General features: G+C 60.7%; 113 protein-coding genes, 4 tRNA genes and 1 riboswitch (1 of these 118 running past the window's edge). Of the genes, 62 read left to right on the plus strand and 55 right to left on the minus strand.

Annotated elements, in window-relative coordinates:
* Positions 1–254: 254 nt before the first annotated feature.
* Positions 255–330 (minus strand) — tRNA-Thr (locus K9B32_RS02760).
* A 127-nt stretch (positions 331–457) separates the two neighbouring features.
* Positions 458–1,417 (minus strand): NAD(P)H-dependent flavin oxidoreductase, encoded by a 960-nt coding sequence (locus tag K9B32_RS02765; RefSeq protein ID WP_224560367.1) that lies wholly within the window; start codon positions 1,415–1,417, stop codon positions 458–460.
* A gap of 256 nt (positions 1,418–1,673) precedes the next feature.
* Here K9B32_RS02765 and K9B32_RS02770 point away from each other — a divergent pair, with 256 nt between their 5' ends.
* A complete protein-coding gene (locus K9B32_RS02770) occupies positions 1,674–2,861 on the plus strand; it encodes a hypothetical protein (protein WP_224560368.1) in 1,188 nt (395 codons plus the stop codon).
* A gap of 1 nt (position 2,862) precedes the next feature.
* On the opposite strand, the gene ppk2 is transcribed toward K9B32_RS02770, so the two are convergent.
* The gene (gene ppk2 / locus K9B32_RS02775; RefSeq protein ID WP_224560369.1) at positions 2,863–3,744 is read right to left on the minus strand and encodes a polyphosphate kinase 2; all 882 of its coding nucleotides are present in this window, start codon (positions 3,742–3,744) and stop codon (positions 2,863–2,865) included.
* Positions 3,745–3,982: 238 nt separating this feature from the next.
* Here ppk2 and phoR point away from each other — a divergent pair, with 238 nt between their 5' ends.
* The 7 genes from phoR (at position 3,983) to phoB (ending at position 11,696) form a co-directional block, all read left to right on the plus strand.
* Positions 3,983–5,206: a phosphate regulon sensor histidine kinase PhoR gene (gene phoR / locus K9B32_RS02780; RefSeq protein ID WP_224560836.1), complete on the plus strand. Its 1,224-nt coding sequence runs from the start codon at positions 3,983–3,985 to the stop codon at positions 5,204–5,206.
* A 197-nt stretch (positions 5,207–5,403) separates the two neighbouring features.
* Positions 5,404–6,438, plus strand: a complete 1,035-nt coding sequence (locus K9B32_RS02785; RefSeq protein WP_224560370.1) for a substrate-binding domain-containing protein — start codon at positions 5,404–5,406, stop codon at positions 6,436–6,438.
* A 150-nt stretch (positions 6,439–6,588) separates the two neighbouring features.
* On the plus strand, positions 6,589–8,070 hold the full coding sequence (pstC, locus tag K9B32_RS02790) for a phosphate ABC transporter permease subunit PstC (RefSeq protein ID WP_224560371.1): 1,482 nt from the start codon (positions 6,589–6,591) through the stop codon (positions 8,068–8,070).
* Complete coding sequence (gene pstA / locus K9B32_RS02795) at positions 8,067–9,389, plus strand: phosphate ABC transporter permease PstA (protein WP_224560372.1); 1,323 nt, start codon at positions 8,067–8,069, stop codon at positions 9,387–9,389. Before pstC ends, pstA begins: the two co-directional genes overlap by 4 nt.
* Positions 9,390–9,403: 14 nt before the next feature.
* Positions 9,404–10,219 carry a phosphate ABC transporter ATP-binding protein PstB gene (gene pstB, locus K9B32_RS02800; RefSeq protein ID WP_007796217.1) on the plus strand — a complete coding sequence of 272 codons (816 nt, stop codon included), beginning with the start codon at positions 9,404–9,406 and terminating at the stop codon, positions 10,217–10,219.
* Positions 10,220–10,262: 43 nt separating this feature from the next.
* Complete coding sequence (gene phoU, locus K9B32_RS02805; protein ID WP_007796220.1) at positions 10,263–10,976, plus strand: phosphate signaling complex protein PhoU; 714 nt, start codon at positions 10,263–10,265, stop codon at positions 10,974–10,976.
* A gap of 36 nt (positions 10,977–11,012) precedes the next feature.
* Positions 11,013–11,696 carry a phosphate regulon transcriptional regulator PhoB gene (phoB, locus tag K9B32_RS02810; RefSeq protein WP_007529789.1) on the plus strand — a complete coding sequence of 228 codons (684 nt, stop codon included), beginning with the start codon at positions 11,013–11,015 and terminating at the stop codon, positions 11,694–11,696.
* 82 nt (positions 11,697–11,778) lie between these two features.
* On the opposite strand, the gene K9B32_RS02815 is transcribed toward phoB, so the two are convergent.
* Positions 11,779–12,312, minus strand: coding sequence for a GcrA family cell cycle regulator (locus K9B32_RS02815; RefSeq protein ID WP_224560373.1), 534 nt, complete (start codon positions 12,310–12,312; stop codon positions 11,779–11,781).
* A 428-nt stretch (positions 12,313–12,740) separates the two neighbouring features.
* Here K9B32_RS02815 and K9B32_RS02820 point away from each other — a divergent pair, with 428 nt between their 5' ends.
* The 3 genes from K9B32_RS02820 (at position 12,741) to K9B32_RS02830 (ending at position 15,985) form a co-directional block, all read left to right on the plus strand.
* The gene (locus K9B32_RS02820) at positions 12,741–13,937 is read left to right on the plus strand and encodes an aspartate aminotransferase family protein (RefSeq protein WP_224560374.1); all 1,197 of its coding nucleotides are present in this window, start codon (positions 12,741–12,743) and stop codon (positions 13,935–13,937) included.
* 42 nt (positions 13,938–13,979) lie between these two features.
* Entirely contained in the window at positions 13,980–14,897 is a 918-nt protein-coding gene (gene argF / locus K9B32_RS02825) for an ornithine carbamoyltransferase (protein WP_224560375.1), read from the plus strand.
* 92 nt (positions 14,898–14,989) lie between these two features.
* Positions 14,990–15,985 (plus strand): Hsp33 family molecular chaperone, encoded by a 996-nt coding sequence (locus tag K9B32_RS02830; protein ID WP_224560376.1) that lies wholly within the window; start codon positions 14,990–14,992, stop codon positions 15,983–15,985.
* Here K9B32_RS02830 and apaG read toward each other — a convergent pair whose 3' ends face one another.
* Positions 15,986–16,378, minus strand: coding sequence for a Co2+/Mg2+ efflux protein ApaG (gene apaG / locus K9B32_RS02835; RefSeq protein ID WP_224560377.1), 393 nt, complete (start codon positions 16,376–16,378; stop codon positions 15,986–15,988).
* Between the two features lie 201 nt (positions 16,379–16,579).
* Positions 16,580–17,764 carry an O-succinylhomoserine sulfhydrylase gene (locus K9B32_RS02840; RefSeq protein ID WP_224560378.1) on the minus strand — a complete coding sequence of 395 codons (1,185 nt, stop codon included), beginning with the start codon at positions 17,762–17,764 and terminating at the stop codon, positions 16,580–16,582.
* Positions 17,765–17,809: 45 nt separating this feature from the next.
* Positions 17,810–17,888, minus strand: a riboswitch (SAM riboswitch).
* Between the two features lie 72 nt (positions 17,889–17,960).
* Between K9B32_RS02840 and K9B32_RS02845 the strand changes: the two genes are divergently transcribed.
* Positions 17,961–19,055 (plus strand): 2'-deoxycytidine 5'-triphosphate deaminase, encoded by a 1,095-nt coding sequence (locus tag K9B32_RS02845; protein ID WP_007796236.1) that lies wholly within the window; start codon positions 17,961–17,963, stop codon positions 19,053–19,055.
* Between the two features lie 18 nt (positions 19,056–19,073).
* Here the strand turns inward: K9B32_RS02845 and K9B32_RS02850 are convergent, their stop codons facing one another.
* Genes K9B32_RS02850 through K9B32_RS02860 form a run of 3 tightly spaced genes read right to left on the minus strand, consistent with a single transcriptional unit; the run spans position 19,074 to position 23,960 of the window.
* Positions 19,074–21,245 carry a glycosyltransferase gene (locus K9B32_RS02850; RefSeq protein WP_224560379.1) on the minus strand — a complete coding sequence of 724 codons (2,172 nt, stop codon included), beginning with the start codon at positions 21,243–21,245 and terminating at the stop codon, positions 19,074–19,076.
* A complete protein-coding gene (locus K9B32_RS02855) occupies positions 21,230–22,537 on the minus strand; it encodes a hypothetical protein (RefSeq protein WP_224560380.1) in 1,308 nt (435 codons plus the stop codon). The genes K9B32_RS02850 and K9B32_RS02855 overlap by 16 nt, the downstream gene beginning before the upstream one ends.
* A gap of 37 nt (positions 22,538–22,574) precedes the next feature.
* Positions 22,575–23,960 (minus strand): HlyD family secretion protein, encoded by a 1,386-nt coding sequence (locus K9B32_RS02860; RefSeq protein WP_224560381.1) that lies wholly within the window; start codon positions 23,958–23,960, stop codon positions 22,575–22,577.
* Between the two features lie 262 nt (positions 23,961–24,222).
* Here K9B32_RS02860 and K9B32_RS02865 point away from each other — a divergent pair.
* Positions 24,223–24,296, plus strand: a tRNA-Gly gene (locus tag K9B32_RS02865).
* A gap of 33 nt (positions 24,297–24,329) precedes the next feature.
* Here K9B32_RS02865 and K9B32_RS02870 read toward each other — a convergent pair.
* Both K9B32_RS02870 and K9B32_RS02875 read right to left on the minus strand, forming a co-directional pair.
* Positions 24,330–24,806: a hypothetical protein gene (locus K9B32_RS02870; RefSeq protein WP_224560382.1), complete on the minus strand. Its 477-nt coding sequence runs from the start codon at positions 24,804–24,806 to the stop codon at positions 24,330–24,332.
* A gap of 29 nt (positions 24,807–24,835) precedes the next feature.
* A complete protein-coding gene (locus tag K9B32_RS02875; RefSeq protein ID WP_224560383.1) occupies positions 24,836–25,177 on the minus strand; it encodes a hypothetical protein in 342 nt (113 codons plus the stop codon).
* A 427-nt stretch (positions 25,178–25,604) separates the two neighbouring features.
* Between K9B32_RS02875 and K9B32_RS02880 the strand changes: the two genes are divergently transcribed.
* Together K9B32_RS02880 and K9B32_RS02885 are read left to right on the plus strand one after the other, a co-directional pair.
* A complete protein-coding gene (locus tag K9B32_RS02880; protein WP_224560384.1) occupies positions 25,605–26,396 on the plus strand; it encodes a putative nucleotide-diphospho-sugar transferase in 792 nt (263 codons plus the stop codon).
* Between the two features lie 135 nt (positions 26,397–26,531).
* Complete coding sequence (locus tag K9B32_RS02885) at positions 26,532–26,738, plus strand: CsbD family protein (protein ID WP_088691270.1); 207 nt, start codon at positions 26,532–26,534, stop codon at positions 26,736–26,738.
* A gap of 43 nt (positions 26,739–26,781) precedes the next feature.
* Here the strand turns inward: K9B32_RS02885 and K9B32_RS02890 are convergent, their stop codons facing one another.
* Positions 26,782–27,807 carry a glycosyltransferase family 2 protein gene (locus tag K9B32_RS02890; protein ID WP_224560385.1) on the minus strand — a complete coding sequence of 342 codons (1,026 nt, stop codon included), beginning with the start codon at positions 27,805–27,807 and terminating at the stop codon, positions 26,782–26,784.
* Between the two features lie 18 nt (positions 27,808–27,825).
* Positions 27,826–28,644, minus strand: coding sequence for a glycosyltransferase family 2 protein (locus tag K9B32_RS02895; protein ID WP_411969674.1), 819 nt, complete (start codon positions 28,642–28,644; stop codon positions 27,826–27,828).
* A gap of 307 nt (positions 28,645–28,951) precedes the next feature.
* Between K9B32_RS02895 and K9B32_RS02900 the strand changes: the two genes are divergently transcribed.
* A complete protein-coding gene (locus K9B32_RS02900; protein ID WP_224560387.1) occupies positions 28,952–29,137 on the plus strand; it encodes a hypothetical protein in 186 nt (61 codons plus the stop codon).
* Between the two features lie 137 nt (positions 29,138–29,274).
* Here the strand turns inward: K9B32_RS02900 and K9B32_RS02905 are convergent, their stop codons facing one another.
* From K9B32_RS02905 to K9B32_RS02920, 4 genes are all read right to left on the minus strand, one after another.
* On the minus strand, positions 29,275–31,287 hold the full coding sequence (locus tag K9B32_RS02905; protein WP_224560388.1) for a methyl-accepting chemotaxis protein: 2,013 nt from the start codon (positions 31,285–31,287) through the stop codon (positions 29,275–29,277).
* Between the two features lie 235 nt (positions 31,288–31,522).
* Complete coding sequence (locus K9B32_RS02910) at positions 31,523–31,720, minus strand: hypothetical protein (RefSeq protein WP_224560389.1); 198 nt, start codon at positions 31,718–31,720, stop codon at positions 31,523–31,525.
* 31 nt (positions 31,721–31,751) lie between these two features.
* Positions 31,752–31,928 (minus strand): hypothetical protein, encoded by a 177-nt coding sequence (locus tag K9B32_RS02915; protein ID WP_224560390.1) that lies wholly within the window; start codon positions 31,926–31,928, stop codon positions 31,752–31,754.
* A 126-nt stretch (positions 31,929–32,054) separates the two neighbouring features.
* Entirely contained in the window at positions 32,055–32,288 is a 234-nt protein-coding gene (locus K9B32_RS02920) for a hypothetical protein (protein ID WP_224560391.1), read from the minus strand.
* Between the two features lie 186 nt (positions 32,289–32,474).
* Between K9B32_RS02920 and K9B32_RS02925 the strand changes: the two genes are divergently transcribed.
* Positions 32,475–33,350, plus strand: a complete 876-nt coding sequence (locus K9B32_RS02925; protein ID WP_224560392.1) for a transporter substrate-binding domain-containing protein — start codon at positions 32,475–32,477, stop codon at positions 33,348–33,350.
* An 87-nt stretch (positions 33,351–33,437) separates the two neighbouring features.
* Here the strand turns inward: K9B32_RS02925 and K9B32_RS02930 are convergent, their stop codons facing one another.
* The 5 genes from K9B32_RS02930 to K9B32_RS02950 all read right to left on the minus strand — a co-directional run bounded on the left by K9B32_RS02930 (position 33,438) and on the right by K9B32_RS02950 (position 36,558).
* A complete protein-coding gene (locus K9B32_RS02930; protein WP_007796267.1) occupies positions 33,438–33,851 on the minus strand; it encodes a tellurite resistance TerB family protein in 414 nt (137 codons plus the stop codon).
* Positions 33,852–33,904: 53 nt separating this feature from the next.
* The gene (locus K9B32_RS02935) at positions 33,905–34,642 is read right to left on the minus strand and encodes a thermonuclease family protein (RefSeq protein WP_224560393.1); all 738 of its coding nucleotides are present in this window, start codon (positions 34,640–34,642) and stop codon (positions 33,905–33,907) included.
* An 11-nt stretch (positions 34,643–34,653) separates the two neighbouring features.
* On the minus strand, positions 34,654–35,319 hold the full coding sequence (locus K9B32_RS02940; protein ID WP_224560394.1) for a helix-turn-helix transcriptional regulator: 666 nt from the start codon (positions 35,317–35,319) through the stop codon (positions 34,654–34,656).
* A gap of 103 nt (positions 35,320–35,422) precedes the next feature.
* Positions 35,423–36,070, minus strand: coding sequence for a response regulator transcription factor (locus tag K9B32_RS02945; protein WP_224560395.1), 648 nt, complete (start codon positions 36,068–36,070; stop codon positions 35,423–35,425).
* An 89-nt stretch (positions 36,071–36,159) separates the two neighbouring features.
* Positions 36,160–36,558 carry a hypothetical protein gene (locus K9B32_RS02950; protein WP_224560396.1) on the minus strand — a complete coding sequence of 133 codons (399 nt, stop codon included), beginning with the start codon at positions 36,556–36,558 and terminating at the stop codon, positions 36,160–36,162.
* A 108-nt stretch (positions 36,559–36,666) separates the two neighbouring features.
* Here K9B32_RS02950 and K9B32_RS02955 point away from each other — a divergent pair, with 108 nt between their 5' ends.
* Both K9B32_RS02955 and K9B32_RS02960 read left to right on the plus strand, forming a co-directional pair.
* On the plus strand, positions 36,667–37,020 hold the full coding sequence (locus K9B32_RS02955; RefSeq protein ID WP_224560397.1) for a DUF952 domain-containing protein: 354 nt from the start codon (positions 36,667–36,669) through the stop codon (positions 37,018–37,020).
* Entirely contained in the window at positions 37,017–38,105 is a 1,089-nt protein-coding gene (locus tag K9B32_RS02960; RefSeq protein ID WP_224560398.1) for a quinone-dependent dihydroorotate dehydrogenase, read from the plus strand. The genes K9B32_RS02955 and K9B32_RS02960 overlap by 4 nt, the downstream gene beginning before the upstream one ends.
* Here K9B32_RS02960 and K9B32_RS02965 read toward each other — a convergent pair.
* Genes K9B32_RS02965 through K9B32_RS02975 form a run of 3 tightly spaced genes read right to left on the minus strand, consistent with a single transcriptional unit; the run spans position 38,081 to position 40,224 of the window.
* Positions 38,081–39,427, minus strand: coding sequence for an MATE family efflux transporter (locus K9B32_RS02965; protein ID WP_224560399.1), 1,347 nt, complete (start codon positions 39,425–39,427; stop codon positions 38,081–38,083). The two genes, K9B32_RS02960 and K9B32_RS02965, sit on opposite strands and share 25 nt — an antisense overlap.
* A gap of 31 nt (positions 39,428–39,458) precedes the next feature.
* Positions 39,459–39,956 carry a CAP domain-containing protein gene (locus K9B32_RS02970; RefSeq protein ID WP_224560400.1) on the minus strand — a complete coding sequence of 166 codons (498 nt, stop codon included), beginning with the start codon at positions 39,954–39,956 and terminating at the stop codon, positions 39,459–39,461.
* A gap of 1 nt (position 39,957) precedes the next feature.
* The gene (locus K9B32_RS02975; protein WP_007796296.1) at positions 39,958–40,224 is read right to left on the minus strand and encodes a DUF6460 domain-containing protein; all 267 of its coding nucleotides are present in this window, start codon (positions 40,222–40,224) and stop codon (positions 39,958–39,960) included.
* Between the two features lie 146 nt (positions 40,225–40,370).
* Between K9B32_RS02975 and K9B32_RS02980 the strand changes: the two genes are divergently transcribed.
* Positions 40,371–41,303, plus strand: a complete 933-nt coding sequence (locus K9B32_RS02980; protein WP_224560401.1) for a methyltransferase — start codon at positions 40,371–40,373, stop codon at positions 41,301–41,303.
* Positions 41,304–41,512: 209 nt separating this feature from the next.
* Entirely contained in the window at positions 41,513–42,148 is a 636-nt protein-coding gene (locus K9B32_RS02985; RefSeq protein WP_224560402.1) for a YitT family protein, read from the plus strand.
* Positions 42,149–42,193: 45 nt separating this feature from the next.
* Here K9B32_RS02985 and K9B32_RS02990 read toward each other — a convergent pair whose 3' ends face one another.
* Positions 42,194–42,655, minus strand: a complete 462-nt coding sequence (locus K9B32_RS02990) for a carboxymuconolactone decarboxylase family protein (RefSeq protein WP_224560403.1) — start codon at positions 42,653–42,655, stop codon at positions 42,194–42,196.
* A 27-nt stretch (positions 42,656–42,682) separates the two neighbouring features.
* Complete coding sequence (locus K9B32_RS02995) at positions 42,683–43,183, minus strand: RrF2 family transcriptional regulator (protein WP_224560404.1); 501 nt, start codon at positions 43,181–43,183, stop codon at positions 42,683–42,685.
* A gap of 175 nt (positions 43,184–43,358) precedes the next feature.
* Between K9B32_RS02995 and K9B32_RS03000 the strand changes: the two genes are divergently transcribed.
* The 4 genes from K9B32_RS03000 (at position 43,359) to pdeM (ending at position 48,967) form a co-directional block, all read left to right on the plus strand.
* Positions 43,359–44,114, plus strand: coding sequence for an ABC transporter substrate-binding protein (locus tag K9B32_RS03000; RefSeq protein WP_224560405.1), 756 nt, complete (start codon positions 43,359–43,361; stop codon positions 44,112–44,114).
* A gap of 63 nt (positions 44,115–44,177) precedes the next feature.
* Positions 44,178–45,431, plus strand: coding sequence for an NAD(P)/FAD-dependent oxidoreductase (locus K9B32_RS03005; RefSeq protein WP_224560406.1), 1,254 nt, complete (start codon positions 44,178–44,180; stop codon positions 45,429–45,431).
* 158 nt (positions 45,432–45,589) lie between these two features.
* Entirely contained in the window at positions 45,590–48,112 is a 2,523-nt protein-coding gene (locus K9B32_RS03010) for a ligase-associated DNA damage response DEXH box helicase (RefSeq protein WP_224560407.1), read from the plus strand.
* Positions 48,113–48,238: 126 nt separating this feature from the next.
* On the plus strand, positions 48,239–48,967 hold the full coding sequence (gene pdeM / locus K9B32_RS03015) for a ligase-associated DNA damage response endonuclease PdeM (RefSeq protein ID WP_224560408.1): 729 nt from the start codon (positions 48,239–48,241) through the stop codon (positions 48,965–48,967).
* A 33-nt stretch (positions 48,968–49,000) separates the two neighbouring features.
* Here the strand turns inward: pdeM and K9B32_RS03020 are convergent, their stop codons facing one another.
* A complete protein-coding gene (locus K9B32_RS03020; RefSeq protein ID WP_224560409.1) occupies positions 49,001–49,234 on the minus strand; it encodes a hypothetical protein in 234 nt (77 codons plus the stop codon).
* 152 nt (positions 49,235–49,386) lie between these two features.
* Positions 49,387–49,968: a transglycosylase SLT domain-containing protein gene (locus tag K9B32_RS03025; RefSeq protein WP_224560410.1), complete on the minus strand. Its 582-nt coding sequence runs from the start codon at positions 49,966–49,968 to the stop codon at positions 49,387–49,389.
* A 216-nt stretch (positions 49,969–50,184) separates the two neighbouring features.
* Between K9B32_RS03025 and K9B32_RS03030 the strand changes: the two genes are divergently transcribed.
* On the plus strand, positions 50,185–51,255 hold the full coding sequence (locus tag K9B32_RS03030; protein WP_224560411.1) for a cyclic nucleotide-gated ion channel: 1,071 nt from the start codon (positions 50,185–50,187) through the stop codon (positions 51,253–51,255).
* 42 nt (positions 51,256–51,297) lie between these two features.
* Here the strand turns inward: K9B32_RS03030 and K9B32_RS03035 are convergent, their stop codons facing one another.
* Positions 51,298–51,855 (minus strand): dihydrofolate reductase family protein, encoded by a 558-nt coding sequence (locus K9B32_RS03035; RefSeq protein WP_224560412.1) that lies wholly within the window; start codon positions 51,853–51,855, stop codon positions 51,298–51,300.
* A gap of 93 nt (positions 51,856–51,948) precedes the next feature.
* Between K9B32_RS03035 and K9B32_RS03040 the strand changes: the two genes are divergently transcribed.
* Positions 51,949–52,455, plus strand: a complete 507-nt coding sequence (locus K9B32_RS03040) for a winged helix-turn-helix transcriptional regulator (protein ID WP_224560413.1) — start codon at positions 51,949–51,951, stop codon at positions 52,453–52,455.
* Here K9B32_RS03040 and K9B32_RS03045 read toward each other — a convergent pair whose 3' ends face one another.
* Positions 52,456–53,262: a TIGR02186 family protein gene (locus K9B32_RS03045; protein ID WP_224560414.1), complete on the minus strand. Its 807-nt coding sequence runs from the start codon at positions 53,260–53,262 to the stop codon at positions 52,456–52,458.
* Complete coding sequence (locus tag K9B32_RS03050) at positions 53,262–54,182, minus strand: sulfite exporter TauE/SafE family protein (protein WP_224560415.1); 921 nt, start codon at positions 54,180–54,182, stop codon at positions 53,262–53,264. Before K9B32_RS03050 ends, K9B32_RS03045 begins: the two co-directional genes overlap by 1 nt.
* Positions 54,183–54,442: 260 nt before the next feature.
* On the opposite strand from K9B32_RS03050, the gene K9B32_RS03055 reads away from it, so the two are divergent.
* Positions 54,443–55,054, plus strand: coding sequence for a DUF922 domain-containing Zn-dependent protease (locus tag K9B32_RS03055; RefSeq protein WP_224560416.1), 612 nt, complete (start codon positions 54,443–54,445; stop codon positions 55,052–55,054).
* Between the two features lie 48 nt (positions 55,055–55,102).
* On the opposite strand, the gene K9B32_RS03060 is transcribed toward K9B32_RS03055, so the two are convergent.
* Positions 55,103–55,735: a TerC family protein gene (locus K9B32_RS03060; protein ID WP_224560417.1), complete on the minus strand. Its 633-nt coding sequence runs from the start codon at positions 55,733–55,735 to the stop codon at positions 55,103–55,105.
* Between the two features lie 300 nt (positions 55,736–56,035).
* On the opposite strand from K9B32_RS03060, the gene abc-f reads away from it, so the two are divergent.
* A complete protein-coding gene (abc-f, locus tag K9B32_RS03065) occupies positions 56,036–57,658 on the plus strand; it encodes a ribosomal protection-like ABC-F family protein (RefSeq protein WP_224560418.1) in 1,623 nt (540 codons plus the stop codon).
* Between the two features lie 87 nt (positions 57,659–57,745).
* Here abc-f and K9B32_RS03070 read toward each other — a convergent pair whose 3' ends face one another.
* Positions 57,746–58,012 (minus strand): hypothetical protein, encoded by a 267-nt coding sequence (locus K9B32_RS03070; protein WP_224560419.1) that lies wholly within the window; start codon positions 58,010–58,012, stop codon positions 57,746–57,748.
* 37 nt (positions 58,013–58,049) lie between these two features.
* Positions 58,050–58,220, minus strand: a complete 171-nt coding sequence (locus tag K9B32_RS03075; protein WP_224560420.1) for a hypothetical protein — start codon at positions 58,218–58,220, stop codon at positions 58,050–58,052.
* A 318-nt stretch (positions 58,221–58,538) separates the two neighbouring features.
* Between K9B32_RS03075 and K9B32_RS03080 the strand changes: the two genes are divergently transcribed.
* Together K9B32_RS03080 and K9B32_RS03085 are read left to right on the plus strand one after the other, a co-directional pair.
* Positions 58,539–59,012, plus strand: a complete 474-nt coding sequence (locus tag K9B32_RS03080) for a VOC family protein (RefSeq protein WP_037083359.1) — start codon at positions 58,539–58,541, stop codon at positions 59,010–59,012.
* Between the two features lie 44 nt (positions 59,013–59,056).
* A complete protein-coding gene (locus K9B32_RS03085) occupies positions 59,057–60,172 on the plus strand; it encodes a flavin-containing monooxygenase (RefSeq protein WP_224560421.1) in 1,116 nt (371 codons plus the stop codon).
* Between the two features lie 123 nt (positions 60,173–60,295).
* Here the strand turns inward: K9B32_RS03085 and K9B32_RS03090 are convergent, their stop codons facing one another.
* From K9B32_RS03090 to K9B32_RS03100, 3 genes are read right to left on the minus strand one after another with little or no spacing between them, the layout of a single operon-like run.
* Positions 60,296–62,509 carry a 3-hydroxyacyl-CoA dehydrogenase NAD-binding domain-containing protein gene (locus K9B32_RS03090; RefSeq protein WP_224560422.1) on the minus strand — a complete coding sequence of 738 codons (2,214 nt, stop codon included), beginning with the start codon at positions 62,507–62,509 and terminating at the stop codon, positions 60,296–60,298.
* Between the two features lie 12 nt (positions 62,510–62,521).
* Entirely contained in the window at positions 62,522–63,730 is a 1,209-nt protein-coding gene (locus K9B32_RS03095) for an acetyl-CoA C-acetyltransferase (protein WP_007796359.1), read from the minus strand.
* 37 nt (positions 63,731–63,767) lie between these two features.
* On the minus strand, positions 63,768–65,564 hold the full coding sequence (locus tag K9B32_RS03100; RefSeq protein WP_224560423.1) for an acyl-CoA dehydrogenase C-terminal domain-containing protein: 1,797 nt from the start codon (positions 65,562–65,564) through the stop codon (positions 63,768–63,770).
* Between the two features lie 195 nt (positions 65,565–65,759).
* On the opposite strand from K9B32_RS03100, the gene K9B32_RS03105 reads away from it, so the two are divergent.
* Both K9B32_RS03105 and K9B32_RS03110 read left to right on the plus strand, forming a co-directional pair.
* The gene (locus tag K9B32_RS03105) at positions 65,760–66,233 is read left to right on the plus strand and encodes a VOC family protein (protein WP_224560424.1); all 474 of its coding nucleotides are present in this window, start codon (positions 65,760–65,762) and stop codon (positions 66,231–66,233) included.
* A gap of 378 nt (positions 66,234–66,611) precedes the next feature.
* A complete protein-coding gene (locus K9B32_RS03110) occupies positions 66,612–66,983 on the plus strand; it encodes a hypothetical protein (protein WP_224560425.1) in 372 nt (123 codons plus the stop codon).
* A 13-nt stretch (positions 66,984–66,996) separates the two neighbouring features.
* On the opposite strand, the gene K9B32_RS03115 is transcribed toward K9B32_RS03110, so the two are convergent.
* Complete coding sequence (locus K9B32_RS03115; RefSeq protein ID WP_224560426.1) at positions 66,997–68,280, minus strand: cystathionine gamma-synthase family protein; 1,284 nt, start codon at positions 68,278–68,280, stop codon at positions 66,997–66,999.
* A 121-nt stretch (positions 68,281–68,401) separates the two neighbouring features.
* Between K9B32_RS03115 and K9B32_RS03120 the strand changes: the two genes are divergently transcribed.
* From K9B32_RS03120 to K9B32_RS03135, 4 genes are all read left to right on the plus strand, one after another.
* A complete protein-coding gene (locus K9B32_RS03120) occupies positions 68,402–68,860 on the plus strand; it encodes an Lrp/AsnC family transcriptional regulator (protein WP_224560427.1) in 459 nt (152 codons plus the stop codon).
* 71 nt (positions 68,861–68,931) lie between these two features.
* Positions 68,932–69,633, plus strand: coding sequence for an SDR family NAD(P)-dependent oxidoreductase (locus K9B32_RS03125; RefSeq protein WP_224560428.1), 702 nt, complete (start codon positions 68,932–68,934; stop codon positions 69,631–69,633).
* 343 nt (positions 69,634–69,976) lie between these two features.
* On the plus strand, positions 69,977–73,789 hold the full coding sequence (locus K9B32_RS03130) for a peptidoglycan-binding protein (protein WP_224560429.1): 3,813 nt from the start codon (positions 69,977–69,979) through the stop codon (positions 73,787–73,789).
* A 306-nt stretch (positions 73,790–74,095) separates the two neighbouring features.
* Positions 74,096–74,311 (plus strand): hypothetical protein, encoded by a 216-nt coding sequence (locus K9B32_RS03135; RefSeq protein ID WP_007796382.1) that lies wholly within the window; start codon positions 74,096–74,098, stop codon positions 74,309–74,311.
* A 121-nt stretch (positions 74,312–74,432) separates the two neighbouring features.
* On the opposite strand, the gene K9B32_RS03140 is transcribed toward K9B32_RS03135, so the two are convergent.
* Complete coding sequence (locus tag K9B32_RS03140; RefSeq protein ID WP_224560430.1) at positions 74,433–74,933, minus strand: MarR family winged helix-turn-helix transcriptional regulator; 501 nt, start codon at positions 74,931–74,933, stop codon at positions 74,433–74,435.
* Positions 74,934–74,988: 55 nt separating this feature from the next.
* Between K9B32_RS03140 and K9B32_RS03145 the strand changes: the two genes are divergently transcribed.
* Entirely contained in the window at positions 74,989–75,393 is a 405-nt protein-coding gene (locus tag K9B32_RS03145; protein WP_224560431.1) for a GFA family protein, read from the plus strand.
* A gap of 1 nt (position 75,394) precedes the next feature.
* On the opposite strand, the gene K9B32_RS03150 is transcribed toward K9B32_RS03145, so the two are convergent.
* Complete coding sequence (locus K9B32_RS03150; protein ID WP_224560432.1) at positions 75,395–76,594, minus strand: MFS transporter; 1,200 nt, start codon at positions 76,592–76,594, stop codon at positions 75,395–75,397.
* 133 nt (positions 76,595–76,727) lie between these two features.
* Here K9B32_RS03150 and K9B32_RS03155 point away from each other — a divergent pair, with 133 nt between their 5' ends.
* Complete coding sequence (locus K9B32_RS03155; RefSeq protein WP_224560433.1) at positions 76,728–77,327, plus strand: TetR/AcrR family transcriptional regulator; 600 nt, start codon at positions 76,728–76,730, stop codon at positions 77,325–77,327.
* On the opposite strand, the gene K9B32_RS03160 is transcribed toward K9B32_RS03155, so the two are convergent.
* Positions 77,287–80,790, minus strand: a complete 3,504-nt coding sequence (locus K9B32_RS03160; protein ID WP_224560434.1) for a PAS-domain containing protein — start codon at positions 80,788–80,790, stop codon at positions 77,287–77,289. The two genes, K9B32_RS03155 and K9B32_RS03160, sit on opposite strands and share 41 nt — an antisense overlap.
* Before the next feature lie 213 nt (positions 80,791–81,003).
* Here K9B32_RS03160 and mscL point away from each other — a divergent pair, with 213 nt between their 5' ends.
* Both mscL and K9B32_RS03170 read left to right on the plus strand, forming a co-directional pair.
* A complete protein-coding gene (gene mscL, locus K9B32_RS03165; RefSeq protein ID WP_224560435.1) occupies positions 81,004–81,444 on the plus strand; it encodes a large conductance mechanosensitive channel protein MscL in 441 nt (146 codons plus the stop codon).
* A gap of 122 nt (positions 81,445–81,566) precedes the next feature.
* Complete coding sequence (locus K9B32_RS03170) at positions 81,567–82,733, plus strand: pyridoxal phosphate-dependent aminotransferase (RefSeq protein ID WP_224560436.1); 1,167 nt, start codon at positions 81,567–81,569, stop codon at positions 82,731–82,733.
* Between the two features lie 63 nt (positions 82,734–82,796).
* On the opposite strand, the gene K9B32_RS03175 is transcribed toward K9B32_RS03170, so the two are convergent.
* Both K9B32_RS03175 and cax read right to left on the minus strand, forming a co-directional pair.
* Entirely contained in the window at positions 82,797–83,108 is a 312-nt protein-coding gene (locus K9B32_RS03175; protein WP_224560437.1) for a potassium channel family protein, read from the minus strand.
* A 489-nt stretch (positions 83,109–83,597) separates the two neighbouring features.
* On the minus strand, positions 83,598–84,743 hold the full coding sequence (gene cax, locus K9B32_RS03180) for a calcium/proton exchanger (RefSeq protein WP_224560438.1): 1,146 nt from the start codon (positions 84,741–84,743) through the stop codon (positions 83,598–83,600).
* A gap of 399 nt (positions 84,744–85,142) precedes the next feature.
* On the opposite strand from cax, the gene K9B32_RS03185 reads away from it, so the two are divergent.
* From K9B32_RS03185 to K9B32_RS03195, 3 genes are all read left to right on the plus strand, one after another.
* Complete coding sequence (locus tag K9B32_RS03185; RefSeq protein WP_224560439.1) at positions 85,143–85,334, plus strand: hypothetical protein; 192 nt, start codon at positions 85,143–85,145, stop codon at positions 85,332–85,334.
* Between the two features lie 172 nt (positions 85,335–85,506).
* Entirely contained in the window at positions 85,507–86,541 is a 1,035-nt protein-coding gene (galE, locus tag K9B32_RS03190) for a UDP-glucose 4-epimerase GalE (RefSeq protein WP_224560440.1), read from the plus strand.
* A 146-nt stretch (positions 86,542–86,687) separates the two neighbouring features.
* Positions 86,688–87,752, plus strand: a complete 1,065-nt coding sequence (locus K9B32_RS03195; protein WP_224560441.1) for an enoyl-CoA hydratase/isomerase family protein — start codon at positions 86,688–86,690, stop codon at positions 87,750–87,752.
* Positions 87,753–87,760: 8 nt separating this feature from the next.
* Here K9B32_RS03195 and K9B32_RS03200 read toward each other — a convergent pair whose 3' ends face one another.
* On the minus strand, positions 87,761–89,821 hold the full coding sequence (locus K9B32_RS03200; protein WP_224560442.1) for an ATP-dependent helicase: 2,061 nt from the start codon (positions 89,819–89,821) through the stop codon (positions 87,761–87,763).
* An 81-nt stretch (positions 89,822–89,902) separates the two neighbouring features.
* Positions 89,903–90,181, minus strand: coding sequence for a hypothetical protein (locus tag K9B32_RS03205; protein WP_224560443.1), 279 nt, complete (start codon positions 90,179–90,181; stop codon positions 89,903–89,905).
* Between the two features lie 168 nt (positions 90,182–90,349).
* Between K9B32_RS03205 and K9B32_RS03210 the strand changes: the two genes are divergently transcribed.
* The 3 genes from K9B32_RS03210 to K9B32_RS03220 all read left to right on the plus strand — a co-directional run bounded on the left by K9B32_RS03210 (position 90,350) and on the right by K9B32_RS03220 (position 92,394).
* On the plus strand, positions 90,350–90,613 hold the full coding sequence (locus K9B32_RS03210; RefSeq protein WP_224560444.1) for a BON domain-containing protein: 264 nt from the start codon (positions 90,350–90,352) through the stop codon (positions 90,611–90,613).
* A gap of 222 nt (positions 90,614–90,835) precedes the next feature.
* The gene (locus tag K9B32_RS03215) at positions 90,836–91,093 is read left to right on the plus strand and encodes a hypothetical protein (RefSeq protein WP_224560445.1); all 258 of its coding nucleotides are present in this window, start codon (positions 90,836–90,838) and stop codon (positions 91,091–91,093) included.
* A gap of 152 nt (positions 91,094–91,245) precedes the next feature.
* Positions 91,246–92,394 carry an acyltransferase family protein gene (locus tag K9B32_RS03220; RefSeq protein WP_224560446.1) on the plus strand — a complete coding sequence of 383 codons (1,149 nt, stop codon included), beginning with the start codon at positions 91,246–91,248 and terminating at the stop codon, positions 92,392–92,394.
* Between the two features lie 228 nt (positions 92,395–92,622).
* Here K9B32_RS03220 and K9B32_RS03225 read toward each other — a convergent pair whose 3' ends face one another.
* Positions 92,623–92,865, minus strand: coding sequence for a DUF982 domain-containing protein (locus tag K9B32_RS03225; protein WP_224560447.1), 243 nt, complete (start codon positions 92,863–92,865; stop codon positions 92,623–92,625).
* Between the two features lie 312 nt (positions 92,866–93,177).
* Here K9B32_RS03225 and K9B32_RS03230 point away from each other — a divergent pair, with 312 nt between their 5' ends.
* Together K9B32_RS03230 and K9B32_RS03235 are read left to right on the plus strand one after the other, a co-directional pair.
* Complete coding sequence (locus K9B32_RS03230) at positions 93,178–93,426, plus strand: hypothetical protein (RefSeq protein WP_007796446.1); 249 nt, start codon at positions 93,178–93,180, stop codon at positions 93,424–93,426.
* A gap of 587 nt (positions 93,427–94,013) precedes the next feature.
* Positions 94,014–94,697 carry a glycosyltransferase family 8 protein gene (locus K9B32_RS03235; RefSeq protein ID WP_224560448.1) on the plus strand — a complete coding sequence of 228 codons (684 nt, stop codon included), beginning with the start codon at positions 94,014–94,016 and terminating at the stop codon, positions 94,695–94,697.
* 266 nt (positions 94,698–94,963) lie between these two features.
* Here the strand turns inward: K9B32_RS03235 and K9B32_RS03240 are convergent.
* Positions 94,964–95,038 (minus strand) — tRNA-Thr (locus tag K9B32_RS03240).
* Positions 95,039–95,190: 152 nt separating this feature from the next.
* Between K9B32_RS03240 and K9B32_RS03245 the strand changes: the two genes are divergently transcribed.
* The 10 genes from K9B32_RS03245 (at position 95,191) to K9B32_RS03290 (ending at position 101,124) form a co-directional block, all read left to right on the plus strand.
* A complete protein-coding gene (locus K9B32_RS03245) occupies positions 95,191–95,385 on the plus strand; it encodes a hypothetical protein (RefSeq protein ID WP_224560449.1) in 195 nt (64 codons plus the stop codon).
* A gap of 103 nt (positions 95,386–95,488) precedes the next feature.
* Positions 95,489–96,781: a UDP-N-acetylglucosamine 1-carboxyvinyltransferase gene (gene murA, locus K9B32_RS03250; protein WP_224560450.1), complete on the plus strand. Its 1,293-nt coding sequence runs from the start codon at positions 95,489–95,491 to the stop codon at positions 96,779–96,781.
* 115 nt (positions 96,782–96,896) lie between these two features.
* Positions 96,897–97,334 carry a DUF2948 family protein gene (locus K9B32_RS03255; RefSeq protein ID WP_224560451.1) on the plus strand — a complete coding sequence of 146 codons (438 nt, stop codon included), beginning with the start codon at positions 96,897–96,899 and terminating at the stop codon, positions 97,332–97,334.
* 36 nt (positions 97,335–97,370) lie between these two features.
* A complete protein-coding gene (gene hisD, locus K9B32_RS03260) occupies positions 97,371–98,669 on the plus strand; it encodes a histidinol dehydrogenase (RefSeq protein WP_224560452.1) in 1,299 nt (432 codons plus the stop codon).
* 3 nt (positions 98,670–98,672) lie between these two features.
* The gene (locus tag K9B32_RS03265) at positions 98,673–99,146 is read left to right on the plus strand and encodes a UPF0262 family protein (RefSeq protein WP_007796467.1); all 474 of its coding nucleotides are present in this window, start codon (positions 98,673–98,675) and stop codon (positions 99,144–99,146) included.
* A gap of 5 nt (positions 99,147–99,151) precedes the next feature.
* A complete protein-coding gene (locus K9B32_RS03270) occupies positions 99,152–99,628 on the plus strand; it encodes a low molecular weight phosphatase family protein (protein ID WP_224560453.1) in 477 nt (158 codons plus the stop codon).
* A gap of 117 nt (positions 99,629–99,745) precedes the next feature.
* Positions 99,746–99,964: a translation initiation factor IF-1 gene (infA, locus tag K9B32_RS03275; RefSeq protein WP_003545338.1), complete on the plus strand. Its 219-nt coding sequence runs from the start codon at positions 99,746–99,748 to the stop codon at positions 99,962–99,964.
* Positions 99,965–100,016: 52 nt separating this feature from the next.
* Positions 100,017–100,637 (plus strand): Maf-like protein, encoded by a 621-nt coding sequence (locus K9B32_RS03280; RefSeq protein WP_007796473.1) that lies wholly within the window; start codon positions 100,017–100,019, stop codon positions 100,635–100,637.
* 19 nt (positions 100,638–100,656) lie between these two features.
* A complete protein-coding gene (gene yacG / locus K9B32_RS03285; RefSeq protein WP_224560454.1) occupies positions 100,657–100,866 on the plus strand; it encodes a DNA gyrase inhibitor YacG in 210 nt (69 codons plus the stop codon).
* A gap of 182 nt (positions 100,867–101,048) precedes the next feature.
* A tRNA-Phe gene (locus tag K9B32_RS03290) sits at positions 101,049–101,124 on the plus strand.
* 116 nt (positions 101,125–101,240) lie between these two features.
* Here the strand turns inward: K9B32_RS03290 and K9B32_RS03295 are convergent.
* Positions 101,241–101,474 carry a hypothetical protein gene (locus K9B32_RS03295; protein ID WP_224560455.1) on the minus strand — a complete coding sequence of 78 codons (234 nt, stop codon included), beginning with the start codon at positions 101,472–101,474 and terminating at the stop codon, positions 101,241–101,243.
* Between the two features lie 243 nt (positions 101,475–101,717).
* Between K9B32_RS03295 and K9B32_RS03300 the strand changes: the two genes are divergently transcribed.
* Positions 101,718–102,122 carry a cbb3-type cytochrome c oxidase subunit I gene (locus K9B32_RS03300; RefSeq protein ID WP_224560456.1) on the plus strand — a complete coding sequence of 135 codons (405 nt, stop codon included), beginning with the start codon at positions 101,718–101,720 and terminating at the stop codon, positions 102,120–102,122.
* A 124-nt stretch (positions 102,123–102,246) separates the two neighbouring features.
* On the opposite strand, the gene K9B32_RS03305 is transcribed toward K9B32_RS03300, so the two are convergent.
* A complete protein-coding gene (locus K9B32_RS03305) occupies positions 102,247–102,453 on the minus strand; it encodes a hypothetical protein (protein WP_224560457.1) in 207 nt (68 codons plus the stop codon).
* Positions 102,454–102,690: 237 nt separating this feature from the next.
* On the opposite strand from K9B32_RS03305, the gene K9B32_RS03310 reads away from it, so the two are divergent.
* A complete protein-coding gene (locus tag K9B32_RS03310) occupies positions 102,691–103,116 on the plus strand; it encodes an OsmC family protein (protein WP_224560458.1) in 426 nt (141 codons plus the stop codon).
* A gap of 150 nt (positions 103,117–103,266) precedes the next feature.
* Positions 103,267–104,163: a DMT family transporter gene (locus K9B32_RS03315; RefSeq protein WP_224560459.1), complete on the plus strand. Its 897-nt coding sequence runs from the start codon at positions 103,267–103,269 to the stop codon at positions 104,161–104,163.
* Positions 104,164–104,169: 6 nt separating this feature from the next.
* On the opposite strand, the gene K9B32_RS03320 is transcribed toward K9B32_RS03315, so the two are convergent.
* The 5 genes from K9B32_RS03320 to secD form a co-directional block, all read right to left on the minus strand.
* Positions 104,170–105,189 carry a polysaccharide pyruvyl transferase family protein gene (locus tag K9B32_RS03320; RefSeq protein WP_224560460.1) on the minus strand — a complete coding sequence of 340 codons (1,020 nt, stop codon included), beginning with the start codon at positions 105,187–105,189 and terminating at the stop codon, positions 104,170–104,172.
* A 41-nt stretch (positions 105,190–105,230) separates the two neighbouring features.
* A complete protein-coding gene (locus K9B32_RS03325; RefSeq protein WP_224560461.1) occupies positions 105,231–106,721 on the minus strand; it encodes a lipopolysaccharide biosynthesis protein in 1,491 nt (496 codons plus the stop codon).
* A 68-nt stretch (positions 106,722–106,789) separates the two neighbouring features.
* Entirely contained in the window at positions 106,790–107,707 is a 918-nt protein-coding gene (locus K9B32_RS03330) for a glycosyltransferase family 2 protein (protein WP_224560462.1), read from the minus strand.
* A 668-nt stretch (positions 107,708–108,375) separates the two neighbouring features.
* Positions 108,376–109,998, minus strand: coding sequence for a VOC family protein (locus K9B32_RS03335; protein WP_224560463.1), 1,623 nt, complete (start codon positions 109,996–109,998; stop codon positions 108,376–108,378).
* A gap of 218 nt (positions 109,999–110,216) precedes the next feature.
* On the minus strand, positions 110,217–110,987 hold the end of the coding sequence (gene secD / locus K9B32_RS03340) for a protein translocase subunit SecD (protein ID WP_224560464.1). The gene runs 1,785 nt beyond the window's last position; the window shows 771 of its 2,556 coding nt (coding positions 1,786–2,556); the start codon falls outside the window, past its right edge; the stop codon is at positions 110,217–110,219.

Genomic DNA, 110,987 nt, shown 5'->3' on the forward strand with positions numbered 1-110,987 from the left:
AGACAACAAACTCATCCCCGGAATGCCCGTCGAAGTCTTCGTCCAAACCGCAGAACGAACCGCACTCTCATACCTCCTCAAACCATTCTCAGACCAGATGATGAAGGCATTCAGGGAGGAGTAGCGTATCGAACAGTGCAGGGCCCCGGAGACCGGGGTGGTGCCGACGATGGGGCACCTAGAGCTACCGCTATCATCCGACTTTGCTTCGCAAGCGCGTGCGATGCGCATAATTTCAATGGGAAGGAGTGGAATGGTGCCGCTTACGTGACTCGAACACGTGACCCCATCATTACGAATGATGTGCTCTACCGACTGAGCTAAAGCGGCAACCCTGTGGCCGAACGATGCGGCCCGCGAATGCATGGCGCTGATACAGGCATTGTTTGAAGATTTCAAGCGCCCTGTCATCTCTTCGGTAAAAAAGAAGGGCGCTGTGGAAATCTGCGGCCAGCCCCTAGAGCGACAGCCGCGTCCGGGCGCTCTTATACTCGGCCTCCAGCCGATCGACAAGTTTGCCGACGGGTTCGATCCCCTTGATGGCACCGATGCCTTGTCCGCTGCCCCAGATGTCCTTCCAGGCCTTGGCGCCGCCGACGGCCTGTTCGAAATCCATTTTCGAGGGATCCGCAACCGGCAGGTTGTCGGGGTCGAGGCCGACGGCCCTGACCGACGGCTTGAGATAATTGCCGTGCACCCCGGTGAAGTAGTTAGAATAGACAATGTCGTTTGCCATGCCGTCGACAATCGCCTGCTTGTAGGCTTCCGAGGCGCGCGCCTCTTCGGTGGCGATAAAGGGAGTGCCTACATAAGCCATGTCGGCTCCCATCGCCTGCGCCGCGAGGATGGCGCCGCCGTTGGCAATCGCGCCGGCAAGCAGCAGCGGCCCGTCGAACCATTCGCGGATTTCCTGGACAAGCGCAAAGGGCGAAAGCGTGCCGGCATGGCCGCCGGCACCGGCTGCGACGGCGATCAGCCCGTCAGCACCCTTGCGGATGGCCGAGTTCGCATGCCGGTTATTGATGACGTCGTGGAGCACGATCCCGCCGTAGGAATGCACGGCGGCGTTCACTTCCGGTACGGCGCCGAGCGAAGAGATGACAACAGGCACCTTGTATTTGACGCAGAGCCTGAGATCGTGCTCCAGCCGTTTATTCGACATGTGGACGATCTGGTTGACAGCAAACGGGGCAGCCGGGCGTCCAGGGTTTGCGGCGTTGTGCGCGGCGAGATCCTCGGTGATCATGGCAAGCCATTCGTCGAGCTGGCTCTCCGGCCGCGCATTCAATGCCGGAAAGGCGCCGACGATCCCGGCCTTGCACTGCGCCAGCGTCAGCGCCGGGTGCGAAATGATGAAGAGCGGCGAGGCGACGACCGGCAATCTGAGATTTTGGGTCAGGATCGGGGGTAGGGCCATGGGACACCATAAGAATTGACGTTTACGAAAACGTCAATGTGATAGCAGAGACTTTGGCGGAGGAAAAGCTCGCTCTATCGATTCCACAAATATCGGCTATTCTTTGCAAGGACATAGGATGGCGTGCGGCAACCCTACGTTTTCCCCCGCCGATGCGGATTGCAGGCATGGCGGAGGCTTGCGATTTGCCGTGGCAGCGGTTACCGCATTTACGAAGTGTTAAGGACAGGCCCAGTCTCAGAGTAAAGGACCGGACGTGAGCGGATTAGAAACGGCTATCAGAACGGCGCTCAGCAATGCCGATCGCGACAATCCCGAAGTCCGTGCAAAGATTTACCAGTCCGCGCGTCAGGCTCTCGAAGCCGGTCTTCGCAAGCAGGACATCACCGACACGGAAGCGGTTGCCTATCACCGCCACCGGCTCGAAACGACGATTCACATGATCGAAGCGGAGGAGCGGGAGCGTCTTCATCCGCGCCAGGGACCTCCGGAGGTTCCTGTTCCACCCGTGGTGGAAATACAGGAACCTGTTGCCCATGTGGCAGCGGACGAGGCGACGAGCGTTTCGATCGGCGGAGAGACCCGCGAGCATTCGATCACGGACCCGCGCTTCGACGACGAATCCAGCCTCGCCGGCGTCCATGCCGGCAGCGGTGATCATCTCGGCGTCGCGCCGGCTGCCGAGGCGCCGGTCGCGGAACGAAAGCCGGCCCAGATGGACTTCCGGCCGGAGCGCGCGGCCGTTCGCCGTAGACCTCGCAAGTTCTTCTCCCGGCTGCTGGTCGCCTGCGTGCTTCTCGCCTTCATCGGCATGGGCGCCTGGTGGGTGTACTCTTCGGGCTTGCTGAAGAGCGCCGCGGAGCGAGATACAAGCGTCGCCAATCCGCCGGCGAGTACCCAGCCGGAAGATTTCGACGGTGCCGACGACGGCACCGGCAATGCTGCCGCAGGTGACAATGCGGCCCCAGTTGCGATCGATCCTCAAAATTCGTTTTCTGCCGACTGGATCGAGGTTTTCACGCCGTCCGACGCGGATAAGATCAAGGCCGGCCCACAATCTCAGATCCAGAAGGTTGCCGAAAGCGATGGCCCGGCAGTGCGCCTGATCTCGCAGAGCAGCGGCGCCGACGGCAATGTCGGCATCAGCGTTCCGGCCGATGTGCTACAGCAAATGGCCGGCAAGTCCTCGACGATTGCCATCACGCTGCAGTCCACCTCCGATGAGCCGACTCAGATTACGGTGGAATGCGATTTCCAGTCACTCGGCGACTGCGCCCGGCATCGCTTCTCCGTCACCCGGCAGAAGTCGGATGTGTTGCTTCAGGTCCGCTTCGATCGATCGCTGGCGCCGAACTCTGCCGGTAGTCTGATGATCAACAGCGACGTGGACGGCAAGGCGCGCGGCATCAACCTCTACGCCGTGCGGATCCTCCCGGGACAGTAGGCTATTTCAGGAAGCCGGGACCTGAGCCGATGATCTTTTCGTCGAGCTTACCGACCGCATCTTTGTCCTTGCCGTCGTAGTCCATCGTTTTCAGCATGTGCCGAATGAGGTTCAGCCGGGCCCGGCGCTTGTCGTTGGCAAGAATGACCGTCCATGGTGCGAATTCCGTATGGGTCTCCTTCAGCATCCGGTCGCGTTTCTCGCTATAGTCGCCCCATTTCGTCAGTGCCGCTATATCCATCGACGATAGTTTCCAGACTTTGAGCGGGTCGTGGCGTCGATCGTGGAAGCGCTTCAGCTGCATCTCGCGGCCGATATCGAGGTAGAACTTGAAGAAGAAGATACCCTCGTGGGCAATCACCTTCTCGAGCAGGGGCGCCTGGTTCAGGAAGTCTTCATACTGCTTGGGCGTGCAGAAGCCCATGACGGGCTCGACACCGGCGCGGTTGTACCAGGACCGGTCGAAGAGAACGAATTCTCCGGCTGTCGGGAACTGCGCGATGTAGCGCTGGAAATACCATTGCCCGGCTTCGCGTTCGGTGGGCTTGGTCAAGGCGACGACGCGGATAAGACGGGGATTCATGTGCGCTGACGAGGCGGAAATCGCACCGCCCTTGCCGGCCGCGTCTCGCCCCTCGAAAAGCGCCATGACGCGCTTGCCGGTGGCCTGCAGCCAGAACTGCACCTTCACTAGCTCGATCTGCAGCCTCTCCAGTTCCTCAAGATATTCCTCTTCCTTGAGCTTTTTGTCGTAGGGATAGCCGCCGGATTGCAAAGCGGCCTCGTCAACCCAGTCCGGCAGCACGGGATCGTCGACATCGAAGACGCGCTTCTTTCCGCGGATGTCCAGTTCGACGGCTCTGCTCTCGACATCATCGGCCATGGCGTTCTCCCCGCTCTGAGTTTTGTTGAACACATGCGACCATATTTCTCGTTAAAAATCAAATGTCTTGCAGCTTGCCGAAATTCCTGTGCGTTCCCGTCACGGCTTTTCCGTCTGCTGGCTGCAGCCGAAAACTTCTGTCATGATTTACGGCTATCAGGCAGAGTTTGAAGATAGAAGTACGAGTCGAAATCGCGAGGGGCAGTTGCAAGACGAGACGCCATGGACACGAAGCCTGATTTTGCGCACTCGGCAGGAGCGCCCCGTCCTGCTCGTGGCGCTGCTGATCGCACTGATCGCGCTTGCCGCAGGCGCGAACAAGTGGGTCGTACTCGGTCTCCTGTTGCTGATGATCGTTACTACTTTATGGTATTCGGTTCCGATCATCCGGGACGTCACGCCAGAACCCGTTCCCGAGACTATCGAAACCCCCGCCAGCCGCCTGGTCGAGGTTACCGCGACGCTAGCGGCGCTCGATATCCCGGTCATGGTGCTTTCCGGTGATGCCTCGATACTTTACCAGAACCACGCAGCCGAAAAGGCTTTTGGCGAGGCCACGATTGGTGCCCATATTTCCGCGCGCCTGCGCTCGCCTGGCGTCCTCGACATGATCAGTGAAACGATCGCGACCAATGCACCGAACCAGATCGAGCACTCCGAACGCCTGCCATCCGAGCGCGTTTACATCGTCCGCAGCGCGCCTGTGGATCTTGACGGGCAGCAGCCTGCTGATGAGCGTTTCTTCGTGGTTTCTTTTCGGGATATTTCCGAAGTCCGCCGCATCGACCGCATGCGTTCCGACTTCGTCGCTAATGCCAGCCATGAGTTGCGCACGCCGCTTGCGTCCCTGCGCGGCTTTATCGAGACCATTCAGGGGCCGGCAAAGAACGACGCGAAGGCGCAGGAGCGCTTTCTCGGCATCATGCTGGATCAGGCTACCCGCATGAGCCGCCTCGTGGACGACCTGCTGTCCCTTTCGAGGCTGGAACTGAAGTCGCATATCGCCCCGGATGAAAAAGTCGATCTGGTTCCTTTGCTCGGGCACGTCAGAGATTCGCTGGTGCCTCTTGCAAATGACGTCGGGGTCGAGATCGCTCTGCATCTTCCGCAAGGCAGAGCAGAGGTGCTTGGCGACCGTGATGAGCTGGTTCAGGTCTTTGAAAACCTCATAGAAAATGCCTGCAAATATGGGCAGGAGGGCAAGACCGTTGATGTCTTCCTGAAAAACGGTCAGGGCGAGCCGGTGGAAGTTACCGTGGTCGACAAGGGACCGGGCATTCCAGCCGAGCACGTGCCGCGCCTGACGGAGCGATTTTACCGCGTGAGCATCGAGGATAGCCGCTCGAAGAAGGGCACGGGGTTGGGCCTTGCTATCGTCAAGCACATCCTGACGCGACACCGGGCGCGCCTCATCGTCAAGTCGGAAGTCGGGAAGGGGACGAGCTTCACCGTGCGGTTTTGACATAAAACTGTAAACGTTTGCTATAGCAATAGAATTTTTATAAATAAATTCAGATGCTTAACCTGTCACAAATGTTTCGTCAAAATGACATAAAAGCTCTAGCCATCAGGGGCTAAAGAGAGCGGGCCGCTGATAGACGGCACCGCCAAGGGCCGCTCAAGGCCGCACTCAGACCGCTATATGCCCGGGAGATTGTTATGAACGCTTTTAAACTCACGGTCGCAGCACTTGCCGCTTCCGCCGCTTTCGCTGGCGCGGCCGTTGCTCGCGACCAGGTTCAGGTTGCTGGCTCGTCCACCGTCCTGCCTTACGCCAAGATCGTTGCCGAAACCTTCGGCGAAACCTTCAAGGACTTCAAGACGCCGGTCGTTGAATCCGGCGGCACGGGCGCTGGCCTCAAGGAATTCTGCAAGGGCGTCGGCCCTGATAGCATCGACGTTGCCAACGCTTCGCGTCCGATCAACGCCAAGGAACTGGACGCCTGCAAGGCAGCCGGCGTAACCGACATCCAGGAAGTCAAGATCGGTTACGACGGTATCGTCTTCGCAACCGACTCGTCCAACCCGGACGTTGCCTACGTCCCGGCCGACCTCTACAAGGCTTTGGCCGCTCAGGTTGTCGTTGACGGCAAGCTCGTCAACAACCCGTACAAGAAGTGGTCGGAAGTTAATCCGAAGCTCCCGGCTGTTGACATCGCTGCCTACATCCCGGGCGAAAAGCATGGCACGCGCGAAGTCTTCGAACAGAACGTTCTCGCAGCTGGCTGCAAGGCCTCGGGCGCTCTCGACGTGATCGCCAAGGAAATCACCGACAAGGCTGCTCAGACCAAGGCTTGTGTCGCAGTCCGTAAGGACGGCGCTGCTGTTGACATCGATGGCGACTATCCGGAAACGCTGGCGCGCATCGCTGCCAACAAGACCGGCGTTGGCGTCTTCGGCCTTTCCTTCTATGAAAACAATGCTGACAAGCTGAAGGTTGCGTCCGTCAACGGTATCGTTCCGTCGACCGAAACCATCGCGAACGGCACGTACCCGGTTTCCCGTCCGCTGTTCTTCTACGTCAAGAAGGCACACCTCGGCGTCATCCCGGGTCTCAAGGAATACGTCAACTTCTTCGTTTCCGACCAGATGATCGGTCCCGACGGCCCGCTCGCTGAATACGGCCTCGTTGCTGCTCCGGACGCAGAGCGCGACGCGATCCGCAAGGGCGTTGAAGACGGCAAGACCATGTAATGACCTTTGCCGGCGCGATCACCAGATCGCGCCGGCATTGCCTTGTTCCGCCAGTTGGCGACGGGGTTTGAACTTCTCCAAGTTTGAGAGCCGGATCGGTCCGCCTGCCGTTTCCGCTTTTTGGGGTCAAAGGGCCTGGGGACCTTTCGAATGAGCACATCCGTCATACTCCTGTGCCTCGTGGTGCTGGGCGCCGCTGCCTTTCTGGCAGCCCGCAGCCGCGCTACGGCACTTGTCGGAGGCAAGTCCTCTGCGTTGCATTCACGACCGGGTTACTATGGCGCCTATGCGGCGATCTGGACAATCCTGCCGGCACTGATCGTGCTGTGCGCCTGGTTGGCAATCAGCCCTTCGATCATTGAATCCTCCGTCCGTGGATCGTTTCCGGACGACATTAAGGCGCAGCCCGCTGCGCAGCAGAATTTGAACTACGGCATGGTCAACGCCATTTCGCGCGGCTTGCCGCTGCTCGCGCCGGAGGAGATCAGCGGTGCTACCAGCGATCCGGCTGGCCTCCAGGCAAAGCTTGCTGCGAAGGGTGTTCCGCTTGCTGGTCAGCCACAGCCCTACATGATCGATGCGGCGCAGAAGCTTAACGCAGAATCCGGCTCCAGCCGCCTCGTCATGACGGCGCTGGTTCTCGTTCTTGCCGTTGCTGGCGCCTTTTATGCGCTTCGCGAAGTCGCACCGCGGTTCCGTGCGCGAAACCGCGTCGAACGCGTCATGCTCTGGGGCCTCCTTTTGGCATCGTCGATCGCCATTCTGACGACGATCGGTATTGTTTTGTCGATGCTGACGGAAGCCGCCCACTTCTTCGCGACCGTTCCTGCCGCAGACTTCTTCTTCGGAACGGTCTGGGATCCGCGCTTTGCCGGTGCCGGCAGCTCGTCCTTCGGGCAATTCGGCCTGATCCCGCTGTTGCTCGGCACGCTCTACATTGGCTTCGTGGCGATGCTGGTCGCGGTGCCGGTCGGCTTGTTCGCCGCGATCTACATGGCGGAGTATGCCGCTCCCAAGGTCCGCTCGATTGCCAAGCCGCTGCTCGAAGTTCTCGCCGGTATTCCGACGATCGTCTATGGCTTCTTCGCCCTTGTCACCGTCGGCCCCTTCCTCCGCGACCTGTCCTCACAGGTCAACGGCCTCCTGACCGGCAACTATGCGAACTTCATTCAGGCGCAGAGCGTTCTGACCGCCGGTATCGTCATGGGCATCATGCTGATCCCGTATGTTTCGTCCCTGTCTGACGATATTATCACCGCAGTCCCGCGCGCCCTGCGGGATGGTTCGCTCGGTCTCGGCGCCACGCGCTCGGAAACGATCAAGAAGGTCGTGCTTCCCGCAGCGCTTCCCGGCATCGTCGGCGCGCTGCTGATGACCGCCTCGCGCGCCGTCGGCGAAACGATGATCGTCGTGCTTGCGGCAGGTGTTGCCGCCCGCATCCAGATCAACCCGTTCGAGCCGATGACGACGGTGACGGTCAAGATCGTCAACCAGCTGACGGGCGACCTCGAATTTACGTCGCCGCAGACGCTCGTTGCCTTTGCTTTGGGCATCACGCTGTTCTTCATCACGCTTTGCCTCAACATCTACGCGCTCTACATCGTGCGCAAATACCGGGAGCAGTACGAATGACGGATATTGTTTCTCCGGTTCAGGGTGTCGTTGTCTCCAAGGCACCTGAACGCCGCGATATCGGCCTCAAGCGCCGCTATGCCGCCGAACGCCGCTTCCGCGCCTATGGCGTCGCGGCAATCTCCTTCGGCCTGATCTTTCTGGCGATCCTGCTCACGAGCGTCATCAGCAAGGGCTACACGGCCTTCCAGCAGACGGCGATCACGCTGCCGATCGAGTTCAGCGAGAAGACGATCGACCCGAACAACAAGCGCGCGACCGATCCGTCGGTGCTGGTTGCCGCCAACTATCCCGTGCTCATCCGTGATGCGATGATCAAGGCGCTGAACCTCAATGCGTCGAGCCGTCCAGAAGTCCGTGACGCGACCGCGATGATTTCCAAGGGAGCGCCCATCCAGTTGCGCGACATGGTCATCGCCGATCCATCGCTGATCGGCAAGACGGTCAATGTGACGCTGCTTGCCGACGCCAACATCGACTCCGCCAACAAGGGGCAGATCGATCTGAAGGTGGACGAGAAGAACCGCAAGGTGAACGACAGGCAGGTTGGCTGGATGAACCAGCTGGCGGAAAGCGGGACGTTGCACAAGACGTTCAACACCGGGCTCTTCGTCAACGGCAACTCCAGCCGCCCCGAGGCCGCCGGTCTCGGCGTCGCCCTGATCGGCTCGCTTTACCTGATGTTGATCGTGCTCGTACTTTCGCTGCCGATCGGTGTTGCCGCTTCGATCTACCTCGAAGAATTTGCGCCGAAGAACAAGCTGACGGACCTGATCGAGGTCAACATCAACAACCTCGCAGCCGTTCCCTCGATCGTCTATGGTCTGCTCGGCCTCGCCGTCTTCATCAACTTCGCCGGCCTGCCGCGTTCCGCATCTCTGGTTGGCGGTCTGGTGCTGACGCTGATGACCTTGCCGACGATTATCATCGCGACCCGCGCAGCGCTTCGCGCAGTGCCGCCGTCGATCCGGGCGGCTGCTCTCGGCCTCGGCGCTTCCAAGATGCAGATGGTCTTTCACCACGTGCTGCCGCTGGCCATGCCGGGTATTCTCACCGGCACCATCATCGGCCTGGCGCACGCGCTCGGCGAGACCGCGCCGCTCCTCCTCATCGGCATGGTTGCGTTCGTCGCCAACGCTCCGGCGACGCCCATGGATCCTTCGACGGCCCTGCCGGTGCAGGTCTATATGTGGGCCAACGAAGCCGAGCGCGCGTTCGTCGAGCGTACCTCTGGCGCTATCATCGTCCTGCTCCTGTTCCTGATCGTCATGAACCTCGGAGCCATTCTCTTGCGTCGTCGCTTTGAGCGCCGCTGGTAAACGGAGTAGACATTATGAACATGTTGACGGAAGCAGCAGTTGAGAAGGCTCTGGATCAGAAGATGAATACCGTTCCCTATAAGATGATCGGCCAGGACGTCTCGGTTTACTACGGCGAGAAGCGCGCGCTCTTCGACGTCAAGCTGAACATCCGCGAAAACACCGTGACGGCCCTCATCGGCCCTTCGGGCTGCGGCAAATCCACCTTCCTGCGCAGTCTGAACCGTATGAACGACACGATCGACGGTTGCCGCGTGACCGGCAAGATCACGCTCGATGGTGATGATATCTATGATCCCGACATCGACGTCGTGGAGCTCCGCGCCCGCGTCGGCATGGTGTTCCAGAAGCCGAACCCGTTCCCGAAGACGATCTACGAGAACGTCGCCTACGGCCCGCGCATCCACGGTCTCGCCAAGTCGAAGGCCGACATGGACCAGATCGTCGAACTCAGCCTGCAGCGCGCCGGCCTGTGGAACGAGGTGAAGGATCGCGTTCATGAAGCCGGCACTGGTCTTTCGGGCGGCCAGCAGCAGCGCCTTTGCATCGCCCGCGCTGTTGCGGTGAGCCCTGAAGTGATCCTGATGGACGAGCCATGCTCGGCACTCGATCCGATTGCGACGGCAAAGGTCGAGGAACTGATCCACGAGCTTCGCGAGAACTACACGATCGTCATCGTGACGCACTCGATGCAGCAGGCCGCCCGCGTGTCGCAGCGCACGGCCATGTTCCACCTCGGCAACCTCGTCGAAGAGAACGATACTGACAAGATGTTCACCAACCCGGATGACCCGCGCACCCAGGATTACATCATGGGTCGCTTCGGTTGATCGCCGGCGTCGGCAACCCTCACCATATTCAAGGATGAGCCCTATGGCATCGACACATATCTTTTCTGCCTACGACGACGATCTGAAATTCCTGTCCCGCCGTATTTCGGAAATGGGCGGCCTTGCCGAGCAGATGGTTTCGGATGCCGTTCGCGCTCTCGTCAACGGCGATACGGCCCTGGCCCAGAAGGTCATCTCCGACGACGTGATCCTTGACCACGCTGAACGCGAGATCGGGGACAAGGCGATCGTGACAATCGCCCGTCGCCAGCCGATGGCGGCCGACCTTCGCGAGATCATGGGTTCGATCCGCATCGCGGCCGATCTCGAGCGCGTCGGCGATCTCGGTAAGAACACCGCCAAGCGCGTCATCGCGGTCCAGAGCGCCGGCGTGCCGCGCAAGCTCGCCCGCGGCCTCGAGCACCTTTCCGAACTGGCGCTTGTCCAGCTCAAGGAAGTGCTCGACGTCTATACGAGCCGTGCTGCCGACAAGGCAAAGTCGATCCGTGAGCGCGACGAGGAAATCGACGCGATGTACACCTCGCTGTTCCGCGAGATGCTCACCTACATGATGGAAGATCCGCGCAACATCACCAGCTGCACGCATCTTCTGTTCTGCGCCAAGAACATCGAGCGTATCGGCGACCACGCCACCAACATTGCTGAAACCATCTATTACATGGCCACCGGTGCTCAGCCGGAAGGCGAACGTCCGAAGGACGATACCGCCAACACCGTCGGCGCCGTTACGGAATAATCGTTAAGCGACCGCGCCCCCAGGAGACCGAAACGAATGATACCAAAAGTAGCTGTCGTTGAAGATGAAGAAGCACTGAGCGTGCTTCTTCGCTATAACCTTGAGGCTGAAGGCTTTGAGGTCGACACAATCCTTCGCGGCGACGAGGCTGAGATCCGGCTGCAGGAACGCACGCCGGATCTTCTGATCCTCGATTGGATGCTGCCGGGCGTATCAGGCATCGAGCTCTGCCGTCGCCTGCGCATGCGGCCGGAAACGGAGCGCCTGCCGATCATCATGCTGACAGCTCGCGGCGAGGAGAGTGAGCGTGTTCGCGGCCTCTCCACCGGCGCCGACGACTACGTCGTCAAGCCGTTTTCGACACCGGAGCTCGTCGCCCGCGTCAAGGCGATGCTTCGTCGTGCCAAGCCGGAAGTGCTTTCCACGCTGCTGAAGTGCGGCGACATCGAGCTTGACCGCGAGACGCACCGCGTTCATCGCAAGAGCCGCGAAGTCCGCCTCGGTCCGACCGAATTCCGGCTTCTCGAGTTCCTGATGGCATCCCCTGGCCGTGTCTTCTCGCGCTCCCAGCTGCTCGACGGCGTCTGGGGTCATGACATCTATGTCGACGAGCGTACTGTCGACGTTCATGTCGGGCGTCTGCGCAAGGCGCTGAACTTCTCCAACATGCAGGACGTGATCCGCACCGTTCGCGGTGCCGGCTATTCCATGGAAGCCTAAAGCTCTCCTGGGAGGCATCCACACCGTCCAAAGAAACGGGCCCGCGAGGGCCCGTTTCTTTGTTCCTTATCCGGCTTCCGGGTCAGGCGACCCGGTTGGCGGCCTTGCGGCGCTCGTTGACCGGCTGATAGGCCATGCGCTGGTGATAGGTGCAGTAAGGGGAGGAGTCCGGGGATTCGCAGCCGCAGAAGTGGAAGTCGTCCTTCAGCGGATCGCCGACCGGCCACTTGCAGGTGCGCTCGGTCAGTTCCGTCAGGCCGAGGCGGCGAGAAATCGGAACGACGACGTTTGCGGCCGGACGATAGCTGATTTCCTCGATGGCATCGATTTCGATCTCTTCCTTGAGCATCGTCGCACCCTGCTGGCGGGTGACGGTGCGCGTAGTGACGCGAGATGCATAGTTCGGAGCGCGCGGCGCGGATGTCGTGCGCTTGGGCGTTCTGACAGTGGTTGTCGAGCCTCCGGCCTTGGCGCGGCCGGGCAAACTCAAACGGTGGACTTTGCCAATGACGGCGTTACGGCTTACACCGCCAAGTTGCGCTGCGATCTGGCTGGCGCTCAGGCCCTCGGACCACAGCTTCTTCAGTTTTTCAACGCGCTCGTCTGTCCAGTTCATGCCCCTGTCTCCGCCTTATTAGCGTTGGTGTAGGCAGAATCCTTCACCGTTGCCCCGGACGTATCCGAGGCAAGAAACGCTTGCTCGATTTTGGTGACTAGTTCCGCCGCATGCAGTCTAGTAATTGAGTTTTAACCTAGTGTGAGGCTGACTCCGTGACAAGAGTCGGTTGAATCTCGGCGAATCGAATTTCAAGTTTTCCCCAACTTGCTGGGCGAGAGAGTCATTTCTGCAACATTAGTTGTTGATAGCTCCGGCACCTCCAGATGGCGGCTTGACGCATGCAGGAAAACCTCAGTTTTGTTGACATTGCAGTGCGAAAAGTAAATAGTGCTGCTCGCCGCCGAAAGGCGGCATTTTTAATTTTCCGGACCCGCTTTCCTTAGCCGGAGTCCGGCCGCTTATAGTCAATGACAGGAGATCGCGCCATGGCTGAAGCCGCGCTTTACGATACCTACTCTCGTGCCCCGCTGCGGTTCGAGCGAGGCGAGGGCGTATGGCTGATCACCGAAACGGGCGAGCGATATCTTGATTTCGGCGCAGGCGTTGCCGTCACCTCCGTCGGCCACAGCCATCCGCATGTGGTAGGCGCGCTGAAAGAGCAGGCCGACAAGGTCTGGCACCTGTCCAATATCTACGAGATCCCGGGTCAGGAAACGCTCGCGAAGCGGCTGACCGAGGCGACCTTCGCCGACAAGGTGTTCTTTACGAACTCCGGCGCGGAAGCCCTGGAATGCGCGATCAAGACCGCGCGCCGCTACCAGTTCTCAAAGGGCCATCCCGAGCGGTTTCATATCATCACCTTTGAAGGTGCCTTCCATGGTCGTACGCTGGCGACGATTGCTGCCGGTGGCCAAGAGAAGTACCTCGAAGGTTTCGGCCCGAAGGCGCCCGGCTTCGATCAGGTTCCGTTCGGCGATCTCGATGCCGTTCGCAGCGCCATCACCAGCGAGACGGCCGCGATCCTCATCGAGCCTGTTCAGGGCGAGGGTGGCGTCCGTGCGGCGGCCAACGAGTTCCTGAAGGCGCTTCGCGCGATCTGCGACGATCACGGCTTGCTGCTGATCTTCGACGAAGTGCAGACCGGCATGGGTCGCACCGGCAAGCTCTTCGCACATGAATGGTCCGGCGCCACCCCCGACATCATGGCAGTCGCCAAGGGCATCGGCGGCGGCTTCCCGCTTGGCGCCTGCCTTGCGACGGCAGAGGCCGCTTCCGGCATGAAGGCTGGCACACATGGCTCCACCTATGGCGGCAATCCGCTTGCCATGGCTGTGGGTAGTGCCGTGCTCGACGTGATCCTCGCGGACGGCTTCCTGCAGCAAGTGCGCGACGTCTCGCTGGTTTTCCGTCAAGGCTTGGCCTCGCTCAAGGATCGCTATCCTGATATCATCGAGGACGTTCGCGGCGAGGGACTGCTGCTCGGCGTCAAGGCTGCCGTGCCGTCTTCCGAGCTGCTGCAGGCAATCCGTGACGCCCATCTGCTCGGCGTTCCCGCAGGCGACAACGTTATTCGTCTTCTGCCGCCTCTGGTCGTCACCGCTGACGAGGCCCGCGAGGGCCTTGCCCGCCTAGAACGCGCTGCCGAAAGCGTGCGCGCTTCGAAGGTCAAGAAGACGGCTTAATGGATAATGCCTGTCGGACGGCGGGCGTGATAGGTAAAGACAATGGCTTCCCCCAAACACTTCCTCGATCTCTCCGCCGTCGCGTCATCCGACCTGCGGCTCATCATGAATGACGCCATCTCCCGCAAGCAGGCCTTCAAGGCCGGGCAAGGTGACAAGCCGCTCGCCGGCAAAATGCTGGCGATGATCTTCGAGAAGCCCTCGACCCGTACCCGCGTGTCTTTCGATGTCGGCATGCGTCAGTTGGGTGGCGAGACGCTGTTCCTGTCGGGCACCGAAATGCAGCTTGGCCGTGCCGAGACCATCGGCGACACGGCGAAGGTACTCTCACGTTACGTCGATGCGATCATGATCCGCACCACCGATCATGCCCGCATGCTGGAGCTGGCCGAGCATGCGACCGTTCCCGTCATCAACGCGCTGACCGACGACACGCACCCCTGTCAGATCATGGCTGACATCATGACCTTCGAGGAGCATCGCGGACCCATCAAGGGCAAGACGATTGCCTGGACCGGTGACGGCAACAACGTGCTGCATTCGCTGGTCGAAGGGGCTGCCCGTTTCGGCTATCGTATGAATATGGCGGTCCCCCTTGGTTCCGAGCCAAAGGATCACTATCTGAACTGGGCCCGCAATGAGGGCGCCGAAATCATGCTCTGCCATGATGCCGACCGTGCGGTCGCCGGCGTCGATTGCGTGGTGACTGATACCTGGGTCTCCATGAATCAGGAACATCGGGCCCGGGGTCACAACGTCTTCCAGCCTTATCAGGTCAATTCGGCTTTGATGGCGCAGGCCGGCAAGGATGCATTGTTCATGCATTGCCTGCCTGCCCATCGTGGCGAGGAAGTCACGGACGAGGTGATCGACGGCCCGCAATCCGTGGTCTTCGATGAAGCGGAAAACCGTCTTCACGCGCAGAAGTCGATTCTTGCTTGGTGCCTGGGCGCGATCTGAACCATACTGGATGCCACGTTTGGCCGGAAGGCTCGTTGGCCGCGCGAGCGGATGGACACTCTCGTCTGCCGCTCTCAGACTAGGAGAAGACTATGGCAGACCCTGCAGCCGCCCTCGGCGAGTTCAATTTCGCCGGCGATGATCACGTCGTTCCGTTTCAGGTCGAAGGCCTGGATGTGCGTGGACGCGCCGTCCAGCTCGGGCCGATGCTGGACGCGATCCTTGAGCGTCATCGTTATCCCGCGCCTGTCGCGAGGCTTCTTGCCGAAGTCGTCGTGCTGACGGTGCTGCTCGGCACGTCGCTGAAATTTGACGGCAAGTTCACGGTGCAGACCAAAGGCGACGGCCCGGTGGACCTGCTCGTTTGCGATTTCTCGACGCCCGAGAACGTGCGTGCTTATGCGCGTTTCGACCAGGGCCTCCTCGACAAGGCCATCGCCACCGGGCAGATCGAGCCTGAACAGCTGCTCGGCAAGGGCATGCTGGCGTTTACGATTGACCAGGGCAAATTCACCCAGCCCTATCAGGGAATCGTTGCGCTCGACGGGGCCACCCTCGAGGAGATTGCCGGCACCTATTTTCGCCAATCGGAACAGATCCCGACGCGGGTGCGTCTTGCCGCTGCCGAGCTCTTCGACCGCGACGAAGCGGGCAAGCCGCGTCACCGCTGGCGGGCAGGGGGTCTCGTCGCCCAATTCCTGCCGGAAGCGCCGGAGCGCATGCGCCAGCCGGATCTTCACGGCGGCGACGGCGACACGGCCGGCGGTTCCCACAAGGAAGACGATGCCTGGATGGAAGCCCGCTCGCTCGTTGACACGATCGATGCCGACGAGTTGACGGATCCGCAGGTCGGCACCGAGAGGCTGCTGTACCGGCTGTTCCACGAGCGCGGCGTTCGCGTCTACGAACCGCGTGAGGTCTTCGATCGCTGCAGCTGTTCGCGCGAGAAGATCAAGGGCGTGCTGAAGGGCTTCTCTGCCGAAGAAATCGATGCCAGCCAGGAAGACGGCGCGATTTCGGTCACCTGCGAGTTCTGCTCGACGACCTATCGCTTCGAAGTGGAAGAGGTGGCGCTGGCTGCTGAGTGATCAGTTCAGGACTCTGAGCAGCCCTGGCGAATCCAGCGAGAAGGCGGGTATTGCGACATCGAAAAGCTCGCCTTCGTCGGTTTCCATCTGGTAGTGGCCGAACATCAGCCCTGATGGCGTATCCAGCGGGCAGCCCGAGGAATACTCGTAGGTATCGCCCGGCGCAAGCCGCGGCTGTTCGCCGACAACGCCGGCGCCCGTCACCTCATCGACGATTCCGTTCTGGTCGGTGATGTTCCAGTAGCGGTTCACTAACCGTACGGTCCTGTCGGAATTGTTGCTGATGACGATCTTGTAGCCCCAGACATAACGATCGTCCTCCGGATCGGATTGCTCCTCCAGATAAAAGGGTTCGACGACGACTTCAATGTCTCGTGTAAGGGCGCGGTACATGCCTACACCATAGTCAACATACGTTACCGGTATCTTATACGCCGGTCGATCCGTCAATAAACCGATAGGCGATCACCGCCCTAATGCCTGTAATAGCTAGAGGTTTCGCGCGCTAAGCCCAATTTTAGCCCATTTCGCGTGTGGCAGAAGCGCGTATGGCAGTCGGCCGGATCGGAGGGTGACCCGGCCGATATGGGCCGATCAGGCCTTCACTTTGGCGAGCGCCTGGGCGAAATCCTCGATCAGATCGTCCGTGTCCTCGATGCCGGCGGAGAGACGAACGGTGCCGCCAGAGATGCCGAGCTCGGCGCGTGCCTCGTCGGTCAGGTTCTTGTGCGTCGTCGTCGCCGGGTGCGTGATCAGGCTCTTGGCGTCGCCCAGATTGTTGGAGATCTTGACGATATCAAGCGCGTTCTGAAGCGCGAAGGCTGCTTCCTTGCCACCCTTCAGTTCGATGGCGACGAGCGTCGAGCCGCCCTTCATCTGCTTGGCGACTATGTCGGCCTGCGGATGATCCTTACGGCCGGGATAGATGACCTTGGCGACCTTGGGCTGATCGGCCAGGAAGTCGGCGATCTTCGATGCATTTTCGGTCTGCTGCTTGACGCGTAGCGGCAACGTCTCCAGCCCCTTCAGCAGCGTCCAGGCTGTGAACGGCGACATCGCCGGGCCGGTGTGACGGTAGTAGTCCTGTAGGTTCTCGTTGATCCATTCCCGGTCGGAGAGGATCACGCCGCCGAGGCTGCGGCCCTGGCCGTCGATGTGCTTGGTGGCCGAATAGACAACGATATGGGCGCCGAGCTCCAGCGGCTTCTGGAAGATCGGAGTGGCGAAGACGTTATCGACGACGACCTTGGCGCCGATCTGGTTGGCGAGCTTCGCGACGCCGGCGATATCGATCACCTCGAGCGTCGGGTTGGTCGGGCTTTCCAGGAAGAACACCTTGGTGTTCGGGCGGACCGCCTTTTCCCAGTTCTCCAGATAGCGGCCGTCGACCAGCGTACACTCGACACCGTATTTCGGCGCCAGCGTCTCGACGACCCAGCGGCACGAGCCGAAGAGCGCGCGGGCGGCAACGATGTGGTCACCGGCCTTCACCTGGCAAAGGATTGCGGCGGTAACGGCTGCCATGCCGGATGCCGTAGCGCGGGCTTCTTCGGCGCCTTCGAGTGCGCACATGCGCTTCTCGAACATGTCGTTTGTCGGGCTGCCGTAACGGGCGTAGATATAGCCTTCTGTCTCGCCCTTGAAGCGTGCTTCTGCCGCTTCCGCGCTTTCATAGACGAAGCCTTGCGTGAGGTAGATTGCTTCGGAGGTCTCGCCATATTGCGAACGCAGCGAACCGTCGTGGACGAGTTGGGTTGCCGGGCGCCAGGTTTTGCTCATGAATCACCACTTTCAAACAACAAAAAAACCGGCCGCGAAAGCAGACCGGTTTTGCACCCGGTCCTTTTAGCCACTTGTTTAACGTGGCTGCAAGCCGACCGGCCAAATCACCACGGGATAAAGCTGCAATACTGCCGTTCTGTGCTTGCGTCAATTCCTTGAGTTTGGTTTTGTCTGCGACAAATATGGATGGGGCATGATGGCTCGCGTAACAGGAATTTTGGCAGATCGTGCGATTGCCGCGCTCTTTGAGGCTGGGCGCCTCAGCTCCGAGCGCGATTTGGATCACGACCAGATCCAGCCGGCAAGCCTTGACCTAAGGCTCGGCGCCAAGGCGTTTCGCGTTCGCGCGAGCTTCATGCCAGGCCCATCCCATCTCGTGTCCGACAAGCTCGATCGTCTGAGCCTTCACGTCGTCGACCTCTCCGAAGGTGCCGTGCTGGAAACCGGCTGCGTCTATATCGTTCCCTTGATGGAGCGCCTCGACCTGCCGGCCGATATGTCGGCCTCGGCCAATCCGAAGAGCTCGACGGGACGACTGGATATCTTCACGCGCGTCATCACTGACTACGCCCAGGAGTTCGACAAGATTCCGACCGGCTATTCTGGTCCCCTCTATCTCGAAATCAGCCCACGCACCTTCCCGATCGTCGTGCGTCGCGGCTCGCGGCTGTCGCAGATCCGATTCCGTGTCGGTCATTCCTTGCTTGGTGAGCCCGAATTGCTGGCGCTGCACGATGCTGAAACGCTGGTTGCCAGCAAGCAGCCGAATGTATCGGGTGGCGGGATTGCCCTGTCGATCGACCTTGCCGGCGACAAGGACGGCCTGATCGGCTACCGCGGCAAGCACCACACCGCCGTCGTCGATGTCGACAAGAAAGCACAACACGACATCTATGACTTCTGGGAGCCGCTCTATAGCCGTGGCCGCAACGAACTGATCCTTGATCCGGACGAGTTTTACATCCTGGTCTCCCGCGAAGCCATCCATGTGCCACCGCATTATGCGGCCGAGATGACTCCTTTCGATCCCCTGGTCGGCGAATTCCGCGTGCACTATGCGGGCTTCTTCGACCCCGGCTTCGGCCATGCGCCTGCCGGCGGCCGCGGCAGCCGCGCCGTGCTCGAGGTCCGCAGCCACGAGGTCCCCTTCATCCTCGAGGACGGCCAGATCGTTGGCCGCCTGGTCTACGAACACATGCAGGAACACCCAGAAAGCCTTTACGGCTCCGGCCTCGGCTCCAATTATCAAGCCCAGGGCCTGAAGCTCTCGAAGCACTTCCGCATCTGAGCGTCCTGGCGTTCGCTATTATTCGGCCAGGGGTGGGGCAACGTTCCTGTTGCCGATTTGCAAGAGCGGTGTCCGACGGGTGATGAAGGGCGGCGGCCTGTAGGATCGTCTTGAGCCCTGCTGAGTTCGGGCCGTGACCGTGTGCTGTTCCAGATCGCCGACAAGGATCGATGGGCGCGCGAACATACGCTTCCAGAGTCCTCTTCCGGCCGCGAGCGGATACGCACGCCTTGGCATGACTTCCGGCATTTCACTGAAGATCCGCTGTACCATCTTCTGGCGAACCTCCTCCGGAGTTTTCTTGATTTCCCAGGCATCCCGCCGGTCCCTGATACCGACGATGGACACTGACACGCCTGATCGAGCCCTGTCCATCGCGGCCACCTGGCCGGCAACATCGAAGTCTGCGAACGGCGTAAAGATCAAAATATCGCCCAATCGCATTTCGGCGAAGGCGGCCTCATCCTGCAGGGTTATCCTTGCCTTGTGGATCGATATTGTATCGAGGGTGCAAGCCGAGGATTTGCCGCGGCTGGCGACATGCCCCTGGCGATCCAGGGGAAACTGGATGTCGTCCAGCGCCTCTCTTGGAAGCTCGATGCAGACGAGCAGTGACACGAAGGCGTAAACCATCACGACCATGCCCCATGCCACGCTGAAGCCGTCGAGGTCATTATAGGTTCCAAGCAGCGGTCCATTCAGCATCCCGACAAAGGTCAGGACGATGACGCAAAGGAATGTCCCGGCAATCGGGTAAATGATTTCGACGCGCCCGCGGTCCTCACCCTTGGCCGTCACTTTGAAGGGGCGACCGAATGGATGAAGAAGCGCATGGAAGAGGGCGATGGTGATCGGCACGGCTGACACCATTTGCGACACTTCGGTAAAGAGCGGCAGGCTGCGTCCGCCCGAGACCCAGGCATGGAACGCCCACATGCCGGCGACCATCGGCAGCGCGTAGAGGAAGAAGGCCTCGGGCTCCATGCGGATGGCCGGCAGGCCAAGGAAGTAGTAGAGCAGCGGTGCTGCCATCAGCAGCAGGATGAATGGGCGGCAGAACCAGAAGAGCAGGCCGTGGAAGTAGTGCATCCTCTGAATGAAGGTAAAGCCCTTGCCGAGGAAGGGACCATCGCGAAGAAGCGCTACCTGGATGGTGCCAAGGCACCAACGGCAGCGCTGCGTAATGTAGCCGGAGAGGCTTTCGGCCGATAGGCCGACGCTCAGGCGCTCGTTCAGCCAGCGTGTCTTCAGTCCCTTCTGAAGCAGGCGATAGGTCAGGTGGATATCCTCGGTTACCGTCTCCTGTGGCATGCCACCGATCATCGCCAAGGCGTCCCGACGCACGACGCACGACGTCCCGACACAGAAAGCGGTCCCCCAGCCATCCTTCGACGGCTGCATGACATCGAAGAAGATACGTTGGTCATCGACCCAAGCTTTCGAGGCCAAAAGGTTATGCTGGACAGGGTCGGCGTTGTAATAAAACTGCGGTGTCTGAATAAGGCCGATGTCCGTATTGACGAACTGGCCCACCGTACGGTTCAGAATCGCACGCTGCGGCGCGAAATCCGCATCGAGAATCAGAATAAAGGGGGCGTTGGTCTCCTTCGCCGTTTGTCGTATGGCGTTGTTGATATTGCCGCCCTTGGCGCCGGCATTGTCCTCGCGCATGAGATAGCGGACACCGACCTCGGCGCAGTAGTCCTCCAGCCAATCTCGCTGTCCATCGTCCAGCACCCAGACCGTGAAATTGCTGTAGTCGATCGCCTTGGCCGCAAGAATTGTTCGCTCCAGAATCGATAGCTCTTCGTTGTAGGTGCAGATGAAAATGTCCACGGCAGGCTGTCTGGCAAGTCTTGCCAGCAATGCCTCGCTGGCGTCGGCCGCGCCGCGATGGTCGGTTCGTCGAAAGAAGAAGACGATCGACAAGACCGTGTAGAAGATCACGACAAGCTCGAACGACAAGTAGATTCTTGGCCAAATCGCGTAGGCGCTCCATTCGAAGTCCGGCAAGGTTTTCGTGAGGCGAAAATATAGGTAGTTCGACAACATCACGATGAGGATCGAACCGAAGATAATCCGGTCGGCACCGCGGCGACTGTCGAGAAGCCAGCTGCATCCCAGTATCAGCGCAATTGCCAACGCCGCGAACAGCATCGAATCTGACAGCGTGACTACTTCTGGGGACATGGGGACTCCCTGCCATTGGATGTCTGGCCCGCGCTGCCGACAAAGGGGTTGAGATCGAGCGCGGCAAGGATGGCCCAGCTCGTGGCGCCGATATGCGGCAAACGGTAATACTTGAAGTCGCCTGGCGTCGAGTTCGGCCCTACCTGAAGGCCGGTCGACAGCTGTTCGTTGACTGTCGCGTAGATCAGATTGCCTGGCGTAAGCTGAGCTTCCATCGTCTTGAACAATGGCTCGGCCTTTGCCGGTTGACCGGTAAGGCGAAGCACGAGTGCGGCCTGTGCCGTTCCTTCGAGCCAGATCCCGTCGCGGTCGCTATTGAAATCGAAGCCGCCTTCTACGCCGTGGTGGACTTCTGTCCACTCGATCACGCGGCCGGCTTTGGCCTTGAAATCGGGAACGGCAATCAGCGGCCAAAGCTCTGCGTCGAGCCCCGACGTAGCGATATTCGGAGCGTTGCTGTCCGGTGCGCTGCCAATAAAGAAGCGCCCTTCGCCTTCATTCCACATAGCCTTCAGAAACTGCAGGGCGCTGTCGCCACGATGTTGCCAGTCACCACCACTGTCGAGGCTGGCAAGCCAACTGTCCGCTGCATAGATGTCCAGGTTATGCTCGGTCGATTTCCACGTGATGCGCTCGGGCGCTGGCTCGTGACCGAAGTAGCCGCCGAAGTAGCCGACGTTGCGGGGATCTGCCGTGCTTCGATGAATCCAGTCCATGATCTTACGGGCGGCATCGAGATAGGCCGGCTGGTCTGTTTCCTCAAAGGCCATCAGCAGCGCCAGCGCGCTCCACGCCGTGCTGCCCGTCGCCGAGCCCACCTGGTAGCCGTCCTCGATCCAGGAATTGCTGGTCGCATTCCAGTAACCCGGCAGCAGCATCCCTTCCTTGCCTGGGATGACCGGTCCCGACCGATATGCGTTGCGAAGGCGTCCGTCGTGGTAGTTACGGTCGGTTTCCAGCGCGACCACAAGCGCGTCGGCAACCCGGCGCGCCTCCTTCTTTCGCTGGCAGCCGTAGAGGGCCATCAAGGCGACCGCATTGTCGTAGGTAAAGCCCGTATTTTCGAGCGCCGGGTGTAGCGCGGAGCCGCCGTTCGCGGGCTCGAAGCTACGAAAGATGAAAGGCTGTTCCGGCTCACCGCTCATTTGTGCGGCCATGCCGTCACAAAGCGAGCAAGCCAACTGCCTGCGTTGTTCATCATCAGCCTCTGCGGAAGAGGCGAAGAGCGCAGTGCCAACAAGTGCGAACGCAAGCACCGGCAAGTTTGGTATCGACCACTTCGCACGCTTCATTCCTGCCTCGCATACAACGGTTGAGATCGGCGTGGTGTTATGGGGCTGCGGTCTGGGCGCTCGCAGCGCGTGGACGGACGGTCTTGTCGAATAGCGTCGAGGCGGAGAGGATATTGCTGCGGGAAAAGATCGTATTGACGGCTAACCTTGAATACCGGGCCACCCGCGAGACCATCGTCTCTCCGAGCGAAACGATGACGTCTTCGCCGACGTGGCATCCGAAGAATTTGTCATTGCTACGCTGCGCCGTCGTCGCCTCGTCGGCTGCCGGCTCATCCATCTTGACCAGTACGTAGACTTCGTGGCCTTCGGCTTCCGGGAATTTTGCAAAATACCGATTCTCGGGACCCGAATTGAAGTATCGAACGATCTTGTAGATGTGGGCGCTTCGCTTGACCCCCAGGCTGCGGAAATTGACCACCGCCGGCATGCCGATCTCAAGCGAGGTTACGTCACGGCTCCGATAGACGGCGGCAGCAAAAGCGTCATTGCAATCGAGCGATTTGGCGACCGGCTGTCCCTGCATGACGAAATCACCGAAGGACGCGTCCACGCTGACGATTTGGCCGTGGCGCTCGGCCACGACGTCTGCGGCGCCGGTCTTGCCGAGGCGCCCCTCTTCGCGTCCAATGAGGTTTTCGACCTGCAGCTTGCGCTCCGCCATCTGATTGATTTCTATGGTGTCTTCGGCGATATCGCCGGAAAGCTTCGACCGCTGCATCTCAAGCGTCAGAAGGTTGGCGGCAACGGTACCCCCGGTATAGATATCGCGGCTGACAAGCGATCGGACGATCTCGTTGCGGCGCAGTTCGCCTCTCGCTGCGTCGAGTTCATATTGGGCCGCATTCCGCTTCTGGCGCTGCGGCTCGATACTCGCTTCCGAGACGAGGCCCTTTTTCAGGAGCACCAGTTGCCGCTGCAGCAGAGCGTCCTGTTCGCTGAGGCGTGCCTCGTAGGTCTGGACTGTGGATTTTGAATTGTCGATCACCGCGGCTAGCTCACTAAGCACGCCGTCCTTCACGCTGGTGATCTGGGCTTTGACCTTCTCCAATTGCTCATTGCGCTCGGCAACAACGCTCGTCGTATTGTTGAGCTTCTCCGCCAAGTCGAGCTTCTCGAGCCGAAGCCCCGTCAACGACGTTTGGTCCTGATTGGGATTGGAAACCGTTGCCATCACGTCGCCGAGATTGACGACTTGCCCGACTTGCAGCGAAATCTTGTCTACCCTGCCGTAGATTGGCGAGGCAATCATTTGTACGGGAGCGTTGACGACTGCGCGCGTCGAGACGATGAAAAACTGATTAGGGATCATCGCCATCGCGATGATGAAAACCAGCATAAACGCGAACGAGTAGCCGAGGGTTCGAGATACTATAAGTATCCTGTGATCGCGTTGATCAATGCCTGTAGTTGCGTCCTTCATTTTCTTCAGTCCTGACATCGTCATGATTCAGATGAATTGAAGGGCGTTTCCAAAGTAACTTTTGTTTTGTATGTATTGGCGCTTATAACATTCATGTTATTTGCGGTAAACGGTATTTTATTATGAAAAAGAAGTATTGATTGGTAGCTTCGGATGCGCTCCGCGAACCGCACGGGGCTGCAAATATCTGAGATGCTTGTTGCGATCATTGGTGTTTGGCCGCTTGACAGCGGCGATCATCTGTAGAAAGTCTCGCTTTAGTGCGGGTGTAGCTCAATGGTAGAGCAGCAGCTTCCCAAGCTGAATACGAGGGTTCGATTCCCTTCACCCGCTCCAAGTCACGAGACTCGTACCACCACCGCCGATTGATCAGGTTCCGGCGGGATGACTGTACATCTGCGCGACGATTTTCAGTCCTTTCTCATACTTGCCTGGGTCCGATCCAATCTTCTCGGCCTGCGCGAGATTGTCCTTGAGATCGGCGACCTTGACCGGACGGGCGAGCGCGTTTCTCAGGGCCCGCATGACGAACTCGTCATCACCTTCCTCGGGTCGTCTGGTCAGTGCGTCGATAGCCTCGATGACTGCCGAACTGAAACCTTCGTCCCGCAAGCGATCCAGAGTCCAACCAGGTCCTTTTTCGATAACGTCATGCAGGAACGCGACAACGCGCTCCTCTTCACCCTCGACAGCATCCGCTACTCGTTTGCAATGTAGGAAATACGGCCCGCCGGCTTTGTCGGTCTGTTCCGCGTGCGCCTTGAACGCGATCTTCACCGCATGCAGGAGGACTGCGGCCGGCTGATCGTCGTGTTCATTGATCCATTCTCGTTGGCCCGCGGTCATGCCTTCTTTCCTCCGAGCTAGCCGGAGCGTCATTTTTCTGACCGCTCTAGCAGAATTCGCGCCTCTTCGAAACGGCGCTTCCGGTCGCCGTCGGCCTCGTTCGGCGAATAGCACGTGCTCGATACGCAGAACCTCACGAGGTGATGCGGCTTGTCGGTCTTGTCGAACTCGCATTCGAATGTGTCGGCCATGTCGGCGGGCGCAGTACCTTGTCGAGTGGAATAGGTCATCCTCACGCCCGGCGGCTTCAGTTCCGGAAAGGATTGAACGGTTCCGACGGCAAGCTTGTCCATCATGAAAAAGCCCTTGGCGACTGATCGACAGGCTGCTTCAAGATCCGTCGACTGCGCGAATGCGGCGGCAGGAAACATGAGAATCAAGGATAGAACTAGGCCGTTTCGCAAGTGCGTCGCCTCTGCCTGTTGATCGGGGAGGCCGGCAGATCGGACTCCTCCGCGCAATTAACGGTCGGAACATCCGAGAGTTCCTGTCGTTCCATTGTTTAGGACCAAAGTCCTTGTATCCTCGGACTGAGGTCCTAGAACGGAACAGTCCATCTTCGTGGTCGAATGGGGGGCAAGGTTGCCGCGGGGTCACCCAGCCCTTCACTGGAGGGAGAGCTGGCAGGTGCCGCCTGGTTGATTGCTCCAGGAAAAGGCACTGCGTGGCAAAGGCGTCACATGGCCCTCACAATGGTTGGGGTTCTTTTGATCAAGAAAATTTGCCTTGCGAGCATCGCGCGATCAAGGTAGCCGGGCGTTTGCAGGCCCTCCTCCGAGTTTAATGGATCCCCACAAAATGAGTTCCAATTTAGTTTATCGATTCATCGATTTATTTAGCGCGTCCAAATCCAAGTATCGTGATCATATTGTACCGTTCCCGAACGATTCGCAGATCATAATATCCCCGGCCACGCATGGGGAGATTGTTGGCTTCTATACGTCAAATTCGTTCTACGAGCATGAGGCCGCACGGATGGTAGCATCCGCCCAACGGCTTGGGTTGCCCGTTCACACAACTGCCGTGGACAGCACCGGCAGTTGGGTCCGCAACGCAGCGCTGAAGCCCACCTTTCTCCTCGAGGCGCGTAGGAACCATCGCGGCCCATTGCTTTATGTAGACGTGGATGCAGTGTTTCACCGAGATCCTTGGCCGGCTTTGGCGACCTACAACTGCGATCTAGCGGTCTATCGAGAAGCGGACCGGTTGATTTCAGCGACCATCCTGCTGCATGACACTGCGGCGACGCTGCGCCTGTTGGAAGTGTGGAAAGAACGGTGCGACCAGGATCCCGACATATGGGATCAAGTTGTCCTCCAAGAAATTCTTGATGACGATCGCGCAAGCGACAGCCCGCAATATCAGGTCGGCGAGCTTCCCTCTTCGTTTTGTTGGATCTTCGACCGGCTTTCAAACGCAACGGCCGATGCTGTTTATATCGAGCAACTGCAGGCAAGCCGGCAGGCCACGGCCCACGAGAAGAGGGGCCGCAACAAGAGGCTCGAGCGGCGCAAGGAACGCATTGCAACGATCGAAACGATCCTTGCGCCTTTGATGGATGCAAAAACCAACGAACGGCCGAAGCTATAGCGCAGATCCTCGCTACATAAAGCGAGTGGCTCGGGGAGGAGCGTCGTTCCGTTCATCGTAGCGCATGCGTCACTGTGGAACACTCCGATGCCTCGGCCGTTTAGTCTCCAGTCCAACGCACAAGGAGGCGACCCCATGGATTGGAACCGTGTCGAAGGAAACTGGAAACAGATGAAAGGCAAGATCAAGGAGCAGTGGGGCAAACTCACCGACGATGACCTTGATCAGATTGCCGGGAAGCGCGATCAGTTGGAGGGCAAAATCCAGGAGCGCTACGGCATCGCGCGCGATCGCGCGCGGCGCGATATCGACGATTGGTACGGCCATCAAACCTGGCATTGATGAGAGCAAGCCCGGAGAAACAGCTCCTCCGGGCTTCACACAGCTAGCGTCCCTGTGGAAAGTCGATCTTCGTCATGAAGCCGTGGTCGATCAGTTGCTGTGGCCCTTCATAGCGAATTGACTGATCGTAGCCGAAATCTATTTCCCCTTCGCGATGAAGCACATCCATCATCTTCTGGTAGTGTTCGGAAGAGTTGTAGTGCTGTTTTCCCTCAGCCGCCTCGGTGATCTTTGTCTTGTAATTGGTGAAGAACTTGAAATGCAAAATAACGCCCCAGACAGACGGGAAGTTGCGCCCATAAGGTAACGGCTGGTGGAGGCTGCTTCCGAAGAGGCATGTTCGGTCCCAGAAGATCAAGGGATACTTGATAAGTTCGTTGCCCTCTCCGAACTTCCGCCCCCGCGGCCCGCCTCTGACACTGACGCCTCGCTTTTTGAGCGTTGAAACATAACTGTCGCCATCGAAGTAGCGCGAGAAGTGCCACGGCTTGTCGATGGACGTAGACTTCGCGCCGAGTTCGCTCAGCTTGGGATACATATCCAACATCGGCGCCGCCATCCGCTTGAGCTTTTGCGCTTCCAGCATGCGGATAAGGGCTGGTAATGGTTGGTTGAAACAATCGTCGTAGATGAGGAATTCATCGGAATCGACGTTCACGTACCACCGATCAAGGCCATACTTGGAGAACAGGCCTTCCCTCCAATTTCGGCCCCGCCGTGCTTCGCCAAATCTTACGGGCGAGGTCCAAACATCAACGTCCGGCTCATTCAAGAGAGCCTCCCTTGTACCGTCGGTCGATACGTCATCCACGCAGATGAACCGCGTCACCCCAAGTTGGCGATAGTGCTGAATGAATGCGTTGAGAAGAACGACATCGTTATGCGTGACGAAAATAAGAGGCACATCTGCTGACGTGAGCGACTTGACCTCGCGAACCGGCTGGATGGTCACATCAGCTCGATTGCGTCTCTCGCGGCGAGTTACCCGAAATGTGTCATAGTCCGTCCGGAGACGATCGAGGAAGGAGCGCGCAAGATCCGGCGCGCCGGAGGGAAATGGGTAGTTCATGAGAGAGACACAGGACTCCTAGAATATCCAAAGCAGCCTATAGCGCGTTTTCCGGCGTGCATCGTTCCAGCACATCCTGAAAAACTTCGCTTTCGTCAAAAGACCCGCCGGTGGCAGTTTGTCGACCAGGCGGTAGCAGCCAAGGGTGTATGTCAGTCGTTGGGAAAGCCTATCACGAAACCCCTTCGCCCCATACTTTTCCTCGGAACCCGATCCTTCCCTGAAGTCCAGGGTGGGGCCAGGGACATAGGCGACCAGATCGCGAACCACGAATTCCGACAGGACATAGGAGGCGAAGCCCCAAGGATTGCCTAGTTCGTACCAACGCGCCATCAATATATCGACTGACCGCGATCTGAACATGCCGTAGATCCACTCGGACGGAAATGTCAGGTTGCGTGGTATGCGACCTTTTGCATACGACTCCTGAAAGTTGAATATGTTGGCTGCTGGATTCTTCAGTTTGAAGCCTTTGGCGTTGAAGCTCTTTGTCGAGCAGGCGGCGAGCAACTTTGCGTTATCGGTATCGAGCGCCTCGACCAGCATTCCCAGGAAATCCCGAGAGGAAAGATCGTCGGCGGCCCGAAGGCAAAAATACTCTGCGGCTTCAGCGCCGAGCTTCACGGCCTTGGCGAAATTGGCCTCGGCACTCAGATGGGTTGCGTTTGATATGACGGAAAAGCGCGCATCTTCCTCGCAGAAGCGCTGCGCCACATGTAATGTCTCATCCGTCGAGCAATTGTTGAGGATAATGGCGCGGAAATCACCGAAGTCCTGATCCGCAACGGACTGCAAACTCTCCCGCAGGGTCGCAGCACCGTTGTAGACTGGAAACATCACCATAACTCTAGCATGCATCGGCATAACACCATGACAAAAGGGCCGATGCCGCGAGGCACCGGTTCCTGGGCCTTAAACTGCCGCTGATTTACCCCCTTGCCACGGAAATGCAACGACCCACGTGGGCAGCCTGCTTGTTTGCCTGGAGCACCCAGGAGAGATGTCCCTAAGAGGTAGGCTCGAAGGAAATTGCGGTAGTTGACAATTTTCTAATAAACATAGTTAATTTTTAACTATTCTCCGATATCACGGGAACGCAGACGACCCCTTGGTTGTTGTCGGCATGATCAGGAGGAGTGGCAGCATGCTTTTGAAGATTTTCACGGCAAAGCGCGAAATCCGGGACAATGGCGATACCGGCACCTATGCGGATGGCTACCATGCGCCGGAAGTGGCCCTTGCGTCGGCGCGCGATGACGATCGTGCATCCTATGAGCGCGATTATGGTCGCGGCCGCAAGGTAGAACAGATCCCGCTCGGGTTTGCCTGAGTTCTTTTTTTGAATGGCCGCTCGGCGCGCGTTTGCGCGCCCTGGAGTGAAGCCATGGCTTACTGCTTGAAGTCAGAAGTGATAATTGAAGAAGGGTGGCAATGAGCCGCCCTTCTGTTTTCATCTTTCTGGTTGGATCAAAATTCCGTCCAGTCGGGGTCGTCGCTCGCGCCGGAAGGCGCACTGCCAGTGCCGAAGGCGCTTGCAAGCTTCTGCCCAAGTGCCCGGGCTGGCGAGTTGGAGGCGCGTGTGACACCCGGAGTGGCGATGCGGACCGGCGCCTTTCTGGCTGCGATCGGCGGCGCGGCAGGGCGCGGCGCTGAATGGATCGGCAGCGGCGCCGCGGCAACGGTCGCGCTGAAGCCGCCGGTGCCGGTGAGCTTGAACTGGTCGAGCAGATTGTTCAGCGTCGCCGCTTCCGCCGCGAGTTTGTGGCTCGCAGCCGTGCTTTCCTCCACCATGGCCGCATTCTTCTGCGTTCCCTGGTCCATCGTGTTCACGGCCGTGTTGATCTCATGCAAGCCGGTCGATTGCTCGCGAGCCGCCTCCGCGATCGCGTCGACGTGCTGGGTGATCTCCTGGACTTCATGAACGATGGCATCGAGCGCCTTGCCGGTTTCGCCGACAAGCGACACGCCCGTCTGCACATGATCGCCCGACCTCGTGATCAGCGACTTGATCTCCCTGGCGGCGTTGGCCGAGCGCTGTGCGAGTTCGCGCACCTCCTGGGCAACGACGGCAAAGCCCTTGCCGGCTTCACCGGCGCGGGCCGCCTCGACCCCGGCGTTAAGTGCGAGAAGGTTCGTCTGGAAGGCGATGTCGTCGATGACGCCGATGATGTTGCCGATCTCCGCGGAGGACTGCTCGATCTGCTGCATGGCGTTGACTGCCTTGCGCACGACCTGACCGGACTTTTCGGCACCTGCGCGCGTGCGCGCCACAAGCCCGCGTGCTTCCTCGGCGCGTCTGGCGGCATCCTTCACCGTGGTGGTGATCTCCTCGAGTGCGGCGGCCGTCTCCTCGACAGAGGCTGCCTGCTGCTCCGTGCGCTTTGAAAGCTCGTCTGCCGAGGCGCGGATTTCGCTGGCGCCAGCGGTGATGGCGCGTGCGTTGGCGCCGACAGTCTGCATGGTGTCGTTCAGCCGCAGGACAGAGTTGTTGAAGTCTTGCCTGAGGGTGTCGAGGTCGCCGACGAAAGCCATGTCGATCCGTGATGCGAGGTCGCCAGCGGCCAGCCGGCGCAAGCCGTCGCCAAGTGCGCCGACAGCGCGTGAGAGGTCTGCGGTCTCGGTTGCGCGCTGCGCTTCCCGTTCGCGGCGCTCGCTGTCGCTGAGATTGCGGTTCGTTTCGGCCTCGCCTTCGAGCCGGATACGTTCGACGGCGTTGTCGCGGAAGACGGCAACGGCGCCGGCCATCTGGCCGATTTCGTCGCGGCGATCGAGGCCGTCTACGGCGCTTTGCGTATCACCCCGCGCCAGCTGTGTCATCCGATCACGCAGACGGGCCATCGGGGCAGTGATCCCCGCTTGAGCGACCCATACAGCAAGGCCGAGCGCGCCTAGTATGGCGAGGCTGATCAGCGCCAAGCAGAGAGTGATGCGCTGATTGACAGTAGCGGACAGCGCGTCGCCGCCATCGTTCAGCAATGCCATCAGCGCATCATTGTTGGCGATCATCTTCGGAGTGACCATGTTCAGCTTGGCGTTGAGCATGCTGGCCGCAAGCTGCGCGCCCGCGCTGTCCTTGGCCTTGGCGAGGTCGACGACCTTGCTGGAAAGCGCTTCCATCTCACCAATGCCGACTAGGATGTCATCAATCGCTTGCTTGCGGCTCGGAACCAAGGCTGCCGCCTGTTCGAGGCGATCGTGCGCTTGAGGCATCTTGCTTGGCGTGGCGACTGCGGTATCGAAGGCTGGCGTATCCGGCTTGAGGCCGGCGATCAGCGTCACCTGAAGCACGGCTGCGTTTGCCGAAGCGCTGGCGCGTGATGCCAGCATGGCGGCCAGCGCCTCGTGGTCGATGAAGGCGCTGTAGGTGGCGTCAGCGCCGCGGAATTCGGTGATGACGTAAACGAGGCCCCCGAGCGCGATCGCCCCGAGAAGCGCGACGACGGATATGATCTTCGTCCGGATTTTGAGGTTCTTCAGCATGGATAAGTCCAGTCGCTTGATCCGGCCGATGGCGGGCCGGCTATGGAAGAATTTTGGGAGGCAGGGCATGTTGCAGGATACGGGATGCCCAAAGGCTCGACATGCGCGTCATGCAATCGGCCCGCGAGCCGGCGTCGTCCCGGTGAATAGAATGGGACATTGCTTAATGCGCTCCTAACGCTTGCGGCCTGTCCCCGGAAAAATTTCGGTCCTGCCGCTTAGGGGACGAGTAACGCTAGATGCGGCGCAGAACATGAGGCGTCTTGTCCCAGAAGAAAGGCTTTCCAGGCAGCTGAAGAAGGGCACGCCATGCTGCTGATATCATCAGCCAATAGAGTGGGGCATAGATCCAGCACCAGCCGATGCTGCGCTTTTTTTCATGCAGCATCACGACCCTGCCAAGTAGCAGAAAGAGCCCGTAGCTTGCTGCCATATTGCTAAGATCGAGGAGGAAGAGCGCGCCTTCATTGCTCCCGGCGGGTAAAAAGCCGAGCGCCCAGATAGCCGCCGGTCGTGACCAGAAGCATGATCAGCCAGGGATGGGTGAGCGAGGAAAGCAGCATGCCTCCGATCAGCAACTGGAACATCAGGAAGCCACCCGCACCCATCTCGCGCAGGAGACGCGCCGGCTCGCGCATCATCACCAGCCACGGGTGTCGTGACGATGATGCTGTCGGCCACTCCTGGCTTCGTCTCGAACGCCTGCGAGAGCGCGGCGTGGTTTCGGGCCTCCGGCACAATCGTCAGCATGCCCTTGCCGATGTAGTTCATCCGGACGCAGCGCGCCTGCAGGACCTGGCTGTCGAGTTGTCGTCGTTGATGAGGGAACTGTCGATTGCCGAAAGAAACGGAAGTCGAAGCCCGCGCGCCAGCGACGCGTGGTAGCTGTCGGTATCGATGGAGCCATTTGCAAGGGGCTCCTGCTCGATGCTCGTGCCATTGTGACGGGCGACCTGCATTGCGCGGGCGATCGTCGGCTTGCCTATGCCGAGTTGCAGCAAAACCTCTGCTTCCTGCTGGTAGGAATCCGTGGCCGCGCGCGCTGGTGGCGGCGCGTCATGGCGTATAGACGATCATCCAAGAGCGCGCGGCCTTCGATCGCGCCCGGCGCATATTCCCCGATGCGCATGACTCTGATACACCGTTTCCAGAATGGCAGTGCATGCTTGTCCCCGAGGCCGATCATAATGGTGCAATTTAAACTGGCATCCCTAAATCTTAAGGGGCTATGCAGCTTGTGGCTGTCTGTGGTTGTATTCTTTTGCCCGTTCTCGTTGCCTGCCCAGCAGGTGGCGCCAAACTTGCCGCTGCTTTTCGATTCCAGGGAGCGGCTTGCAAAGCCGGATCTTTCGTCGCTCGTGCGGCTGCGGTTCCTCACGACAATCGATTTTCCGCCGTTCAACTTTACCGATCAGAATGGCAAGCTTGCCGGTTTCAACATCGATCTTGCCCGCGAGATCTGCAACGAACTGGAGATCGCAAGCAAATGCCAGATCCAGGCGCTGCCGTTTGTTGACCTGAATGCTGCGCTCGCCGCCTCGCAAGGCGATGCCGTCATCGCCGGCATTGCGGTCAGCGAAGAGTTGCGGCGGCAGTTCGCGTTTTCGCGGCCTTATCTGATGTTGCCCGCTCGCTTTGTTCGAAACTTGAAGGCTCCCATCAAGGGTGAAGATGCGAGCGCTCTGACCGAGCATTCAGTCGGCGTCGTCAAGGCGACGGCGCATGAGGCCATGCTGGCGGCCTATTTCCCGAAGGTGAAGGCCGTACCCTTTGACAGCAAGGACGCCCTTCTTGCGGCACTGAAGGACGGCAAGGTAGAGGCTGCCTTCGCGGATTCTCTCCAGCTTTCCTTCTGGGTTTCGTCACAGGCTTCGGCGAAGTGCTGCGCTCTGTTCGACGGGCCCTATCTCTCCGAGCAGTTTCTCGGCGAGGGCATGACGATCATGCTACGCCAAAAAGACGATGTTCTGACCGCAGCGCTGGACCACGCGCTTGCGGCGTTATCGCGCAATGGCCGCCTGCAGGAAATCTATCTGCGCTATTTCCCGTACGGCTTGTACTAAAGCGCGCCGCGCTCTTTCAGATTCGTCGCGCTTTAGTTTTTGTTTATGTCTTTATCCCGAAACCGGTTCCCACTTTCGGGAGATGCGTTAGCCCTTGCGAAAGCGGGCGATCGCGCTGCGCTCGATAGCGGCGCAAGTCAGCTTGTCAAGGCCGAGGCGGTCGCGCAGCAGGCTGAGCAGGCGCAATTCTTCCGCCTTGACCGAGAGATCGGCGGAGGCGACTTCGACCGCGAGCGCATAGGCTGTGTCGTAGAGGCGCGAGGGCAGTGTGTCCTTGACGGTTTCGAGCACGATGTCGAGGCCCTCGGATCCGGCCAGCAGTGCCGCGCAGTCGCGCGCAACAGAAATGAGCTTCTCGTCATCGAAATCACGAAAAACCGGCAGGAAGCCGATCAGTTGGCCGATGCGCTCCATCTCGCGATCGTTCATCGTGCTGTCGACGGCGGATGCCATCACCATCACGTAGATCAATGCGTCATGGGCGGAAAGCGGCTTGTTCATATCTCGATGTTCCCTCTGAAACGAGCCCAGAGTCTAGGAACTGCTCGGCGACATTACAAGCCGTCAGGCGGCAGATCGGACGGCAGATTCTCAGGGGTGCCGGTTTCCGCGATGCTGCGAGGGTCATCTCCATAGATGCCTTTGCCTGTCCGCCTTGCCGTCTCGCCGGCGTCGGCAAGCGCTGATCCTCTTTCTGCCTCTGCCCAGCCATTTTCAACGAGCCACTGCGAAATGTCCTGCGTGCCGATCCTGCAGGCGGCGGTGACCGTGCCGGTCCACTCGGCGCTTGCGAGATCGCAGCGCACAGTCCTGAGGCGCAGAAACAGCCGCACATTGGTTTTTGCCAGCATCCCGCATGGCCACTCCCGACCTTTGCTGTCGGTACATGTCTTGTCCGCCGGCGTAGGGCTGATGCCCGCAAGCTGCAGGCGGCGGTCGCCAAACGCGAGGACGCCGGCGCTTTCCGCGATCGGGCGAACGAGGTTCACGCCCTTGTCTTCGGAAATTCTTGCCGGTTGCTCTGGCTCCGCTGCCGTGATGCGCTCAAGCGGCTTGCCGTCGATGGCTGCTGGGTAGAATTGGCTGGCGTCGTCGACAGGCCGCGCATGCATGCTGGCTTCGGGATTTGTGATCCGCTGAGCAACGGGGGCGGCTGGCGGCGCAGTGGGTTCCGTCGGCGCGGCCGTCGCCTCCGGATCAATGGCCGTACCGAGCCGCTGTCCACCGGTCGCGATCAGGCCCGCGACAATTCCGATCCCTGCAACAGCTGTGAGAATTGCCGCGGGACGCATGGAATATCTTCCTACTGGCTGGCCCAGATAATGCGGGCGATCCAATCCACGTCGGAAAGTTCGATCGTCCGGTTCGGATGCTCGGGGTTGAGCGACATCAATTCGATCGATCGAGGGCTCTGACGCAACAGCACCTTGGCCATCACTTCGCCCTCGCGTGTCTTGACGACGACGCGGTCGTTGCGGCGAACCTGCGCGCCCGGCTCGACGATCAGCACGTCGCCGTCGCGGTAGAGCGGCATCATGCTTTCGCCCTGGACTTCAAGCGCATAGACGCCTGCTTTCTCGGATGGTGCCGCGGGAAACTCCACGACGTCCCAGCCTTGCCCGGCCGGAAAGCCGCCGTCATCGAAGAAGCCGCCGGCGCCGGCCTGCGCAAAGCCGAGCAGCGGGATCGAACTGCCCTGCGGCGGGAAGGCGCCATCCGGAAGGCTGGAAAAGCTGCCTGTCGGGCGCATGAAGGTCAGAAATTGCTCCATGCTGGCACCGGTTGCATCCAGCACCTTGGCAATCGATTCCGTCGACGGCCAGCGCAATCGCCCATCGGCAGACAGTCGCTTGGACTTGTTGAAGGAGGTCGGATCGAGCCCCGCGCGTCGGGCAAGACCCGATGGCGTCAGGTCATGCCGTTCGGCAAGCCTGTCGATCGCTCCCCAGATCTGCTCGTGTGACAGCATGTCGCCTGATTCCTGCGCGCTTGCGCCATCCTTCAAAGGCGAAATATTACCCGCAAGCCCAGCGGGAGTAAAGAGAAGAAAGGAATAAAATCCTGTCTCGGTCTCAAGCGACCATGGCCATGTTGATCTTGCCGAGTTGGATCACCGCTTGCGTGCGGCTATCGACATTGAGCTTGAGCAGGATGGCCGAGACATGCGCCTTGATCGTCGCCTCCGAAACGCCGAGCTCATAGGCGATCTGCTTGTTGAGGAGGCCTTCCGCCAGCATCGTCAGCACGCGGCTCTGTTGCGGTGTCAGCGTATGCAACCGGTGGATCAGGTCGGCGACGTCAGGGTCCTGTTCCTGCCCGTCACGGTAGCTCTCCGGTGTGGCGATATCGCCGGCGAGAACCGTCTGGATACCGCGGCGAATGTCCTCGATCCCCGAGGATTTGGAGATGAAGCCGGATGCGCCGAGTTCCAGTGCGCGGCGGATCGTGGTCGTGTCGTCTGTTGCGGAGATGATGACGATCGGCAGCCCGGCAAATTCGGAGCGCAGCGCCATCAGGCCGGAGAAGCCGCTGACGCCAGGCATCGACAGATCGAGCAGCATCAGCTCCGCTTCAGGGTGCTTCCCAGCGGCTATCCGTGCGGCGGCAAAATCGCCGGCTTCGACGATCTCAGGATGGCCTTCCATGCCGATCACCGCATGGCGAAGCGCATCCCGGAAAAGCGGATGGTCGTCGGCGATGATGATTGTTTGTTCCTGCATCGATGACTCCCTCCCAAGAGATCGATCGCCGCGTCATGCCTCGTGCTCCCACACGATACATGCCGCCATTCTGATATGACTATACCAAATCATGTCTTTTGCGGAAGGGCATTACGCTCCTCTTCGCTTTGGAATTCCTTGACTATCCCCATGAAGCTGCGCATCCAGCGCTCCATGATGCCGATCGAGCGGTCGATTTCCGCGTCTGAGGGCAGGGCCTTGTTGACGATGCTTTTGTTCTCCAGCGCCGTGACACGGGCCGAAAGCCGGTCAAGTTCCTGTTCATAAGCGGCGCGCTCATCGGCAGCCATTCGGCAGACGAGAGTGCCGTCCTTCTCCTCGCAGAGCGACATGGCGCCGGTCTGCCGGTCGAGGCGTACGAAGTGGTCGCCGCTGCGCTCCAGCTGGAAGCGGGACGTTTCGGCTTCGGTCGCGTGGACGCCGAGCGGCAGAAGAAGCGCGAAAAGGCCGAGTGCGATATGTCTCATGGTTTCCTCCGGAGATTTCGGTGGCCGCCGCATTTTTTACGGTGAGGCGTGGACATCGCCGTCGCTTTGCGGCAAAGCCCGGGAAAGACCAGCCAATCTGAGGCCATCATGACCCTGACACCCACGCTTTACAAGATCGTGACGGAAACGCTCTGGCAGGAGGCGAGGGCGGCCGGCATCTTCCGGGGCGCCGCGATCGACCTCACGGACGGCTATATCCACTTCTCGACGTCCGCCCAGGTCAGGCAGACGGCGGCACTCTATTTCGCCGGCCAGACGGGACTTCTGCTCGTGGCCGTCGATGGCAAAGAGTTGGGCGACAAGCTCGTTTTCGAACCCTCACGCGGTGGCGATCTCTTCCCGCATCTCTATGCCGATCTGCCGCTCTCAGCCGTTCTATGGGAAAAGCCGCTGCTGCTCGATGCCGCCGGCCAGCATATCTTTCCGGACCTTCAGCCATGATCGATCTTTTCAAGCAAGCAGCCCGCAAGGGTCTCTTCCTTCTGGATCCGGAGACTGCGCACGGCATGTCAATTGCCGCGTTGAAGGCAGGTGCCGTTCCAGCCTGCCGGATCGCCCCCGATCCGCGCCTGCGGCAGAGCGTTGCCGGGCTCGATTTCGCCAACCCGATCGGTATGGCGGCCGGCTATGACAAGAACGCCGAGGTGCCGGAAGCGCTGCTGAAGATCGGCTTCGGCTTTACCGAGATCGGCACCGTAACGCCGAAGCCACAGCCCGGCAATCCGCGCCCGCGCATCTTCCGGCTGGTCGAGGACGAAGCAGTCATCAATCGCCTCGGCTTCAACAACGAGGGCCACGACGCAGCCTTCGCGCGCCTGTCGGCCATCCGCGGCAACGGTATGATCGGCGTCAACATAGGCGCCAACAAGGACAGCGAGGACCGCATCGGCGACTATGTCCTCGGTATCCGCCGTTTCTATTCTGTTGCGCGCTATTTCACCGCCAACATTTCCTCGCCGAACACGCCGGGCCTGCGCGACCTGCAGGCGCGCGAAAGCCTTGCCGCGCTGCTGTCGGCGGTGCTTGCCGCCCGCGATGCCGAAACAGAAAAGGCAGGCAGAAAGATCCCAGTCTTCCTGAAGATCGCTCCCGACCTTACGGACGAGGGCCTGGACGACATCGCCGCAGAGGCGCTGTCGCACGCGCTGGACGGTCTGATCGTTTCGAACACCACGCTTTCCCGCGACGGCCTTAGGGATCAGCGCCAGGCGAAGGAAGCGGGTGGGCTTTCCGGCAAGCCGCTGTTCGACAAATCGACCGTCGTTCTGGCAAAGATGCGCAAGCGCGTCGGCCCGGCTCTGCCGATCATCGGCGTCGGCGGCGTCTCATCGGCCGAAACGGCGCTCGAAAAGATCAAGGCCGGTGCCGATCTCGTGCAGCTCTATTCCTGCATGGTTTACGAAGGGCCGGGCCTGCCGGGCACCATCGTTCGCGGTCTCTCGAAACTGCTCGATCGCGAGCAGGTGAGATCGATCCGCGATCTCAGGGATGCGAGGACGGATTACTGGGCGGCGCGGAACGTCTGATCCGCCCGGGGCCGGACGAGCATCGCCAGGAACACTCCGCGAAACAGCAGGAAGCCGTTCATCGCCAGCCATAGGCCATGGTTGCTAAACAGCGGCACGAAGACAGCCAGGGCTATGAGATAGCCGGCAAACGACATCAGCATCCGGTTGCGCATGTCGGTCGACCATGTGGCGCCGATGAACACGCCATCCATCAGGAAGGCCAGCGCCCCGGTGACCCCGGTGACAGCGGCCCAGGGCAGGTAGGTTTCGGCCGCCTGCTGCACCTCCGGCGATGTGGTCAGCACGGAGATCAGCCAGGGACCGGCCAGCAGGAAGAACACCGAGATTATACCGGCAAGCCCGAAGGACCAGAGCGCGGTCAGCTTCAGGCCGCGGTCGAAGGCCGGCCGGTAGCGCGCGCCGATCGCTCGCCCGGTGATCTGTTCGGCCGCGTTGGCAAGCCCGTCGAGATAGTATCCGGAGAGCAAAAAGAAGTTCATCAGCACGGCGTTGGCAGCAAGCGTCACCGCCCCGAAGCTCGTGCCGATCCTTGTCATGACAGTGAAAGCGGCAAGCAGCACGAAAGTGCGGATCAGGATGTCGCGGTTCAGCGCGAAGAGTTCGGCCAACCGGTGCCGCGAGAAGATTTCCGCACGTGTCGGCCGGTCCGTGCGATCGAAGCCGCTGAGGACGATCAACAGGCCCACGACGGCACCGGCCGTCTCGCCGACCATCGTCCCCCAGGCGACGCCCGCCACGCCCCAGTCGAGCCAGAGACCAAGGAAGATCGCCAGCATGATGTTGATGCCGTTGATGATCGTCTGCAGCAGAAGACCGACGCTGCCCTGGCCGCGGCCGAGGACGAAGCCGAGGATCGCATAATTGGCGAGTGCCGCCGGCCCGGCAAGGATGCGGATGGAGAAATAGGTGCTGGTCGCGGCGGCGACGGCGCTTTCCGGTCCCATCAGTTTCAGCCCCGCTGCGAGAAGCAGCGGCGAAAGACAGAGAAGCCCCACGCCGCAGCCGAGCGCCGAGATCAGCGCTCGCCAGAAAACGCCTTGTTGAGCATGCCGGTCGCGCCGGCCGAAGGCCTGCGCCGTCAGACCGGTAGTAGAGGCACGCAGAAAATTGAAGCTACCGAGAATCAGGTCGAAGAGCATGGCGCCGATTGCCAGCCCCGCCAGAGCGTCCGGCTGGCCCATGTGCCCAACGACGCCGGTGCCGACGAGGCCGAGCAGCGGCGTGGTGATGAAGCCGAGCGTCATTGGGATCGCGATCGACAGCACCAGCCGGTGCGTCACGTCGAATGCCAGCCTGTTCTCGTGACCGTGCGTATCCATGTCTGCCTCAGAGAGGCGAGGCAGAATCGCCTCAGCCGGAAAGCACCATGGCCCAGTAGGGGACGTTTCTGGAAGCGGAATTGCGTGCCACTGCAACGCCCAAGCCATTATAGCGACCGAGCATGTTTTCCAAGTGGTGCGGAGAGTTGATCCAGGCGGTTACGACTGATGGCACCGATTGCTGCCCGGCTGCGATGTTTTCCGCGGCCGGCATCTGCACGCCGCTTGCCTTGACGCGCGGTGCGAAGCCGTCGCCGATGCCCATCACGTGCTTCATCCTGCCGGCAGACGCCATCCGCTTTGCCTGAAACATCGCCGCATCCTTAGCCGCGGAATCTGCCGAAAGCGGCGGCAAGCCGCTCTTGGCGCGCAACTGGTTGACGAGCGGCAATGCGTCCGCCGTTTCGTCCTGGCCGTCTGATGGGTTGGAGGATAGCTGGGGCGCGGTGGTGCAGCTCGCAACGCCGGCAACCAAGACGAGGCCGGACATGTGCAGCAGGCCGCGCCGTGAGAGAATGAGAGAGGTCATGTTACCGCCGATAGCTGAAGAGACGGATGAGAAGGAAGACGGGAATGACAACTGTTGCGCCGAGCAGCAGATAGTCGCCAACGCGTCCAAGAGCGGAGAAGCCGCGATGCCAGACTTCCAGAACGAAATTGCGGAAGCCATAGATGAAGTCGAGCGGCGCCCAGCCGAACACGGCCATGATGAAGCCGACGATCAGCGATACGACCAAAAGCTTGACCAATGTACGGCCGACGGAATCGCCGAGAAACTTGTTCACCTGATCGGACATGCGCCATCTCCTGTTTATCCCTGAAATACGGGCGCGAATCGTCGCTCGCAAGCCTTTTTCAGATCTGGCGCCTCCGCCTGTGAAATAGGACTTGAGTTTTTTTGTGGCCGCCGCCAAATGCGGACCGATCCCAACAGGTCTTCACCATGCAGCCCAACCAGCTCACTTCAGGCGACGTCATCGCCGATCGCCGCGCCGATTACGCCAAGATGCTCGACGAAAGCGGCGAGCCGGATGCGGCCGCCGAATTGATGGAGCAGGCGCTGGAGCTTGCGCCGCTCTGGGCAGCCGGCTGGTATCGGCTGGCCGGCTACCGTGAGAAGGCGGGCGACAAGGCCGGCGCGATCGAGGCCTACCGGCAGACCTTGGAGGTCAATCCGGACGATATCTTCGGCGCCGAGCTCAAACTTGCGCTGCTCGGCGACGTCGAGACACCGGATCAGCCGCCGAGCAGCTATGTCGAGCGGCTGTTCGACGATTATGCGGATCGCTTCGAGACCTCGTTGCTGGAAAAGCTGGATTACAGCGTTCCGGCCAAGCTTGCGGCGCTCGTGGTCTCGACCGGCAGGAACTATATGTTGGCCGTCGACCTCGGCTGCGGCACCGGTCTGCTCGGACCGGAAATCCGCGATCGCGTCGCGCGCCTCGAGGGCTTCGACCTGTCGCAGAACATGCTTGCCAAGGCCGCCGAAAAGCGCGTCTACGATCACCTGGCACAGGCCGATCTGTCGTTGGCGCCGGAGGCGACAGGCCTTTTTGCACAGGCCGCGATGCATCGTGCCGACCTCGTCACTGCGGCGGATGTGCTGATGTACCTCGGCAATCTCGAGAGCGTGTTCAAGGCTGTTTCAGCGCTTGTTAGACCGGGCGCCGATTTCGCTTTTTCGGTCGAGGATGCCGCCGAGAGAGATGGCTTCCATCTCGCGCCGTCGCTGCGCTACGCCCATTCCGAAAGCTACGTTCGCGCCCTCTGCGCCCGCTATGGTCTTGATGTCAGCGCCGTCAGCAAGACGGCCATTCGCAAAGATGGCGCAAACGATATTTCAGGCATTCTATTCCTTACGCGCAAGGCGGCATAGCGGAACGATTCTTGCGAAGTGATAATAGGTCAGCATTGCTTACGTATTTCACTTGATTGCAGGGCAAAATCGCCTGATAATCCTGCGCAATTCGCCGCAGCACGGGGCGCTCGCAAGAGCCCGAAAACGCCCGGCATCATTCATTATCACTCTTGTCCCGCTCTGATCTCTCCAAGCGCGCTGGACTCGTTTGCCGTTTGGGGATCACGATGGCACGACTTTTCAATGCGCTCGGCTTCTGGAACACCAGCGCCACCCGCCATACCCCCATCGAAGATATTCAAGGCATTTTCTCCGGCAGCCTCATTGCGGCGCTCGGGCTCTATATGCTGGCCAGCGCGGGTCTGCTGACCGGCAGCACGGCCGGCATCGCGTTCCTGCTCCACTATGCCTTCGGGGTAAACTTCGGCCTCGCCTTCTTCCTGCTCAACCTGCCGTTCTTCTATCTGTCCTGGACACGCCTCGGTATGGCCTTCACGGTAAAGACCTTCATTGCCATCGGCCTGACATCCCTCATGACCAGCCTGCAGCCGAAGGTGATGGCCATTTCCGCCATCCACCCTGCCTGGGCAGCCCTTCTCGGTGGTCTTTTGCTGGGGTTCGGCCTTCTGGCGCTCTATCGCCACCGCGCCAGCCTCGGTGGCGTCGGCATTCTCGGCATCTACATTCAGGAGCGCTTCGGCATCCGCGCCGGCCTCGTACAGATGGCGATAGACCTCTGCGTGCTGGCCGCTGCTTTCTTCGTCACCACCCCGCCCGTGGTCTTCTATTCGGTTCTCGGCGCGGTGGTGCTGAACCTTTTCGTGGCGATCAACCACCGCGCCGATCGCTATATCGCGCTCTAAACACGCTCCCTCTCCCCGTCGGACGGGAAGAGGGAACCGCGATTGTCATGCAGCCTGCGCTGGCTTGTCGATCGGGTGCTGCGAGCGGAAGCCGACGGCTAGCCGGTTCCAGACATTGATCGTGCCGATTGCGACCGTGATCTTGGTGATCTCTTCTTCGGTGAAGTGGGCCTTCAGGGCTTCGAAGTCGGCGTCCGGTGCACCGGTTTCGGCGATGCGAGTAACGGCGTCGACCCAGCCGAGGAGGGCGCGTTCCTTGGCGTCATAGACCGGCGATTCCCGCCACACGCACATCAGGTTGATCCACTGTTCGCTCAGCCCGTCGTGCCGGGATTCCTTCACATGCATGTCGACGCAGTAGGCGCAGCCGTTGATCTGCGAGGCGCGCAGCTTGATCAGATGGATGAAGCGGCGCTCGAGGCCGGATGTCTGAACATACTGCTCGAGGGCGGCAACGGCCTTGTAAGCGTCCGGCGAAGCCTTTGCGAAATTGAAACGTGCTTGCATGGTCATTCTCCTTTTGGGTTGGGCGGTTCAGCGAGCCGCTCTGCGTTCATTCATTTCAAGGAAGGCGCAGCCGCGGGCGGCAATGCCGCCGTCGTCATCAGCGCCGAGCTGCGCCAGGATGTCGGCGATGCTGGTCTTGGCGAGTTCGGCGCGGTAGACGCGCTCGGCCCTCAGCATCGCCGCGCTGATCTGGCATGGCTTCGTGAAGTAGCGCCCCGGCAACTGGTTCGGTCCGCGCTGGCGGATCTCGCTGCAACGGAACGCCGGCTCCGGCCCTTCGACCGCGAGGACGATATCGAGGAGGCTGATCTCTTCCGTCGGCTTCGCCAGCCTGTATCCGCCTTTCGGCCCGGGAACCGTGCTCACGATGCCGGCACCGGAAAGCGCCTGCAGGTGCTTCAGAAGATAGCTCGTCGAGACGCCATGGAATTCCGCCAGCGCGGCGGCTGAAAGCACGCCGCCTTCTGACAGACCGGCCAGCATCGCGACGCTGTGTATCGCCTGCTCGACGCCATCACCCAGTTTCATCGCACCATCTCCTCAATTCGTGGATAAAAAATATCCATGATTATGAGTTATGTCAAGCAGGCATATGCGAGGGATCGAATAGAAAGAGCGTTGTACCCGTCTGGGGTTGTGAAGCGGCAAGGATTCGCTAAAGTCGAAGTTGTTGGGCAAAAACAATTCCAATAAGGGAACAGCAATGAGAAAGACGATTTTCCTGACGGTCGCTGCCTTGCTTGCAGCGACGCACCTCGCATCTGCCGAGGATACGATCCGCATCGCAACGGAGGGCGCCTATCCTCCCTTCAACTACGTCGAATCCGACGGCAGCCTGAAGGGTCTCGACGTCGACATGGCCAATGCGCTCTGCGAGGAGATGAAGGCCAAGTGCACGATCGTCGCGCAGGATTGGGACGGCATCATCCCCGGGCTTCTGGCCAAGAAGTATGATGCCATCATCGCGTCGATGAGCATCACTGATGAGCGCAAGAAGCAGATCGACTTCACGAACAAGTACTACACGACGCCGCTGGCAGTCGCCGTGCCGAAGGACAGCGCGCTGAAGGGCGTCAGCGTCGAGGACATGAAGGGCAAGGTCGTCGGTGCGCAGGGGTCGACCACGCAGGCAGACTACGCCAACGACGTCTACGCCAAGGGCGGCGCCGAGGCGAAGATGTACCCGACGCAGGATGAAGCCGTGGCCGACCTGCAGAACGGCCGCATGGATGCGCTGATCTCCGACAAGTTCGTGGTGGTCGACTGGCTGAACAAGGCCGGCAAGGATTGCTGCAAGCTGCTCGGCGACGTGCCGGGCACGGAAACACAGGCCGGTATCGGCATCCGCCAGGGCGAGACCGAGCTGAAGGAGCGCTTCAACAAGGCTATTGACGCGCTCGTTGCCAGCGGCAAGTACAAGGAAATCACCAAAAAGTACTTCCCCTTCGATATCTACTGATCGCTTGCCGATCCAATCGCGCGGAGGCCGCAAGCCTCCGCGCCCTTTGACCAAGTCCATCCGATGAAAACAGATATCCTTGTTCTCGGTGCCGGCATTGTCGGCGTCAGTGCGGCCATTCATTTGCAGGATCGCGGCCGCTCCGTCGTGCTTGCCGATCGCGGCGAGCCGGGCGGCGGCACCAGCTACGGCAATGCCGGGCTGATCGAGCGCTCCTCCGTCGTTCCCTATGCCTTCCCGCGGCAGCTCGGCGCGATTGCCAAGTATGCGCTGAACGGCTCATCGGACGTCCGTTACGATCCCGCCTACCTGCCGCGCATAGCCGCATGGCTGGCGCGCTACTGGTGGCATTCCTCGCCGACCAATCTGGAGAAGGCGACACGGGCGCTTCTGCCGTTGATCGAAGCCAGCGTTTGCGAGCACGACAAGCTGATTGGCCGCGCCGGCGCTTCAGATCTCATCCGCGAACGCGGCTGGGTGTCGTTCTTCAAGAGTCCGCGCCGCTTCGAGGCTGCTCGTGCGGAGGCCGAAAGCCTCTCCGCACATGGTCTGACGATCCGCATTCTTGATGGAAGCGAGTTTCTGGCGCTGGAGCCTGCCTTCGCCGCGAACAGCAGTCGCATCGCCGGCGGCGTGCACTGGCTTGATCCGAAGACGGTGACCGACCCGCAAGCGCTGACGGCGGCCTATGCGAACCTCTTTACGACGGCCGGCGGCAAGATGGTCCGCGCGGATGCCTCCGCACTGCGGGAAGAGAAGAATGGCTGGTCGATCACCACGGCCGAAGGCGAGATCATCGAAGCTGGCGAGGTTGTCGTCGCCCTCGGCCCGCAATCCGGCCTGATCTTCCGCAAGCTCGGCTATCCCTTGCCGCTGGCGGTCAAGCGCGGCTATCACCGCCACTATGCACAGCGCGAAGGCCAACCGCTCGGCCACTCCGTCGTCGACGAGGAGGCCGGCTACGTGCTGGCGCCGATGGCGCGCGGCATCCGGCTGACGACAGGCATCGAATTCGCTGCACCCGATGCGCCGCCAAATACCATCCAGCTACGCCGCGACGAGGCTCATGCTCGCGCGCTGTTCCCGCTCGGCGAGCCGGTAGAGGCGACGCCTTGGCTCGGCCTGCGTCCCTGCCTGCCCGACATGCGGCCGGTGATCGGCCCAGCGCCACGCCATCGCGGCCTTTGGTTCAATTTCGGCCACGCCCATCACGGCTTGACGCTCGGCCCCGCCAGCGGCCGACTGCTGGCAGAGCAGATGGCAGGCAACGACACCTTTGCCGATCCCAAGCCCTTCCATCCGCATCGCTTCCTCTAGATCAGGATGATCTTAGGCTGATCTGGCCTAAGATCTGAATCCTGATTTACTTCAAAGAGATAGAGCGGGTATTTCGGCCGCAAACCGCTTACACTTTTCGACATCCTGCTCTAGATCCGCCATTCTATTTCGGCGATCGGTGCACTACCTTTAGCGCCGTGGACCAGATCGATTCCGAAGCCCGCGTTGCCCTGCCTCCGCCTTTCACCCGCTGGTTCGCGGACAAGGGATGGTGCCCGCGTGCCCATCAGCTGGAATTGCTGGCCCGCGCCGAGGCCGGGGAAAGCACGCTACTGATCGCGCCGACCGGTGCTGGCAAGACGCTTGCCGGCTTCCTCCCCTCGCTGACCGACCTGACCCGCCGGGGCAGGATCCCGCCCGGCTCCGCCTTCACCGGCATTCACACGCTCTACATCTCTCCGCTCAAGGCGCTTGCCGTCGATATCGAGCGGAACCTGATGAAGCCGGTAGAGGAGATGGGGCTGCCGGTGACGGTCGAGAACCGCACCGGCGACACACCTGTTGCCAAGCGCCAGCGCCAGAAACTGAACCCGCCCGATATTCTGCTGACGACGCCGGAGCAGGTGGCCTTGCTGCTTGCCAATCGCGAGGCGGAGCGCTTCTTCAAGGACCTGAAATACGTCATCCTCGACGAGCTGCACTCGCTCGTCACGTCCAAGCGCGGCCACATGCTCTCGCTTGGCCTTGCGCGCCTGCGCCGGCTTGCGCCCGCTCTGCAGACGATCGGCCTTTCGGCCACGGTCTCCGAGCCGATGGATCTGCAGAAATGGCTGGTCGCGCAGCGGGAAGGCGAGCACCATCACGCCGGATTGGTGATCGTCGAAGGCGGCGCCAAGCCCGACATTTCAATTCTTTCCACCGAAGAGCACATCCCCTGGTCGGGCCATTCGGCGAAATACGCGATCCCCGATGTCTACCGGCAGCTTCTCGAACACCGCACGACGCTGCTCTTCGTCAACACCCGGTCGCAGGCCGAAATGCTGTTTCAGGAGCTCTGGACGGTGAACGAGGAGAACCTGCCGATCGCGCTGCATCACGGTTCCCTCGATGTCGCCCAGCGGCGAAGGGTGGAAGCGGCGATGGCGGCCAACCGGCTGCGCGCCGTCGTCGCCACCTCCACGCTCGACCTCGGCATCGACTGGGGCGATGTCGATCTCGTCGTCCATGTCGGCGCGCCGAAGGGCGCCTCGCGGCTTGCCCAGCGCATCGGCCGTGCCAACCACCGCATGGACGAGCCCTCGAAGGCGATCCTCGTTCCCGCCAATCGCTTCGAGGTGATGGAGTGCCAGGCCGCGCTCGACGCGAACTATATCGGCGCGCAGGACACGCCGCCGGTCGGCAAGGGCGCGCTTGACGCACTCGCGCAGCATGTGCTCGGCATGGCCTGCGCCGAGCCGTTCGACATGCTGGAACTCTACGATGAGATCAAGAGCGCTTCGCCATACGCCGATCTTTCCTGGGAGACCTTCGAGCGCGTGGTCGATTTCGTCGCGACTGGCGGCTATGCGCTGCGCACCTATGAGCGCTATGCCCGCATCCGCAAGACGAAGGAAGGCCGCTGGCGTGTTTCCAATCCGCAGGTCGCCCAGCAATACCGGCTGAACCTCGGCACGATCGTCGAAAGCCCGATGCTCAATCTGCGAATGGTGAAGCGTGGCGAAGGCGGTAGGCTCGGCCGCGGCGGCGCGACGCTGGGCAAGGTCGAGGAATACTTCCTCGAGCAGCTCTCGCCCGGCGACACCTTCATCTTCGCCGGCAAGGTGCTCCGCTTCGAGGGCATCCGCGAGAACGAGGCGCTCGCCTCGCAGGCCTTCTCGATGGATCCGAAGATCCCGTCCTATGCCGGCGGCAAGTTTCCGCTTTCCACCTATCTGGCGGACCAGGTGCGTTCGATGATCGCCGACCCGGACCGTTGGCGCCGCCTGCCGGACCAGGTGCGCGACTGGCTGGCGATCCAGCAGGAAAAGTCGATGCTGCCGAAGCGCGACGAGTTGCTGATCGAGACGTTCCCGCGCGGCCGCCGATGCTACATGGTCATCTACCCCTTCGAGGGGCGGCTGGCGCACCAGACGCTCGGCATGCTGCTGACGCGGCGGCTCGAGCGGGCCGGCGCCAAGCCTCTCGGCTTCGTCGCAACCGACTATTCGCTCGGCATATGGGGCTTCGAGGATATGGGGGTGATGATCCGCAACGGCCGGCTCAGCCTCGCCGACCTCTTTGACGAAGACATGCTGGGCGACGATCTTGAGAGCTGGCTCGCCGAATCTTTCCTCTTGAAGCGCACCTTCCGCAATTGCGCCGTGATTGCAGGCTTGATCGAGCGCCGTCACCCGGGAAAGGAAAAGACCGGACGGCAGGTGACGGTCTCGGCCGATCTGATCTACGATGTGCTGAGAACCCACGAGCCGGATCACATTCTGCTGCAGGCGACGCGGCATGATGCGGCGAGCGGCCTTTTGGATATTTCTCGGCTTGGCGATATGCTGAGGCGAATCAAGGGCCACATCACGCATCGTGCGCTCGACCATATCTCGCCGCTGGCGGTGCCCGTCATGCTGGAGATCGGCAAGGAACCGGTGCATGGCGAGGCGCACGACGCGGTTCTGGCGGAAGCCGCCGACGACCTGATCGCTGAGGCACTGGGATCATCCTCCGCTTGAGGAGAGCATGAGCTGCTTGTGTTTGGATCCTCGGGTCGAGCCCGAGGATCCAAACACAAGCAATCAACATAAGGACGAGCGGGCGACGCCGAGAAGCGCCGCCCACACACTGGAAAGATTCGAGACGTGATGAACCGCCTGGCGCTCGCGTGTGAACTGAACGGACTGGCGGCGCTACCGGGCGTCGAGACATCCGTGCATGGCGTTGCTGCCGTTTGTGATCCGCTCGGCGCGCTCTATATGCCCGATGCCGGCATCCTCGTCGTTTCCGACCTGCACCTCGAGAAGGGCGCGGCCTTTGCCCGTCGCGGGATGCTGCTTCCGCCCTATGACACGCTGGCGACACTGACGGTTCTCTCTGCCGTCATCAGCCGCTACGATCCGAAGCTGGTTGTGTCGCTCGGCGACAATTTCCACGACCGCGTCGGCTCGGCGCATCTGCCCGAGGCATTCCGCAGCCTGATATCGGAAATGGCGCGCGGCCGCGAATGGATTTGGATCAACGGCAACCATGATCCCGACGGCACCGTCGATTTGCCGGGCACGTCCGCCGATGAAATGCACTACGGCGGCCTCACCTTCCGCCACGAGCCGAAAAGCGGGCTTCAGAACGGCGAGATCGCCGGACACCTGCATCCCGCCGCGACCGTCCGCCGCCGCGAGAAATCGGTCCGCCGCCCGTGTTTCGCCACCGACGGTGCCCGCTTGCTAATGCCCGCCTTCGGCATCATGACCGGCGGCCTCGACCTTCGCCACAAGGCGATGAAAGGGCTGTTCGATCAGACCTCGCTGATTGCCCACCTTCTCGGCCGCGACCGGATCTACTCCGTCAGGTTTGGCAACCTCGTGGGGTGAGCCCCTAGGGGGCACGCTCCAACCATCGTCGCTTTAGTCACCGAAATAGTAGAGGGGCTGGCGCGTCAGTTCGCCGTGGCCGACATGGCCATAGACATCTTTTCCCAGGATCCAGAACGAAATAGCCTGGGTTTTCATGCAGAAAATATAGTCGCCGGAGATCCAGTGCTCTGCCTTGTTGCCGGAGAGCGGATAAAGATGGTCGCCAACCTCATACATGACGGCCCGATGCGAACTGTAATCGTACAAGTAGCGCTCCGCCGCCATTTAGTCTCCCGATTCTATTTCGGAAAGAATCCCATGGCGGCGAATGTATTGTCAAACAATACTACCGCTGTATGTCAATGACCCCAATTTTGTTTCGATCCTTGGCGTTGTATATCGTTTTTTACTAGGTTTCTTCGTTTCCTGCGAAGCGATCAATTGCACTCCTGCAATTGCCGCTGATATGTGGCCGCCATGTTGGCAAAGCGTTGCGCCGTCTTCTGCAGTTGCGCATTCGAGCGCCAGTCGCCGCGCATGTAGCCTTTCGGGCCGGAATAATAGGCGAGGTACAGACCGTAGGCATCGTTCTGGGGGATACCGGTTGCCTGGCTGTTTTGCGAGTGATACCAGCCGATGAAGTCAATCGCGTCGGCGAAGTTGGTGCGGCGGGCAGCCCAGCTTCCTGTGGCCGATTGATAGTGGTCCCATGTACCGTCAAGTGCTTGCGAATAGCCGTAGGCCGTCGATGGCCGTGTCCATGGAATGAAGCCGAACAGCTTGGTGCGCGGCGGTCGCGCATAGGGCTGGAAGCCGGATTCGGTATACATCGTCGCCATCAGGATCGGAACCGGAACACCATATTTACGCTCCGTCTTTTCTGCTGCGCGCTGCCAGCTCGTGAACATCCCGTCGCGCTGCTCGAAGACGGCGCAGATGTTTCGGGTCTGTCGGGGAGCCGTGGCGCAGCCGGCTACAAGTGCCAGCAGCACGAGGGCGGGGAGGGCACGGATACGCATTACAGGGAACCTCTCGTTACCGAGAGATTACTAACTCGTAAATATTAACGAGGGGTTTTTAGTCGAATGTGAGTTGCGTGCCGCAATGCGATTCACCGGCCCGGCAGTGCTCAGGGAGCGCGTGCCGTGTCTTTTCCGCGGGGAGAGCGCTCCCCGTTGCGCTTGGCCGCAGGGCATTTATTCTAAGAGTGCCAGCGGCGGTTCGTGGGGTATTGAATGTCGGCACTGCCTTTCTCGAAGATCTCTTCGTCGTTCAATGCGCTGCTGACTGCGATTGGACTTCTCGCGGTGGCCGTGCTCACGACGCCCGATCTCGCTGAAGAGAGCAGGCTCGGGGTCGAAGCCGTGCTCGCTGCAATCTGGGTCGTCTATGTCCTGCAACTGAGCGGCACGCTTCTTGCGCGGCGTCGCAGTCGCGTATCGGGTGGGAACGCCGCCCTCGTGATCGACCTGCTTGCTGTCTTCGTCCCCATGGCGGCCTTCCTATTGGTCGCCTCGCGCGATCGAAGCCTGTATTGCGCCATCTGGCTTCTCAAGCCGCTGCGGGATTCAACCTTCTTCAGGCTGATGGCAAAGGTGGTTGCAAACGAATCCCGCAATCTGCTTGGCGTGACGTCGGTCTTCGGCATCGTTCTCTTCGGCGCGGCGCTGGCCGGATATGTCATAGAGCGCGATGTCCAGCCGGATAAGTTCGGCAGCATTCCGCAGGCGATGTGGTGGGCGGTCGTGACGCTGTCGACGACCGGCTATGGCGACGAGATCCCGCAAAGCCTGGCAGGCCGGATACTGGCTGGATTGGTGATGATGAGCGGCATCGGTATTTTTGCGCTTTGGGCCGGCATCCTCGCCACTGGTTTCTACGAAGAGGTCCGTCGCCGGGACTTCGTTCGCAACTGGCAGCTGGTCGCGGCGGTACCCCTGTTTAAGAAGCTTGGTTCGGCAGCGCTGATCGAAATCGTGCGGGCGCTGCGGCCGCGTATCGTGCCCGCGGGTGTAGTGATCTGCCGCAAGGGCGATGTTGGCGATCAGATGTTCTTCATCGTCGAGGGGCGGGTAAGCGTGGCGACACCCGACCATCCGGTGGAACTTGGTGCCGGAAGCTTTTTCGGCGAGATGGCATTGATCAGTGGCGAACCGCGCTCAGCGACGGTCAGCGCGGCAACCGAAGTGTCGCTGCTGTCGCTCTATGCCGTGGACTTTCAGATGCTGTCGAGCAGCAGTCCGGAGATTGCCGAGGCCATCCGCAAGACGGCACTCGAGCGACGAGGCGAGCTGCCGAAGGAATGATCAAGCCTGGTATGGCTGTGGAATTGCCGCAGCCATCGACGGTCACGCCATGACCGGTTCATAGCGCAGGATCACCGCGCCCCTCTTGGTCGTCGAGCTATCGAGCAGTTTCAGTGGAAGCTGCTGGCTGGCCGGCTTGAAATGCGGATTGCCGCCGCCGAGGATAACGGGGACGAGGCAGATGCGGATCTCATCCACCAGTCCCTCCTTCAGGAGCGAATCCGCGAGCTCCGCACTGCCGAAGATGAAGATTGTCTTACCCGCTTCGCTCTTCAGCTTCTTCAGTTCTGCGACAGGGTCGCTGACGACGCGCGTGTTGTTCCAGTCGGCCGCCGTCATCGTCCTCGATACGGCAATCTTGGCGATACCGTTCATGTATGCTTTGATTTTCTCCTCGCTCTCGGCTGTCGGCCAATAGGCGGCCATACCCTCATATGTCTTGCGGCCGAAGACGAGCAGGTCGCCTTCCTCGCCAAACTGCTCGGCATAGCGCTCCAGCTCCGGACCCCAGGCAAGATTGTGGAAGTCGATATCCCACGGTTTCGTGCCTTCGAAATAGCCATCAAGCGTCATCAGATTCCAAACGATAAGCTTTCTCATCTCTCGTCCTCCTCGAAACTGGTTGCGATTAACAATCGGTTGAAAGCTAGATTGACTGATGGCAAAATGCAAGCAGTTTTTTGGGAGAACCTTATGAACGATGCTCACCGCTCCGGCTGCCCGATCAATCTGACGCTGGAGGTGCTCGGCGATCGCTGGAGCCTGATCGTCATCCGCGACCTTATGTTCGGCAATCGGCGCCACTTCCGCGAGCTGCTGCAGAATTCGGAGGAGGGGATTGCCTCGAACATTCTGGCCGACCGCCTGCGCCGCTTGGTCGACAGGGGACTGCTGACGCGTGCGGACGATCCGACGCACAAGCAGAAGGCAATCTACAGTCTGACTGAAATGGCGATCCAGCTGGTGCCGATCTTCGCCCATATGGGGGCCTGGGGCCGCAGATATCTTCCGGTTTCAGAGGAGCTCTCCATTCGCGCCGAGCTTCTGGAGACCGGAGGTGAAAAGCTCTGGGAGGAATTCATGGACGAGTTGCGCGCCAAACATCTCGGCAAGAAGTTGCCTCCGGAAACGCCGTCCGTACTCGCACGCCTGACCCAAGCCTATCTCGATCTCGTCGCCGGAAAGGCGAAATCGGCCTGATCAATCCTTGCGGAACACCACGCTGGCACCCCAGCCTGTGATGAGCGCGAGGAAGACGGAGAGCAAGCCATAGGCGATCGGCTGCGCATGCGCCGCATCCGTAATCATCTGCTCGATCCCTGTTTTGATAACGCGCAGCGGAACCGACTTCTCGGTGAGGAAGCTGCCACTCTTGAAGAGATAGGCGCGCACGGTATGCACGCCGTTCGGAATATTTGCCGGCAACCGCAGGCTTGCCTTGAAAAGACTGGAGCTGACGAAACGCACGCCGCTCGGATCGCGATCGTAGAGGCCGCCGCTTTCCTGCAGCCGGCGAAAGGCTTGCCGGAATTCGCCGAGATTGCTGGCATTGCCGACGAAGCCGACCGGCGTCAGCGGAATGTGATCGATGCCGATCCCCCTGTCCGTGAGGTCAAGCGGCGTGGTGATGTCGTCAAGCATGCGCGAGCTCGACATCGAATAGGAGTGCGGCACCGCTTCGAAGGTCATCGACCGCGTATTGACCCAGATGCCGAACACCCGCTCTTTCCGGCGCACGGTCGCGTCTTCGCGCGGGCCTTCAAGAACGACGACCACATCATACTGGCCGATCGCCAAAAGCAGGCTGTCGGTGTTGGTCACGGCTCCAAAGATCGTCAGGTCTGCACCGCGAAAATCCGAAGTGATGGCGATTTCGCTGGTGGACGTGCCGATCTCAAGCCCTTCGGCGGTCGCCTGCGTGGCTTGGCCCGGGAGCAGCATTTGCGCGGTCGCGATAGCCGGCAGCATCGTGGCGCAAAATAGCAAAGCGGCGAGGAAGCGGTGCATTAATTCGCTCCCATGACCACGGAGTAGACATCCGCTGGCGTTACGACCAGCGCAACGGCAAGGCGAAGGCCGACGGCGAGCACGAGAAGCCCGAGCAGCGCACGCAGCTGCTCGCCACGCAGCTTCTGTCCAACGCGCACGCCATACTGGGCGCCGATCACGCCGGCAATCATCAGGATAAAGGCGAGCACGATATCGACCGAGAAGTTGGTGGCGGCCTGCACGACCGTCGTATAGGCGGTCACGAAAATGATCTGGAACAGCGACGTACCGACGACCACATTGGTCGGGATGCGCAGGAGATAGATCATTGCCGGCACCATGATGAAGCCGCCGCCGACGCCCATGACCGACGTCAGGATGCCGATGCCGAAGCCGAGCGTGACGACAGGGATCACGCTCAGAAAGATCTTCGATTTCTTGAACCGCATCTTGAGGGGCAGCTTGTGCACCCAATGGTGATGGCCGGGGCGTCGCGGCGTTGGTGGCACGTTCTTTGCCGCGCGACGCATGGCACTGACGCTCTCGAGCAGCATGAGCCCGCCGACCGTGCCGAGGAAGATGACGTAGAGCAGCGAGATGATGAGATCGAGTTGGCCGATCTGTCTGAGCAGCGAAAAGATCCAGATGCCGACGGTCGCGCCCGAAAGACCGCCAACGAGTAGCACGGTTCCAAGCTTCACATCGAGCGTTCCACGCCGGAAGTGTGTGATGGCGCCCGAGATGGAGGAGGCGACGACCTGGTTGGCGCCGGTGGCGACGGCTACGACCGGCGGAATGTTATAGAAGATCAGGAGCGGCGTGATCAGGAAGCCGCCGCCGACACCGAACATTCCGGAGAGAAAGCCGACGGCCGCCCCCATACCGAGAATGATGAAGATGTTCACCGACAATTCTGCGATAGGCAGATAGATTGTCACAGCAGACCCCGATCTATGAACTGCCTCCACAGGCAGGCGTTCTTACATCCCGTTCGAATGGCGCATCATACGGTGAAATCGTTGCCAGAGGATTTCGATACGCGACGTGCAATCCGCCCGATAGCGCGATCACTCTCGAATATTCAGGCTTTTTTTGGGTTTTATGGCAGACCCTTAGAGGGCGAGCCTCACAGGTCCATCGTTATGCTCGAACCGTCGCGGTTGAATGCGACGCACCCGCCGACTAGGGTCGACACGACATGATCTGGGGGATTCGCGTGAGGGCAGTATTGGTTCGTTGCTTGTTGGCTGCTTGGGTCCTGCAGCCGATTGCGGCAAAGGCGGAATGGCAGCCGGTTGAACAGGTGCAGACCTATGCGGTGACCGGCAGCTCCGGCGCAGCGCTCTACGATTCGATCGGCGAGCACGCTCCCGAGCTTGGCGGCAGTCGCGCGGTGGCGCATACGACGTTCAAGCTGACCTGGACGAGAAAATACGAGCGCCGTGGCGATGCCTGCGTCCTGGCTGTGGCGCGGCCGAAGCTGATCATCACCTATACGCTGCCGAAGCCCATCACAAAACTTCCTATGGCCACTCAGGCAAGCTGGGCCACCTTCGTTGCCGGCATTGAAACGCATGAGCGGGTGCATGGGGACTACATCAAGGAAATGGTGAGGGATATCGAGGCGATGAGCGTCGGTCTGTCCGCCGACGATGACCCCGACTGCCGCAAGATCCGGGTCGAGCTGACGAAGCGGCTCGGTGAACTCTCCGCGCTGCAGCGACAGCGCGGCCGCGACTTCGACAAGGCCGAGATGAGCGAGGGCGGCAATATCCGCCGCCTCATCTTGCAACTCGTGAACGGCCCCTGAGTTGGGCCGTTGCATACCGGGTGGCCCTGCATGCCCGTCATGGATGGCTTAGCCCAAAGCGGCGCGGGCGACCGGGGCGAGATGCGGCCAGACCTCGAGGGAGCCGCGATAGATCATGCTCAGCGCCACGTAGACGATGATGGCCAGACCGAGGTACGCGATCCAGTGATAGCGGTTGAGCAGGCGCGCGATGAAGTTCGCCGCGATGCCCATCATGGCGATCGACAGGATCAGGCCGATCACAAGGACCGTCGGATGCTCGCGGGCCGCCCCGGCGACGGCGAGGACGTTGTCGAGCGACATAGACACGTCGGCGATCACGATCTGGCTGGCCGCCTGATAGAAGGTCTTCCTTGGCGCCGCGCCGCCTTCGGCTCCTTCCGCGTCGCTGCCGCTGCCGTTGCGCAGGTCGCGCCACATCTTCCAGCAGACCCAGAGCAGGAGAATACCACCGGCAAGCAGCAGGCCGATGATCTCGAGAAGCTGGACGGTGACGCTGGCAAGTGCGATACGCAGTACAGTGGCGGCAAGAATACCGACGAGGATCGCCTTCTTGCGCTGGTCAGTCGGTAGCCCCGCCGCGGCGAGGCCGATGACAACGGCGTTGTCGCCGGCAAGCACGAGGTCGATGAGGATGACCTGCAGAAGCGCCAGCAAGCCGGCAGAAGTGAAAATTTCCATGATGTGACAATCCCTGACATACGAAACGCCTGCCGGCGCGCCGCTAACGCATAAAGGATCGTGGATCTGCTTATCAAGAGGCTGAGGGACATTGTGGAAAAGTTCTCAGGGCCCGTTGATGTTCTGCCCCATCGATTGAGCACCCTTCATGCATCGTTGTCAGGGCGCTTTCCGGATGCATCGAACTCTTTGTATGGCCCGGGATTGGCCATGACGTTCTGAACGTGCTAGCGAGAGCCGCAAAAGGCCCCAGCACGCATGAAGGAGGGGCACAGCAACGCTTTCGGACTCCACGCAGACATGATTCGTATCGAGAATATCAGCAAGCAGAACAGCCACCGGATCCTCTTTATCGAGGCCTCCGCAGCCCTCAACAAAGGCGAGAAGATCGGTCTCGTCGGCCCGAACGGTGCCGGCAAGACGACGCTCTTTCGTATGATCACCGGGCAGGAACAGCCTGACGAAGGCCAGGTCTCCGCCGAAAAGGGCGTGACGATCGGCTATTTCAATCAGGATGTCGGCGAGATGGCCGGCCGCAGCGCAGTGGCCGAGGTCATGGAAGGCGCCGGGCCCGTCAGTGTCGTCGCGGCTGAACTACGCGCGCTTGAAGCGGAAATGATCGATCCCGACAAGCTCGACGAGATGGACCGGATCATCGAGCGCTACGGCGAAGTCCAGGCGCGCTACGAGGAGCTGGACGGCTATGCTCTCGAGGGCCGTGCGCGCGAAGTGCTGGCCGGTCTCAGCTTCACCCAGGAGATGATGGACGGCGACGTCGGCGCACTGTCGGGCGGCTGGAAAATGCGCGTGGCGCTCGCCCGCATTCTCCTCATGCGCCCTGACGTCATGCTTCTCGACGAACCGAGCAACCACCTGGATCTCGAGAGCCTGATCTGGCTGGAAGAATTCCTGAAAACCTACGACGGTGCGCTTTTGATGACCTCGCACGATCGCGAGTTCATGAACCGCATCGTCGGCAAGATCATCGAGATCGACGCCGGCTCGTTGAACAGCTACTCCGGCGACTACGGGTTTTATGAGCAGCAGCGGGCGCAGAACGAGAAGCAGCAGCAGGCGCAGTTCGAGCGCCAGCAGGCAATGCTGGCCAAGGAAATCAAGTTCATCGAGCGTTTCAAGGCGCGCGCCTCGCATGCATCGCAGGTGCAGAGCCGCGTCAAGAAGCTGGAGAAGATCGACCGTGTGGAGCCGCCGAAGCGCCGCCAGACCGTCGCCTTTGACTTCCTGCCGGCACCACGGTCCGGCGAAGACGTGATCAACTTGAAGAACGTCCACAAGAAGTACGGCAGCCGCACCATCTATGAAGGCCTGGACTTCATGGTCCGCCGCAAGGAGCGTTGGTGTATCATGGGCATCAACGGCGCCGGCAAGTCGACTCTTTTGAAGCTGGTGGCGGGTTCCACCGAACCGGATCAGGGCAGTGTCGCCCTCGGCGCCAGCGTCAAGATGGGCTACTTCGCCCAGCACGCCATGGATCTGCTCGACGGAGATCGAACGGTGCTGGAATGGCTGGAGGATTCTTTCCCCCAGGCTGGGCAGGCGCCGCTGAGAGCGCTCGCGGGATGCTTCGGTTTCTCCGGTGACGACGTCGAGAAAAAGTGCAGGGTCTTGTCTGGTGGCGAGAAAGCCCGGCTTGTGATGGCCAAGATGCTCTTCGATCCGCCGAACCTGCTGGTGCTGGACGAGCCGACGAACCATCTGGATCTCGACACCAAGGAAATGCTGATCAAGGCGCTGTCGCAATACGAGGGCACCATGCTGTTCGTCTCGCACGACCGGCATTTCCTCGCAGCCCTTTCCAACCGCGTGCTGGAACTGACGCCCGACGGTATCCACCAATACGGCGGCGGCTACACCGAATACGTTGCCCGCACCGGCCAGGAAGCGCCCGGCCTGCGCAGCTGACGACGCCACGACGAATGCCGGTGGCCGTCCCTGCTAGCGCCTCGTCCCGGGGGCGCTCAGGTTCGCCGGAGCGGACACCGTTCAACGTCAGCATTTCGGTGCGGCCGGCAGGCCATACCGGCCAAGAAAGGCGCTGAGCCGTGGCCTGAGTTCCGGCTGGGGCCGTGCCGCCTCCGCAAGGCGTCGTTCCAGATCCCTGAACTCCTCCGTGTCGTCGGCCGCCGTCCCCGACATCGTAGCCATCATGCGAAGGATGGCTTGGCGCCGGTCCTCGCCGGCCCGCGTGCAAGGTGGGAAATAGCGGTGATAGGCGCCTCGGGCTGCATCTGCGCCGCCGTCTGTCTGCCGCGGCATGCCCGGGCGCGACGGCAGGCGGGATGTGGCAATCCTTCTAGAAACCGCATTCGCCGGCCGCAAGCCGGGTGATCACGCAGCCGCCCGGCCACGCCTTTTCCTCATCGCCGACAAGCCCTCCGTCCCCCCAGTTCATGGCTTCGACAACGGCAAGCACCTCGACCACCGGCAGGGCAGGAAGTCTCTTCAGGAACAGGCTGCTTGCCATGCGTTTCCTCTACCGCCGGCTTGCCGCCATGTTTTCAGATCCCGATCCGGAGAGCCCACGCAAATGCAAAACCTCACCTCGGGTTAAACCCGAGGAATAATGTAGCGCGTATTGATTGAACCTCCCGGACTTGAATGTCCAACCTGCTCGCGCCAACGACGCTTAACGGTGATGCGCGGCTTTAACGTTCTTGCGAATAGGTCTTTTCTATGCTCGGCAGTTGGCTCCGCGTGAAATGGCTTACATGGGGTGGAGAAAGACGGTTTGCTCCTTATTTCAGGGAGGAGATGGGAAGTAGAGAGCAAAAGGACCCGCGTAATGGCAAAGAACACGATCTGCCTGTGGTACGACAAAGACGCTGAGGCTGCTGCCCGCTTCTACGCTGAAACCTTTCCCGACAGCGCCGTGGGTGCCGTCATTCGTGCACCTGGGGACTATCCGGACGGTAAGCAAGGAGACGTGTTGGTTGTTGAATTCACTGTCGCGGGTATTCCTTGTATCGGCTTGAACGGCGGTTCCACGTTCAAACACAACGAAGCCTTCTCATTTCAGATCGCAACTGACGATCAGGAAGAAACCGACCGCTATTGGAACGCTATTGTCAGCAATGGCGGCCAGGAGAGTGAATGTGGCTGGTGCAAAGACCGATGGGGTGTGTCCTGGCAGATCACGCCGCGGGTGCTGATGGAAGCGCTTGCGGCAGGCGGGGAGCAAGCAAAGCGCGCTTTCGATGCGATGATGACCATGAGGAAGATCGACGTCGCGGCGATTGAGGCGGCCCGGCGCGGCTAATCCGCTGTGTAGTTACGTAGACTTCTGGTTGCTTCGAGACCTCTATGACGGATGCAGAGACGATCATCATCGGCGCCGGACCGGCAGGATTGGCTTGCGCCGTGGCGCTGCACGCGCGTGGACGCTCGTTTGTCGTGCTTGAGAAAGGCGATACGCTCGCCGCCGCCTGGCACCGCCACTACGATCGCCTTCGGCTGCATACCCACAAGATGCACTCGGCCCTGCCGGGAATGCCGATGCCGCGGCGGTTCCCAAAGTATCCGTCGCGGCTGCAGGTTATCGAGTATCTCGAAACCTATAGCTCTTCGAACGACATCGAGGTCAGGTTTGGCGTGCGCGCGACGACGATCCGCAAGGACAAGGCGTGGACCGTGGAGAGTTCCGAGGGGACATTCCAGGCGAGCAACGTCATTGTCGCGACCGGCCTCGCAAACGCGCCGATAAGGCCGACCTGGGAAGGACAGGAGCTGTTTGCCGGCAAGCTTCTCCACTCCTCGGAGTTCAAGAATGCCGCGGCGCTTGCGGCTGAGCGCGTCCTCGTCGTCGGCTTCGGCAATTCGGCCGGCGAGATCGCCCTTGAATGCGCCGAGGCCGGCCTTGATGTCGGGATGTCCGTGCGCGGCCCGACCAATGTCGTGCCGCTTGAACTGTTCGGATTGACGAGCGCCAGCATCGCGATAGCCCAGCGATTCCTTCCCTATCGCCTGGTCGATGCGGTGAATGCGCCCATCCTCAGCCTGCGGTTCGGAGACCTCGGGAAGTTCGGGCTGGAACGAGCAAAAGACGGCCCGCTGACCGGCATCATCGAAAGGGGCCGTACGCCTCTGATCAATATCGGAACGATCGAGCGGATCAGGTCCGGGGATATCCGGGTGTTCCCCGCAATCTCGACATCCGAGGCTCGGCACGTCCACTTCGCCGACGGCCGATCCGCTATGTTCGACGCGATCATTCTGGCGACCGGCTACCGGCCGGGGCTTGATGCGCTTCTGCCCGATTTCGAAGGGAGATTTGGCGGCGCCGATGGTCCCGCCCGCGGCGAGCTTCAACCGGCAAATGACGGCCTCTACTTTTGCGGCTTCACCGCCGTGTCGACCGGCCTTCTCCGGGAAATCGGAATCGAGGCGGAGAAGATAGCGGCATCGATTGACGGCAGATGAAACGCTTTTGGGGGGGCAGCCTACGGATGCGGAGGGCGCACGCATTGCGGAACTTCACTGACATGAACTGTGGTCGTGACAGCCGCCTGCTTGTGTAGGTGCTAGCAGGCTTGAAGAAGCGGCTTACGCCGCCTCCTTCTCCTTGGCATACGGATCAAACCGACCGTAGAAAGTCTCGCCCTTGGCCGCCATGTCCTTGAGCAGTGTCGTTGGCTTGAAGTGTGCGCCGTAGGTTGCCGCAAGTTTCTCGCAGAGTTCCACGAAGGCCTTCACGCCCATGCCGTCGATGTAGGAGAGCACGCCACCGGTGTAGGGAGCAAAGCCGAAGCCGAGGATGGAGCCAACGTCGGCTTCGCGCGGATCGGTGACGATGCCTTCCTCCATGGTGCGGGCGGCTTCCAGCGCGATGGTGACGAGGAAGCGCTGCTTCAGCACCTCGACATCAACCTCGTCGGCCTCCCTCTGCGGGTAGAAGGTCTTCAGCTCCGGCCATAGCGACTTCTTGGCCGGTTTCGCCGGATAGTCGTAGAAGCCCTTGCCGTTCTTGCGGCCGCGGCGGTCGAGTTCGTCGACCATCTTGTTGATCAGTGCCATGTGCTTCGGATCGACGGCGGCCTCGCCGAGATCGGCAGCGGTGGCCTTGAGGATCTTCTGCGAGAGATCGATCGCAACCTCGTCGTTCAGCGACAGCGGACCGACCGGCATGCCGGCCATCTTGGCGGCATTCTCGATCATGACGGGCGGGACGCCCTCGATCAGCATGTCGTAGGCTTCGTGAATGTAGCGGAAGACGCAGCGGTTGACGAAGAAGCCGCGCGTGTCGTTGACGACGATAGGCGTCTTCTTGATGGCGGCGACGTAATCGAGCGCAACGGCGAGCGCCTTGTCGCCGGTCTGCTTGCCGAGGATGACCTCCGTCAGCATCATCTTCTCGACCGGCGAGAAGAAATGCACGCCGATGAAATCGGCCGGGCGCTTCGAGTTCCTGGCAAGGCCGGTGATCGGCAGCGTCGAGGTGTTGGAGGCAAAGATCGCGCCTTCTGGCAGAACGGCCTCAACTGCCTCGATCACGGCCTTCTTGACCTCGCGGTCTTCGAACACGGCTTCGATGACGAGATCGGCGTCCTTCAGGTCACCATAGTCGGCGGAGGGCGCGATGCGGGAAAGCAGTGCGGCGCCATCGTCTTGCGTAAGGCGACCCTTACCGATGGAGTCCTTCACCAGTGCTTCGCCGACGCCCTTACCCTTTGTCGCCGCTTCGATGTCGCGGTCGATGAGGGTGACGGGGATGCCGGCGGCGGCGGTCACATAGGCGATCGAGGCTCCCATGAAACCGGCGCCAACGACACCCACCTTCTTCAGCTCCGTCCTTGCAACGTCAGCGGGGCGGCGGGCCCCTTTGCCGAGCTCCTGCATGGAGATGAAGAGCGAGCGGATCATCGAGAAGGCTTCGTTGGTCTGCAGGATCTCGGTGAAATAGCGCTGCTCGATCTTGAGGCCGGTGTCGAAAGGCACCTGCAGGCCTTCATAGACGCACTTCAGAATGGCGAGTGCTGCCGGATAGTTGCCTGATGTTTCGCGGCGCAGGATCGCGGGCGCGGCCGGCCAGAGCTGGGCTGCGGCCGGCGTCCAGATGCCGCCGCCGGGCGCCTTGAAGCCCTTCTCGTCCCAGGGGGCAACGGGCTTCAGCCCGTCCTTGATCATCTGCTTGGCCGTGGGGATCAGCTGATCCGGCTCAACCACCTGATGGACGAGATTCATCGCCTTGGCGCGTGCTGCCGTCAGCGACTGGCCGGTCGTCATCATCTGCAGGGCCGACTGGGTGTCCGCCAGGCGCGACACGCGCTGCGTGCCGCCGGCGCCCGGGAAGATGCCGACCTTGACCTCGGGCAGGGCGATCTTCACCGACTTGGCATTCGAGGCGACGCGGCCGTGGCAGGCCAGCGACATCTCGAATGCGCCGCCCATGCAGGTGCCGTTGATCGCCGAGACCCAGGGCTTGCCCGAGGTTTCGATCTTGCGGAAGAGGCTGGTCATGCGGCCGACGAGATCGAAGAGTTTCTGCGCGGCGCCATCGGCGTTGGCGGCCTTCTCGTGCTGGTAGAGCGAGAACATCGACTTGATCATCGAGAGGTCCGCGCCGCCCGAAAAGCTCGACTTGCCGGAGGTGATGACCGCGCCCTTGATGGCGCTGTCGGCGACGACCGCATCGACGATGGCGTCCAGCTCGTCCATCACCTCTGCGGTGAAGACGTTCATGGACTTGCCGGGCATATCCCAGGTGACAAGGGCGATGCCGTCTGCGTCTGTTTCGACGGTGAAATTCTTGTAGGTCATCGTCTCTCTCCCTTAGACGCGTTCGATGATGGTCGCGGTGCCCATGCCGGCACCGATGCAGAGCGTGACGAGCGCGGTGTTCAGGTCGCGGCGCTCCAGCTCGTCCAGCACCGTGCCCAGAATCATCGCGCCGGTGGCGCCGAGCGGGTGGCCCATGGCGATCGCGCCGCCGTTGACGTTGATCTTGTCGTGCGGGATCTCGAAGGCTTGGCAGTAGCGTAGCACGACGGCGGCGAAGGCCTCGTTGAGTTCGAAGAGATCGATGTCGGCAAGCGTCATGCCCGTGCGCTTCAGAAGCTTTTCGGTGACGTCGACCGGGCCGGTCAGCATCAGCGCCGGGTCGGAGCCGATATTGGCGAAGGCTTTGATGCGGCCACGGGGCTTCACGCCCATGCTTTCGCCTCCGGCCTTGGAGCCGAGCAGCACGGCGGCCGCGCCGTCGACGATGCCAGAGGAATTGCCGGCGTGGTGGACGTAGTTGAGGCGCTCGATCTCCGGATGGGCCTGGATCGCGACGGCCTCGAAGCCACCCATCTCGCCCGGCATCTGGAAGGAGGGGTTCAGGCTTGCCAGCGCCTGCATGTCGGTGCCGGGACGCATGTGCTCGTCATGGGCAAGGATCGTCAGGCCGTTCTGGTCCTTGACCGGGATGACGGAATTCTTGAAGTAGCCCTTCTCCCAGGCGTTTGCCGCCCGCTTCTGGCTTTCGACCGCGTAGGCGTCGACGTCGTCGCGCGAGAAGCCGTATTTGGTGGCAATCAGGTCGGCCGAGACGCCCTGCGGCATGAAGTAGGCCGGGAAGTTCACCGACGGGTCCATGAACCAGGCGCCGCCCGACATGCCGAGACCGACGCGCGACATGCTTTCGACGCCGCCTGCAATGACGATGTCATCGGCGCCTTGCGCGATCTTCGCCGCGCCGAAGTTCACGGCGTCGAGGCCGGAAGCGCAGAAGCGGGATATCTGCATGCCAGGCGCCTTGGTCGAATAGCCAGCCTCGAAGGCCGCCCCGCGCGGGATGACCGCGCCGGCTTCCATGACAGGATCGACGCAGCCCATGATGATGTCGTCGACGGTTGCGGTATCGAGTCCATTGCGGTCGCGGATCGCTTCCAGGGTCTTGGCGGCAAGGCGCACCGACGGCACCTCGTGCAGCGAACCGTCCTTTTTGCCGCGGCCGCGTGGCGTGCGCACGTGGTCGTAAATGAAAACCTTGGTCATTGTCTCATCTCCCTATCGGCGTCGGGCGCCGTTGAACTCAAAAAGCCTCGGCGGCCAAGGTCATCATCGTTTCTGCGCCGGTCTCGATGCGGGCCTTGCGCAGCGCCGTTTCCGGCATGATCCGCTCCATGAAGAAACGGGCTGTGACGAGCTTGTTGCGAAGGTAGCTTTCGCGGGCGTCGTCGCCGCTCGCAAGGCCATTCTCGGCAGCCTTTGCCATCTTCGCCCACATATAGCCAAGGACGACGAGACCGAAGAGGTGCATGTAGTCGGTCGAGCCTGCGCCGGCATTGTCGGGCTTGGCCATGGCGTGCTGCATGAACCACATGGTCGCCGACTGCACGTCGTTCAACCCCTTCTTCAGGTTCTTGGTGAAGAACGTCATCTTCTCGTCGTCGCGGTTTTCTTCACAGAAATCGCCGATCTCCTTGAAGAGCGCCATGACGGCGCGGCCGCCGTTCAAGCCGAGCTTACGGCCCACCAGATCAAGCGCCTGGATGCCGTTGGCGCCTTCGTAGATCATGGCGATGCGGGCATCGCGCACATATTGGCTCATGCCGTGCTCTTCGATGTAGCCGTGGCCGCCGAACACCTGCTGGGCCATGACTGCGTGGTCGAAGCCCTTGTCGGTCAGGACGCCCTTGAGGATCGGGGTGACGAGACCGAGAATGTCGTCGGCGGTCTGGCGCTCCTTCTCGTCCGCCGAGCGGTGGGCGATGTCGGATTTCAGCGCCGTCCAGAGCAGGAAGGCGCGGCCTGCCTCGTTGAAGGCGCGGATTGTCATCAGCGAACGGCGAATGTCGGGATGCACGATGATCGGGTCAGCCTTTTTATCAGGCGCCTTCGGGCCGGAGAGCGAGCGGCCCTGGATGCGCTCGCGGGCATAGTTGACGGCGTTCTGATAGGCGATTTCGGCGATCGCCAGACCCTGTAGACCGACGCCGAGGCGGGCTTCGTTCATCATCACGAACATGGCGTTGAGACCCTTGTTCTCCGCGCCGATGAGGAAACCGGTCGCCTCGTCATAGTTCATGACACACGTGGCGTTGCCATGAATGCCCATCTTGTGCTCGATCGCGCCGCAGGAGACCTGATTGCGCTCGCCCGGTGTGCCATCCGATTTGACGAGATGCTTCGGCACGATGAACAGCGAAATGCCCTTGGTGCCATCAGGCGCGCCTTCGATGCGCGCCAGCACCAGATGCACTATGTTGCCGGTCATGTCGTGCTCGCCGGCGGAGATGAAGATCTTCTGGCCCGAGATCTTGTAGCTGCCGTCACCTTGAGGCACGGCCTTGGTGCGCAGGAGGCCGAGATCGGTCCCGCAATGCGGCTCGGTAAGGTTCATGGTGCCGGACCATTCGCCGGAGACCATCTTCGGCAGATAGGTCTGCTTCTGCTCGTCCGAGCCGTGGACGACAATTGCGGCGATCGCGCCTTGGGTCAGCCCCGGATACATCATCAGCGACATGTTGGCGGCCGACGTATACTCACCGACGGCGGCGTGCAACGTATAGGGGAGGCCCTGGCCGCCGAATTCCTCAGGGACGGCAAGTCCCGTCCAGCCGCCCCGGCAGTAGGCGTCGTAGCCTTCCTTGAAGCCTTTGGGCACGGAGACGGAACCGTCTTCGCGGCGGACGCAGCCTTCCTGGTCGCCGGAATAGTTCAGGGGGAAGAGCACTTCTTCGGCAATCTTCGCAGCCTCGCCGAGAATCGCCTCGATCATGTCAGGCGTCGCATCGGCAAACCCCGGGAGATTGTTGTAGCGTTCCAGGCCGAGCACATCGTTCAGCACGAAGAGCGTGTCGTTAACCGGGGCCTTGTAGACTGGCATTGTTCGAATTCCTCCAATTCGGCACGCCGGACGAGGCCGGCATTTGAGAGTCTCTTACAAAATATTGACGTTTGCGTAAACGTCAAATTTCGCAGATCCTCGAATTTGTGATGACATGGTGTCGGGAATGGCGGGCGGGGAACGTCCTGGGGCTGTCGAAAATTTCGTCAGAGCAACTACGAGGAGGACAAATCCATGCTCAAGGTCAGTTCGAATCTCTGGTTCGAGAAGGACGTCCAGCAAGCCGTCGAATTCTATGTGGCGACCATTCCCGATTCGTCCATGGGGCGCACGACCATCCTGCCGGCGGAAACGCCGAGCGGCCCTCCGGGCAGCGTCAAGATCATCGACTTCAAGCTCGGGAACCAGGATTTTGTCGCCATGGAAGCCGGCCCGCTCGACGCCTTCAACCACGCCTTCTCGATCTCGGTCGAATGCGAAACGCAGGCCGAGATCGACCGGATATGGAACGCCTTCCTGAAAAACGGCGGCGTCGAAGAGCAGTGCGGCTGGCTGAAGGATCGCTGGGGCCTTTCCTGGCAGATAGTTCCGCGGGCGCTGATCGAGATGATCGCTGATCCGGATCGGGAGCGCGCCAAGCGCGTCACCGAGGTCATGCTCGGCATGGTGAAACTCGATATCGCGAAGCTCGAGCAAGCCTATCGGTAAGACGTGGATCGCGAACTGAAAGGCAAATGCGCGGTCACCGCTCTGTCATTCTAGCAATCACCCGTCCTCGTCCTTCGAGGCTCCTGCGAAGCCCCTCAGGATGAGGGCTGGTCGTTGGTGCGCCGGTGAGCGATGAAGCCGGTCGTTAGTGCGGCGTCAAAAGAATCGCTGACGATTTCCTTGCTCTGGGCGTACCGTCTCCAATCCTGCGCCGCCGCCGCTCCGCCCTCATCCTGAGGTGCTCCGGAGGAGCCTCGAAGGATCAGGATGGCCACCGGCCTCCTCGCCACGCAACAGCCACGCAACCGGGTTGCGTCCGAACGAAGACGCGCTAGACTTCACGGGCAGACCGACGAAAGAGCTTGGAGGAGCGATTTTATGAGACGGATGTGGCCGGAAGAGTTCAATTCCATCCTGGACGGAGCCGAGGAAGTCACGCTGGAGCTGCCGGCGGTGGAGCATGAGGACGGCACGCGCAGCGAGGCGGTCAGCCGCAAGGCACTGAAAGTCCGCATTTCAATGGATGACTATGAGCGCATCTGGCCGCTGGCCGAAATGCGCTTCCGGCTCGACGGCAAGAGGGCCGGCAAGGCGATCACGCTGATCACCACCAGTCCGCACTACCATCGCTGGCACCCTGCCGACGGCGGCAGTGTCGACAATATTTCCGACAGCGGCCGCCACTACACGACGAAATACATCGTCGTGCATTTCCTGCTCGACGATGTGAGGGAAACGGCGGCCGCCTAAGCCGCCGTTAAATTCACGCCGCGTCCAGCGCCTGTTGCAGATCGGCCACGAGATCGTCCGGATGCTCGATGCCGATCGACAGGCGGATGGTTGATTCCAGGACACCGATCCGTTGGCGGACGTCGGCCGGCACGCCGGAATGGGTCATCGTTGCCGGATGGCTGGCGAGCGATTCCGTGCCGCCCAGGCTGACCGCCAGCTTGAATATCTGCAGGGCGTTCAGGAACTTGAAGGATGCCGGCTGGCCGCCCCTGATGTCGAAGGAGAAGGTCGATCCCGCACCGCTGCACTGCGCCGCGAAGGTGCGCCCGACTGGCGAACTGGCGTCGTGATAGGGCAAGTAGTGAATCCCGTCGACCTTCGGATGCTCGCGCAGGAAGTCGGCAACGACGCGGGCATTATTGTTGGCCCGCTCCATGCGGATCTGCAGCGTTTCCAGCGAACGGCCGAGCATCCAGCAGGAGTGCGGATCAAGCTGCGTGCCGATGGCGCCGCGCAACGCCTTGACCTGCTTCATGACGGCCTTCGGGCCGAGCGCCGCGCCGGCGATCAGATCCGAATGGCCGCCGACATATTTGGTCAGCGAATAGAGCGAGATATCGGCGCCGTGTTCGATTGGCCGCTGGAAGACAGGACCAAGCAGCGTGTTATCACAGGCGACGATCGGCGTGTGGCCCTGTTTTCTGCCGATCGCGTCGGCGACACGGCGGATCATCGCGACGTCGACGAGGCTGTTCGTCGGATTGGCAGGCGTCTCGACGAGGATCACCGACACCCGGCCCTTGGCCATGGCGTCTTCGGCGGCGGCCTGAACCGACGCTTCGCTGACGCCATCGGCGAAGCCGACAGCCGCGACGCCGAGATTGAGGAACGTCTTTGCCAGCAGCGTCTCGGTTCCGCCGTAGAGTGGCTGGGAATGCAGGATGGCGTCGCCCGGGCGCACGAAGGCAAGCAGCGTCGTCGCGATGGCCGACATGCCGGATGAGAAGAGCGCGCAACTTTCTGTACGCTCATAGACGGCAAGCCGGTCTTCGACGATTTCGCTGTTGGGATGATTGAATCGGGAATAGACGAGCCCCGCACCCTTGCCGGCGGGTGGCTCCTTGCGGCCGGATACGTAATCGAAGAAATCCCGGCCATCCTCGGCGGATTTGAAGACGAATGTCGATGTCAGGAACACCGGCGGCTTCACCGCCCCTTCCGACAGTTCCGGGTCGTAGCCATAGTTCAGCATCTGCGTTTCGGGATGCAGGGCGTGGTTGCCGATATGAGTCTTGGAAGGGTGTGGTGCGGTCATTGTCGTCTCCTCAAGAGATACGCGTGATGCTCGCAAATTATATCAGAACGCGAGGACTGTTCTTGCTATTTGCAGCGCGCCTGTGCTTTCTGATGCAACTTATTGCGGAGAATTAAGAGTTGTGACGCAGAAAATTGCTGACGACATGGACCGGAAGATCCTTAGGGAATTGACGGGCGATGCCCGCCTTCCAAACAACGAGCTCGCCGAGCGTGTCGGGCTCTCCGCATCCGCCTGCCTTCGTCGTCTGCGCCGGCTGGAGGACGCGGCGATCATCCAGGGTTACACGACACTCGTCGATCCGGCCGTCGACGGCTGGACGATGACGGCACTGGCTTCCGTCAGGCTCAGCCGCCAGCACGAGGACGAGATTGAGATGTTCGAGAGCGCCGTTCGGGGATGGGACGAGGTGCTCGAGTGCCATCTGGTCACCGGATCGCGTGACTATGTGCTGAAGGTGATGAGTTCGGGGCTCGAGGATTATGAGCGTTTCATCAAGGAAAAGATTGCCCGGCTGAAATGCGTCGATACTATCGAGACCAGCTTCGTGATGAATACGATCAAGGCGCGGCGGGTGTAAATCCGCTGGCGAGCTTGATGCCGTGTTCTGCGGTTTGGGTTTCGGTGACATCGATCCGGAGGACGACAGGCATGACTGAGTTTCCTTACAGCTCGGCTCTCATCGTCGGTGCAGGGCCAGGCCTCAGTACCTCGCTTGCGCGCCAGCTGACGGCGCGTGGCGTCAAGGTCGCGCTGGCAGCGCGCAACATCGACAAGCTGAACGAACTGGCCGGTGAGACGGGCGCAAGGACCTTTGCCGCGGATGCCGCGCAGCCGGCTTCCGTCGCAGCACTCTTTGACGACGCCGCGGCTGCGATTGGCGATCCTGAGGTCGTCGTCTACAACGCCAGCGGCCGCCTGCGCGGTCCTGTGATCGAGCTCGACCCAGTCGCTGTCGAACAGGCAATTGCAATCAGCGCCTATGGCGGCTTTCTGGTCAGCCAGCAGGCTGCAAAGCGCATGATCCCGCATGGGCATGGCGCGATCCTGTTTACCGGGGCGACGGCGAGCATCAAGGGATATGCCCAGTCCGCCGCGTTTGCCATGGGCAAGTTCGCGCTTCGCGGCCTTGCCCAGAGCGCTGCCCGCGAGCTGGGGCCGAAGGGAATTCACGTCGCCCACTTCATCATCGACGGCGCCATCCGTTCAAGGATGCGTCAGGAAGACCCGGCCAAGCCGGATGCGACGCTCGATCCCGATGCCATTGCGCAGAGCTACATCGATGTCCTGCTGCAGCATAGGAGTGCATGGTCGCAGGAAATCGAGTTGCGGCCATGGACGGAATCGTTCTGATATCGGACTAACATGGCTTTGACGCCTACGATTGCACGCGAAGCGGTGTCGGCCGGTTTCAGCACGGAAACCGGCTCAAAATCCTGAAAAGTTAAAAAAATCTCACGCTGGTTAACGGGTTGTTTACCACGTTTCGTGAAAGGTGCGGTCTGAGCATTGGCGACCTGCATTCCTTTTTCCAGTCTCGCGTTTCATGGAATGCGGCTACGCCGTACAGGTTGCGGAAAGTCTAATTGATTATCCCTTCATGAATGGTGCTCTCGTCCGCATTCCGGTGCGGCGCTGACGGAAAAGCCAATGATCGGCCCTGACGAGGGTTCGGACAGACGAAGCGAGCAAGAAGATGAACGGATCGCGATCAAATTCCCCACGGCATTCCGACAGGGCGTCGCTCGATGCGCTGAACCGTACCATCGAAGGTCTGGAGGCGAGGATCGAGGGGCTGATCGGCACTGGCGCCCGCGACCAGCGCCAACCTCCCGCGGCGCCGGAGCGCGAGAGCTACGCCGATCTTTATGCCGCCCGCGCACCTTATGCCGCCGAAGCGCGGCTGGATCCCTTCGCTGAAATTCGCCAGCGCCAGCGCATTCTGGAGGCAAGCCGCGAACGCCCGGCGGTGCGCGAGCCCGCACCGTACACGCGGGAGCCGTCGGCCTCTCCGCGTGCGCCGCTCCCGGTTGCCGAACGCGCGCCGCGTTCCGCCGCGCCGCAACCGGCCGCGCCCCAACCGGCCCACCGCGCTGCCGAAGACACCATGACCGAGATCGCGCAGGCGCTCGTCAATCTTCGCCAGGACCTGAAGCGCGACATCTCCGATGGCGTGACGCGCGAAATGAACGCGCTGCGCGAAGAGATCCGCAGCATCAAGGTCGGGGCGGAAGACCGCCGCTTCGCCGATGACATCCGCGCCGACATGAGCCGCCTTGCGAGTAGCATCGATCAGCTTGCCGGTCGCTCCAATGCGCCCGAGGCGCAAGGGTTGCGCGGCGAGTTCGAAGAGCTGCGCTCGCTGATGGACGGGCTCGCACGCGAAGATTCAATCCGCCACATGGAAACCCGCTGGGACGGTTTCGAGCACCAGTTGCATGCACTCGACACGGCCGGTCTGCAGGAAGAGCTGGTGGCGCTTGCCTACCGGCTCGATGATATCAAGCGCCATATCGGCGGCATGGGCGAAAGCCCTGCCGTTCGGGCGCTGGAAGACAAGCTTATCTCCATCGCAACGGCGATGGAGCAGTTCGGCAGCATGATCCAGCCGCACGATCGGGCGATGGCCGAGCAGTTTGCAGCGGTCGATGGCCGGCTCGATGAAATCAGCCGCGCCATCGCGGCAACCGGCCGCGCCGCCGCCAGCGGCGATCCGGCCTTGATGCATCGCCTCGAAGGCCGCCTGAACGCCCTGGGCGAACAGATCGATATGATGGGTCATAGCGTCGCGAGCCGCGCGGCGCCGGCCGACGGCCTGGCCGATCGGCTTGAAACCCTGACGCTGCGCGTCGAGGAACTCGCCAATGCCGAGGCAACCTCGCGCCTCGACGAACGCCTGGAGCACCTGTCCTACCTGCTCGAGCGGAGCCACAAGGCTGCGCCGCAGCCGGAGCTGACGGGCGCGCTTGCCGACATCTCGCGCAAGATCGATGCGCTCGAGGTCGGCTCGGTCAACGACGCGCTCGCGCAGCGCCTGGACTATCTTGCGCGCCGTATTGACGAGATGGATTTCCAGCCGCTCCAGCCTGTCGCCGCTCCCGTGGACGACAGCGCGTTCCGCCGCATCGAAAGCAGGCTCAGCGACATCGTCGCGCGCCTGGAGGAAAGCACCGCTGCACCGGCGGCCGATCCATATGCGCTGAAGAATCTTGAGGACCAGATCGCAAACCTGTCGGCGCTGATGAGCGAGCCGCGGCCCGCGGCCGAGCTGCCGGCGGATTTCGACCGCCGCATGGGCGCGATCGAAGACTATATGGCGACTAGCGACGAATATATCATCGAGGCTGCCCGCCAGGCGGCCGAAGCGGTGGTCGAGGCCTATGCGAGAAGCGGCGCCCTGCAAGGCGGCGCGCCGGCTGCGGCCGATATGTCGGCGCTCAATGCGCTTGCCGAAGACCTGCGCCAACTCGAGGATCTCAGCCGCAGCAGCGACGAGCGCACCCACAAGACCTTCCAGGCCCTGCACGAAACCCTGGTCCAGATCGCCGAGCGATTGGACGTGATGGAAGACCGCGCTATCGCAAGGCCGGCGCTGAGAATGCCTGTCGCCGATGTCGATTTCGCAGTCGATACCTACGCGATAATGCAGGCTGGCGCCGAAGACGCGCAGAAACCGGCGGTGTTCGGAACCCGCGCCCCGGCAAGCCGTCAGCCCGAAGTCGCCGAAGAAGCGCCCGCCGTGCCGGTCATGGCTGCAACCGACACCAGTGCGATCGCGATCGAGGCCGCGACCAAGCCGGCATCATCCACAGGTCCCTCCAAGGGCAGCCTGCTTTCCAGCCTCGGAAAGCGTCTGCTGCCGAGCAAGAAGGCAAAGGCAGAGACCGCTGCCGGCGAACGCACCCTTATTGATCCCGCTCCTTCCATCGATCCCGTCGACGTAATGCCGCCGGAAGCCGCCAACGAGCCGCTGGAGCCGGGCTCGGGTGCGCCGGACATCAAGAAGATCCTGGAGCGTGTACGTGCCAGCCAGAACGCTGCGCGGACGAACGTCAAGCCGGCGACCGAAAACGAGCGCGCCGACTATATCGCGGCTGCCCGCCGCGCCGCGCAGGCTGCAGCGCTGGAAACCGAACCGGCCGCCAAGCCCGTCAAGGCCGAGAAGAAGGCAAAGGACAAGGATGCCGTGAAGGGTAGTGCCTTCTCGCGCTTCCGGCGTCCGATCCTGCTTGCCGTCGGCGCCGTGCTGCTGGCGATCATGGCGTTCCCGCTGGCCCGCACGCTGACGAGCGGCCAACCGGCGCCGTCCGCCGAAGTTGCCGTGCTGACGGATTCGTCCAGCAACGCCCTGCCGCCCGACAGCGAAACGGCACCGGACCAGGCCGAAGCGACCGCTCCGGAAGTCCCGGCCGCAGAAGCCCCCGTCGCGCCGCTTGCAAGCGCCGATCCGGTACCCGCGCCGGCAGCACCCGACCATCTGACCGCAACCGCACCGCTGAGCGGCGACACGGCCACCCCGCTTGCGCCATCCGGCGCTCTGCAGGACGCATCCGGCTTCGTTGCCAAGGACGCGGCCCCGGTCGCCGCAGGGATGGCGGCTGCGCCCGCCGCCCCGGCCATGGAAACAGCGGGTATTGCCGTTCCCGATGTCGTGCAGCCGAAGTCGCTCGCCGATGCCGCCAAGAACGGCGATGCGCTGGCGCTCTTTGAGATCGGCGCTCGCTATAGCGAAGGCCGCGCCGGCATCGCCGTCGATCCGAAGGAGGCGGCAAATTGGTATCAGCTCGCTGCGGACAAGGGCTTCGCGCCGGCCGAATACCGTCTCGGCAACATTTACGAGAAGGGCACGGGTGTCGATCGCGATATCGCCAAGGCGAAGCAGTACTACGAGCAGGCGGCAAACCAGGGCAACGCCAGCGCGATGCACAATCTCGCCGTGCTCTATGCCTCCGGCGCGCTAGGCCAGCAGGACTACAAGACGGCTGCGGATTGGTTCGTCAAGGCAGCCAATCTCGGCATCACCGACAGCCAGTTCAATCTGGCGATCCTTTGCGCCCGCGGCAATGGCGTCGCGCAGGATCTGACCGAGTCTTACAGGTGGTTCGCGATTGCCGCCAAGGGCGGTGACAAGGACGCGTCACAGAAACGTGACGAGGTCGCCAACGCAATGAAGCCGGATCAGCTCGAAAAGGCGCGCGCCAAGGCCGACCTCTGGAAGGCTGCACCGCTCGATAGCAAGGCGAATGGCGTGGACGTCCCGGATGAGTGGGTCGGCAATGCCACCAAGACCTCGACCGTCGACATGAAGAAAGCGATCCGCAACATCCAGGCGATCCTCAACAACAACGGTTTCGACGCCGGCCAGCCGGACGGCGAGATGGGCGCGAAGACGGTCGCGGCGATCAAGAACTTCCAGAAATCGATCGGCCAGGAGCCGAGCGGCAAGATCAACGACGTTACGGTGAAGGCGCTGCTGGAGCGCAACAAGGCGCCCGCCACCAAGGTCTGATTGCCACGCCCTCCGATCTCCCGTGCGCTTACCGGAGATCGATCAAATGCGTGCCATGGTGTGTGCAGGTCCGTGCAAGCTTCGCCGAGTATTTGTAAGCAGAGCCTGGATTCAGTTCGTGCAGGCTCGGAGGTGGTGCGATTGTATCGATCGCAGCTCAAGAAGAAATTTCGCATTCGGCGCGTATTCTTCCGAAAATGCTATTTGCAAAATATTGCAACTATGATTCTTCTTGCTGCGTAAGTGCTCTGCGTATCGTGATTCGGTGAATGTCGTTGATGCTGAATGATTTGGCGGAGATTCCGAATGATAGGTCTTGATATTGAGAGTTGGGCGCTGACGCGAGCTCACCATATAGTCCTCAACGAGGGATTGAATCTTGCGAAGGCGGCGCAGGATCTGGATCGCAAGCGGTCACGCACACTGGTCTACGAGCTTCAGAAAGTCATAGCCGCCGCCATCCTTGAAGCGCATGCAGCCAATGTGAATTCCGATGGGCCGCAGGCTGGCCACGGCGCCTAATCTTGCGTTGCTCTATATACGATAGCCGCCGGCTTAGGGGCGAACCCGGCGACTGCTCGCGTCCTTTCCATGAGATATCCATAGGTCAATTGCTTCAGGCCGACGAGCCGCCATAGCCGGCCTATGCCTTGCCGGTTTCCGCGTCGAGAGTTTCGATCAGTCTGGTCATGACGGTTCGGGCCGCATCGATTTCGGCTGACGTGAACGACTGCCCGAGCCTGTCGGCCCACTGCGCCTGCGCTATCTCGATCGCGGCGAGGCGGGTTTCGCCTTCATCAGTCAACTTTACCAGTTTGGCGCGCTGATGCTGCGGGTTGTCGACATAGCTGATCAGCCCGTCACCTTCGAGCGTATCCGCCAGCCGTTGGACGCCCTGCCGGGAAACCCCGAGCAGCCGGGCGATCTGCGCCACGGAATGCGCGCCGCCTCGCGCGCCTGCAAGCACCTGCCAGCGAGCGCTCGTCTGCCCGGTCGGCCTCGCCAAGTCGTCGCCGGCGGCGGTCAGCCGGCCTGCGAGCCGCAATGCGGTGATAGCAAACAGCGAGAAGGCATCGCCTTCGGCAGTCCGCTTCGGGCGATTTTGTTTGACAACATGTTGTCGTCTGTGTATTTCGTCAAGCATGACAACATATTGTCATGATCGGACACCCTTGCAAAGGGCCGGAGGAGGAATTTCCATGAAAAAGACCTACACGGGCAGCTGCCACTGCGGCAAAATCCGCTACGAGGTCGATGCCGATCTCCAGGCCGGCACCGGCCGCTGCAATTGCTCGGTCTGCGGCAAGCGGCGCTATTGGGGCGCGGTCGTGAAGCCGGAGGATTTCCGTCTGCAATGCGAGGAGACGGCGGCCGCTGACTATCAGTTCGCAACGATGAGCGGCCACCACCGCTTCTGCCCGACATGCGGCCTGCACGCCTACGGGCACGGGCATATTCCCGAGATTGGCGGGGACTATGTTTCGATCAACATCGCCTGCCTCGACGACATATCGCCAGAGGAGCTTGCTGCGCTGCCCATCCGCTACATGGATGGACGCCACGACAACTGGTGGAACGAGCCAGCGGTGACGAGCTACCTCTAGTTCAAGCCGGCAGCCTTGCAGCCCTGCTGCGTTCGGCGCGGAGGCCGAGCAGTCCGGCTCCCGTCACCAGAATGATCGCCGTTGCATAAAGGTCAGTGGTCAGCTGGTAGCCAAGCGATTTGGCCAGAAAGCCGGCGAGGATGGCCGGGAGGCTGAAAGCCAGATAGCTCTGGATATAAAAAGCGGACAACAGACCGGCGCGTTCGTCGGCCTTGGCAAGCGGCATGATCGTGCCGATCGAACCAAGGAAGTTTGTGCCGAACCCGGCGCCCGTCAGGAGCGTGCCGACGAGCAGCAGCGGTACGTTGCCGAGGTGGACGCCGGCGACGACGGTCAGAATGCCAAGCGTGGTCGCGGTCGTGCCGAAACCGAGGTTGGCCGCACCGGACTTGACGCGCCTGAGATAGACCGCAACCGCGCCCGAGACCATCAGCGCCGTTACGATCGCTCCGCCCGTCAGCGGCGCCCGGCTGCCGGTTGTGCTGGCGACCAGCGAGGGGACCAGCGAGAGGTAGAAGCCGCCGAGCGTCCAATTTGCGATGTTGATCGGCGTGACCAGGGTGAGCGGGCGCTTGACCTGCGGTGGGATCGAAATCGTCGGCTTCAGGGAGTTCCAGAATCCCGGCCGCCGGCCGCCGGTCTCGCGGGTCGCCCAGATGGCGCCGGCCTGTCCGACGAAGGCAGCGAGCAGGATGGCGTAGACGAGGTGAAGCGGGAAAGGTCCGTACTGGATCAAGGCGCTGGTGCCGATGGCGCCAACCGCCATGCCTGAGAGCGGTGCGATGGAGTTGACGAGCTGTCCCTTCGCGCGGTCGACGTCGACGAGCGCTGCGCCGATCGACGCGCCGGCGATGCCCGTCGCCAGGCCCTGCACGATCCGCGCAGCAATCAACCAGCCTGGGCCGCTTGCAACGACGAACAGCGCCATGGCGATGATCTCCATGACGAGGGCCGTGAAGATCACCGGCTTGCGGCCAAGGTGGTCGGAGATCGAGCCGGCGATGAGCAATGCGGCAAGAAGCGCGAAGGCATAGACCGCGAAGATTACCGTGATCAGCACCGGAGAGAGCGCGAGGTTTTCCTGATAGATCCGGTAGAGCGGCGTAGGCGCTGCCGAAGCGCCGAAGAAGGTCGCGAGCGTGATCGCGTGGAAAGGGATCGGATTGCACGAGGTCGTTGTGGAATTGGCGGCGCGGAACATATATAAGCCTCTTAAAGCTAATTCGTTGCGTTAGCCATGTAGGTCGATCCGACACTAAAAGCAAATAATTTGCGTTAATGGAACGGTCAAAGATTTTGAACCATGCGCCGGGCAGGAAGACAGGACGTTAGAAATGGCAGCAAAGGAAAATCTCCGGCCGGGTGGCCGCAGTGCCAGGGTGCAGGCTTCGGTGCATCAGGCGGTCCGCGAATTGCTTTCGGGCATGGAGCGCGCGGATGTCACGATCCCGCTGATTGCCGCAAAGGCCGGCGTCACCCCATCGACGATCTACCGTCGCTGGGGCGACCTGCAGGAATTACTGGCTGACGTGGCGGTCGAACGCCTGCGCCCCGATATGCAGCCGATCGACACTGGCAGCGGCAGGGGAGACCTCGAAGCCTGGGCGGAACAATTTGCCGAAGAAATGTCCTCCGGCGTCGGACGCGAGATGATCCGCGACGTGCTGGCCGCGCAAGACAATGCCAACGCCTGCAAGTGCTGCGCCTTCACCCGCGAGCAGATGGAACTGCTGAGCGAGTGGGCGCTTGCACGCGGCGAAAGCTTTCCGCCGGTCGATGCCGTGATGGATCAGGTCGTTGCGCCGATTATCTACCGCATTCTGTTCGGAGACGTGCCGAGCGCAGAACGGGTGCGCAGCCTCGTGGCCGACGTGATGACAAAGGACATGAACGTCACTCCGCCGCCGCACGCTTCTGAGCGGAAATCTGTGTGATATAGGCCCTCAGCGCTGCCGGACGCACGGGCTTGTGCTGGATGCCGATACCGTGCCGCTCGGCTTCGGCACGAACCTCGGGTGTGCGGTCTGCCGTCACGACGAGGGCCGGAATGAACGCCGTGAACCGTTCCCGGAGCGTGACGATGGCAGAAATGCCGGTGCCGTCGCCAAGGTGATAATCGGCGATAATCACGTCGGGCGGTGCTTGGCGCGCATCAAGCGCGCGGACCGCCCGTAGCGAGTCCAGGCATCGAACCTCGCAGCCCCAGCCGCTGATCAGGAGCTGCATGCCTTCCAGAATATGCGGCTCGTTGTCGACGCACAGGACCTTCAGTCCCTTGAGGCTCTGCGCCGAATGCTCCACCGGTTGGGCAGCGCCAACGCGCTCGGCAAGCCGCGAGGCATCACGCGGCATGACGATCCGGAAATCCGTGCCCTTGCCGTGTGTTGAGTGCAGTTCCACCGTATGGTTGAGGACGCGCGCGATACGATCGACGATCGAGAGGCCGAGCCCCAAACCGGAGGCCGTTTTGGCGCCTTCGTCAAGCCGGGCGAATTCCTTGAAGACGGTCCGGAACTTCGACGGCGGAATGCCGATCCCAGAATCCATCACTTGAATGACGACCTGGCTTCCGCGCCGGCGCGCGCCGACCAGCACCTTGCCGTCGATCGTGTATTTGATCGCGTTGGAGACGAGGTTCTGCACCAGGCGGCGAAGCAGGTTGGGGTCGGAGCGAACTCGCAGCGAGGTGGGCATCACCACCAGCTTCAGCTTCTTCTCGCGGGCGATCGGCGCGAAGTCGGTCTGGATTCGCTCCAGCAGATCGGAAAGCGGCACGGAGGCGAGGCGCGGCCGCATGGCTCCGGTGTCAAGCCGCGAAATATCAAGCACGGCGCCAAGGATGGTCTCGACCGACTCCAGCGCGGAATCGATGTTGCGAACGATCGCACTGCTTTCGGATTGGCCCATGCGCTCGACCAGCGCCGAGGAATAGAGCCGGGCGGCATTGAGCGGCTGCAGGATGTCGTGGCCGGCGGCGGCGAAGAAGCGGGTCTTCCCGAGGCTGGCTTCATCCGCCGCCGCCCGCGCCTCGCCGAGTTCGTGGTTGACGCGGGTGAGCTCTGCCGTGCGTTCGGCGACGCGCTGTTCCAGGGTTTCGTTCGCCTGCTTCAGGGCTCGGTCGGCGGCGACCCGCTGGCTGATGTCGGTAAAGGTTGCGACGATGCCCTTATCCGGCATGGCATTGGAGCGGACTTCGATGATGCGCTCGCCACCGCCAAGCACCAGTGCGAACGGCTTGTCCAGCGTCAGGAAGTGGCGAACGGTCTGGTTGACTTCGCCGGCCGGAATATCGCCGCGCTGGCTGAGGATTGCCACGATGTCGGCAAGCGGGAAACCCACTTGTCCGGCATTCTCCGGCAGGTCGAGCAACTGCCTGAAACGCCGGTTCCAGATCGTCAGGTTGTTCGAGCTGTCGAAGACCGCGATGCCCTGGTCCATCTGCGACAGCGCGGTCTGCAGCATGTCCTGGTTATATTGCAGCGCCTCGCTTGCCTGGTCGAGCAGCCAGGCGGTATCGGCGGAGGCGTCTTCCACCTTCTGAAGGATCAGCGACAGCACGAGCCGGGCCGACGAGGAGCCGATGGCGCTGCCGAGCAACTGTTCGGTAAAGTGAATGAGCGCCATGTCGGCCGGCTGGTCATCCTCAAGACCGCGGCCCGAATTTTGCTGGTAGGTCTGGAATGACCGTTTCATGCGCTCCTCGCCAAGATAGCGCGAGACCGTTGCCTTCAGATCGCCGACGCTGATGCGGGTCTTCCAGCCGCGCGTCGCAAACTGCGTACGGGACTGCCGCTTGACGAAGATTCCGGCCTGGATGCGTTCGAGCGGTCGCGCATTGCGGGTCACCGAACCGATGATGAAGAAGGCCGTATTGACGAGCAGGCTCATCACCGTGGCGTTGACCAGCGGATCAGTAGCGTCACCCGTGAAGATCGTCGTGCCGGGAAAGATGAAGCCGAGCACCGCGCTTGCAACGCCCGAATAGTCCGGTCCGCCAAGCGAGGGCAGGAACAGCAGGTAGACCCAGATCACGAAGCCCGATGTCAGCCCGAGGATGGCGCCACGCGCGTTGGCTTGCCGCCAGACAAGGCCGCCGAAAAGGGCTGGCGCCATCTGCGCAATTGCGGCGAAGGAAAGGAGGCCGATCGAGGCTAGTCCCGTTGTGCTGTCTGTCGACCGGTAATAGGCATAGCCGAGCAGCAGCACCGCGAAGATCGCGCTGCGCCTGACGTTGAGCAGCGTCTTGGCGAAATCGTTGCGCTGTCCTGTACGGTCGGTCAGCTTTCGGTGCAGGAAGATCGGCATGATGATGTCGTTTGACACCATGATTGACAGCGCGACCGACGCGACGATCACCATCGCCGTCGCGGCTGAAAAGCCGCCGATGAACGTGATCAGCGAGACGACCGGCATCTGCCCGGCAAGCGGCAGCGAGAGCATGTAGAGGTCTGCGTTGCCGCTGCCGCCGAACGTCAGCAGGCCGCCGATCGCCACTGGCAGCACGAAGAGATTGATGGCGACGAGATAAAGCGGGAACAGCAAGCCGGCGAGTCGAAGCTCACGCGACGTTCTATTCTCGACAACCGTGACGTGGAATTGCCTTGGCAGCATGATGATGGCGAAGGCCGACAGCAGAATCAGCGTGACCCAGCGGCTGATCGGCGTCTGGTAGTGTAGCGCTGAGAGCACGAGCTTGTTCTCGGCCGCCTTTTCCCAGAGGTCGGAGGGCCCATCGAACAGGAACCAGATGACGCAGACGCCGGCCGTGAGGAAGGCGAAAAGCTTGACGACGGACTCCATGGCAATGGCGAGGATCAATCCGTCCTGGTGCTCCGTCGCATCCGTGTGGCGTGTGCCGAACATGATCGCGAAGCAGGCGAGTACGAGCGTTACGAGCAGCGGCAGGTCGAGAAAATAGAGATTGCCGCTGCCGATGCCGTAATCCGACGGGTTGAGCATCGCCGTTACCGTACTCGATACCGATTTAAGTTGCAGCGCGATGTAGGGAATGGCGCCGACGAGCGAAATCAGCGCCACGATGGTCGCGACGGTCGGGTTCTTGCCATAGCGCGCGGAAATGAAGTCGGCGACCGATGTCAGCTTCTCGGCCTTGGCAAGCTCGATGATCCGTCGCAGCAGCGGCATGCCGAGCGTGAAGACGAGGATTGGCCCGATATAAATGCCAAGGAATTCCAGTCCGCGCTGCGATGCCAACCCGACGCCGCCGAAATAGGTCCAGGACGTGCAGTAGATCGCAAGACTGAATGCATAGACGACCGGTCGCCCGCCTGGTGGCGTGCCGAACATCCGGCGCCTGCGATCGCCATGGCTCGCCACTGCAAAGAGCAACAGCAGATAGCCGAAAGCAGATGCGACTATGACCCAGCCTGGCAGCATCGAACCTCCACCAGCGCTTCGGCGCCGGTCTCTTGGAATTCCAAGATTAGGGTAATTTCAAAGCTTTGAACATCGGGTGGGCTCTAGGCCTTAAGTCAAAGACCGCTGAGGACGGTGATAAATTGTAATTGGCGATTGAATAATTGCATCGAAGATGTAGCTAATGAAAACAATGACCTGTCAGTGCGACTGCATCAGAGGGAGACGGATCGAATGCTCAATGAGTTCAAAGCATTTATCGCCCGCGGCAATGTCATGGACCTTGCTGTCGGCGTTATCATCGGGGGTGCCTTTGGCGGCATCGTCAAGTCGCTGGTGGACGATGTCATCATGCCGATCGTCGGTGCCGTGTTTGGTGGGTTCGACTTCTCGAACTACTTCATCGGCCTGTCTTCCAATGTGAACGCACAGACCCTGGGCGCCGCGCGCCAGCAGGGTGCGGTTCTGGCCTATGGCAGCTTCATCACGGTGCTGATCAACTTTCTCATCCTTGCATGGATCATCTTCCTGATGGTCAAGGGCGTGAATACGCTGCAGAAGCAGGTGGACAGGCAGCTGAAGATCAAGGAGGCCAACGAAGAGGCGGCCGCACCGCCGGCCGATGTGGCGCTGCTGACGGAAATCCGCGACCTGCTGGCCAAGCGTCCCGCGTGAGTTTAAGAATTGGTTCTGCCGTTGCGGCGGGACCAATCATCACGAAAATCGATATCGCATCACCGATTGTCATGGGATTTGCCGCCGCGTTTGCTTTATGTAGGCGAAAACCGGAGTGATGCATGTCGATTGTCAGCAGCCTTAGCCCGCGTGCCGTTCTGGCGCCCGAAAGTGGAATCGTCGAAGTCGTCAATTATGCCCGTGGCCGCGATGGCCTTCTGCCGCTTTGGGTCGGCGAGGGAGATCTCTCGACGCCTGATTTCATCAACAAGGCGGCGATTGACGCGCTGTCAGGCGGTGAGACCTTCTATACCTATCAGCGCGGCATCCCGGAGCTGCGCCAGGCGCTGTCGGACTACTACGCCAGGCATTTCGACATCACCCTGCCTGTCGAGCATTTCTACGTCACCGGTTCCGGCATGCAGGCGATCCAGATTGCCGTGCAGGCTATGACGTCGCCTGGAGACGAACTCGTTTACCTGACGCCCGCCTGGCCGAACATTGCGGCCGCATTGGAAATTGCCGGCGCCCGTTCGGTCGGCGTGCAACTGACTTTCGAGGGCGGCAGGTGGGCGGTCGATCTTGACCGCATCGCGGCTGCAATCACGCCGAAGACGAAGGGGCTGTTTATCAACACGCCGTCCAATCCGACCGGCTGGACCGCAACTAGGGACGACCTCGTGGGCATCCTGGCGCTGGCGCGCAAGCATGATCTCTGGATCATGGCCGACGAGATTTATGCGCGCTATTACTTTGCCGGCGGCCGCGCACCGTCCTTCCTCGATGTCATGGAGCCGGACGACAAGGTGATGTTCGTCAACTCCTTCTCGAAGAACTGGTCGATGACTGGTTGGCGTGTCGGCTGGATCGTTGCCCCGCCGCAAACCGGCCAGGTGCTCGAAAACCTCATCCAGTATTCGACCTCCGGCGTGGCGCAGTTCATGCAGCGAGGGGCGGTTGCCGCCCTGAACGACGGCGACGCATTCGTGCGGTCCAACATCGACAAGGCCAAGCGCTCCCGCGACATCCTTTGCGACGCGCTGATTGCCACGAACCGTGTCGAGACGTTGAAGCCGGATGGCGCGCTATATGCATTTCTGAAGATCGACGGGGTGAAAGACAGCCGCAAGGCAGCCATCGACATCGTCGACAAAACCGGCGTCGGATTGGCACCGGGAACGGCCTTCGGGCCGGGCGGCGAGCTCTTCCTGCGCGCCTGCTTCCTGCGCGATCCGGCGCAGATCCAGATGGCCGCCGACAGACTGTGCGATTACATCCTGAAGCTTTGATAGGATCTGCGGCTGGGTTGCCCGCGCCTACACGGCAGCTCATGTGCCGCGGGCGGCGTCGTTTTACTCGGCTTTGTCGCGACCTGCCGCGTTAAGCGCCTGTACGCTGGCGGCGGCAACCAAGCCGGTCAGGACGATGCCGGAAAGTCCGATCAGTAGGGCGAGCATCCGCGCCACGGTATGCTTGGGTGCAAGATCGCCGTAGCCGATGGTGAGACCCGTGATGAAGGTGAAGTAAAAGGTTTCGCCGATCCGCCAACCCTCGATCTGTCCGATGACAATGCCGGATCCGACCATGATGACAAGGATTCCGGAGAAGATAGGCCAGAGGATGGAAACCTGCTGGAACAGCGCGGCAAAGAACAGTCGTCTCATTCGTTTTGCTTGGGACCTGGAGCTTACCGCCATGGCCATTTGCCTTTCGAGTCGTGCGATATGCTTGCCGTACCTGACAGCAAGTACGTCCAGCTGCGCAGGGCTGCGTTATGGAAAGCGTGGCCGAGAAGGCTTTCAGTCACCAGGACCGCCGTCGCGGCAACGGACGCCCCCTGCCAAATCTCAAGCTCCCGCGGCGACGGTTCCCTTAGCCGTATCTGCGAAACGCCGTCCCAATGCGAGCGGCCCTGGTTTTGCAGCACGCGGAGATCTCGCTGGAGTGTCCTGTCGGCGAGCCGGGTTTCCGCGTCGACATCGTTCGCCGCTTCGAAGGCGACAAATACCGCGCTCCGGGATCTCGGCCACATAAGGGGTCATTTTCGGTCCTTTCGCGAGACTATCGGACGGCATGCGAAGGCGGGCAGTGAACGACGACGCGCTCGTGAACCCGCTTGCTGAGGTGATTGCCGCTTTCGGAAGGCAGTGGCATCACGACGGATTCGTGGGAGGCAAGACAAACAACGTGAACGCGAAAATTGCATAAAGCGCCAGAGCCATGACGCCGGCATACCAGGCTCCACGACCGCCATTGGACAAGAGGGTGGCGGCCAAGGTGGCGACGATCATCATCGTTACCGCGCCCCGCCAAAACTGCAAAGTCATGGGTTCCGGACCGATGAAATAGCTGACGAGCACCAATATCGGCGCGACAAACAAGGCAATTTGTGCCGCGCTGCCCAGCGCAATGCCGACACTGAGGTCCAGGCGATTTGCACGGGCAGCCGAAAACGCGGTGGTCATCTCGGCGGCTGCACCTACCAGGGCTACGACAATGAAACCTACAAATGCCGGCGTCATCGCGAGGTGCTCGGCGGCGGCCTGAACTGAACCGACGAATATCTCGCTGACCAGCGCGACTAGCAGCGTCACGATAACCAATAGCACGATGCTCAGGCCAAGCGGCCACGGTTTTTCGTCTTTGCCCGCGTGGCTCACGCTTGCGAAAAGCTCGCGGTGGGTCCGCAACGAAAACAACATACCCAGCGCATAGACGACAATGAGAAGGATTGCCAATCCAAGGCTCAGCTTTTGGGATACGTCGAGTGCGGGAGGCTGGTCCACCTCGCTGATCAGCGATGGGACCAGGACCGCAATCGTCGCAAGGAACAGGAGGCAGGCCTGAAAGCGGGCGTTGACCCGATTGAATTCCTGAACATGATACTTGAGCCCCCCGAGCAGGAAGGCACCTCCCAGCATGAACAGGGTATTGGTGACGATCGCTCCGGCGAGCGACGCCTTGACCAACAGATATTGACCGGCCTGCAAAGCCGCGAGCGAGATCACGAGTTCGGTCAGGTTCCCGAGAGTAGCATTGAGTAAGCCGCCGACTGCGTCTCCGGTCCTGGCCGCAACCGCTTCGGTTGCGCGGCTCAGGAGTGCGGCCAAAGGTACGATCGCGACGACCGAAGCAAGGAACAACAGGGTGTGGCGATCGGGAAAAATCCATTCCAGAAGAATGACGACAGGCACGAAAACGATCAGCCCGAGAACCGGTGCATGATGGATTTCGTTGATGATGGCCCGTCCCACCGAAGACGGCGGCGCGATGGAAGGTCTTTCCCCAAGAGTGCCCATGTCTTTTCTCCGGAAACGGAGCGACGACCTGTGACGAAGGCTACCATCTTTTCTAATTGCTGTCGCGGTAGTCCTGAACTTGCTGGGGTACGCTAATTCAGCTTTACGACGTCATCCGACTTCGGGATTGTCAGATGAGTTTTGTCGAGCCGGTTGAGGCGCAGGTCTCTCAACCCGTATCCGCCGGCTCGCAGCGCGGGTCCGCCCCGTCCCGAGGCCAAGAACGAGACCAGTGTCTTGGCGACGCGACTTCCTAGGGAAGAAGGTGCCATTCGCGTGTTGGGGTTCGTCTCCTTGCTCGGGCCTCCGAACCACGGTCGGATCATAGACGTGCCGGCTATACAGCTTGGGCATGTTTGGTGTAGCAATTCCCTTAGGAGTTTAGCTCGGGGGTGGGTCTTGGTCAGGAAGATAATTTCCCTCGCTCTGGGAACGGTTCTCGTAATCTCAGGGGTCTACGGCCTCCTGTACCTGCTGTTCTTCACCGTCAATCCCGTCAGAATCCTGTATTTCCTGATTCCCGGTGGATTGTTCGCCATTGGGATAGTGATCCTGTGGGAAGACCTTGCGGAATTGCTTCGACGGCGCTGAAGCTCCCCGAAATGGCACATCGATAAAATTCTAGCGGATGTAGAAATCGGGCTCTAACCACGCCGTCAAACTTACCGGCGCGGATGCCCCAGAGGGCGCATTCGGTAGGAGATTCTGAAAGGAAAAACGGCGTCAGATGCACCCCGCGTGTATGAAAACGGGGATGCAGGACATGGCAATTTTGGTCACGGGCGGCGCGGGCTATATCGGCAGCCACATGGTCTGGACATTGCTGGATGCAGGCGAGGACGTCGTTGTCCTGGACAATCTTTCGACCGGTTTTCGCTGGGCGGTCTCGCCGCGCGCGCGCTTCTATCTCGGCGATGTGTCCGATGCCCAGGTTTTGAAGACGATCTTCATCGAGAACGACATCGAAGCCATCATCCATTTTGCCGGTTCGGCGATCGTGCCCGTATCCGTTGCCGATCCACTTGCCTATTATGACAATAACTCCGGCAAGACGCGGGCTCTGTTGAGCGCCGCGATCACCGCCGGCATTCGCCATTTCGTCTTCTCTTCCACTGCTGCCGTCTACGGGCCGCAAAAGACATCCGAACCGGTGAAGGAAACTGCGCCGCTCAACCCGGAAAATCCCTACGGTCAGTCCAAGCTGATGACGGAATTCATGCTGCGGGACGCTGCGGCAGCCTACGATTTCGATTACGTCGCGCTGCGCTACTTCAATGTCGCCGGCGCCGATCCGCTCCGACGCAGCGGCCAATCCACGTCAGGAGCAACACACCTGATCAAGGTCGCTTGCGAGGCCGCGCTTGGCAAACGCGGCGGCGTTCATGTCTACGGCATCGACTATCCGACCCATGACGGCACCGGCGTGCGCGACTACATCCATGTCAGCGATCTCACGGAGGCTCACCTGAGGGCGCTGCAGCATTTGCGCCGTGGCAGCGGCTCGCTGGTCGCCAATTGCGGCTACGGCACCGGCTATTCGGTGCTCGACGTCCTCAACATGGTCACGCGCCTGCACGGGCACTCCTTCAAGGTACAGATTGCACCGAGACGCCCGGGCGATGCCGCAAGCGTCGTCGCGGACTCCGGCCTTGCTCAGCGCGTTCTGGACTGGAAGCCGAAGTACGATTCGCTGGAGACGATCGTTCAAAGCGCGCTCGACTGGGAACAGTTTCTGCTCAACCGCAGCGCCGACGACCTCCAGAGTCTCCACCGGGCGCTCGCCGCCGCGTCGTTCTGAGACCCAAAGCAATCCTTGACCTCCGTCGGCGGCCATCGACTATGCCGCCGAGTGCGGTAAGGTGACGTCACGCAGCAATGCCGGTTCGCTCCAAGCGAGGTACCGGATTGCGGCGAAGCGATGTCTGTGGAAGCGAGGAGGTCAGCATGCGGGACGAGGTTCAGCACAGTGAGGTGATTGTCGAACGGCGCGCATCGGCCGGCATCATCCGCCTCAATCGACCGCGTGCGCTAAACAGCCTGACACTCGACATGGTCCGCGCCTTTGCCGCTGCAATGGACGACTTCGCGGCGGACGCCCATATCGCCACCGTGATCGTATCGGGAGAAGGAGAGCGTGGCTTCTGCGCCGGTGGCGATATCCGCGCGCTGCACGAAAGCGGCAGCACTGGCACCGATCTGGCCATGACCTTCTGGCGCGAAGAGTTTCGCCTGAACCACCGCATCGCGACCTTTCCGAAGCCCTATGTGGCGCTGATGGACGGCATCACCATGGGCGGCGGCGTCGGTCTGTCATCGCATGGCCGCCACCGCGTCGTGACCGAACGAACCAAGCTTGCCATGCCGGAAACCGGGATCGGCTATTTTCCGGATGTCGGGGCGACGTGGCTGCTGCCGCGCGCGCCGGGCGAGGCCGGCACCTTGATGGGGCTGACGGGACTGACCATCGACGCGGCTGATATCATCTATACCGGTCTGGCCGACCACCACGTCGCCTCCTTCCGGCTGCCTGACATCGTCGATACGCTGGCAGAGCTGCCGCGAAACGCGGGGCCGCGCGATGTCGAGGCGGTGTTGAAGAACCTATCCAGCGATCCGGGAACGAGCGCCGTCAAAAGCAACAGAGACCTTATCGAGCGTAGCTTTCATTTCGGCACTGTCGAGGAAATCACCCATGCGCTGCAAAAGGAGCCCGGCGACTTTGCCGCCGAAACGCTGCGGATCATCCAGACGCGCTCCCCGACCAGCCTGAAGCTTGCGCTTCGTCTCCTGCGCCAGGGCCGGCAAAGCAGGACCCTTGCCGAATGCCTGAACCGCGAACTCGGCGCCTGCCAGCAGATATTGAAAAGCCCGGATTTCTACGAGGGCATACGTGCCGCCATTATCGACAAGGATCGTAATCCACACTGGATGCCGGCGACACCAGAGGCGGTCGATCAGGCCGCCATCGATGCCTTCTTCCGGCCTCCGGAGCCGCCGCTCGCTCTCTAATACAAGCCTTAGCGCCACATGCCGCGCATGCGTGCACCAACATCGACACGCACCTGTCGCGCCTGATGCGACGCGCCGCCATCGGTTCTGGCCTGCGGCCAGCCGACCACCTCGAAGAACTGCAGCAGTGTCGCCGGGATGAAGCGGGTGCGCGACGCATAGACATGCCGGTCGCCCTGGGCGTTCTGACCGTGCGTGAAGAAGCGTTGTGGCACGACAAGGTCGAGATTGTCCTTGGCGCGGGTCATGGCGACGTAGAGCAGTCGCCGCTCCTCCTCGATCTCGGCGCGGGTTCCAACGGCGAGGTCGGATGGGATGCAGCCATCGACGACGTTCAGCATGAACACTCGCGTCCATTCCTGCCCCTTGGCGGAATGGATCGTGGAGAGGATTAGATAGTCGTCATCGAGCAGCGGCACGCCGGCCTGATCGCTGGTTGCATCCGGCGGGTCGAGCGTCAGTTCGGTCAGGAAGCGCTCGCGGGAAGGATAACCGACGGCGATCTGCTCGAGTTGCAGAAGGTCGGCCTGGCGGGTCGAGGCGTCCTCGTGCAGGCGTTCGAGATGCGGCGAATACCACTCGCGCACGAGGCCGATCTCCGCCGGCCAGCCGGCCTTGCCTGTCTTCACCTCCTGCAGCATCGCAACGAAGGCCGTCCAATCCTCGCCGGAACGGGGCGGAGCCGGCAATTCGGCAAGCAGCTGAATCGGGCTCGCATCCGCTGCCATCTGGTCGACGACGCGCTGCGCGGTCGAAGGGCCGACGCCCGGAAGCAGTTGCATCAGCCTGAAGCCGGCGACGCGGTCGCGCGGATTTTGTGCGAAGCGCAGGGCGGCCAGCATGTCCTTCACGTGCGCGCTGTCGAGGAACTTCAGCCCGCCGAATTTCACGAAAGGAATGTTGCGGCGGGAAAGCTCCACCTCGAGCGCGCCGCTATGATGGGAGGCGCGGAAAAGCACCGACTGCTGCTTGAGCTTCACGCCTTCTTCGCGATTCTCCAGCACCTTGTCCGCAACGTATCGTGCTTGGTCGGCTTCGTCGCGCACGGTGACGAGCCTTGGACGTTGGGCCGACTGGCGCTCCGTCCAGAGGTTCTTGGTGAAGCGTTCCGAGGCAAGATCGATGACTGCGTTGGCCGCTGCGAGGATCGTCTGGGTTGAACGGTAGTTGCGATCGAGCGTGATGATATTGGCGGCCGGGCTGAACGCCGAGGGGAAGTCGAGGATGTTGCGCACGGTGGCTGCGCGAAAGGAATAGATCGACTGCGCATCGTCGCCGACGACAGTCAGGCCTTGCCCGCCGGGCTTCAATGCGAGCAGGATCGATGCCTGCAGGCGGTTCGTATCCTGGTACTCGTCGACCAGTACATGATCGAAACGGCTGCCGATATCGTCCGCGATGATCGGCTCGCTGACCATCTGCGCCCAGTAGAGGAGCAGATCGTCATAATCGAGAATGTTCTGGTTCTGCTTGGCTTCGACATAGGCGCCGAAGAGCTCCCGCAACTGATTTTCCCAAGCCGAACACCAGGGAAAGGCGTCGCGCAGCACTAGGCTGAGCTCGCTTTCCGAATTGACCACGCGTGAATAGATCGCAAGGCAGGTGCCCTTCGTTGGAAATCGGCTCTCCATCTTCGAGAAGCCTAGCTCATGCCGGATGAGGTTCATCAGATCGGAGCTGTCTTCGCGATCGTGGATGGTGAAGGCGGGGTCGATGCCGATCTGCTCGGCATAGTCACGCAGGAGCCGAGCCCCAATCCCGTGAAACGTCCCGCTCCAGGCAAGTGCATCCGCCATGATGCCGGAATTGCTGCCCAGCACCTGGGTGCAGATGCGCTCGACGCGGCGCGCCATCTCGGCGGCTGCACGCCGGGAAAACGTCATCAGCAGGATCCGGCGCGGATCGGCGCCCTTGACGATCAGGTGGGCAACGCGGTGCGCCAGCGTGTTTGTCTTTCCCGATCCGGCACCGGCAATGACGAGCAGCGGCCCGGCAACGTGGGTGCCATCAGTGAGCGTGCCGTATTCGACGGCCGCGCGCTGCTGGGGATTGAGCTTTTCAAGATACATTCAGCCGTCCGGTTGCTTCGGCGGAGAATCGCACCGCGGAAATATTCGACGTTCCTTGAATGTTCTCGAAGGGCGCCGCTGTCAAGAACCGTTTCGTGAGGGGAAATCGGGCACGATAACACGTCGCGTCAGCTTCAGGGTGCGATCCGGCTGGAGGATATAGGTTTCCTTAACCCTGCTGCCGGTCGAGTCGTAGAAGGAATTGTAGATGACGCTGCCGGGCGGGGATTTCGTCAGCTTCGTGCGCGGTTGTCCGCCATAGGTGATGCTGCCCGGGATCGGCTGTACCTCGGTCGAACTGTCCGTGGTGCAGCCCGATAGCATCACGACCGATAGAATCGTCGGAAGCAGAATTTTCATCGTTGCAACCCCTACCCTAAACCGTTGGTATATATGGCCCTCTAGGTCGAGACGCCAAGTAGCGTGCGATGGTCACTGCGAGATTCCTCAAAGTATAGATTGATGCGGTGCAACTAAAACTCCCCACCGGCGTTAGTCAGTAACTGGTTTCGCCACACGGAGGCGATCATGGTGCTTCGATTTCAGACGACAGAAGATCACGGTGACGCCTGCGGGCAAGGCCACAACGTCGCATCAACGCGCGCCTCGGTCGAAAGCGTCCTCAGCGCTGCCGATGACATTGATAGCAGCGAAATCGTCGTGTCGATCCTCGGACCTTACGTCGTTCTTGAGGGATTCGTCCGGCAGAAAGGCCATGTCGAGCGGGCCGTTGAGATAGCTGAAGACGTCGTGGGGAAGGGCTATGTCCGCAGCCGGATGTTGCGACGTTAGCCAGGCTCCCCAAATATAATACTTAAAACTCATCAGTTTTGTCGCACACATACAGCATACAGCTGCGCACATCGAAGCGTTCACCTACCGTCATGTAAAATCATACAATTTAGCTAAATCGAAAATACGACGAGTTAACTGTGCGAAAGTAGTAGCAGCGGCACTGGAACTAAAAACGCTTTTCATTAGTTAATGCTTGTAATCAAAACACGGGAGAAGCGCATGCAAAGACTTCTTCGACTGGGAGTGCCGGCGTTCGCGCTGGCAATAGGGACCTTTATCACGCCAGCTTCGGCTTCGCTCGAACTCACGAGCGACTATTCCGCTCTGCCGCAGGATGAGATGGCGATGAACGAATATACTGGGCCGGTGTCCTGCACCGCGCCGACAACGCATTATGTTCCATCCTTCATTCGGTCTTTTGACGGCACCATTATCGGCGTCGGCTATCTGGAAGTGCAGAGTGACGGTCGCTGTTGATCGTCCCCGTTTCGTTTGGAATTCTATGAAATAGGGTAGCCAAGATCGCGCTCTCCCAGCCAGGGCCGATCAACTTTTCTGGTTGTGCGTTGTGCGTTGCAGCACATTGCGTTAGCTTCCGCGAAGCTGAGCCTCAACCAGAAGGATACCCGATGATCATTGAGAGCAAGCGGATCGGATGCCTCGACGGGCTGCGTGGTCTAGCCGCCCTTTGGGTGCTCGTGGGCCACAGCCTGCAACTGACAGGCTGGCACCTTCCGATCCTTTCGTCGCCGGATTTGGGCGTTGACCTCTTCATTATGCTGTCCGGCTTCCTGATGGTCTTTCACTATCGGCTGCGCGAGACAGCCAATCCCTGGGAGAAACCGTCCACCTGGTTCGGCTTCTGGCTGAAGCGCTTCTTCCGCATCGCGCCGCTCTATTATGTGATGCTGTGCATCGCGCTGCTGTTGGGCCCGCAGCTCTATGAGAGCCGCATGGTCATTGACACCTTCCTCGCGCATGGCCCGCAGTTGCCTGAGCGCTATCTGGATGGCAGCCTGCGCAATCTCCTTATCCATGCAAGCTTTCTATTTGGGCTGCATCCGGCTTACGCGTTCCGCACGCCGTTGCCGGATTGGAGTCTTGGCCTGGAGATGCAGTTTTATGCGGCATTTCCGATTGTGATGCTGCTTTTGCGGAAAACCAGATGGCTGCCGGGCGCCGCCGTCATTGCGCTTGCTGCCTTCTTCATCGCCAAGGCTATCCAGGCCGCGCATGTCGATTTTCCGATGCCGTCTTTCCTACCGCTGAAGATGCACGTCTTCCTGTGCGGTATGCTGATCGCCAACGGCTTGTTCGTGTCGCAGCGGCAAACCATCATGAATGGCTTGCTTGCTGTCATTCTGGTGATGCTTCCGATTGGCGGGGATATGACCTCGACGAAGGTCGCTATCCGCGTGCTTCTCGTGATCGGCTTCTTCGCGCTGGTGCACTACCATCTGTTGCCTGGTCTTATTGGAAGGCTCGGCGACCGCGTTTCGTCAGTCATGGGAAACCGCTTCTGCCATTGGCTGGGCGAGCTTTCGTTCGGTGTCTACCTGATCCATCTGCTGCTGCTGCAGCCGATCGCCGCATTCATGATTAGGCATTTCGGGGCTGAGATTTCGGCGCCGGTACGCTTTGCGATCGTCGTGGCCGCCCTCCTGCCGCTGGCCTATGCACTGGCTTACCTCGGTTTCACTCGCATCGAAGGGCCGGGCCAGAAGCTCGGGCGCAAAGTGTTGGACAAGATCGGGAAAAGGCGTCTGAAGCCGGCGTGAGACGGCTCATTGCAATCGAGGCTCGTCTGCTTTCGCAGAGGGTGACGAGCCTCTGACCATCATCATGATGGCTGCCGATGTTCTATTGAGGGACGTGCCTGAATGGCAATCAGCTTCCTCGCAGTGGTAACAGCAATTGCGGCCAAGGGTTAACCAAAAAATAAACTATCGCCCTATTCTGAGACAGGTTATCGACAATCTGCCGGGGATCGGAGGAGGAAGGCCCGATCAATGGACCTTCAGCTTTGCTTCCTCTGCCGCCGCGACGAACTCCGCGCGAGCCTCCTCGACCGTCTTGCGGCCATCAAGAGCGGCTCTGCATGTGCTTCTTGCCTTGAGGTAACGCAATCCGCGAGCACTTGGCCAAAGGTCTGCCAGGCATTTCAGCGCGTCTAGAGGACCAAGGATCGTGCGCGCGCCCGTATTTTCAAATCCCACATGAATAGGATCATTCCATTTCTCTACGGCCATCGGCGTGCTCCTCCATTGCTTAGGCCAAAAACGTATGGATCAGCCTCCTGGTTCCTCCCGAAGGCCTCATACTGAAGGCATTTTAGCGATATTTTCAGACCCCGCAAATGAGAAAACTGGTGCGCCGTGTGCCGGTCGACCGCTGTGTTCATGGGCCTCCCGTGACTTCCGATCTTTCGCGCCGTAAGGCGTTATCTCCCCCTTGAGCGGTGACAGATCGGATACCTGCACTTTTAACTGGCCGAATGCGGCGCTTTGTGCAACCATTAAGGCTCAACGTCAGTTGGCCCCTATCAGCGTTGGAGATCGGAGATGCAGGACCTCAAGCACGTGCTGAATGCGGAATGCCAGAAGTATGTGTCTCTGGTCGTATCCATGCGAAGTGGTCAGCATCGATGGCTCGAAGTCGACGACGCCACCGGCAAGAAAGTGGACGTCACCGATGCGAAGCTTGCGACATTTGAGGAGACTGTCCGAACGCTGAGGCAGATGATCCAGGATCTCGATGCGTCGGACTATCTGTCATGCCGTCCGACGAAGGACTGGCACTTCGACGCCTGATGCAGGCATATTGTCTTCAAGCCAACGACTTCGTGGGGTCCGCGAACCCTAGCGGAAGTTACAAAGCGATTCCGGATCGTAGCCGCCTGTTGATGTGAGTCCGGGCAGCACGCGCGACGCAAGCTTCACCATGTGCGGTACTCGCACTACCGGTTCTGAAGAGCGGTTTCAGCGACTTTCCGGAGTTCGATATCCACCGAAGCGGCCCATTCATGCTGTAAACCGTCTTATGCAGAATTAGGGGATGGGTGAAAACGGTCCTGCGTTTCAAAGCCTCGCCGAGTGTTGCTCGGCGAGGTGGCCGCTTTAGTGAAACGGCCCTTGAAGCTGAATATTGGGCTCTCACCAGACTGGCAGGCTTTGCAAAAGCGTTAAATAGCGCTACCGAGCCGACAGTTCAGTCTTTCGGAAGTCCACGGGCTCATGAGTGCCGCGCAACGAATCATCGCGACCGCAACAGATCGACACTTCGTCGAACTTGCGGGCGTAATGCTGCATTCCTTGGTAGCGACAGATGTCGCGGAGGATGTTCGGTTGGTAGTCTTCTGCGACGGGCTACGCTCTTGCGATAAGTCTAATATTGCAAAATGCGTCCATCCGCGAACAGTCGAATTCATCGATCTGGAAAAACCCCATGCTGCCAGGATACGCACTCTCCAAACCAATTCGAACTGGAGCCGTGCGATCTACACGAGATTGCTAATGCCCCAGCTCTTGGCGTGACGACGGGTCGGATCTTGTACCTGGACGCGGACACGCTTGTGGTCGACAGCGTTAGCCCGCTGTTTGAGATTGATCTGAGAAACTATGCCATCGGTGCGATGGGTGGAAAAAGCGCTAAGGAGACCGCTCGCCTCGGATTGGCGTCCGATATCGAGACCTTCAATTCGGGCGTGCTTGTCGTCGATGTTGAGAGATGGTTGCGAGAAGACATCAGCGAGAAAACGCTTGCTCTGGCAGCAGAACGCGCGAGCCAAAACTTGCCAGCTTTCGACCAAGACGTTCTAAACATCGTCATCAATGGCCGTTTCGCAAAGCTGGACTATCGGTGGAACTGTCTTGGCGAAAGCGAGCATCCTAGCCCGGCAATCATTCATTTCACGCATGCGAAGCCCAACACGACCCGGTGCAAGCACCCGTGGCGGCAAGCCTATTTTGAGCATAGAGCAGAAACTCCTTGGGGAAGCGCCCGTCTAAAGACAAAATGGGATCGGCGCGCGAGACGGTTATCCACCAGCCTTAGACGAATTCTCGGTCAATTTTTGACCTGAGAGTAGCTGGCCAGAACTTCTAATACTTAGCTCCCGCGTTATCCGGTCGCTCTCGCGCTGCAGCTTTGCCATCCAACGAGCAAGCGAAATGAGCAGCAATCTCTCATCCGTCCGTCCGCAAGTTAGAACAATAAAAGAACAAGCTGCACGGATTATGCACGGATTCGCCGTACAATTCGCGGTATGTGTTGCTCTTTTGTGTCGTATCTGTGTGATACGGCCCGAGCGACGGAGGCGATCTTCTATCTGATTTCATTGAGGAAAACTGGTGCTGCCGAGTGGGATTGAACCACCGACCTCACCCTTACCAAGGGTGTGCTCTACCACTGAGCTACGGCAGCGAGGACCAGACGCGCAACCGATGCGGCTGCATTGCGTGAACGGGGGGCCTATTGCCACAGCTTCATGATAAGCGCAAGCCGCAATTTCCATCTTTGTAGAGATTGAGGTCGAGCCACTTTTGAATTGTCGCAAATTCGGGTAAGCCTGCGACATGACCGAGAACACCGAAAAAGGCCGGCACAGCCGCAAGGCGGAGATCGAGCGCCAGGCCAAACTGCGCCGCGAGCGAGCCGCCGAAAAGCTTCGTGAAAATTTGTCCCGCCGCAAACAGCAGACCCGTGCGCGCCGATCGGGGCAGGCGGATGAGACGAATGGGCTGCCTGCCGCAAAAATGGACGAATCGTAATGTTCCGTTCACGGCGAATTGAAGCCCCCGCTAATTTCGTCTAAACACCCGCATCTTTTTACAGACAGCCTTTCAGAAAGGCGGGCATCGCCCGTAAGCGCACATGGATCGTATTAGAATTGTCGGCGGTAATGAGCTTAACGGCATCATTCCGATTTCCGGCGCCAAGAATGCCGCCCTGCCGCTGATGATCGCCTCGCTGCTTACCAGCGATACACTGACGCTTGAGAACGTGCCGCATCTGGCCGACGTCGAGCTTCTGATGCGCATCCTCGGCAATCACGGCGTCGACGTTGCCGTCAACGGCCGCCGCGAGCGCCAGGAAGACGCCTACTCGCGCACCATTCACTTTACCTGCCGCACCATCGTCGATACCACCGCTCCTTACGAGCTGGTATCCAAGATGCGCGCTTCATTCTGGGTTATCGGCCCGCTTCTGGCGCGCGAAGGCCAGTGCCGCGTCTCGTTGCCGGGTGGCTGCGCCATCGGCACGCGCCCCGTCGATCTGTTCCTCGATGGCCTTGCGGCGCTGGGCGCCAACCTCGAGATCGACAGCGGCTACGTCAACGCGACCGCACCGAAGGGTGGCCTGATTGGCGCGCGCTACACCTTCCCGAAGGTTTCGGTCGGCGCGACGCACGTGATGATGATGGCAGCGACGCTTGCCCGCGGCACAACGGTGATTGGCAACGCTGCCCGCGAGCCTGAGGTCGTCGATCTCGCCAACTGCCTGAACGCAATGGGTGCCAAGATCACGGGCGCCGGCACGAGCACGATCACGATCGAAGGCGTCACTTCGCTCTCCGGCGCGCGCCACCGCGTCCTGCCGGATCGCATCGAGACCGGCACCTACGCCATGGCGGTTGCGATGACCGGCGGCGATGTCACGCTTGAGAACACCGATGCCGCGCTCCTCGACACGGCACTGGAAACGCTCCGCCGCGCCGGCGCTGAGATTTCGCCGACCAACAACGGCATGCGCATCCGCCGCAACGGTGCCGGCATCAAGCCGGTCGATATCGTCACCGACCCGTTCCCGGGCTTCCCGACCGACCTGCAGGCGCAGTTCATGGCGCTGATGACGCGCTCGACCGGCATCTCGCATGTCACCGAGACAATCTTCGAAAACCGCTTCATGCACGTGCAGGAACTGGCGCGTCTCGGCGCGAAGATCTCGCTGTCGGGTCAGACGGCGAAGATCGAGGGCGTGTCGCGGCTGAAGGGTGCGCCCGTCATGGCGACCGATCTGCGCGCTTCCGTTTCGCTCGTGATCGCCGGCCTTGCCGCTGAAGGCGAGACGATGGTTTCCCGCGTCTACCACCTCGATCGCGGCTTCGAGCGCCTGGAAGAAAAGCTCACCCGCTGCGGCGCCATCGTCGAGCGCGTCAGCGAGTAGCTAAAAGGGCGTCACTCACCCTTTGTCCCGGTTGCGCATTGCGTTGCCGCGCCTTATGTCCGTTGTCAGACGCATCGCCATTCCGGCGATGCATTGGCGATGGGGTTTTGCCTGAATGACTGATCTGAGGCTCGTTGCACTCGATAGCGAGGATCTTGCCGTCGTCTCCGCGCATTTGCAGGATAGCGTCTTCAAGGTCGCCGATATCGCCTGGTCGCCGCGCGAGGGTCAGTTCTCAGTCGCCGTCAACCGCTTCGTGTGGGAAGAAGCAGGCAAGAAGCGCAAGGGTTTCGAACGCCGCCGCGCGGCTGTCGTCTTCAAGCGCGTGCTTGCGGTGCGCTCGACGGGAATTGACCGCGAGAACCGCGACGAAGTCTTGTCGCTGCTTGCCATCCGCTTCGAGCAGACAGGCGAGGGGCCGGAAGGCACGGTCGAGCTGGCGCTGTCAGGCACGGCAACGATTGCGCTGGATGTCGAATGCATCGAGGTTCAGCTTGCGGATATCGGCGGGGCGTGGGAAACCGCATCGAAGCCGCGTCATCCCGGCGCTTGAGATCTGGTTCGTCTGTTATCAAAGAGGAATATCGCATTGGCAATCTGGCTGGATCAGGCATCGGAAGGCTTCGAGCAACGGTTTGCCGCCTTCCTGACGACCAAGCGCGAAGTCTCCGAGGATGTGAACACGGCAGTCCGCGCCATCATCGATGATGTCAGGGCCCGCGGCGACGTGGCGCTTGCCGAATATTCGAAGAGGTTCGACGGGATCGATTTTGCCGTAACGCCGATGCGCGTGACCGAAGCCGAGATCGACGCGGCTGTCGAAGCGGTTCCATCAGAGGTTCTCGGCGCGCTGAAGGTTGCGGCCCTGCGTATCGAATCGCATCACCGCCGTCAGCTGCCGAAGGACGATATCTACGAGGACGACATGGGCGTCGGCCTCGGTTCCCGATGGACCGCGATCGAGGCGGTCGGCCTTTATGTCCCGGGCGGCACCGCGAGCTATCCGAGTTCGGTGCTGATGAATGCCGTGCCGGCTAAGGTCGCCGGCGTCGATCGCATCGTCATTGCTGTTCCCGCAACAGGAGGTGCCGTCAACCCGGCCGTGCTTGCTGCCGCCAAGCTCGCGGGCGTCACCGAAATCTACCGGGTCGGAGGCGCGCAGGCCATCGCGGCACTTGCCTACGGCACCGAGATCATCGCGCCCGTTGCCAAGATTACCGGCCCGGGCAATGCCTATGTTGCCGCCGCCAAGCGGCAGGTCTTCGGCACTGTCGGTATCGACATGATCGCCGGTCCCTCGGAAGTGCTTGTTATCGCCGACAAGGACAACAATCCGGACTGGATCGCCTCTGATCTGCTTGCGCAGGCCGAGCACGATGCGAGCGCGCAGGCGATCCTCGCGACGGATGATGCCGAGTTCGCGAAGTTGGTGGAAGCAGCCGTCGAGCGGCAGCTGAAGACGCTCAATCGCGCCGAGACCGCTGCAGCAAGCTGGCGGGACTTTGGCGCGATCATTCTCGTGAAGTCCCTGGAGGACGCTATTCCGTTGGCAAACCGGATCGCGCCCGAACACCTAGAGCTTGCCGTTGCCGATCCGGATGCGCTGTTGCCTCGTATCCGCAATGCCGGCGCGATCTTCCTCGGTGCACATACGCCTGAAGTCATCGGCGACTATGTCGGCGGCTCGAACCACGTTCTGCCGACGGCCCGTTCGGCCCGGTTTTCCTCCGGTCTTTCCGTGCTCGATTTCGTCAAGCGCACCTCGATCCTGCGGCTTGGACCCGAGCAGCTGCGCACGCTCGGTCCTGCTGCCATCGCGCTCGCCGTGTCCGAAGGGCTGGACGCGCATGCGCGATCGGTTGCGATCCGCCTCAATCTGGAAAAGTGAGAGATGGCAGCGGGCGACTTCCGGCTTTGCGACGTCGTCCTTGACGACACCATCGGCCGAGCGACGCCCGACGTCGAGCACGAGCGCGCGGTCGCCATTTTCGATCTTGTCGAGGAAAACAGCTTCACGCCCATCGGTCATTCCGGCGGTCCGTACCGGCTGAATATCTCGCTGGTCGATTCCAAGCTGGTTTTCGCGATCACGACGGAGGACGGAGGTGCCGTCGCGACCCATATCCTGTCACTGACCCCGTTTCGCCGCATCGTGAAGGATTATTTCCTGATCTGCGAAAGCTACTACGAGGCAATCCGCTCGGCCTCTCCAAGCCGCATCGAGGCGATCGACATGGGCCGGCGCGGCATTCACAACGAGGGCTCGCAGACGTTGAAGGATCGCTTGAACGGCAAGATCGAGGTCGATTTTGATACGGCGCGCCGACTGTTCACGCTGGTCTGCGTGCTCTACTGGCGCGGCTGACGGCGATGGAACCGGCGGTCGGGACAGGCGAGGGGGCACGGCCAGGCGCCATCCTGTTCATGTGTGGAATGAATGCCATCCGCTCTCCCATGGCCGAGGTGATCGCCCGTAGCATGTTGCCGGCGAATGTCTATATCAGGTCCGCGGGCGTCCGTGCCGGGGAGCGGGATCCCTTCGTCGACGTCGCACTGGAGGAGATCGGTCTTTCTCTCGGCCGGCATCATCCACACACGCTGGAGGAGCTCGAGGACGACTACTTCGACCTGATCATCTCGCTCTCGCCGCCGGCGCACCATGCCGCGCTGGAGCTGACCCGGTCAAATGCCATCGAAGTCGTCTATTGGCCGACCATGGATCCGACCGTCGTTCAGGGCACACGAGAGCAGATTCTGGACAGCTACCGGGAGGTTCGTGATCATCTGACCGAACTGATCGAGAGCCGGCTGGTTAGAAGAAACACCATCGCCGCGCAATCGGCGTGAAACAAATGACGGAAACGCGATCAATTAGGTTCACAAACCCCCGTTGATTGTGTAGTTTCCGCGCAAATTTGGGGCGGCTACCGCCGTCATCTCAACCGACAGGAAGAAAACCGCTATATGCCTAAAGAAGAAGTCCTCGAATTTCCGGGTATCGTGACCGAGCTTCTGCCGAACGCGACGTTCCGTGTGAAGCTCGAAAACGAACACGAGATCATCGCCCACACGGCCGGCCGCATGCGCAAGAACCGTATCCGCGTTCTGGCAGGCGACAAGGTTCTCGTCGAAATGACTCCCTACGACCTGACCAAGGGCCGCATCACCTACCGCTTCAAGTAGGCCGTTCAAGGCTCGAAAGCTTTAGCTCCCGTCTTCCGGTGGTCGAGGTTCCATGGCGCTGAAATACAAGCTCATTCTGGCTTCCGGCTCGCCCCGCCGTGTCGATCTGCTCAATCAGGCAGGGATCGAGCCGTCGCGCCTAATGCCGATGGATATCGACGAGACGCCGAAGAAGTCGGAACACCCGCGCTCGCTGGCGCGGCGCCTGTCGACGGAAAAGGCAGAGGCAGCACTTGCCGCCATCAAGGGCGACATGACCTGGAAGGGCAGCTACATTCTGTCCGCCGATACCGTCGTCGCCGTCGGCCGCCGTATCCTTGGAAAGGCCGAATTCGCGGACGAGGCATCGGCTGCGCTGTATCTGCTCTCCGGCCGCAGCCACTGGGTCTATACCGGCGTCTGCCTGGTGACGCCCGACCGCAAGATCCGCCAGAAGATCGTCGAGACCAAGGTCCGCTTCAAGCGCCTTTCCGGTTTCGAGATCGAGAACTATCTCGCCTCCGGGCAATGGCGCGGCAAGGCGGGCGCCTACGGCATCCAGGGGCTGGCCGGGACTTTTGTGCAGAAGATGGTCGGTTCCTATTCCAATGTCGTCGGTCTGCCGCTTTATGAAACCATCCTTCTGCTGACCGGTGAAGGCTTTGACGTGCATAGCCGGTGGCCCGAGGGCTGATCCTCGAAGGGACCGCTCCATGTTTGACGAAAAAAAAACAGCCGCCAAGGTCGAACCGCTGCGCAAGACACACCCTTGCCCGGAATGCGGCAAGCCATCCCACCGCGAACACTATCCCTTTTGCTCGAACCGCTGCCGCGAAATCGATCTTTCGCGCTGGCTCTCCGGCTCCTATGCCATCCCCGTTGCCGACGACGAGACGAAGGCCGACTACGAGGATGAGGAATAGGCTCGTTCTCCAGGGGCGAAGCCCTTAAATTCGTTGATGAATCCGGAAAAATGAAAGGCTTTTCAAAAAACTGTCATTTGGCGCTTGCCATGTCCGGACAAGATGCTATAACCCCGCTCGCTTCCGGGGCGAACCAAGGCCCTCGGTTCTTTCTCAGGAAGGAACATCTGCGAAGCGGGTTAGCCCAGATAGCTCAGTTGGTAGAGCAGCGGATTGAAAATCCGCGTGTCGCTGGTTCGATTCCGGCTCTGGGCACCACTCTTCAGGCCCGTACCAAACTAGTTTCAGCTCGATCGCCGGGCATCTTTTTCTCCGACGCGTCGTTTGGCCGAGCGGCACGATAACCATCGTACAGAATTTGTGTTGATTGCTGCCTAAGCCATCCGTCGCAGCACATCCAGCAGCGTCTGGGTGTCGTCATTGGCGCCGATCCGCCTGAGGCCGTCGTCCGCAAGCGTGATGATGGCTTCGAGCGCTTCGTGCTCGCTCCAGCCCGCTTCGACCGATGCGGCGACGAGGTCGCCAAATGCGAACTGCAGCGCGTCCTGGCAGCGGATGTCCCGATCGGGGTCGTCGCTGGCGACGAAGGGTTTGTAGATGTCTCTCATCTCGCTCTCCGCGAATGTGCCGACGAGGCAGTATATTCGAGATGAGTTTAAGGAAGTGCTTAAAAATGCGCTACCGTTCAGAGGCTGTGCTGCCTCCGCAACGAACCGGCAATACCGCTCCGCGGATGGGGTTGCCGGATGGTAACATGATGGTTTATCGAAGGTTAAATCTTCGAAGGCCGGCCGTTCTCAATTCTATTGAGCAATGATAATACTATCGACGCAAACGGAGGGGGATACTCTATGCCACGCATCTCGCAGCTATACTTCAAGACTGCAGTCATATTTCTGATCGTCGGCATCGTCATGGGTCTGAACATGGCGATTTCGCAGGATCATAGCGTCATCGGCGCGCATACGCACTGTAATCTCCTGGGGTGGGTGACCATGGCGATCTTTGGCGGTTACCATGCGCTCAATCCCCAGAAGGCCGAGAAGCGTATCGCCATGATCCAGTACTACGTGTACACGGCTGGCATCGCCCTGATGGTGCCGGCGCTCTACCTCATGCTTCAGGGCAATACGACCATGGAGCCGCTTGTCGCTTTGGCGTCGATTATCACCTTTGTCGGCGTACTGCTTTTCGCCTTCATCATCTTCTCCAACGGGAAGGTGGTCGTCACACCACCGGCGCCGTCTTACCGCTGATACCGCCCAATGCAACGTTTGGCAGGGCGTGATCGCCTTGCCGGACGGTCTGTTAGCGCAGATTTCCGTGCTGGGTGCGCTGTCGGCTTCGTGTCGCCCGCCCGCGTCACCGTTGCGCGGAGTTTCAGTGGATGATCTGTATGCGGATCTGTTCCTTGGCCGCATAGCTGTGGCAATCGCTGGCCGCATCGCCGACGAAGATTACGTCGCCATCTGAGTCGAACAAGCCCCAGCAGGGCTCGTCGTCGACGTAGACTTTTCTGACATAACCGAAGGGCTCGGCATCGATGATGACGCTGGGTGCAACAGGAACAGCCGCAAGTGCTCGCATGGATAACTCCAATGAGTCGTTTCTGTTTTAGTGCGCCCTTATATTGCCCCTTGAAGCTGACGCGGGGCTATCCTCAGAAATCGGGATGGGAAACTGAGGTTGACGAGCGGGCAGATTGGAGCCGGCCGAATCACTTGGGACGGTCTGTTTTCCTCGCGCGACCAGACCAGAAGCGCGTTGCTGCGGCCGTTCAAAATGCCTATCTAGAACGGGCTATCATCACCAAAGGATTTCCCCATGGCCGACCTCAAGGCCCGTCCCCGTCCCGTTGGCGCAACCGCCGTTCTTGGTCGTACCGGTTTTCCGCATATCACCTCGGCCACCAAGGGTGAGCTCGATATCGTCACCGGCGCATCGCAACCGGGCTTCAATCCGCTAGATCTCCTCTATGCGTCGCTGTCGGCCTGCCTTGTGCTGAGCGCGCGCATCGCTGCGAGCCAGATGGGCCTTCTCGACCGGATCACCGAGATTACGGCCGACGTCACCGGCGAGAAGGCGAGCGAGGGTCCGTCGCGCGTCCAGACATTCAACATCGCGTTCGCGATCAAGGGCGACCTCGACGAGGAAACGCGCGTGAAGATCGCGCATGCGGCAAAAGAGATCTGCACGGTCAGCAACACCATCCGCGGGACGCCTGAATTCTCGACCGTCATCTCAGGCTGACTTGTACAGTGCTGCAAACTCGCATCGGCAGGCATTTAAGATTGCGCGTTTGTCTGCCCTTGCCGTTCCTCGGCTATCCGCTCGCCACAGCTTCTGATAGGTCCGTTGCTCGCCGCTAGTCTTGAGGCGGTCAGAAAGCATTCGAGAGACATGTCGCAAGCCGCTGCCACTATCGCTGAAACCCCCGCATCCAACCGATTTGCCCTTGCCGCCCTGATCCTCGGCGGTGCGGCAATCGGCGGCTCGCCGATCTTCGTGCGGCTGTCGGAAGTCGGGCCGATGGCAACGGCCTTCTGGCGGGTGGCGCTGGCCCTGATCCCGATCTTCATCTTCTCGCTTGCCAAGGGCAAGGATGCCGGGCCGAAGCCTGAAAAGCTGTCGGATTATGCCCTGCTGATCCTGCCTGGCGTCGTCCTCGCCATGGATCTTGCCGCCTGGCACCTCTCCATCACCATGACGTCGGTCGCCAACGCAACGCTGCTCGCCAATCTTGCCCCCGTCTTCGTCACGGTGATCGGCTTTCTGTTTTTCGGCGCAATCGTTACCCGCGTCTTCGTTCTCGGCCTCGTGTTGGCGCTGGCCGGCCTGGTTATCCTAAAGGGCGGCCCCGTAGCGCTTGGCAATGGCGATCTGCGCGGCGATGGCGTGGCGGTGATCGCCGCCGTGTTCTATGCGGGTTACATCCTGGCGATCGGCAAGCTCCGCAGCCGCTTCGATACGGTCCGGATCATGCTTTGGAGCACCGCATCGGCCGCTGCCTGCATCTTTCCGTTAGGCTTCTTCTACGAAGGCCATATGCTGCCGCCGACGGCCTATGGTTGGGCAATCGTCTTCGGTCTCGCCTTCGTCAGTCATGCCGGCGGGCAGGTGGCCATCGCTTACGCGCTTGCCTATCTTCCCGCAGCTTTCTCCTCGCTGACGCTGCTGCTGCAGCCAGTCGTGGCGGCGATCCTCGCGTGGGTGCTGCTCAGCGAGCCGATCGGCCCAATGCAGGCGATCGGCGGCATTGTGGTGCTCGCCGGGATTTTGATTGCCCGGCGAGGCTGATTTCAATCAGGCGACCGCTGCCGGGGCCACCCGACGCGCATCGAGAATGGCAAGCGCCTCGTCGACCGTCGAGGCAAGCTGTGCCTTGTCGCTGTTGCAGGTACCCCACGCCTCGATGAAGCTGCTCGTCTTGCCGTAGCTATTATCGAGAACGCAATGGTCGGCACCCAGAAGCACGCACATGATATGGCCGTGCATGCGGTCGGTGATGACCTGGCGCGCGGAGCTCAGCAGGGCCACGCCGCGGTCGAAGCGCTGTTGCGCCCGCTCGCGATAGGCAAGCTCGGTCATCCGCGCGCGACCGCCGATACGACCGGTCAGCAGCCCCTTCAAGATTGCGGCATGCTTTGTCTGGCGCTGGAAATCGGCAGGCTCATCGGGCCAGTCCGATTTCACCGTGCCCGGACGCAATGTTGCAGCGGTCAGGTCCTGTGCGGCGCCGACCTCCTGGTCTTCACGGAGATTGAGCAGCAGCTCATGCTGCGGCGCCGGGCGAGTGACCGGACCGATGCAGAAGGCCATATCAGGGCAAAGGCGCGTTTCGCATGGGAACCAGCGCTGGGCGAATTCCAGGCTTCGCTGGTCGCGGACGAGAAGCGTGAACTGGCCGTGGCGCTCAATCGCCCGCGCAGTGCTGTCGATGTTGGCCTGCTCCTTGAAGTGAATGGTCTGCGGCATCTGCACGATCGGTCGGCCCTTGTGCTTGTTGAGCAGACCTTCGCGGAACTGGCGGTAGCCGGCCCAGATGTCGCCGAAATTGCCGCCACCGTGGAGAAAGATGCGGCCGCCACCGATTGCGCCAAGCATCCGGCCTTCGTCGTAGGTCGGGATTTCGGTCACATAGGTCGGCCGCGTGCGTTTGCGGTCGAAATAGGCAAGTTCACCGAGCCAGATGGCGCTGTCGCCGATGTTGTAATGGTTCGGAAAGTCGAGAAGCGCAAAACGCTCCGACGGATCAAAGAGATCGGAAAGGCAATTGGCGATCACGCCCTGAAGGCGGTTGATGATCGTAATATTGGATTCCATTAAATGCTCCTTGTTTACGGACAAGAGGTCCATGCAAGCGGCTATGCTTCGGCCTGTTTGCGGAATGGGTTGAGGGACATGGCAAGCGCGATGTAGGGGCGGATGACCGAGCGGCCGAAGATCGGCAGGAAGGCAAGGTAAATCGCTCCGCCGAGACCGATGCTAAGGCCGAGCGCCAGCCAGCGGTTGTGAACGTGCGCCAGGATGACGGGATGCGCAAACCAGACGCAGACGGCCATGAGCGCCGCGCCGCAGAAGGGCAGGGCGACGGCCTTCAGCGTGCTCTTTGCGTCGATATGCGCGTATCGCGCCAGCACATATTGCTGATAGGGCATCGTCAGCCAGGCACGCAATGTGTAGCCCGCCGCAACAGCGACAACGCCATAGGGGACGAGCAGCCAGGTGAGGATTAGCGTCGTCACCAGCTGCAGGGCGGCGACGGAAAGGATCGATTCCGCCCGGTTGACCGCAGAAAGCGCCGACGAGGCAAAGAAGTTCATGACGAAGGGAACCGCCATCAGCACGAGCACGGTGGCGATATCGCCCGCATTGCCCCACTTGTCGCCGAAGAGCAGGGCGATCATGTCGTTCGACAGAGCGCCGAAGCCGAGCAACAGCGGGATGGTTCCGAGTGCCGCTGCGCCGACGATCTTGTTATAGGCGTTGCGGAAGGCGGTGTGATCGTTCTGCAGGCGCGACAGCGTGACGAGCGATACGCTGCCGATCGGCGCAAGCACCGCCTGGCCGATCAGCTCGATCAGTCGCCAGGCAATGCGATAGCGGCCGACTTCAACCGGGCCGAACCAGCGCGAGATGAAGATATCTTGGGCGCGGGCAAGCAGCATCCACATCAGCTGGGTGACGACGAGGCTGATGCTGAAGAGGAAGACGGAGCGGAACATCGAGACGTTGAAGCGGAACTTCGGCATCCAGGGATAGTAGAACCACCCGAGCAGCACGGTCACGGCGGCGTTGACCGCGGTCTGCGCGACGAGCGCCCAGACACCCCAGCCGAGAAAGGCACAGACGACGGCGGTGACGCCGGAGAGCAGGCTGGCGGCGATTGCCTGACCGGCGAGGCTCTTGTGGCCGAATTCACGGGCGAGGCGGGCATTGTGGATGACCGCCAGCGAGGAAATCGGAAGCAGCGGCGCGAGCCAGCGAAGGATGCCTGATACCGACGGGTCGCGCACTAGATCGCCGTAGTAGGGCGCAAAGAAGAACACCAGCGAAGCAACGATGCCGCTGAATGCGATCGTTGCCCAGAAGGCCGTGTCGGCTAGCTCCTCGTCGAGATCGAGCTGGCGCGTGACGGCATCGCCGAGGCCCGCATAGGCAAGCACGCGGCCGATTTCCACGAACAGACTTGCAAGCGCAAAGGTACCGAAGTCGCCGGGGCCGAGAATGCGCGCAAGGATGACGAAGATCACAAAGGTTGCGATCGTGCTCCAGGCCACGCGGATGACCGACCACAGGACGGAGAGCGCGGTTTTCTTCTTAAGCTCGGCGTGGGCAATTGCCGTATCGGCCATGCATTATCCAATCGAATTTGGCTCGCGAAGGTTCGCGCGTTGATTCTGTTGGCGGCGAGGCGAGCGCCTCAGGCGGGCTGCTTTGCCTTTGGAGCCCGCCAGTAGGCGAGCATGCCGGTAAGGTTGTCACGAAGCTGGCTGCGGTAAGTCAGGCCAAGTTCCTCGTTCAGTTTTCGGCGCCCCATGGCTTCCATGACCGCCTGGCGGATTTCCCAGCGCAGCATGCCGCGCATGTTTGAACGGCGATCGAAGAGATATTTGGCGTATAGCGCTCCGTTGCCGAAGGCATAGCCGGTTTGGAGGCGCTTGATATCCGCGAGCTCGCGACGCCCATGGAAGTGTTTGACGGCAAAATCCGGCAGATATTCGACACGCACACCGGCATTGAAGGCGCGGTGCACATAATCGGTGTCCTCGCCGGAGCGGAACGGCGACCCGGCCCCGAAGCGAGTATCGAAGAGGCCGATCTTCTCGACCAGCGCATAGGGAAACGCCATGTTGGCGCCATGAACGAAGCCGCCGGCATGCAGGTCGCTGGTCAGTACCGCAGGTTCCATTTCAGGCTTGATCGTCACCGGCAGGTCGCGTGTATCGCCAAGCTCGATCCGCCCGCCGCGCATGACCATCTCCGTATCCGAGCTGAAAAGCGCCGCAAGCGTGCTGAAATAGTCGGGGAAGATCTCGCAATCGTCGTCGGTAAAGGCGAGGATGCGGCCTCTCGCGGCGTTCAGGCCCGTGTTGCGGGCGACAGCAAGGCCCGGCTTCCCTTCATAGATCAAATTGGTCTTGATCGGAGCGGTCGCCGCCCACTGGCGCACGACTTCCGACGTCTCGTCCGTGGATCCATTATCCACGAAGACGAGTTCAAGTCTCAGATAGTCTGCCTGGCGGGCGGCAACAGAAACGGCATCCAGGCAGTTCGTCAGTCCATAGGCTCGATTTCTCGACGAGATGATCAGGCTGATGTCCACGGGTCGAGGAGGCATTCAATTTCCCCTTCTGCGATCGATGTCGAAGCGAGGATAGGGCTGGGACCCCGCTTCGGCAAGGAACATTTTGCACTGCAGCAAAATAGAACAGATGGAGCAGTTCGCAGACGAATGTGGTAATTTCTTGCCGTCTGTAGAGAATAAGATAATCTAAATATAGATGAAAAAAATAAATCTTAAAATCTGTGGATATCGCAAGTCGAAATAATTCTTAAAAAATCATAGCTGTAAGAAATATAATATATATGGAGTGAAGATAGAGTTTTGCTATGTAATTTAGGCGACCTTTATTTTATAAAATTCTCAATTTGATTCAGAAAATACTTTTGCCATATGTGTCTCACAATAGATGATGCGAGAGGCTCTAGATCCCTGGAGAAACGAGCGTAAGCTCTTTCCTGAATTACAAATAACCGAAATGCGCCGGTGCGCCGGGATCACTGTTCAAACGCGGCACGAAGCAGAAAAGTGCAACCGCCGGGAACCAGATATCTTTGTTCGCTATCGTTCAGCGAGAATTGACGGAGGCTTGCTCGCGCTTTCTTTCAATCGTTGCTTCCGGACAATGCGAGAGGGCGGAATTTGCCGGCGTTTCCGCGCGACGTACCTGAGGAAAGGGCTCGCTGCGCCTGAGACGGAGTGCCGGCGCTGTGAGCCCGTCCGTGTTAGTTCCTCTGCTGTGACAGCCATTTCTGGATGATCGGAATGTCTGCGTCGCCGAGGTCGTGTCCGCCGGAGATGACGTCCGAATCGACGGTCGCTCCCGATTGCTTCAGTCGCGTTTCGAGCTCGCTGGCATACTTGCCGTATGCATCCGTCTTGCCGCTGATGACCAGAAGATCCGTACCCTTGAGATCGGCGTGTGGAAACGTCTTCAGGACCGGCATGGAGCGCAACAGAACCGCTTTGTGTACCAGATTGGGATGCAGATAGAGAAGCGAGTTGAGCAGGTTCGCACCGTTGGAATAGCCGACATAGACGATCTTCTTCGGATCCAGGCCATATGATGACACGGCGCCCTCGATGAAGGCGGCGAAGGCTTCGGCTTCGCTCTTGATGTCGTCCTGGTCGAAGGAGAACGGCGTGATGCGTTTATACCAGCGCGGAATGCCCTCCTCGGTCGCCCGTCCGCGCACGCCAAGCAGTGTGGCTCGCGGGGCCGCCTCGTGCAGCAGGGGCATCAGTGTCGTTTCGTTGCCGCCCGAGCCGTGCAACAGGACGAAGACACTGCCGTCGGGGTCTGGCGGCGTATAGAAGCGGTGGACGAAGGGCAGATCGCGATAATTGATACGGGGCTCGCCGGGCATCGAAAACTGCGGAAGCACGACCTTCAGATCCTTGAGATCGGTGATCGGGTCCTTGGGAACGAAAAGCTTGGTGCCAAGCGTGGCCTGCGGCTCGTCTACCGTCATGCCGGGCTTGTCGGTCGCCAGTTCGATCAGCGTTCCGCCCGGCTCGCGGGCATAGAGCGATTCGAAGTATTTGCGATCGTGCAGGTTCGTCGCCGACGCGCCGCTCTCCTTCAACGCATCATGCACTTTGTGAAGTTGCTCTTCGCTGGCGGCACGGAACGCGACGTGATCGGCCGTCCCAGGACCCGGAGCGCCGGACCAGAAGCCCTGCGCATTGCGGATGTCGACGATATCGCCCGATTCTGACACAAGCCGATCGATGTTGCCGCGGTTGGCCTGGAAACGGTAGCCGAAATGGCGCTCCACGAAGTCGCGGCTTTCGGCCGGCGTTTCCGTCAGCATGGTAACGCCGCGCACGCGCTGAACGGCGTGCTCCACCGGCACGCCCGCGCCATCCCAAACGGCCGAAGATTTCAGATCGCGGGCTCCCGCGAGCTTGACGATGATGTTGTCGGGATCCTTCAGGCGCAGGACCGGTTCACCAAACTCATCGGCCGGACCTTCCGAGCGAAGCCCGAAACTCATACAGCGGGTCAGCCAATAACCGATGCTGGCTGGGTCGATGGCAAGCGACAGTTCACCGATCTGGCTGTGGCCGACGCGCCCGGGTGATCCGTCTTCCCATACCAGGAAGGTCACCAGTGAACCGGGGCTGCCTTTGGCGTCTCCGTAAAAGAGATGAAGTTGTGTGGCGTCTTCGAAACCGGCTGTCTGCTTGACCAGCCGCATGCCGAGAAACCCCGCGTAGAAATCCACATTTGCCTGGACCTTTCGGGTGATAAGGGTCACATGATGAATGCCTGATACCATTGAGCACAGTCCGGATGGCTTGGAGGGCGATGTAAACGCCAAAATTAGTGCGATTATAAACGTCATGACGTCATAATTGGAGTTTGCCTCGAAGGTTCCGCCTAAAGAATTAGGCTATCTCCACGCGGCTGCAAATCCAAACTGTCCAGTGCGTCCAGAACCTCGGGGAATCGCTGGAGGGTCGGCGGCTTGATCATGTAGGCGCTTGCACCGAGACTCTTGGCGCGCTGAGAGCGCCGGCTTTGCAACCGGCGCCCTCATTTCGTTTCACCTCAGCACGGTACTTAGCCAACGGTCTTGCGCGGCTGGCCTTCTTCCGGGGGGAAGATCTCCCCCGCGGTGTCTGTCGCAGCGACAGCCTTGCCGTGGCGACGGCGCCAGTCGCCGAGGAAGAGCAGGATCGGCGCTGCGATGAAGACCGACGAAGCACCGGCAACAAGAATGCCGAAGACCATCGGAACAGCGAAGCTTTCGACCGCGCTGCCGCCCCAGATCGCCATCGGCAGCAGGGCCAGGAACGCCGTCGCGTTGGTGTAGAGGCTTCGTGCCAGCGTCTCGTTGATCGACCGGTCGATCAGCTCGCGCAGCGGCATCGACTTGTAGAGCCGCATGTTTTCGCGCATGCGGTCATAGACGACGACCTTGTCGTTCACCGAATAGCCAACCAGGGTCAGGATGGCGGCGATAGCGGTCAGGTTGAAGTCGAGGCCGGTCAGCGCAAAGAAGCCGATCGCCTTGGTCACGTCGAGGATCAGCGTGACGATGGCGCCCACAGCGAATGGCCACTCGAAGCGCCACCAGATGTAGAACAGCATCGCCAGGCTGGCGATGACGACCGACAGGATGCCGGCCCAGGCGAGCTCGCCGCTGACCTTCGGACCGATGACGTCTGTGCCGGTCACTGTTGCCGACGGGTCGATCTTTATGATCTCCGCCTTCAGCTTCTCGACGGCTGCCGTCTGGGCTTCTTCACCGCCGTCCTGCCTCTGCGCGCGCACCGCCATGGTGTTGTTGTCGCCGTAGGATTGGAGCGAGACTTCGCCGAGGCCGAGGCT

The organism is Rhizobium sp. 3T7, from assembly GCF_020166565.1.
Taxonomy (GTDB): Bacteria; Pseudomonadota; Alphaproteobacteria; order Rhizobiales; family Rhizobiaceae; genus Rhizobium.

Excerpts from the sequence above, each read along its gene's own strand:
- K9B32_RS02765 (WP_224560367.1), bottom strand. The coding sequence starts at position 1,417 with ATGGCCCTACCCCCGATCCTGACCCAAAATCTCAGATTGCCGGTCGTC.
- ppk2 (WP_224560369.1), bottom strand. The coding sequence starts at position 3,744 with ATGGCCGATGATGTCGAGAGCAGAGCCGTCGAACTGGACATCCGCGGA.
- K9B32_RS02785 (WP_224560370.1), top strand. The coding sequence starts at position 5,404 with ATGAACGCTTTTAAACTCACGGTCGCAGCACTTGCCGCTTCCGCCGCT.
- pstC (WP_224560371.1), top strand. The coding sequence starts at position 6,589 with ATGAGCACATCCGTCATACTCCTGTGCCTCGTGGTGCTGGGCGCCGCT.
- pstA (WP_224560372.1), top strand. The coding sequence starts at position 8,067 with ATGACGGATATTGTTTCTCCGGTTCAGGGTGTCGTTGTCTCCAAGGCA.
- pstB (WP_007796217.1), top strand. The coding sequence starts at position 9,404 with ATGAACATGTTGACGGAAGCAGCAGTTGAGAAGGCTCTGGATCAGAAG.
- phoU (WP_007796220.1), top strand. The coding sequence starts at position 10,263 with ATGGCATCGACACATATCTTTTCTGCCTACGACGACGATCTGAAATTC.
- phoB (WP_007529789.1), top strand. The coding sequence starts at position 11,013 with ATGATACCAAAAGTAGCTGTCGTTGAAGATGAAGAAGCACTGAGCGTG.
- K9B32_RS02815 (WP_224560373.1), bottom strand. The coding sequence starts at position 12,312 with ATGAACTGGACAGACGAGCGCGTTGAAAAACTGAAGAAGCTGTGGTCC.
- K9B32_RS02820 (WP_224560374.1), top strand. The coding sequence starts at position 12,741 with ATGGCTGAAGCCGCGCTTTACGATACCTACTCTCGTGCCCCGCTGCGG.
- argF (WP_224560375.1), top strand. The coding sequence starts at position 13,980 with ATGGCTTCCCCCAAACACTTCCTCGATCTCTCCGCCGTCGCGTCATCC.
- K9B32_RS02830 (WP_224560376.1), top strand. The coding sequence starts at position 14,990 with ATGGCAGACCCTGCAGCCGCCCTCGGCGAGTTCAATTTCGCCGGCGAT.
- apaG (WP_224560377.1), bottom strand. The coding sequence starts at position 16,378 with ATGTACCGCGCCCTTACACGAGACATTGAAGTCGTCGTCGAACCCTTT.
- K9B32_RS02840 (WP_224560378.1), bottom strand. The coding sequence starts at position 17,764 with ATGAGCAAAACCTGGCGCCCGGCAACCCAACTCGTCCACGACGGTTCG.
- K9B32_RS02845 (WP_007796236.1), top strand. The coding sequence starts at position 17,961 with ATGATGGCTCGCGTAACAGGAATTTTGGCAGATCGTGCGATTGCCGCG.
- K9B32_RS02850 (WP_224560379.1), bottom strand. The coding sequence starts at position 21,245 with ATGTCCCCAGAAGTAGTCACGCTGTCAGATTCGATGCTGTTCGCGGCG.
- K9B32_RS02855 (WP_224560380.1), bottom strand. The coding sequence starts at position 22,537 with ATGAAGCGTGCGAAGTGGTCGATACCAAACTTGCCGGTGCTTGCGTTC.
- K9B32_RS02860 (WP_224560381.1), bottom strand. The coding sequence starts at position 23,960 with ATGAAGGACGCAACTACAGGCATTGATCAACGCGATCACAGGATACTT.
- K9B32_RS02870 (WP_224560382.1), bottom strand. The coding sequence starts at position 24,806 with ATGACCGCGGGCCAACGAGAATGGATCAATGAACACGACGATCAGCCG.
- K9B32_RS02875 (WP_224560383.1), bottom strand. The coding sequence starts at position 25,177 with ATGTTTCCTGCCGCCGCATTCGCGCAGTCGACGGATCTTGAAGCAGCC.
- K9B32_RS02880 (WP_224560384.1), top strand. The coding sequence starts at position 25,605 with ATGAGTTCCAATTTAGTTTATCGATTCATCGATTTATTTAGCGCGTCC.
- K9B32_RS02885 (WP_088691270.1), top strand. The coding sequence starts at position 26,532 with ATGGATTGGAACCGTGTCGAAGGAAACTGGAAACAGATGAAAGGCAAG.
- K9B32_RS02890 (WP_224560385.1), bottom strand. The coding sequence starts at position 27,807 with ATGAACTACCCATTTCCCTCCGGCGCGCCGGATCTTGCGCGCTCCTTC.
- K9B32_RS02895 (WP_411969674.1), bottom strand. The coding sequence starts at position 28,644 with ATGTTTCCAGTCTACAACGGTGCTGCGACCCTGCGGGAGAGTTTGCAG.
- K9B32_RS02900 (WP_224560387.1), top strand. The coding sequence starts at position 28,952 with ATGCTTTTGAAGATTTTCACGGCAAAGCGCGAAATCCGGGACAATGGC.
- K9B32_RS02905 (WP_224560388.1), bottom strand. The coding sequence starts at position 31,287 with ATGCTGAAGAACCTCAAAATCCGGACGAAGATCATATCCGTCGTCGCG.
- K9B32_RS02910 (WP_224560389.1), bottom strand. The coding sequence starts at position 31,720 with ATGGCAGCAAGCTACGGGCTCTTTCTGCTACTTGGCAGGGTCGTGATG.
- K9B32_RS02915 (WP_224560390.1), bottom strand. The coding sequence starts at position 31,928 with ATGATGCGCGAGCCGGCGCGTCTCCTGCGCGAGATGGGTGCGGGTGGC.
- K9B32_RS02925 (WP_224560392.1), top strand. The coding sequence starts at position 32,475 with ATGGTGCAATTTAAACTGGCATCCCTAAATCTTAAGGGGCTATGCAGC.
- K9B32_RS02930 (WP_007796267.1), bottom strand. The coding sequence starts at position 33,851 with ATGAACAAGCCGCTTTCCGCCCATGACGCATTGATCTACGTGATGGTG.
- K9B32_RS02935 (WP_224560393.1), bottom strand. The coding sequence starts at position 34,642 with ATGCGTCCCGCGGCAATTCTCACAGCTGTTGCAGGGATCGGAATTGTC.
- K9B32_RS02940 (WP_224560394.1), bottom strand. The coding sequence starts at position 35,319 with ATGCTGTCACACGAGCAGATCTGGGGAGCGATCGACAGGCTTGCCGAA.
- K9B32_RS02945 (WP_224560395.1), bottom strand. The coding sequence starts at position 36,070 with ATGCAGGAACAAACAATCATCATCGCCGACGACCATCCGCTTTTCCGG.
- K9B32_RS02950 (WP_224560396.1), bottom strand. The coding sequence starts at position 36,558 with ATGAGACATATCGCACTCGGCCTTTTCGCGCTTCTTCTGCCGCTCGGC.
- K9B32_RS02955 (WP_224560397.1), top strand. The coding sequence starts at position 36,667 with ATGACCCTGACACCCACGCTTTACAAGATCGTGACGGAAACGCTCTGG.
- K9B32_RS02960 (WP_224560398.1), top strand. The coding sequence starts at position 37,017 with ATGATCGATCTTTTCAAGCAAGCAGCCCGCAAGGGTCTCTTCCTTCTG.
- K9B32_RS02965 (WP_224560399.1), bottom strand. The coding sequence starts at position 39,427 with ATGGATACGCACGGTCACGAGAACAGGCTGGCATTCGACGTGACGCAC.
- K9B32_RS02970 (WP_224560400.1), bottom strand. The coding sequence starts at position 39,956 with ATGACCTCTCTCATTCTCTCACGGCGCGGCCTGCTGCACATGTCCGGC.
- K9B32_RS02975 (WP_007796296.1), bottom strand. The coding sequence starts at position 40,224 with ATGTCCGATCAGGTGAACAAGTTTCTCGGCGATTCCGTCGGCCGTACA.
- K9B32_RS02980 (WP_224560401.1), top strand. The coding sequence starts at position 40,371 with ATGCAGCCCAACCAGCTCACTTCAGGCGACGTCATCGCCGATCGCCGC.
- K9B32_RS02985 (WP_224560402.1), top strand. The coding sequence starts at position 41,513 with ATGGCACGACTTTTCAATGCGCTCGGCTTCTGGAACACCAGCGCCACC.
- K9B32_RS02990 (WP_224560403.1), bottom strand. The coding sequence starts at position 42,655 with ATGCAAGCACGTTTCAATTTCGCAAAGGCTTCGCCGGACGCTTACAAG.
- K9B32_RS02995 (WP_224560404.1), bottom strand. The coding sequence starts at position 43,183 with ATGAAACTGGGTGATGGCGTCGAGCAGGCGATACACAGCGTCGCGATG.
- K9B32_RS03000 (WP_224560405.1), top strand. The coding sequence starts at position 43,359 with ATGAGAAAGACGATTTTCCTGACGGTCGCTGCCTTGCTTGCAGCGACG.
- K9B32_RS03005 (WP_224560406.1), top strand. The coding sequence starts at position 44,178 with ATGAAAACAGATATCCTTGTTCTCGGTGCCGGCATTGTCGGCGTCAGT.
- K9B32_RS03020 (WP_224560409.1), bottom strand. The coding sequence starts at position 49,234 with ATGGCGGCGGAGCGCTACTTGTACGATTACAGTTCGCATCGGGCCGTC.
- K9B32_RS03025 (WP_224560410.1), bottom strand. The coding sequence starts at position 49,968 with ATGCGTATCCGTGCCCTCCCCGCCCTCGTGCTGCTGGCACTTGTAGCC.
- K9B32_RS03030 (WP_224560411.1), top strand. The coding sequence starts at position 50,185 with ATGTCGGCACTGCCTTTCTCGAAGATCTCTTCGTCGTTCAATGCGCTG.
- K9B32_RS03035 (WP_224560412.1), bottom strand. The coding sequence starts at position 51,855 with ATGAGAAAGCTTATCGTTTGGAATCTGATGACGCTTGATGGCTATTTC.
- K9B32_RS03040 (WP_224560413.1), top strand. The coding sequence starts at position 51,949 with ATGAACGATGCTCACCGCTCCGGCTGCCCGATCAATCTGACGCTGGAG.
- K9B32_RS03045 (WP_224560414.1), bottom strand. The coding sequence starts at position 53,262 with ATGCACCGCTTCCTCGCCGCTTTGCTATTTTGCGCCACGATGCTGCCG.
- K9B32_RS03055 (WP_224560416.1), top strand. The coding sequence starts at position 54,443 with ATGATCTGGGGGATTCGCGTGAGGGCAGTATTGGTTCGTTGCTTGTTG.
- K9B32_RS03060 (WP_224560417.1), bottom strand. The coding sequence starts at position 55,735 with ATGGAAATTTTCACTTCTGCCGGCTTGCTGGCGCTTCTGCAGGTCATC.
- abc-f (WP_224560418.1), top strand. The coding sequence starts at position 56,036 with ATGATTCGTATCGAGAATATCAGCAAGCAGAACAGCCACCGGATCCTC.
- K9B32_RS03070 (WP_224560419.1), bottom strand. The coding sequence starts at position 58,012 with ATGCCGCGGCAGACAGACGGCGGCGCAGATGCAGCCCGAGGCGCCTAT.
- K9B32_RS03075 (WP_224560420.1), bottom strand. The coding sequence starts at position 58,220 with ATGGCAAGCAGCCTGTTCCTGAAGAGACTTCCTGCCCTGCCGGTGGTC.
- K9B32_RS03080 (WP_037083359.1), top strand. The coding sequence starts at position 58,539 with ATGGCAAAGAACACGATCTGCCTGTGGTACGACAAAGACGCTGAGGCT.
- K9B32_RS03085 (WP_224560421.1), top strand. The coding sequence starts at position 59,057 with ATGACGGATGCAGAGACGATCATCATCGGCGCCGGACCGGCAGGATTG.
- K9B32_RS03090 (WP_224560422.1), bottom strand. The coding sequence starts at position 62,509 with ATGACCTACAAGAATTTCACCGTCGAAACAGACGCAGACGGCATCGCC.
- K9B32_RS03095 (WP_007796359.1), bottom strand. The coding sequence starts at position 63,730 with ATGACCAAGGTTTTCATTTACGACCACGTGCGCACGCCACGCGGCCGC.
- K9B32_RS03100 (WP_224560423.1), bottom strand. The coding sequence starts at position 65,564 with ATGCCAGTCTACAAGGCCCCGGTTAACGACACGCTCTTCGTGCTGAAC.
- K9B32_RS03105 (WP_224560424.1), top strand. The coding sequence starts at position 65,760 with ATGCTCAAGGTCAGTTCGAATCTCTGGTTCGAGAAGGACGTCCAGCAA.
- K9B32_RS03110 (WP_224560425.1), top strand. The coding sequence starts at position 66,612 with ATGAGACGGATGTGGCCGGAAGAGTTCAATTCCATCCTGGACGGAGCC.
- K9B32_RS03115 (WP_224560426.1), bottom strand. The coding sequence starts at position 68,280 with ATGACCGCACCACACCCTTCCAAGACTCATATCGGCAACCACGCCCTG.
- K9B32_RS03125 (WP_224560428.1), top strand. The coding sequence starts at position 68,932 with ATGACTGAGTTTCCTTACAGCTCGGCTCTCATCGTCGGTGCAGGGCCA.
- K9B32_RS03130 (WP_224560429.1), top strand. The coding sequence starts at position 69,977 with ATGAACGGATCGCGATCAAATTCCCCACGGCATTCCGACAGGGCGTCG.
- K9B32_RS03135 (WP_007796382.1), top strand. The coding sequence starts at position 74,096 with ATGATAGGTCTTGATATTGAGAGTTGGGCGCTGACGCGAGCTCACCAT.
- K9B32_RS03140 (WP_224560430.1), bottom strand. The coding sequence starts at position 74,933 with ATGCTTGACGAAATACACAGACGACAACATGTTGTCAAACAAAATCGC.
- K9B32_RS03145 (WP_224560431.1), top strand. The coding sequence starts at position 74,989 with ATGAAAAAGACCTACACGGGCAGCTGCCACTGCGGCAAAATCCGCTAC.
- K9B32_RS03150 (WP_224560432.1), bottom strand. The coding sequence starts at position 76,594 with ATGTTCCGCGCCGCCAATTCCACAACGACCTCGTGCAATCCGATCCCT.
- K9B32_RS03155 (WP_224560433.1), top strand. The coding sequence starts at position 76,728 with ATGGCAGCAAAGGAAAATCTCCGGCCGGGTGGCCGCAGTGCCAGGGTG.
- K9B32_RS03160 (WP_224560434.1), bottom strand. The coding sequence starts at position 80,790 with ATGCTGCCAGGCTGGGTCATAGTCGCATCTGCTTTCGGCTATCTGCTG.
- mscL (WP_224560435.1), top strand. The coding sequence starts at position 81,004 with ATGCTCAATGAGTTCAAAGCATTTATCGCCCGCGGCAATGTCATGGAC.
- K9B32_RS03170 (WP_224560436.1), top strand. The coding sequence starts at position 81,567 with ATGTCGATTGTCAGCAGCCTTAGCCCGCGTGCCGTTCTGGCGCCCGAA.
- K9B32_RS03175 (WP_224560437.1), bottom strand. The coding sequence starts at position 83,108 with ATGAGACGACTGTTCTTTGCCGCGCTGTTCCAGCAGGTTTCCATCCTC.
- cax (WP_224560438.1), bottom strand. The coding sequence starts at position 84,743 with ATGGGCACTCTTGGGGAAAGACCTTCCATCGCGCCGCCGTCTTCGGTG.
- galE (WP_224560440.1), top strand. The coding sequence starts at position 85,507 with ATGGCAATTTTGGTCACGGGCGGCGCGGGCTATATCGGCAGCCACATG.
- K9B32_RS03195 (WP_224560441.1), top strand. The coding sequence starts at position 86,688 with ATGCGGGACGAGGTTCAGCACAGTGAGGTGATTGTCGAACGGCGCGCA.
- K9B32_RS03200 (WP_224560442.1), bottom strand. The coding sequence starts at position 89,821 with ATGTATCTTGAAAAGCTCAATCCCCAGCAGCGCGCGGCCGTCGAATAC.
- K9B32_RS03205 (WP_224560443.1), bottom strand. The coding sequence starts at position 90,181 with ATGAAAATTCTGCTTCCGACGATTCTATCGGTCGTGATGCTATCGGGC.
- K9B32_RS03210 (WP_224560444.1), top strand. The coding sequence starts at position 90,350 with ATGGTGCTTCGATTTCAGACGACAGAAGATCACGGTGACGCCTGCGGG.
- K9B32_RS03215 (WP_224560445.1), top strand. The coding sequence starts at position 90,836 with ATGCAAAGACTTCTTCGACTGGGAGTGCCGGCGTTCGCGCTGGCAATA.
- K9B32_RS03220 (WP_224560446.1), top strand. The coding sequence starts at position 91,246 with ATGATCATTGAGAGCAAGCGGATCGGATGCCTCGACGGGCTGCGTGGT.
- K9B32_RS03225 (WP_224560447.1), bottom strand. The coding sequence starts at position 92,865 with ATGGCCGTAGAGAAATGGAATGATCCTATTCATGTGGGATTTGAAAAT.
- K9B32_RS03230 (WP_007796446.1), top strand. The coding sequence starts at position 93,178 with ATGCAGGACCTCAAGCACGTGCTGAATGCGGAATGCCAGAAGTATGTG.
- K9B32_RS03235 (WP_224560448.1), top strand. The coding sequence starts at position 94,014 with ATGCGTCCATCCGCGAACAGTCGAATTCATCGATCTGGAAAAACCCCA.
- K9B32_RS03245 (WP_224560449.1), top strand. The coding sequence starts at position 95,191 with ATGACCGAGAACACCGAAAAAGGCCGGCACAGCCGCAAGGCGGAGATC.
- murA (WP_224560450.1), top strand. The coding sequence starts at position 95,489 with ATGGATCGTATTAGAATTGTCGGCGGTAATGAGCTTAACGGCATCATT.
- K9B32_RS03255 (WP_224560451.1), top strand. The coding sequence starts at position 96,897 with ATGACTGATCTGAGGCTCGTTGCACTCGATAGCGAGGATCTTGCCGTC.
- K9B32_RS03265 (WP_007796467.1), top strand. The coding sequence starts at position 98,673 with ATGGCAGCGGGCGACTTCCGGCTTTGCGACGTCGTCCTTGACGACACC.
- K9B32_RS03270 (WP_224560453.1), top strand. The coding sequence starts at position 99,152 with ATGGAACCGGCGGTCGGGACAGGCGAGGGGGCACGGCCAGGCGCCATC.
- infA (WP_003545338.1), top strand. The coding sequence starts at position 99,746 with ATGCCTAAAGAAGAAGTCCTCGAATTTCCGGGTATCGTGACCGAGCTT.
- K9B32_RS03280 (WP_007796473.1), top strand. The coding sequence starts at position 100,017 with ATGGCGCTGAAATACAAGCTCATTCTGGCTTCCGGCTCGCCCCGCCGT.
- yacG (WP_224560454.1), top strand. The coding sequence starts at position 100,657 with ATGTTTGACGAAAAAAAAACAGCCGCCAAGGTCGAACCGCTGCGCAAG.
- K9B32_RS03295 (WP_224560455.1), bottom strand. The coding sequence starts at position 101,474 with ATGAGAGACATCTACAAACCCTTCGTCGCCAGCGACGACCCCGATCGG.
- K9B32_RS03300 (WP_224560456.1), top strand. The coding sequence starts at position 101,718 with ATGCCACGCATCTCGCAGCTATACTTCAAGACTGCAGTCATATTTCTG.
- K9B32_RS03305 (WP_224560457.1), bottom strand. The coding sequence starts at position 102,453 with ATGCGAGCACTTGCGGCTGTTCCTGTTGCACCCAGCGTCATCATCGAT.
- K9B32_RS03310 (WP_224560458.1), top strand. The coding sequence starts at position 102,691 with ATGGCCGACCTCAAGGCCCGTCCCCGTCCCGTTGGCGCAACCGCCGTT.
- K9B32_RS03315 (WP_224560459.1), top strand. The coding sequence starts at position 103,267 with ATGTCGCAAGCCGCTGCCACTATCGCTGAAACCCCCGCATCCAACCGA.
- K9B32_RS03320 (WP_224560460.1), bottom strand. The coding sequence starts at position 105,189 with ATGGAATCCAATATTACGATCATCAACCGCCTTCAGGGCGTGATCGCC.
- K9B32_RS03325 (WP_224560461.1), bottom strand. The coding sequence starts at position 106,721 with ATGGCCGATACGGCAATTGCCCACGCCGAGCTTAAGAAGAAAACCGCG.
- K9B32_RS03330 (WP_224560462.1), bottom strand. The coding sequence starts at position 107,707 with ATGCCTCCTCGACCCGTGGACATCAGCCTGATCATCTCGTCGAGAAAT.
- K9B32_RS03335 (WP_224560463.1), bottom strand. The coding sequence starts at position 109,998 with ATGACGTTTATAATCGCACTAATTTTGGCGTTTACATCGCCCTCCAAG.